The following is a 113,265-nucleotide window of genomic DNA, read 5'->3' as shown; positions in this document are numbered from 1 at the left end:
CCGGTCAGCAGGCTCAGCTTGCTGCAGTGGCTGGCGAGGGACTGGGTTGCGGCAGGTGCGGCGGGGGCCGCAAACAGTTGAATACCTGCAAGCGGTTGTGCCGGTGCGGGTGCGGCAGCAGTAACCGGCGCGGGCACGGGTGCCGCAGGGGCGGGCGCAGCCGCCATGACAGTGCCGCCCGGTACAGCTGCGCTGGGGGCTGCGGCGCTGGCCATCTGGGTGCCAGTGCCTTCGTTCATGCGGCAAATCCCCTGGTGGCACGAAAAATCAGCCGTGGTCACGCCGCGGGCCATGAAATCATTGCGTTGATAGCCCTGCGGTGTCGAGGCAAAGACCATGACAGAACAATGGGATGCGCCGCACCAGAAAGAGCTGCCAGAAACCGAGGTGTCGATCATATAGTCGTTTTTGCCGTCGCCGTTCAGATCGGCAAGATGCATGAAGCCCGACCGCTGCAACAGCTGTTCGGCGCTAGGTTCGGCGCTTTCGGCAATTTCATCTACCGCTTGGCTGACCTCAATGGGCATGCCGCCATACCCGGATCCGCTATAGCTCAAACCCGTGGTGCGCACGCCTGCGGCCTCGTCGCGCCAGATATGCAACAACCCGCGTACGCCATTGCCGCCCTGCATTGCCTTGATGACCTGCGGGCCGCCAATCTGCGCGCGACTATAGGATGAAACCAGAAAGTCGCGTTCATAAGGTGACAGCTGCCCGGTGGTGGGAAACCCCATAAAGGCCTGATACTGCCCAATCGCGGTGCGCGACTTGCGCCCCATGACGCCATCGGGCGTGCCGGCCGGGAAGCCAAAATAGTTCAGCGATGTCTGGGTCTCGCGGTTTTGTACCCTTGCTGCTGAATAGGTGCTGCGCCGCGTCGTGGTGCGGTTATTGCGCTGCACGCCGTTGGCGATTGCACCGCCAATCAACCCGCCAACAAGTGCCGCGCCAAGATTGTCAGCCGCCACAGATCCGGCGCCAGATGTGAAAATGATTGATGCGGCTAAGGCCGTCTTAAGTGACTTTGATAACATGCCACTCACCCCCTATAGATACGTTGAATGGAATCACGATAGCCAGTTCGGCGCTATTCACCTAGCAATTTCGCCGTTAATCTGGTTGCAGGGTTTATAGCCCCTTACCAAGCAGGAAGATTATTCATGGTTGAATGGATCACATCTGATCGTCCGGTCGACTATGACGAGGCGATTGATTTTATGGAAACGCGCGCCGCCGAAATCGCCGCGGGCACAGCCCCTGAATGTATCTGGCTGCTGGAACACCCGCCGCTGTACACGGCTGGCACCTCGGCCAGGATCGAAGATCTGACAGAGCCGGATCGCTTTCCGGTCTATACCTCAAAGCGGGGCGGGCAATATACCTATCACGGGCCGGGCCAGCGGGTTGTTTATGTGATGTTGAATGTGGCCAAACGGGGCCATGACGTGCGCCGTTTCGTGCAAGAGCTTGAAGCCTGGGTGATCAAGGCGCTGGCTGAATTCAGCCTGACGGGCCACATCCGCGAGGGCCGCGTCGGTGTCTGGGTGGAACGGCCTGACAAGCCCCGCCGCGCCGATGGCGCCCTGACTGAGGACAAGATCGCAGCTATCGGCATCAGACTGCGCAAATGGGTGAGCTTTCACGGGATTTCGATCAATGTCGAACCGGACCTGGAGCATTTTGGGGGTATCGTGCCTTGCGGCATTCAGGAGCATGGTGTGACCAGCCTGGTCGATCTCGGCCTTCCCGTTACCCTTTCGGACGTGGATGTCGCCCTGAAACGCAGCTTTTACGAAGTCTTTGCAGCAGAGATCGAATGATCAGCAGCTGCCTTTTCCTGCCTGGGGTTAGACAGCTATCCCGTTGCAAACGGACGCGATATCGCCACCTCTGACCTCATCCCCCCTGGCGAAACTGCGACGGAGGAAGCGAAGACAAATCGTCAAGCGCCGAAAGCACCAGTTCCGGACAGGCATACAGCAGCACATCTCCCGCCCCGGAGCAGACGCGAAGCTGGACTTTCTCGGCGCCCAACACCTGGGGATACAGCCCATTCTGACGGACCAAAGCATCCTCTGCGCCGCACAGATACACCGCCTGGTCTGCATGACCGATCATTTGCTCACGCCAATCCTCGGGCTGCAGCTTCAGGTCAGCCAGAATTCCCGCGCCGTCCTGTTGCATGATCATCGACAGGCTCAAAGAAAGCAGGTCCTCTAGCTTTTTGCCCCGAAGCCGCTCCAAGCCTTTGCTGCCTGATCGCGCCTGGTTGCGCACCAGAACTGCAGCCCCCTGTCGCTGAATCGATTTGCTCCAGCTCTTTAGAACCAAGGGGATAAGGGGCGGCAAAAACTGGGCACAAAGCGCCAAAGAGCGGTGGTTACGGCGGTAGTCGCGGGCCTGGGCGAGCGGCGGAGCGGGTGCGACCCCCAAAAGCCCCCCCACTCTGCCGCGCAACCGCAACGCCGCCGCCCGGGCAAAGATGACGCCACTGCGATGCCCCAACAGAAGCGGCCGACGCAGGTTTTCCTGATCAATAAGCGTCTCAATCTGCGCCACAAAAGCGTCGAGCTGCTGGTGCTTTTCCGGCGCCGGATGTGAGCCACCATAGCCCCCCCGCAGGGGCGCATAGACCCGAAAGCCGCCGGCGCGCAGCAGCGGCTGCAATTGCTGCACTCCTGCAATCCCATCCAACATACCATGCACAAATATAACGGGCTGGCCCGTCTCGGCTCCGAGTCTGAAGCACTGGGTCACCCGCCCCTGGCTGTCGCGGATTTCCACACTTTCCGGCAGACACACGCCGCGGGAAATTGCCATATCGCGCGCATGTTCCTGTAATAAGAACCCGATAAGACGGACAAGCTCCGCAGCACCAGGCGCGCCGGCCTTGGCGGCAATTCTTACCGGGTCCTGCGCCTGAGACCGCTCCTGCTCTGAGCCGAGCACAAGGGTTCGCAGACTATGCACCTCGGCAGAGCTGAGCCCAAAGGTCTTGGCGATAAAGCTATCGGCACTGCGGGGCCAATCGACCTCCAAAAGTTCAACCGATATTGCGACAGGCGGGCCAGCCGTGCCAGCGTCTGCGCCCATACAAACCGGGCGGCACAGAAGCTTCTTGTTCGGCACCGATGTTTCAAGAACCAAAATGTCTTGCCAGGAAAAATCCTGCGCTCTGATTCGATCTACGAACCCGTGCCACTCCCCGTCGACACGCTGTGCTTGTCTCACCCAGGACAGCGTTTCCTGTTTTGCGCGCGCACGCGGATCCGTGTCCCTGAGCGGCGGTGCCTGCGTTTCTAATAGCTCCGCCTCGAGCGTTACCAGGATCCAGATTTCATCCTCGCAGGCGGTCTTGCCCTCCCAGCCGGGGACGGCCGGGTTTGCCCATATCATCGCCGGGTTTGGTCGCCCCATCTTTACCCACTTTTGTTCCAAAATTTCCAAAGCACGGGCAAAATGGCTCTGTATTTCCGGCGCTTCGAAGATCCGGCTGGGTCCATCAGCTATGGGGTTTGCGCCTAAAGCTGAGCCAGACTGATGCGCGACGCTGAACCTGTCAAAAAACTGCGGCCGCAAAACAGTTTCATAAATAGCCGCAGCAATTTGCTCTCTGGAGGGCAGGAAATCTGGCTGAAAATCGGTCACACGCACCTCACCCATTACAAAAAAGCGACACACAAATCAGGTGCCCGAAAACAATACCAGCCGCCGCCCCGCGGCCCTGCCCATTGACGTTAAACGGCGACACGCCCCGCTAAAATGCGCGAACCCCATCGCAACCAGAGTTCAGCACTGCATCAGATCAAAGGGGCACAAGCGCCACAGGCGAACTGTCGTTCAATGCCAGCCTTCAGTGATCTCAAATTTCAAAAAGCTGTAGTTTCATTTTGAGAAATACTACGCGACAAAATACTTAATCAACCCTGCGCTGAAAGAAATCTCAATATGATCGCAAACAGGACGGTATAGGATACCCGGTGCGCATCACCGGGTATTCATCTGATACCTTGTCGAAAGGAACTCACCAGCCCCGAACCTAAAGGGTCGCAACAGCCTCGCGGATCTGCGCGGCATGGGCTTCGATAACGTCGCGCTCTGCCATTGTTCCAGGGGGGCGCATTTTGTCTCCCTCGTGGCGCGGCAGAATGTGAAAATGCAGATGAAAGACTTCTTGCCCGCCGGCCGCCTCGTTAAACTGCTGCAAAGTGACCCCATCGGCCGAAAAGGCCTTGATCACGGCTTTGCTCAGTTTCTGCACCGTTTGCATGACCGCCGCCAGTTGTTCCGGGCTGGCATCCAGGACGTTACGGCAGGGGGTTTTGGGGATCACCAACAGATGACCATCGGCACGGGGCATTATGTCCATAAAGGCGAGGGTCTGCTCATCTTCATAGACGCGCGCCGCCGGGATTTCTCCGCGCAGAAGTTTGGCAAAAATGTTCTCGGGATCATAGGCAGTCATCTAGCTGGTCTCCATAGGTTGCTCGGATCTGTTTTGCAGCGCACTGTAGTGGGGTTTTGCGGTGCATGCGCTCCGTGGTCAAGCCTTTGGACTTTGGCGAGCCAAACGGCGCCTTTCCCAGCTGCGGCACCAGGCATTCAGGACAAATCAGCAAGATCCTAACAAATGCGGATGAAACTGGGGAAAACGCTACAAAAAACAAGTGCCCGCGACAATTAATCTTGATCCAGATCAAACTCCGCCATTGAAGGCCACCACACGGCACACTAAAACCGCATATGAGTCTATGGCCACCCGGAGTGTTTCCTGGGGCCAGAAAGTTTTGCAACAGGAGGCACCTAATGGCAGACGCAGCCATTCATGGTCACGGCCACGAAGACGAGCGCGGATTTTTTACCCGCTGGTTCATGAGCACGAACCATAAGGATATCGGCATACTCTACCTCATCGTTTCGGCGCTTGTAGGTTTCATCTCCGTCGCGTTCACCGTCTATATGCGGCTTGAACTGATGGATCCAGGCGTTCAGTACATGTGTGCAGAAGGCGCCCGCTTCTTTGCGGATGCCTCAAGCGAATGTACCCCGAACGGTCACCTTTGGAACGTGTTGATCACCGCGCACGGCATCTTGATGATGTTCTTCGTGGTGATCCCGGCGCTGTTCGGCGGCTTTGGCAACTACTTCATGCCACTGCAGATCGGCGCGCCTGACATGGCCTTCCCGCGGATGAACAACCTCAGCTTCTGGCTCTATGTGGCTGGTACTTCGCTGGCGGTTGCTTCGGTTCTGTCGCCTGGCGGCAACGGTCAGCTTGGCTCTGGTGTGGGCTGGGTTCTGTACCCACCGCTGTCGGTCAACGAAGGCGGCTATTCGATGGATCTGGCGATCTTTGCCGTTCACGTCTCTGGGGCCTCTTCGATCCTGGGCGCGATCAACATGATCACCACCTTCCTGAACATGCGTGCCCCTGGCATGACCCTGTTCAAGGTGCCGCTGTTCAGCTGGTCGATCTTTGTCACCTCCTGGCTGATCCTGCTGTCGCTGCCAGTTCTGGCGGGCGCGATCACCATGTTGCTGATGGACCGCAACTTTGGCTTCACCTTCTTTGATCCTGCCGGTGGCGGCGATCCAATCCTGTATCAGCACATCCTGTGGTTCTTTGGTCACCCCGAAGTCTACATCGTGATCCTGCCGGGCTTTGGTATCATCTCTCACGTGATTGCCACCTTCTCGCGCAAGCCTGTGTTCGGCTACCTGCCCATGGTCTGGGCGATCATCGCCATTGGTGTTCTGGGCTTCGTCGTTTGGGCGCATCACATGTACACCGTTGGCATGTCGCTGAACCAACAGGCCTACTTCATGCTGGCCACCATGGTCATCGCGGTGCCCACCGGCGTTAAGGTGTTCTCCTGGATTGCCACCATGTGGGGTGGATCGATTTCGTTCAAAGCGCCAATGATGTTTGCCTTTGGCTTCCTCTTCCTGTTCACCGTTGGTGGTGTCACAGGGGTGGTTCTGTCCCAGGCCTCCATCGACCGCGCCTATCACGACACCTACTATGTGGTTGCTCACTTCCACTACGTGATGAGCCTTGGTGCCGTGTTTGCGATCTTCTCGGGTATCTACTTCTACTTTGGCAAGATGACCGGTCGTCAGTACAACGAGCTGGGCGCTCAGATTCACTTCTGGATGTTCTTCATCGGCGCCAACCTGACCTTCTTCCCCCAGCACTTCCTGGGTCGTCAGGGCATGCCACGTCGCTACATCGACTATCCCGAAGGCTTTGCCTACTGGAACAAGATCTCGTCCTATGGCGCCTTCCTGTCCTTTGCATCCTTCATTCTGTTCTTTGGTGTGATGATCTACTCGCTGCTGCGCGGCGCGAAAATCACCCAGAACAACTACTGGAATGAATATGCTGACACTCTCGAATGGACCCTGCCCTGCCCACCACCAGAGCACACCTTCGAGATCCTGCCAAAGCAGGAAGACTGGGACAAACCCCACGCGCACTAAGGTGACGTAACAGACGCAGAAAGGCCCCGAAGCAGACGCTTTCGGGGCCTTTCCTTTTGCAGCACGGCGCGCGCAATTGCCCGCTTGAAAACCTGTCTGCGACAGACATAAATAATCAGACCCTCCGTTCAGACCGCCCTCAGACCGCCCCTGACAAAGACCAAAGATGCCCTACTCCTGGATCACCCCTCCCCCAGCGTCCCCCGTGGCCGATGCCCCCGGCGAAATGCATCTGTGGCCGCACCAATCGCTGCCGCCCCAGGGCTACGCCCGCTTCATTGGGGTAACCGCGCTACTGATCGCCCTGCCGCTGCTATCCTTTGCAGGATCTATTGTGTTCTGGGGGCTGCTACCGTTTCTGCTGCTGGCGCTTTTTGGTCTGAAATACGCCCTGGACCGCAACCGCCGCGATGCGCAGGTGATCGAGGTCTTGACCCTGGACGCCACTGAGGCCCGCCTAGAGCGGCGCAATGCCAATGGCACCCAGCAAAGCTGGCAGTGCAATCGCTACTGGGTTGCCGTGGAGCTGCACCCCAAGGACGGCCCAGTTCCGAACTACGTCACCCTGCGCGGAGGTGGCCGCGAGGTAGAGATCGGCGCGTTTTTGTCCGAGGAGGAGCGCAAGGCGCTATATGATGAGTTGCAGAGAACCATGCAATGAGCGCAAACACCATCGTCAGCTTTGCCACTGCTGTTTGCAGGGCACCACTTCAGACTACATTCCCAATCGCTCTTTACAACCATTAATTGCTACCGTTTGTTTAAGGCAAGAGCACTTGGGAGTTTTCGATCTATGATTTTTGTCCGCTGTATCGTCGGCCTTTTCTGCACCGTAGCAGCCACTTCCTTCGCCTACGCAGGCCCGATCGAAGACTGTTCTCAAGAAAACAATCTGAGGCTTTCAGTCAGAGCTTGCTCGAAGGTCATCGAGTTGAATTTGCTGCCAGAAAAATCTGAAATGACCTATTACTTTCGAGGCAATGCCCATCATCGGCTCGGGAACACACGTCGTGCTCTGAAGGACTTACATCGATCAGTGGAAATTAACCCGTCTTATAAACATCCTTACATCGAGCTTGGAATTATCAGCAAGAACCGCAAAAACTACAAACTAGCTCTGGAGCACTACAACAAAGCTCTAGAAATTGACCCTCGGTTCGCAAAGGCATATTACAATCGCGGTAATGTTTATTTTGGAATGAATAGGTACACACGGTCGATCGCAGACTATGACAGAGCAACAGAGCTAGAGCCTAACTATGTTTTTCCCTACATTGGACGTGCATTTTCTCTTCTAGAAATGGGAGACAACAAAGCCGCGCTAGTTTCAGCGGAACATGCACTGAGGTTAGCTCCCCGGAATGCCCATGCAGCCGAAATCCGAGCACACATACTGGACGAGGCCAAGCGCAACTAAAAGACAAGGAGGTTTCGATTGGGGAGGCACTTCGCGACGCCGCAATAATAGCGGCGCCCTATCTCAGCAGCCGCCGTCCTTGCACAGCTCGTCCTTGACCATGGGGCCGACCTTGCCGAAATCCATCTGGCCGGTGAATTTCGCCTTCAATGCGCCCATCACCTTGCCCATGTCGCGAATCGAGGCTGCACCGCTTTCAGTCACTGCGGCCTTTACCGCAGCGCGGACCTCGTCGGCGTCGAGCTGCTTGGGCAGGAATTCTTCGATAATTGCTATTTCTTCCAGTTCGCGCTCGGCCAGATCCAGACGGCTGGCCTCCTCATAGGCGCGGGCGCTTTCGTTGCGTTGCTTGGTCATTTTACCAAGAATCGCCAGGACTTCGCTGTCGCCGAGGGCGATCTCGCCATCCTCGGCACGGGCTGCGATTTCTTTGTCTTTGATTGCGGCGTTGATCAGGCGCAGCGTGCTTACCCGCTGGGCAGCCTTGTCTTTCATCGCCCGTTTCAGAGCCTGGTTGACCAGGGTTCGCGTATCCATCGTTTTTATCCATGCAGAAGAAACCGGAAGTGGCACCTCTATCCAATCGACTGGCTCAGTTCAAGCGCCTGCTCTCCCACCTCGCCTTGCGTCAGGTCAACTGCATGGCCGTTTCAGCCGAGCCAAAACCGCGGGCGGCGCGCCTAGGGGCAATTTACCTCATGCTTCTTGTCCCCCTTGCCGCTCTGCTAGGCTTGACCCCATGCCCGCCCGGCCCTAAAAGCCGATGAATTTCACCCTCAGGAGAGTCTCTGTCATGGCCGATACTGCACCGTCCAAGCCAACCGCATGTCTGGCGCTAGCCGATGGCACCGTCTTTTATGGAGCCGGGTTTGGCGCCACTGGTCGCTGCGTCGCCGAGCTGTGTTTCAACACCGCGATGACCGGTTACCAAGAGATCATGACAGACCCGTCCTATGCAGGGCAGATCGTGACCTTCACCTTCCCCCATATCGGCAACACCGGCGTCACCCCAGAGGATGACGAAACCGCAGATCCGGTTGCCGCTGGCATGGTGGTAAAATGGGATCCGACGCTGGCCTCCAACTGGCGCGCCACCGAAGAGCTGACAAGCTGGCTCACCCGGACTGGCCGGATCGCCATTGGCGGTGTTGACACCCGCCGCCTGACCCGCGCCATCCGCCAACTGGGCGCGCCCCATGTGGCCCTGTCCCATGATCCCGAGGGCAACTTTGACGTTGAGGCCCTGGTGGCTGAGGCCCGCGCCTGGGCTGGGCTGGAAGGTATGGATCTGGCCAAAGAGGTCACCTGCGCCCAAAGCTATCGCTGGGACGAAATGCGTTGGGCCTGGCCCGAAGGATATTCGCGTCAGGAATCTCCAGTGCACAAGGTGGTCGCCATTGACTATGGTGCCAAACGCAACATCCTGCGCTGCCTGGCTTCGGCTGGCTGTGATGTCACCGTTCTGCCGGCAACAGCCACGGCCGAAGAGGTCCTGGCCCATAGCCCAGACGGCGTGTTTCTGTCCAATGGTCCCGGTGACCCCGCTGCCACCGGCGAATATGCCGTGCCAATGATCACCAGCATTCTGCAAGACACCACTCTGCCGGTTTTTGGCATCTGCCTGGGCCATCAGATGCTGGCGCTGGCGCTTGGCGGCAAAACCGTCAAGATGAACCACGGCCACCACGGTGCCAACCACCCGGTCAAGGAAAAATCCACCGGCAAAGTTGAGATCACCTCGATGAACCACGGCTTTGCCGTCGACGCCCAGAGCCTGCCCGAAGGCGTCGAGGAAACTCATATCTCGCTGTTTGATGGTTCCAACTGCGGTATTCGCATGGCAGGCCGCCCGGTCTATTCGGTACAGCACCACCCCGAAGCAAGCCCCGGCCCACAGGACAGCTTCTATCTGTTCGAGCGCTTTGCTGCAGCCATGGCGGAGCGTAAAGCCTCGTAAAGAGTCTAATAATTCCCGGTTAAAACCGCGACACGGATATTGTGGTTAACACACTGTTAAGCCACCCTCTTCAGCCTCAGATGCGCAATGCATCTGGGGTTTTTGTTTTGAGTGATCGAATGCGCGGTTTGCAGTCTCGCGGCTTTAAACGTCTTCGCCGCCCTATCTGGATTACCCAGCCGGGCGCTGCGTCCTCTGTATTGGCCGACCCAAAAAATACAGCGCAGGAAAGCGCGCGACAAGTTTACCTTCGCGGGCAAAAACAACGGCGCGAAGAGCCGCTTCCTGTCTTTGAAACCTGTTCGAAATCTTCGCCCCCCGGAACGCCCGCTGCGACCAAATTGAGGCGGCAAGCGCCCCCCGGAGCGCAAACGACCGCCCCCTTAGCCGCACCTGCATCCGGTGCCGTCACGCGGGGAGATCACCCGGCGCACCAAGAAGATCGCGCTGCGTCGCAGTCTGTCGCCGGGGTTTTCCGTGCCGAGGCGCTGGCCCTGCGGTCTGTGGATCTCAGTAAACACAGGCCCAGCGCCCCCCTGCTAAACCGGATGCCCGCCAGTTTCTGGCTGCGTCACTGCGCGATTCCCTGGGTGCAACTCGGTGATACCATCGCCATTGCCTTTGCCTCCGCTGCAGAAGCCGAGAGCCAGCGACAAACCCTGAGCGCCTGTTTTGGCCCCTTCATACCCGTTCTCGCTCCGGCAGCGCAGATCTCCCCCCTGTTGCAGGCCCATTTCAAAACAGCAATGGCCCGGCAGGCAAGCAACAGTATCGCCCCCGACCTCAGCAGCAGAACGCTGTTCCAGCACTCCAAGCGCTTAAAGCAACTGCTGCCTGTCTCCGCGTTTCTCTGCCTCTCGGTACTGTTCCCGCTAACGGTCTTCTCCTTTTGCTGCGGCGCTGCGCTGCTTTTTCTGCTGATGTTCACGGGTTTAAAGCTCTGCGGCCTTGTCGCGCATCTTGTTCCAAAGCTGAACAGCGGCCCAGCATCGCTGCCGCTGCACCATCCACAGAAACAGCCCCCAGAGCACCTGCCAAAGATCTCGGTCCTGGTGCCGCTCTACAAAGAATCCGCCATCAGCTCGGCATTGCTCAAACGGCTGGCGCGCCTCACCTACCCGCAGGACCGAATGGAGGTCTTATTGGTTCTGGAAGCAGGCGACAGCCTCACTCAGCAAACCATTTCAGAGGCAACTTTGCCGCCCTGGATCTCAGCCATTGAGGTCCCCGCCTGGGGCGAGCTGCGCACCAAGCCGCGGGCGATGAACTATGCGCTGAACTTTTGCCAAGGTGAGATTGTCGGGGTCTGGGACGCCGAGGACGCACCACAACCGGATCAATTACAAAAAGTGGCCGCAGCCTTTGCCGCAGCCTCACCCGAGGTGGCCTGCTTTCAAGGGGTTCTGGACTATTACAACCCGCGCGCCAATCTGATTTCACGCTGCTTCACCCTGGAGTATGCCAGCTGGTTTCGCATTGTTTTGCCGGGCATTGCCCGGCTTGGGCTGGTGGTGCCTTTGGGCGGAACCACCATGTTTGTGCGCCGGGCTGTGCTGGACAAACTGGGGGGATGGGATGCCCATAATGTCACCGAAGACGCCGACCTTGGCGTTCGCCTGTATCGTGCTGGCTATCGCACCCAGATGCTTGCCACCGCCACCTATGAAGAAGCCAGCTGCCATATAGCCCCCTGGGTGCGTCAGCGCTCTCGCTGGCTCAAGGGATTTATGGCCACCTATCTGGTCCATATGCGGCAACCGCTACATCTTGCACGGGGACTGGGCTGGCGCGGTTTTCTTGGCTTTCAGGCCTTTTTCTTGGGCACTATCGGCCAGTTTCTACTGGCGCCGTTCCTGTGGACCTATTGGTTGGTGTTCCTGGGTCTTCCACATCCCAGCACGGCTGTGCTGCCGGATATGCTCCTGTTTCTTGGCGTCTCATCCCTGATCAGCTTTGAAGCTCTGGGCATGGGCATAGCTGCATGTGGCGCTTTTGCCTCCGGTCGCCCCCGGCTTGCGCTCTGGGTGCCGATTTTGCCGCTTTACTATCTGATGGGGCCGATCGCGGTTTATAAAGCGCTTTATGAGCTGCTCTATAATCCGTTCTTTTGGGACAAAACCAGTCACGGCATGCATCCCCCGGATCGCCACGCGCAGGAACACGTCGCTTCGGAACAAGACCCATAGCAGGCGGGCCTAAATCAGACGGGCCTAAACCAAACAGGCCTAAATCAGACGGGTCCAAAGCCGGCGGGGCAGTAGCTTTTCACAGCCGCAATGCCGGATCTCTAAGACCTGAAGCTGGTATGGCGCGGTGACTGCTAGCGTCCCTGGCCACGGTCCCCCGCATCCTGTTTCAACCGGGTCATAAAGGCCACCGAGATATGATCCTTCAGCGCCTGACCTGCGGCCTTTTCATCGCGCGCCTCAATCGCGGCAACAATTTTTTTGTGTTCTGTCTGAGCGATTTCTCCCCGCCCTTCTGCCGCCAAAGAGGTGGTGGCCATAAGCGCCATGGAGCGATGCACCAGATTGAGTTGCTGCACCAGGTAGCGGTTGTGAGAGGCAAGATGGATCTGTTCGTGAAAGCGCCGGTTGGCCTTGGCCAGATCTGCAGGTTTATCAACCAGTGCGTCATCCTCACGCACCATGTCTTTCAGCACCCGCACTTCTTCTTCGGTGGCATGACGCGCAGCCAGGCTGGCTGCCAGCCCCTCCAACTCGCGGCGCACCATATACAGCTCGGCCATCTGATTGTGATCCAGCGAGGCCACGATCAGTGAACGCCCGTCCCGCTCCAGCAAAGACTGGGTTTCCAGCCGCTGCAGGGCTTCGCGGATCGGGGTGCGAGACACCCCAAGCCGTTCCGCAAGGTCGCTTTCCACCAGGCGATCCCCCGGTTTGTAGACCCCCACGTCAATGGCTTCCAGAATGAGAGAATAGGCGTCTTTCTGGGTGTTGCGGCTCTGGTTCATCTGCTGTCCCATTCAAATGGTAGGTCTGTATTCCTACAGCTCACGCCTTGGCAATCAAGCCTTTGCCAGATTTTTGGGGCCAGAATACGACAAAAGAAGCCAAAGCAATTTCACCCGGTCTACGTCAAATCCTCATTGCAAAACAATTCCAGTCTGCCTAGGTGCTGCCCATGGTCAAAAAAGCTTTCTCTCATGTGCGCCACTGGGTCTTTGACCTGGACAACACACTTTATCACCCTTCGGCCCGACTGTTTGATCAGATCGAGGTCAAGATGACCAACTATGTCATGGCAGAGCTGGGGGTCGACAAGGCAGAAGCAGACCATCTGCGCAGCAGCTATTGGCAAGAGCATGGCACCACCCTGGCAGGGCTGATGCGCGAACATGATATGGACCCTGTGCCCTATCTTGAGGCAGTCCATGACATTTCAATGGATCATCTGCCCAAAGACCCGGAACTGGCCGCCTGTATCAAGGCGCTGCCCGGCAAACGTATTGTCTATACCAATGGCAGCGCCCCCTATGCTGAACGGGTGCTGGCCGCACGTGGGCTGTCGGGGCTGTTTGACGGGATTTTTGGTGTGGAACATGCCGATTACCGCCCCAAGCCCGAGCGCGCCGCCTTTGACATGGTGTTTGACAAGGCAGGCATTCACGCCGAAACCGCCGCCATGTTCGAAGACGACCCCCGCAATCTCTCGGCCCCTCATGCGATGGGGATGCGCACTGTCCATGTGGCGCCAGAAGCGCTTGGCCAGGCTGAGGCGCGCAGCCACATTCACCATCACACCGATGACCTGGCCGGGTTCCTCGCCAAGATCCTGTAAACAGGCCCGGCCCACGCCCGCAAAACGGGGACACTCTGTCGCAGGAAGACCGGTAAAAGACCGGCAAACTGGTCTCAAATTCTGCCCCCAAAGGCCCTACATAGGCAGCGATAACAACCCTAAAGGATCGCGCGCATGGCCCTTGCCTATACTCTCCCTGACCGTCTGCCTCTGTGGCAACGTTTCCTCTTTGCCATTCCCCTGCTGGGGCGGATTTCAAAAGAAGTGGCCTATGGAGAGGAAGAGAATTTCTACTATGCCCTGGCCATTCTGATCTGCCTCTGGGGCAGCTCGATCCTGTTGTTTGGCATCCCCGGTCTCTACCTGCCGGCAGTGGCGCTTGTGCCGGTGATGTTTACCCTGCTTATCGCCATTTCGCGCGGCTAGTGGCCAAACTCGGCCCAAGGTGGCCACTGGGACCACATGCCGCTTGTCATTGCCCTGGCCTCGGCCCTATCTGAGGAAGAGAGACGAAAGGCAGGGCAATGGCTGAAACATGTGACATTCTGGTTTCCGGTGGCGGTGTCGCCGGACTAACGGCAGCGGCAGCATTTGGGGCCGCCGGGTTCAAGGTGATCTGTGTAGACCCGACCCCGCCGGTGACCACACGCGATGCTGCGGGGTCTGATCTGCGCACCACTGCCTTTTTGCAACCGGCGCAGGCGCTGTTGCAGCGGTTTGGCCTTTGGGAGCAACTGGCGGATCATGCGGCCCCCTTGCAGATCATGCGTATCGTTGATGCGGGCGGCGCCGAACCGGAACCCCGGGTGATCAAGGATTTCAACGCCGCTGATATTTCGCAAATGCCCTTTGGCTGGAACCTGCCCAACTGGTTGCTGCGACGCGAAATACTGGCCCAGATTGCGGCGCTTCCAAATGTGGAGTTTCGCGCCGGCACTGGCACAAAATCGCTGTTCACCCGCAACCATGAGGCTCGGGTCACCCTGAGCGATGGCGATCAAATCCGCGCCAAGCTGGTTGTCGCCTGTGATGGGCGTTCCTCGCCAATGCGCGACGCCGCAGGCATTCCGGTAAAAACCACCCGTTATGGGCAAAAAGCATTGGCCTTTGCCGTTACCCACCCAGTGCCGCACGACAATGTCTCCACCGAAATCCACCGCTCTGGCGGCCCTTTCACCCTGGTGCCGCTGCCGGATTATCAGGGCAAACCCTCCTCTGCGGTGGTCTGGATGGAGCGCGGCCCGCGCGCCGAAGAGCTGCTGGCGCAGGCGCCGCAGGTGTTTGAGGCGGAAATGACAAGACGCAGCTGTGGGCTGTTTGGCGACCTGACCCTGGCCTCGCGCCGCAGTATCTGGCCAATCATCAGCCAATCCGCCGCGCGTATGGATGGCCAACGCCTGGCGCTGATGGCCGAAGCCGCCCATGTGGTGCCGCCAATTGGTGCCCAGGGCCTGAATATGTCACTGGGCGATCTGCGCGTATTGCTGGAGCTGGCGGAGACCCGCCCTGAGGGTCTGGGGGACGCACAGATGCTGAGCGCCTATCACAAGGCGCGTCACAATGAGATCATGCTGCGGGTGAAAGGCATCGACCTGCTCAACCGCAGTTCGATGATCGAGGCGCGCCCCCTGCGGGATTTGCGCGCCTTTGGCCTCAACGCGCTCTATTCCCTGGCGCCCGTACGCAAAACCCTGATGCAGATGGGACTGGGGGTAAAATAGAACCCGGTTTTCCCAAATGGGAAAACCGGTGCCTTCGGCGAAGGTATTTAAGGCAAGATGAAAGGGGCGGCCCGCGAAAACCACTGGCCAGCCCGCCCTGCGCAGAAAGTAGCCCGGGTCAGGGCACCTTCAGAGCACCTGATCTACCGCCTTTTGCAAACGGCCAAGCGTCGCCTCGACATCGTAGAGCTTGTCGAGGCCAAACAGCCCCAGGCGGAAGGTGCAAAACTCGGTGGGTTCATCACATTGCAGCGGTACGCCTGCGGCGATCTGCATGCCAAGGGCGGCGAATTTTTTGCCGTTTTGCACTTCGGGATCTGAGGTGTAGCTGACCACGACCCCCGGAGCGCCAAAGCCCTCGGCGGCCACCGAAGTGACCCCCTTTGCGGCCAACATTGCGCGCACCTCATTGCCAAGCTGCCACTGGGCCTGACGCAGTTTTTCAAACCCGTAGTCTTTGGTTTCCAACATGGTATCGCGAAAGGCCTGCAGCGCGTCCGTGGGCATGGTGGCATGATAGGCGTGGCCGCCATCTTCATAGGCCTGCATGATGGCACGCCATTGTTTCAGGTTCAGGGCAAAGCTGTCGGATGTGGTCTCCTCCAGCCGCGCCAGGGCGTTTTGTGACAACATCACCAAACCGGCCGAGGGAGAGGCGCTCCAGCCCTTTTGTGGCGCCGAAATCAGCACATCGACGCCATTGGCTCGCATATCAACCCAGGCACAGCCAGAGGCAATACAATCCAGCACCATCAGCGCGCCGACCGCGTGCGCGGCCTCGGCCATCGCGGCGATATAGCTGTCAGGCAGGATCACCCCAGCAGCAGTTTCCACATGTGGGGCAAAGACGATACCCGGCTTTTGCGCGTGAATGGCAGCAGTGACCTCCTCGATTGGAGCGGGTGTAAAGGGCGACTGGGCCTCATTTCCGCTTTGTCGCGCCTTCATCACCGTGGTCGCAGCTGTCAGCCCGCCAGTTTCAATGATCTGGCTCCAGCGATAGGAAAACCAGCCATTACGCACCACCAGAACCTCTTGCCCCCGCGCGAACTGACGCGCCACCGCTTCCATCGCATAGGTGCCGCCACCGGGCACCAGGGCTACCGCATCTGCCTGATAGACCTCTTTCAACAAGGCATTGATGTCCAGCATCACCTGCTGAAAACTCTTTGACATATGGTTGAGCGAGCGATCGGTGAAGACCACCGAGAATTCATCCAACCCCTGAGGGTCCACGGTTTCCAAAAGTGCCATTGCAGTCTCCGATCTGTTTGCCGCTGCCCCGCACGCTATGCGCCGGACCGTTACCTGCGGACATACTAAATTCGCTGTCGCACGAAAACCCGGCCCTGCGCAAAAGCTGTTTCAAATTCCCGAGACAACACGACCTAGCCCAATGGGCCGGGGCGGCGTTCTTCGCTCAGCAGAACATTGGCATCCACAGAGCCGACCCCGGGCAAAAGCATGACCCGGCGACGCAGCACCCGTTCAAAATCGGCAATATCCCGGGCGGTGACCCGCAACCGGTAGTCATACAGCCCCAGCACATGCTCCACGGTTTGGACTTCGGGGATGGCACAGACGGCGCGTTCAAAATCTTCCAGGCTGACGCGGCCTTTGGTGCCCAGTTTGACCCCCAGAAACACCGTGACGCCAAAGCCCAGTTTCTCGCGGTCCAGGTCCAGCCGACGCCCCAACAGGATGCCCAGTTCCTGCAACCGTTTGATCCGACGCCAGGTGGCCGGCTGGCTGAGCCCAAGCGCGCGCCCCAATGCCCCGGCGGACTGATTTGCATCACGCGACAAGGCCTTTAACAGGCCAAAATCAATCTCATCCAGATCTGTCATAATGGCAGGCTTTCGTTGCTCTTGATCCGGGCCACATGCATCAAGGCTTCTATATCTGCGATATGTGGCAGGGTCAGAATGGCGCTGCGATAGATTTGCTGGTAGTGCCCCATGTCGCGCGCAATCACCGACAGGCGAACATCAACCTGGCCCAGAAAAGTCTGGATCTCCAGCACCTCGGGGATGTCACGCGCCTGGGCAATAAATTCGTCAAAGGCGCGCGGGTTGGTCTTGTCCAGGGTGACCCGCAGCGAGACCTCCACCGTGTAGCCAAGGGCGCGCCAGTCGATCATCGCCCGGCTGCCCAGCAAAATGCTCCCCTCGCGGAGCTTTTCCAGCCGCCGCGACAGGCGTGACGGGGTTAGCCCCAAGCGTTCGGCAAGGTCCGGAATCGATTGTTCCGGGTCGCTTTGCATATGGCGCAATATGCGCCGATCCAGATCATCAAGCATGATTACACCAGTACTTGTCAAAATGACGAATGACTACTGCAAAATTTCCAAAATATTTGCCAAAGGCAGCGCTGTATATCCCAGCCCGCGCCTTATGATGCTTGCAAACGACAACCAAGAGGAACTCTGATATGCGCGTATACTACGACCGCGATTGCGACGTTAACCTGATCAAAGACAAAAAAGTGGCCATCCTGGGCTACGGCAGCCAGGGCCATGCCCACGCGCTGAACCTGCGCGACTCCGGCGCCAAAAACCTGGTTGTTGCCCTGCGTGAAGGCTCTGCCTCTGCCAAGAAAGCCGAAGGCGAAGGCCTGAAAGTTATGGGTATCGCGGAAGCCGCAGCCTGGTGTGACGTGATCATGTTCACCATGCCCGACGAGCTGCAGGCCGAAACCTACAAAAAATACGTCCACGACAACATCAAGCCAGGAGCCGCCATTGCATTCGCCCACGGGCTGAACGTGCACTTTGGCCTGATCGAGCCAAAAGAAGGCATCGACGTGATCATGATGGCGCCCAAAGGCCCAGGTCACACCGTGCGCGGCGAATACACCAAAGGCGGCGGCGTGCCTTGCCTGGTGGCTGTAAACACCGACGCCACCGGCAAAGCGCTGGAAATCGGCCTGTCCTATTGCTCCGCCATCGGTGGCGGTCGCTCCGGCATCATCGAAACCAACTTCCGCGAAGAATGCGAAACCGACCTGTTCGGCGAACAGGCAGTTCTGTGCGGCGGTATCGTTGAGCTGATCCGCTGTGGTTTTGAAACTCTGGTTGAAGCTGGCTACGCGCCAGAGATGGCCTATTTTGAGTGCCTGCACGAAACCAAGCTGATCGTTGACCTGATCTATGAAGGCGGCATCGCCAACATGGACTATTCGATCTCCAACACTGCCGAATACGGCCAGTATGTCACCGGCCCCCGCATCCTGCCCTACGAGCAGACCAAAAAGGCGATGAAAGAATCGCTGCAGGACATTCAGTCCGGCAAATTTGTGCGTGACTTCATGCTGGAAAACGCCGTTGGCCAGCCCACCATCAAAGCCTCGCGTCGTGCCAACGACGAGCACCAGATCGAAGTTGTTGGTCAGAAACTGCGCGACATGATGCCGTGGATCTCTGCTGGCAAAATGGTCGACAAAGCAAAGAACTAAGGCGCCCGCGGCATAGACCGCAGCCTGAACACGACGGGGCGCTCCAAGCAATTGGGGCGCCCTTATTTTTCGGTGTATTTCTGACCTTTCAGAACCTATGTACCCGGACCCGAACTTTTTGGCGCCGCCTGATCCCGGATGGCGCCCCCTCCCCAGCGCAACAGGAAATTTCAGATGAGCAACACCATTGGCGCCATCAACTGGATCAAACTACTTATCCTCGGCCTGATCTGGGGGTCCTCCTTTATGGCGGTCTCCATCGCGCTGGACGGATTCGCGCCGATGACAATTGCCGCAACACGGATCACGGTCGGTGCGCTCGCCCTGTTGCTCATCACCGCCATAATGCGGATTGAGCTGCCCTCGCTCAACACCCGCCACGGACGCACTGTCTGGCTTTGTGCGCTGGGGATGGGTTTCTTCAGCAATGCGCTGCCCTTTTCCCTGCTCAGCTGGGGGCAAACCTACGTGGCCAGTGGCTTTGCCGGGGTCTGCATGGCGGTGGTGCCGCTGTTTGTGCTGCCACTGGCGCATTTCCTGGTGCCCGGAGAGCGCATGACCCTGCGCCGCACCCTCGGCTTCGCCATCGGGTTTGGCGGCGTGCTGACACTGATCGGGTTCAAGGCCTTTGCCTCTGCGGGCAGTGATTTTGAATCTCTGGCCCGGCTGGCCTGTCTGGGGGCGGCGCTGTGCTACGCGATTGGCTCGATCATCACCCGGCTGTGCCCCGGTGTGAATATGCTCTCGCTCTCTGCGGCAGCGCTGAGCTGCGGGGCGGTGATGATCGTTCCAACCGCGCTGTGGCAAGAGGGCCTGCCCAGCCTGCCAGAAGGGCGCTCCCTGTTGGCTGTGCTTTATCTTGGGCTGGTTCCCACTGCATTTGCACAGGTGCTGCTGGTCCAGGTGGCGCGCAGCGCCGGCCCCAGCTTTCTGTCGACGGTGAACTATCAAGTTCCTGTTTGGTCAGTGTTTTTTGGCGCGTTGCTGCTCAACGAGACCCTCCCGCCGCAACTCTTTGCCGCCCTGGGGTTGATCCTGGGGGGCTTGTTGCTCAGCCGGGCACCGGTGCATCGCCAACGCCCCTGATGCCGCCCAACAGAGGGCCGAAATTGCAATTGACCTGCCGGGTGCAAAACCGTCTTGTACAGGCCTGACAGAAGCGGAGAATCTATGCCAGATCGAATGGGAAAATACTGGCTGATGATTGCCACGCTTGGATTTGTCTGGGGTGGGACGTTTCCACTGATCAAGCTTGCGCTGGACGGGATTACCCCCTTTTGGCTTGCTGCCGGACGGATCGGATTTGCCGCTGCTTTGCTGGGCGCTGTTTGGGCCTGGCGTGGCTTTGCCCTGTTCAAGGGGGCGCGCAACTGGTCGGCGGTGCTGATTATCGGCGCCTTCAGCACGGCCCTGCCCTTCATGCTGATCAACTGGGGGCAACAACATGTCTCGGCCGGGTTTACCGGGCTGAGCATGGCGGCAATTCCGCTGCTCGTCCTGCCCCTGGCGCATCTCTTTATTCCCGGAGAGCAAATGGTGCTGCGCCGCCTGGTTGGATTTGTCATTGGCTTTGTCGGCGTGGCGATTTTGATCGGCGGCAAGGCCTTTGCCAGCAGTCATTCAGAGCTGGAACTCTGGGGACGTCTTGCCTGCGTATCAGCCGCTGGCTGCTATGCTGTCAGCTCGATCCTGACCCGCCGCCTGCCGCCGGTGGATCCGGTGGGGCTGGCTGCTGTTCTTTTGCTTATTGGCAGTGTGATCATCCTGCCCGTGGTCTGGAGCATCGAAGGCGCGCCGCCGCTGCCAAACCATCAGACGCTTGCACTTATTGCCCTGCTCGGGTTGATCCCCACCGCAGCGGCCAATCTGTTGCGGGTGATCGTAGTGCGCGAAGCCGGGCCAACCTTTATGACCCTCACCAACTATCAGGTGCCGATCTGGGCGGTGCTGCTGGGTGCAGTGTTCCTGAATGAAGCGCTGCCCGCTTCGATGATGCTGGCCATGGCGCTGATCCTGACCGGCCTGTGCATCAGCCAATGGGGGGCGCTGACCCGATTGTTCACCCGGTCCCAGCACAGCTAGGGCTATGGTCTAGCGCGTTGCCTGCCACAGCCGCAGGGCCTGTGCGGTTTCCGCCACATCATGCACACGCAGCATCTGCACGCCTTTGGCCACACCAGCCAAGGCAACAGCAATCGAACCGGGCGCCCGTTTGTCCGCCTGCGGCTCCTGCCCGATATCGCCAATGAACCGCTTGCGGGACACCCCAAGCAAGACTGGACAACCCAGCCCGTGAAACAGGCTCAACCCTTTGATAAGGGACAGATTATGCGCCTGTGTTTTGCCAAACCCAATGCCGGGATCAACCACGATCTGATCGCGCAGAATCCCCGTCGCCTCTAGCCGGTCCACCTGTTTTTCCAGGTAGTCATAGACGTCCAGCAGCACGTGATCATAACGAGGATCTTTCTGCATGGTTTCCGGATCCCCCTGCGAGTGCATCACGCAAACCGGGGCGCCTGCCTGGGCCGCAAGCGGCGCCAGGGCCGCATCATAGGTAAATCCCGAAACATCATTGACCAGCTGCGCCCCCGCCTCCAGGGCGTCCATGGCCACAGCTGCCTTGCGGGTATCAATCGAGATCGGCACATCAGATGTGGCGCGAATAGCGGCAATCACTGGGATGGTGCGGGCGATTTCTTCCTCTTCGGGCACAAAAGCCGCCCCCGGGCGGGTGGATTCCCCCCCGATATCAAGCATATCAGCGCCCTCTGCCACCATACGCTGCGCCGCCTCCACACCAGCTGCAACGCCAATGTGACGCCCCCCATCGGAAAAACTGTCCGGGGTCGCATTCAGGATACCCATGATTTTAGGGCGGGTCATATCTAGGCCCGCAATGGCCGCGCGCCGAAACGTCAACCGGTGGCGCACCTCAGCCGGGACCAAACCAACCGGTACAATCCGTGGCGGCGCCTCCCGGCTCAACAATTCTACTTCTGAAAACCAAAGCGACCCGCCTGCAAGCGGCAGCGCGCCTTCGGGTCGTGTCTCTCCATGCCGCACCAGTGGCCGGTAATACATCACAACTGGGTTTGCTCCACATTGACGACGCGCAGTGGCACCTGCGGGCTCTCAGGAGACTCAGCGCCAATAACAATCATTTCGCCCGCTTCAAAGGTTGCCGCAAACCAGGCTGCCAATGCAACCGCTTCAGAAGGCGCTTCTGACGGACCATCCACAGCGTCCAAAACGATCTTTGACGGCGCCCAGACGCAGATCTGGCCATTTTTCATGGCCCAATCGAGCTCGGTCCGGGTGGCAACCACCACGCAGCGGTCGTCTTTGGCCGCCAGGCGCCAAGCATTTTGTTCGATAGAAAGTAAATCAATTCGACGCTGAGTCATTTTATGGCCAGTTTTGGGCACCTCCAGCGGATGTGCCCCGACGCAGAGAATCAGCGGTCGCTGGCGGCTTTCCATCTGGTCGATCCATGTCTTGAAATTTGCGCTCTCGATCGCCGCGTTGGACAGATACATCAACCGAGGATGCGGCGGCTCGTCCTCCTCGACGCTGTGGTTCACCTGATCTTTGGACCGGGCAATTTCCACCCCCAGAGCGCCGGGGCCACGGTCCAGTTTTTCGATACGCACAAAAACCCGCACCGCCTGCGGTTCATGCAGGATCCGTTCTGCAACCCGTTCCGCCAATGTTTCCAAAAGGTTGAGCCGCTCTGCCGCCAGTTCATAGGCAATGGCTTCGGTCACTTTGTCATAGGACAGGATCCGATCCACATCGTCGTCCAGATCCGCAGGCAGAGGCGTTACCTCAACCACGACATTGAAACTGATCCGCTGGGTATTGCCCCGTTCGGCCTGAAAAGCGCCAATCTCAACCTCGACCATATGGTCGCGTAGGGAAATTCGGTCCAGAGGCCCCGGCCTGGCAGTCGCAGCGGCGCGTTCGGAGGGGTGTTCAAAGGCGAGGCGAACTTCTGAAGACATGGCAAACGGGCCTTTGGCTGGCAAGAGGTAGAACGTCATTCAACGCATAGGGCTTAGTCTAAGCGTTGATCCGTGCCTTAACAGGCCCGCTTACGTCCGACTAGGCCCTGAATGCGGCGCAGCATGGCTCCGCACTGTCAAAAATAGCCAGCCTCGGCGGCAGCTGGACCCCAGCACAGCATACCGACAGGCGTGTCCTCAGTCATTAGAGGCGGTGCGGTAGCGGTCATCGCGGTAAAACAAATGTACGCCGATACGCGTGGTCTTGGTAAAGCTACGGCTCCAACGCGGGCTGACGGCATTGGTATGATAATACGTCGCCCCCTGGGTAAGGTCAGGCGCAGCCCCGTCAATCACCATACGTGCAATCTTGGCCCCCCGCACATAGGCCGTTTTCTCCCGGATCACCTCTTCACGGCCATCACAGGTATAGGTAAACTGGCACTGATAGCGTCGGCCGGTCCCCTGGTTGATCACCCCACACAGCGAGTTGGGGAACTGGGCGCTTTTCACCCGGTTCATGATCACTTCAGCCACTGCAAACTGGCCTTTGACGGTCTCACCGCGCGCCTCAAAGTAGAGGGCTTCGGCCAGGCAGGCGAAGTTTTCTCCCCCTGTGGCCACGGGCTGTTCAGCCAGCCAGGCCTTGGTAAAGGTGATATCTTCTGGGGCCGTTGTCTTGGGGCGAATTTTGAAACCAAGAAAGCTCGACAGACGGGAGCCTGGAACCGAATTGAGGGTCGATTGCTCACGCTTGAACAGAGCGCTCAAGCCGGTCTCGGCCTTGGCCATTTGTCCCGTCATTGTTGTTGCTACCGCCAGGGCAGCCAAGGTCAGGAATTTCATGTCAGGGGTCCTCAAATTTTCCACTTCCGCACAGCCTCCCCAGTCCAATGCGATCGCCTCCTTTAACCACATTCGGCCAAAACGTCCAGTTCCGGGGCTCCCGCCCCCCTGAGACGCCCAAAACCCCGATCACAGGCCTGCCTATGTCGGGGTCGGAAAAAACAAATTTTTCCTAATTTTATGTGTATGTTGGAGAAACTGCGCCGGTTTTCTCGCCAATTGCCAGCTGTGCCGCAGCCAAGCGCACCACCGGAACCCGAAAAGGCGAACAGGACACATAATCAAAGCCAGCTTCACGGCAAAAAGCAATTGATTCGGGGTTGCCCCCATGCTCACCACAAATCGACAGGGTGACCTCGGGATTGGTGCTGCGTCCACGCTGCACACCCAGCTTCAACAGCTCGCCAACGCCGTCCACATCCAGCACGTGGAAAGGATCCTCGGGAAAGACCCCCTGCTGCACGTAATTGGACATAAACCGACCCGCATCATCGCGCGACAACCCGTAGGTCATCTGGGTCAAATCGTTGGTCCCAAAACTCAGGAACGAGGTATGCGGGGCGATCTCATCCGCCCGCAACGCCGCCCGCGGTGTTTCCACCATGACCCCAAGACGGTAGTCAAAGCTTTCGCCCTGTTCCGCGGCAACCGCAGCAGCAACCGCATCAATGCGCGCCTTGACCAGTTCAACTTCACGCTTGGCCGAAACCAGCGGGATCATCACCTCCGGCACCACCGGCGCCCCATCTTTTGAAGCCAAAAGTGTGGCTTCAAAAATGGCCCGCGCCTGCATGTCATAGATCTCTGGCACGGTGACGCCCAGGCGCACGCCGCGCAGACCCAGCATTGGGTTATACTCCGCCATTTCCTCGACTCGCCGGGTAACATCGCTCACCGGAATATCCAAAGCCTCAGACAGTTCGCGCTGGCCCGTTTTGCTGGTCGGCAGAAATTCATGCAGCGGCGGGTCAAACAGGCGAATGCAGACCGGCAAGCCCTCCATGATGCGAAACAGCTCCAGAAAGTCCTCACGCTGCATTGGCAACAGCCGCGCCAGCACCGCAGCCCGCCCACTGGAGGTTTCGGCAAAGATCATTTCCCGCATCACCGTCAGGCGCCCGGGATCAAAGAACATGTGCTCGGTCCGGCACAGGCCAATGCCCTGGGCGTTGAAATTGCGCGCTGTCTGCGCATCTGCCGGGGTATCGGCATTGGCGCGAATGTCGATATCGCGCGCCTCATCCGCCCAGGCCAGCAAGGCTTGAAAGGCATCGTCCTCCGCCGCTTCCAGCATTTCAGGTTCCCCCGCAAGGACTTCTCCGCGGCTGCCATCAATGGTCACGATGTCGCCAGCGTGAAAGACCTGACCACTGGCGGAAATCAGTCGTTTCTTGCGGGAATCAAAGGTCATGTTCGACGCCCCGACAATGCTGGGCAGGCCAAGCCCACGCCCGATCACCGCCGCATGGCTGGTCATCCCGCCCCTGCCCGTCAGAACCGCCACCGCCGCATGCATGCCGCGCACATCATCCGGCGAGGTCTCCCGGCGCACCAAAACGCAAGGCTCACCGCGGGCGGCGCTGGACTGCGCATCCGCCGCCGTAAACACCAACTGCCCCGTTGCGGCACCCGGGCTGGCAGCAATGCCGGCCCCGATCACATCCCGGGCTGCGCTGGGGGCAACCTGCCGGTGCAACAGCTCGCTCAGCACATGGGCGTCCACCCGCATGACCGCCTCATGTGGGGGGATGATCCCATCCTGCGCCAGCGCCACCGCGATCCGCACCGCTGCGCGCGAAGACCGCAGCACCCGCACCCCATCCAGGATATGCAATGCACCGTTCTGGATGACAAATTCTACCTGCATTTCTTCGCGCAGGCGCACCCGCATCAGCGCGGCATCCGCCTTGATCCGCGCAAAAGCCTCTGGCGCCAGCTCCTCCAGCGAGGGCCCCCGCGCATCTTTTTCCAAGAACAAAGCCTCAGTGCCTGCTCCCAATGCCTCGCGCCCCTGGCTTTGGCTCAGATAGCGGCCCGTCAGCTGCGGCAGCCCGGTATCAGAATCCACCAGCTGCAACACGCCTGATCCGCATTCACCCTGGCCCAGACCGGGGATCATCTCTTGCACCACCAGCCCCAGACCGGCATCTGCCGGAGCCCCCTTGGCCTGCCGCAACAGCCGCGCCGAGGTGCCCTCCCAGGCCCGCGCCATTGAACGCAGCACCGCCGCCAGCTGTTCGCCGGGATCCTGTGGGAAAACCTCGTCCGTCTCGGCCTCATAGGCCTGCAGGATTTCGCGCAGCGCATCCGGCCCGCCGTCTTCGACGTCATCAAAAACATCCGGATCCAGCCGCGCCACATGCACCGCATAGGACTGCACAAACCGCAGATACAGCGAGGCAGCAGCCGCCTGCCCCAAGACCTCGCTCAGGGACAGATAGCGGGCGTCGTTCATACCGATATTCAGGATCGCACTCGGCCCGCCCCAATCCGGCACCTCAGACGAGGGCCGCACACAGAGCAGCGCATCCTCCGAGAACTCCGCCAGAATGGCACGAATGTCCGGCAACTCGCCCGAGGCCACCTGCTGCACCGCAGCAAAAGACAGAGCCACAGTGCGGGGAACGGGAAGATCCAGCCGTACCAAGCGCTGCAGGCATTTGGCACGCCCACCATGATTTGCGGCCTCAATTGGGGCCGTGGCGGTGATCAACGTAGAAAGCGGGATCTCAGACATGGTTTTTTCTGCACTGCGGCACCTTTTATTTGTCTGCAGCATAATCACGCCAGCCACCTTCGCAAGAGCCAAGCCCAAAGCCGCCGCTGAATTTACCTCAGGCTCTCTTCCATGCCACAGCGCAGACCTCGCGCCACAATACCGGTTTAGAGCGCCAATCGGGTCAAAGCGGGCTCAGCCTGAACGCCCCTTAAGGGCCAAAGGGGGGCGCTGGCGTTCGGGAAGGCCGAGCCCCGCCCAAAACACGCCTCCGCACAAAAACAGGGGCCGCGCCAAAACGCAGCCCCCCCTAAACTCTGGAAACTCTGATAATGCGCCCGACTTCAGGCTTCGATAAGAGACAGGTCCGCAACCTGGCCGCAGACCTTGCGGATTTGGCTCAGCAGGTTCAACCGGTTGCGACGGACAACTTCCTTCTCCGAATTCACCTGCACCGCTTCGAAAAACGCATCCACCGGCGCCCGCAGGGCCGCCATGCCGCCCATGGCGGCCGCGAAATCCTCGGCCTCGATGGCCGTGGAGATCGCTCCCTCGCTCGCCGCAAGCGCGGTGAAAAGAGCCTTTTCACTTTCGTCTTCGGCAAATTTCACATCAGCGCCATAGGAGTATTCCACCCCGTCCTTTTCCTCAGCCTGGGTCAGGATGTTGTTGGCCCGCTTGAAGCCCTGCAACAGGTTGGTGCCATCTTCTGTCTTCATAAAATCTTCTAGGGCCCGGGCGCGTTTCACCAGCAGCGTCAGATCGTCATTGCCGTCCATGGCAATGCAGGCGTCAATCACATCATGGCGAATGCCCTGATCCCGCAGAAAGACCTTGAGGCGGTCGTGGAAGAAGGAGAGGAGATCGTCAGTTGATTCAAGCTCCCGATATTTATCCAAAATCGAATAGAAAACGAAGTCCTCAATCATTTCATCGTAGTGGTCAGACTTCGACACGGCCTCAGCAGTGAACTCTGGATCAAAACCTCCGGCAAGCCAGCGATCGAAATGCCGGAAGAATCGTTCACCGGAAATTCCTTCGGCTTCAATCTGCTCATAGGCTTTCGTCCCCTTGCAAGCCTCTAAGTAGGCTAGGATGTAAGTTGCTTTTTTAATGACTTCAGAAAGCGCCCCCTTAACCCCATTCTCCAGCACCAGCCGGATTACCCCCAGCGCGGCGCGGCGCAGGGCAAAGGGGTCTTTGGATCCGGTGGGTTTTTCATCAATCGCCCAGAACCCGGTCAGCGTGTCGATCTTGTCGGCCAGCGCCACAGCCACCGAAACCGGCTCGGACGGCACATCATCAGAGGGGCCCAGCGGCGAATAATGCGCCTCGCAGGCATTGGCGACCTCCTGCGGCAGGCCAGCCGCCTGGGCGTAATAGCGCCCCATCAGCCCCTGCAGTTCGGGGAATTCATAAACCATCTCGGAGGACAAATCCGCCTTGGCCACCCGGGCTGCCTGTTCTGCCAGATCCGCATCGGCGCCCACCACCGGCGCGATTTCCCGCGCCAGGGCTGCGATCCGGTCAATCCGTTCCGACTGCATCCCCAGCTTGTTGTGGAAGGTCACATTGCTGAGCTGCGCGGTCCAGGCTTCCATGCCGGTTTCCGACTTGGCCACCCGCAGATCGTTTTCCCAAAAGAACTTGGCGTCGGCCAGACGGGCGCTCAGAACCTTTTGATTGCCCGCCAGAATGGTCGCGCCATGGTCTGCGGTTTCACGGTTGGCAACAGTGACAAAGCCCTCGATCCGGCCGGTTTTTGGGTTCTTCACCGAGAAAAACTTTTGGTGCTCGCGCATGCTGGTCTGCAGCACCTCCGGCGGCAGCTCCAGGAACTCAGCGTCGATATCACCCAGCAGCACCACGGGCCATTCCACTAGGCTAGCCACCTCGGTCAAAAGCCCCTTGTCTTCGACCAGTTCCAGCCCACGGGCAAAGGCCTGGTTGCCGGCCTCCTGCCAGATCGCCTGGCTGCGCTCTGCCGGGTCCAGCACCACATTGGCGCGCTTCAGCTTGGCGGCGTAATCCTCAAACCCATTTACCGTGATCTCTCCCGGCGCCATAAAGCGGTGGCCCTGGGTTACATTGCCCGCGACAATTCCGTCGATCTCAAGCGGCACCACCTCGGATCCGTTCTCATCACTGAGCTGACAGAGGATCGAATGTAGCGGCCGCACCCAGCGCAGAGATCCGGCGCCCCAGCGCATGGACTTGGGCCAGGGGAAGTTGCGCACCGTTGCTTCCAGCACCTCGGCGATGATTTCAGCGGCTGGACGACCGGGCTTTTCAATCATAGCAAAATAGACCGCGCCTTTTGGCGTATCGCGCTCTTCCAGCTGATCGCGGGTCAGCCCAGCGCCGCGCAAAAAGCCTTCGATTGCCTTGTCCGGCGCGCCAACCTTTGGCCCCTTGCGCTCTTCGCGCAGGGTCGGGCTTTCGGCCAGCAGGCCCTCCAGTGCCAGGGTCAGACGGCGCGGCGTCGAGAACGCGGCGGCGCCTGCATAGGTGAGACCTGCCTCGACCAGACCATCGGTCATGCGCTTTTTCAGATCCTCAGCCGCACGCGCCTGCATGCGGGCCGGGATTTCTTCGGAAAACAGTTCAATCAGCAGGTCGGGCATCTGGGGTCCTCAGAAGTTCACAATCGCCTGGATGACGATGGCATTGGCGATATCCACACAAGGCGCGGACAGCAGGGGAAGTACTACAAAAGCAACAGGAGAGGGTCCATAGGCTTTGCTCACTTCGGTCATATTCACAACGGCAACAAAGAGCGCCTGAGTCGATCTGCCAAACCCCACAGCTGACGCGCCAAGGCGGCAGATCGCTCCATTCAGTTATTCTGCAGGCGGAGTATTCTGCGGGCGCGGTGGGCAGGTTTCCCCAACAACGGTGCCATCATAAGCCTTTTTACCGCAGGCGTTCAGCTCATGCCAGGCATAGCCCAGCCCCTGATCGGTGACAGCCACGATGCGATCCACCCCGTAAGAGATATTCTTGACCGAGACAAAGGCGGTGGCGGTCCCTGCCTGCAAAGCCACCCCCAGGGCTTCGGCATCAAAACAGTCAAACCAGCCCGGCGCATTGCGCGGGACCTTTTGCTCTGACACCTGAAACAACTGCTCCAATGCTTCAGGCTTCAGCGAAGTGCTGAAACAGGCCCGATAGCGGATAGGCGAGCTGCTGGCATCAATCGCCTGAAAATCCCCATAGGCGATCGGCAAGGGGGTGTCCTTGCCCAGTGGCAGCAGCACGACATCCTGGCCCGGCTTTAGCGCCACCTCGTCATAATAGCCATAGACCTGCAGGTAATACATCGCCCCGCCAGCTGCGAGGCCGGAGACCACAAGTACAATCGCAAGAAACTTACCCAACATTGGCAATCGCCCTTATTCTGTCGCCAGCCTCATACCAATGCCCCGCCCAGCAGTGCACAGGTGGGGCATGGCCCAATTGACACCCAAACCTGGGTTAGCCCGAAAAACCGCCCGCGCTGGTCTGTACAAAGGCGTCTGCACATTGTTTTGCCAGTGTGCGCACCCGGCCAATATAGGCCTGACGCTCTGTCACCGAGATCACACCGCGCGCGTCCAGCAGGTTAAAGATATGGCTGGCCTTGATGCATTGATCATAGGCCGGATGCGCCATGATGATGCGCTTGCCGGTCTTGGGATCCACATGGTCCTGCGCCAGAATGGTGGCACATTCGGCCTCGGCCTCTTCAAAGTGGCGCAGCAGCACTTCGGTGTTGGCCACGTCAAAGTTCCAGCGGGCGTATTCTTCTTCGGTCTGTTTGAACACATCCCCATAGGTCAGCGGGATTGGCGCCTGCGGGTCGTTGAAGGGCATGTCCATCACATGGTCAACCCCCAGCACATACATCGCCAGACGTTCCAGGCCATAGGTCAGCTCACCGGAAACCGGGTGACAGTCGTGGCCGCCAACCTGCTGAAAATAGGTAAACTGACTGACTTCCATACCATCGCACCAGACTTCCCAGCCCAGGCCCCAGGCGCCCAGCGTCGGGCTTTCCCAGTCATCCTCGACAAAGCGGATATCGTGCATATCCATATCAATGCCAATCGCCTCTAGACTGCCCAGATACAGCTCTTGCAGATTGGGCGGGCTGGGTTTGATCAGGGCCTGAAACTGGTAGTAGTGCTGCAACCGGTTGGGATTTTCACCGTAGCGCCCATCAGTGGGGCGGCGCGAGGGCTGCACATAGGCTGCGGCCCAGGGCTTGCTGCCCAATGAGCGCAGGGTTGTCGCCGGGTGAAAGGTACCGGCGCCCACTTCCATGTCATAGGGCTGCATGATGGCGCAGCCCTTGGCGGCCCAATAGCTTTGCAGCCGCAAGATGATTTCCTGGAAAGAGCGCGGAGTGGATCTGGTCGCGCCAGCTGTCATCGTGCCCGTCTGGCCTACAGTCTGGCCCACGGTCTGACCGGTCGCCTGGGTGGCGGTCGGGGTGGCGGTCTGGGTCATATCCAAATCCCTCGTATAAGCAGCAAATGCGGCTTTCTTCCTATGCAAGCCCCCCGGCGGGGTCAACGGCTAGAAGCAGCCAATGCGGCGCAGATCAGTGACCAAGGAACCACAGGGCGTCTCAACATGACATTTTGTCGTGGCATTAAGGCCATAATCACCAGATTGCTGCATCAAGTGTGGAATTCCCCCCTGCAAGGGGCGTTTCCTTTGCCGCCACAAAATGCTTATCTGCGCGGCAATAATTTGGTTTACCGGGATAGGGTCCTGAGAATGAGAAAAATGATTGCCGCATTGGTCCTGTCGCTCAATGCGCTTGCCATGCTTCTAGCTGTACCAGCGCAAGCGCAGCAAAACCCACAGGACACAGTCTGGATCCAGGTGGCGGCACGCCCCACCCTGGCCTCGGCCAACCAAGAAGCACAGGTTTTTGCCGCCAAGATCCCTGATGTTGCCGGCTTCTCGCTTGTCGGTGGCTGGTATGGTGTCTTGATCGGCCCCTACACCCGCGAAGACGCGAATCGTGTGTTGCAGGTCTACCGCTCTGAAGGGCAGATCCCGCGCGACAGTTTTATCGCCCTGCCCAATAACCTGCGCAATCAGTTCTACCCTTTGGGGGAAGACACTGCGCAGACCACCCAGCCAGCCCAGGCCCCAGCAACGGGCGCCACTGCTGAGGCGACAACAGCACCACAGACGCAGACCGCAGACCCCGTGGTGATCGCGGAACCGAGCCCCCCAGCCCTGCCCGACGAAAGCCCCGCCGAAGCCCGGCGCAGCGAGCGGACGTTGAGCCGAGATGAGCGCAAAGAACTGCAAATCGCTCTCCAGGCCGCCGGGTTCTACAACTCGGCCATTGATGGCGCCTTTGGCCGCGGCACCCGTAGCTCCATGTCCGATTGGCAAGCCGCCAAGGGGTTTGAGATCACCGGCGTTCTGACCACGGCACAGCGCCAGATTCTGCTGGACGACTACAACGCGCCGCTGATCTCGGTTGGCATGCGCCGCATTATCGACACGCAGGCTGGTATCTCGCTGGAAATCCCCGCAGATGAAGTCACCTTTAGTCGATATGAGCCCCCCTTTGCCCATTACGACAGCTCCGGCGATCTGGGTGTCCGGGTGCTGCTGATCAGCCAGCGCGGCGACAAAAGCACGCTTTATGGCCTGTATGACATCATGCAGACTTTGGAAATTGTGCCCCTGGAAGGCCCGCGCGAGCGTGAAAACGACAGTTTCACCCTGGAAGGGCGCAACAACCGCTTTGTCTCCTTTACCCAGGCCAGCCTCAAAAACGGTGAGATCAAGGGTTTCACCCTCATCTGGCCAGCCGGCGATGAGGCCCGTCGCAGCCGCGTTCTCTCCGCCATGCAGGCGAGCTTTGAGCGCAGCGAAGGCGTGCTGGACGATGCCGCAGGCGCCGATATTCAGCAGGACATTGACCTGCTGTCCGGTCTGGAAATCCGCAAACCCAAAATGTCGCGCTCTGGCTTTTTTGTCAGCAGCGATGGTGTGGTTGTGACCTCCGCCGATGTGGTTCAGGGCTGCACCCGAGTCACCTTGGATTACGGCTACCGCGCTGAAGTTGTCAGCGCCGACACCCAATCCGGCATGGCGATCCTGCGGTCGACCCAGTCCCTGGCGCCGATCGCGGTGGCCGAGTTGAGCCCGCAAAGCCCACGGCTGCAATCCGAAATCGCCGTTTCCGGCTTTTCCTACGAAGGTGTGCTGGGGGCCCCCAGCCTGACCTGGGGAAAACTGGCCGACGTCAAAAGCCTGGAAGGGGATACCAGTGTTGCACGGCTGGAGCTTGCCGCCCAGCCTGGTGACGCGGGTGGCCCGGTGGTGGATGCCTCGGGTGCGGTGCTTGGCATGTTGCTGCCCCAAACAGCACAAGGCCGTCAGCTGCCCGCCGGGGTGAGCTTTGCAGCAAATGCCGAGACCATTCGCGGCGCCATGGAGGCTGCAGGTCTTGAGGTTCAGACCCAGCTCGCAGGTGCTGCCCTGCCAACCCAGGCCCTGGTGAACCGGGCCACCGGAATGACAGTTCTGGTCAGCTGCTGGGAATAAGCACGCTTAGCCTGATATTATACCATCCCCAGAGGCGGCACACCGCGCTGGCTCTGGGGATCACAAAGAAAAGACGCTGGTGGACATCCCACCAGCGTCTTTTTTGTTGCCCTTGCGGTGGCCAAAACCCCCCACCAAAACCATCCGCCGACCGCCTGTCAGTAGGCGTGAATACGCCCGTCCCAGGTATGAAAACAGCCTGTGATCTCTATGGTTAGTGCATCAAATTCCCGGATCAGGCCAGAGGCAGATTCCTCAACACTGATGTCGCCTGCCTCACCACCCATTTCCGTGCGCACCCACCCCGGATGATAGATCCCAACAGCAATGCCTTCTGGCTTAAGATCGGTGGCAAGGTTGCGCCCCAGGTTCAGCACAGCCGCTTTGGAAGCCCGATAGGCATAGCTGCCCCCAGGTGCCCGCGCGTGACTAGCCATCTGCGACGAAATGATTGCGATCTTTGGTGCCGTCCCCAACCGCAGATTGGGCAGCAGCGCCTGAACGGTCAGAAACACCCCGGTCACATTTGCGGCCATGCTCTGGCTCCAGATCTCGGCTGTATAATCTTCCAGTGCCAGCCCCTTATCGAGATAGACCCCGGCATTGCAAACCAGCAAATCAATCGGACGATCGCCAAGATGCGCCGCAAACTGAGCCTGTTGATCTGGGTCGGTCACATCCAGCGTCACCTCAGATGCGCCATCGCGGGCGGTTCCTGTCACCACATGGCCTGCCCCACTGTACTGAGACGCCATCTCGCGGCCAATTCCGCGATTTGCACCGGTAATCACTACATGCATAAGAATTTGCCTCTCACTTGGTCATACAGGTAAAACTGTGGGTGGTTCATTGGTGAAGACCTCTAGTTGGTTTTGCGACTGCGCCCAAAGGGCAGCGGCACAACCGGAATCCCCTCTTCAATCAAGGCCTTGGCCTCTTCCGGCTTGGCCTCCCCATGGATTGCACGTTCCGGCGCATCACCCAGATGCATGGCACGGGCCTCGCTGGCAAAATCCTTACCCACATAATCAGAGTTTTCTTCCACCTTGCGGCGCAAATCGCCCAAGGCCTTTTGCATCTCTGCCGCCTCACTGCTCATCGGGGTGCTCAGCGCGCCCGGTCCACGCTCAGCGCCACGGTCTGGGCTGCTGTCAGGGCCAGCAGTCCCTGCAGGGGCATCACCCTGGGCGGAAGCAGAGGGCGTATTTTGATGCTCTGGCGTCGCTGGCAGGTTTTGCTCTGGCTCCCCCATACCAGACACCGCTTTGCGTCCGGTGCGCACCCGTGGCGCCATGATGGCTTTCTCGACTTTGCTACTGCCGCAATAGGCACAGGCGACCAGACCGGCTGCCGCCAATTTGTCAAAAGCGGACGCGGATTGAAACCAGCTGTCAAAGCTATGCCCTTGGGCGCATTTAAGGCTGTAGTTTATCATTCTCTTACTCGTAGCAGGCTTTTCTGATTAACGGGCGAACAAATACAAGATCAAGAGGGGAAATATGCCGCAGCCCCGTCCGGGTGTTGTCCTGATGCCCCGCCAAAGGACGCTGTTTGTTTCCGCAACCCAACGGACCTCACGCCTTTGGTGGCAAGGCAGGTGATCCGCGGCCGGTTTTCGATCCTAGCCTTTCACTGGCAAACGGCGGACAAAATTCGCCAGCAGCTCCGCCTCTGGCTGATCCGCCTCGATCGCAAGGCGGCGCAGGCCAAAATGCACCAAGGCGACCTCATGGTAGTAGCCGCAATAGACATAGTTCACCGTCGCCCCAGCAGCGGCCCCAAGGATGGGCACCGATTGAGCGGCAAGTTTTTGCCCCATCGCAGTGGCCAATCGCGGCGCCACAGTGGCAATGATCTGATTGAGCGCCTGGCCAGACAGGCTGAACCGCAAAGAGACAAAAGCGGTGTCACTGCCATCATCCCGCGCCAGCGGCCCCGCCGAGGCAAAGACCCGCAGGCAATCAAACATGACACTCTGGGCATTCGGGTCAAATCCTTCGGCCGCAGCGGCATCCTGGATCGTGCGTAGCAAAAAGGCGGTTGTGGCGGGCAGCTCGACCAGGGCCCCTGGCAATCCGGCAGCACCGCCGGCTGCCCCCATCGCGGTGCTGACCAAACGGTTCACCCGACGCGATTGCCCCGGCACCACGCGTCGTGACTGTCGCGCAGCCTGCATCGCCAAATGCAAGGCCCGCTCGGTGGCCTGCCCCATCTGGGCGCGCGCCCCAGCGGGCATCTGCGCCAAAAAGCTCTCGACTTGCCCGCCGATCACATTCAGCAGGTTCACCCCCAGACCGCTTGCCGCCCGGTAGCGCCGCGCCAGGGCATCCAGTTCGACCTCTATTTCACCGGGTGACAGGCTGCGGGACTGCTGCAGTATTTCGCTCATGTGCTTTGGCCCTCTCTGTCAAAGAGATTGGCTCCCATCGCGCCGGTTTCAAGTCTGTCAGGCCGTGCGTTCTGCTCCCTGCCAGCGGATAACCCGGCCCCGGACCCCTTCCCAGGCCCCGGATTGCGCGCCCAGCCCCAGCACCCGCTCCGGGTTGGTGGGGGGCGGCATTTCCACATCCGACAACCGCTCAAAGCCAAAACGGCTGTAGTAGGGGGCGTCCCCCACCAGCATGACCCGGTGCCAGCCCTGCTCGGCTGCCTTGGCCAGGCTGTCACGGATAAGCGAGCCGCCCAGCCCCTCGCCTTGGTGGGTGGGATGCACCGCCACCGGCCCCAACAGCAGTGCGGTTACCGGATCAGCAGCCGTGCTGGGTAAATCCCCTGCAGCCGGGCTCGGGGGCTCGATATGGACGGGCCAGAATCGGATGGCCCCGGCCAGAATGCCCAATTCGTCGCGAGCGACCTGGCTCAACCCCCGAACAGGTGGCACGTCATCGCGCAGCCGGTAAGACGACAAAGCCTCTCGTCCCGGCGCAAAGCACAGATCATACAGCGCCTCCACCTCCCAGCGATCGCCGGGCTGTTCTGCCATGAGTTCAATCACGCCGCTTGCTCTCCGTCCCTGCCCTCACCTCAAGGGGCTGGAAATCGCCCTAGCACGGGCGTAAGTCTGGGGCAAACAATTGGAGACGCGCCATGTTCTACCGCCCCGAAGACGGCCATGGGTTGCCGCATAACCCCTTTAATGCCCTGATCACCCCTCGTCCGATCGGCTGGATATCCTCCCGCGCAGCGGATGGCAGTAACAATCTGGCCCCCTATTCCTTTTTCAACGGCGTCGCCTATACGCCGCCGCAGGTGATGTTTGCCTCCACCGGTAGCAAGGACGACCAACCCGGCACCAAGGACAGCCTTGCAAACATCGAAGACACCGGCGTGTTCTGCGTCAATATCGTGGCTTACGAGATGCGTGACGCGATGAACGCCAGTTCCGAGATGCTGCCCAAAGAGGTGGACGAGTTCTCCCATGCAGGTCTCACAGCGGTGGAATGCGACACCATCAACTGCGCCCGCATTGAAGGTGCCCCCGCAGCCCTGGAATGCAAACTGACCCAGATCGTCACCCTGCCCGGCGTGGCAAACCGCGTCGCCTTTGGCGAGGTCACCGGCATTCACCTGCGCGATGACTGCCTGCGCGATGGCATTTTTGACGTCACAACCTTCCACCCCCTGGCCCGTATGGGCTACCGTGATTATACCGCCGTGCGGGATGTGTTCTCGCTGGCGCGCCCTGATGATTGAGCCCCACTAATGCCCCTCCCAAATCCCGCCCTACGCAATCCCATTGTCCTCCCCGATGGCCAGGCCCATGCCGGCACCGTGATGCTGTCGCAGGCCATCACCCACCCCAACTTTCAGGTTGGCGACTTCAGCTACGCTTCGGACTTTGCGCCGCCGCAGGACTGGGCCAGCCATCTAGCGCCCTATCTTTTTGCCGGCGCCCGCGAACGCCTGGTGATCGGGCGGTTCTGCCAGATTGCCCATGGGGTGCGTTTTATCACCGCCTCCGCCAATCACGCGCAGGATGGCATCAGCTGTTATCCGTTCCCGGTGTTTGATCCGGCGCAGATGGCCGGTTTTCAGCCAGACACCCGCGACACCGTGATCGGCAATGATGTGTGGATTGGCTATGGCGCCCTGATCCTGCCCGGCGCCCGTATCGGCGATGGCGCTATCATCGGCGCCGGGTCTGTGGTGCGGGGTACTGTCCCGCCCTATGGCATTGTCACCGGCAACCCGGCCAGCCTGCAACGATTTCGCTTTTCCAAGCCCCAGATCGCCCGCCTGTTGTCGCTGAAATGGTGGCACTGGCCGCAAGAGCTGCTGGCTCGCGCCGAACCCGCGCTGCTGGCAGGAGATCTGGAGATGCTGGAAAGCCTCGCCCCTGACTGACAGGGCCTCCAGCTTGTCAGGGCCTCCAACATCAGCAGCAGCTCCAACCCGCTGTTTGGTCCAACACTTCAGAGGCCTGTCTCTGAAACAAAACAGCCGCGCCCCATTTGGGGCGCGACCGCTCAACAACAGCAGGGTGGCTTGGGACGCTAGTGCCCCCCCAGGACCCCGGTCTTGACAGAATAATCCGCCGCCACCTGATACTCTGGATCGTCGTCGCTATCGATCATCAAATGGCCCGCTTTGGTCAATAGCTCATGGCAGTCACGGCTAAGGTGCCGCAACATCAGCTCCTTACCCGCAGCCTCATATTTGCCCGCAATCACCTCAATGGCTTGCAGCGCCGACTGATCAACCACGCGGCTGCGGCCAAACTCGACAATCACCTTGTCCGGATCATTCTCAACATCAAACAGCTCAATAAACCCGTCGGTAGAGCCAAAGAACAGCGGCCCTTCGATTTCATAAACCTTGGCCCCCGCTTCGCTTTCGGATTGCCGGGTGATCGCATGAATGCGGCGCGCGTTGCTCCAGGCATAGGCCAGGGCCGAGACAATCACACCCACTACAACCGCAATGGCCAAATCGCTCATCACCGTCACCACGGTCACCAACACAATTACAAAGGCATCCATGGGCGGAACTTTGGTCATGATCTTCAGACTGTTCCAGGCAAAGGTTCCGATCACCACCATGAACATCACCCCAACCAGCGCCGCCAGCGGAATCTGCTCAATCAGCGGCGAGGCCACCACGATAAAGGCCAGCAGGCACAGCGCCGCCACAATGCCGGCAATCCGGGTACGGCCACCAGATTTTACGTTGATCATCGACTGGCCGATCATGGCACAGCCGCCCATGCCACCAAAGAAGCCGGTGATCACATTGGCAGTCCCCTGCGCGATACATTCCTGGCTGGCGCCCCCACGCTTGCCGGTGATTTCACCCACCAGGTTCAGGGTCAGCAGGCTCTCAATCAGACCAATGGCGGCCAGAATGACCGCATAGGGCAGGATGATTTTCAAGGTTTCCAGATTGAACGGCGCCAGCATGTCACCATAGATGCCGAGCCCGGAGCCAAAGGGATTGTGAATGGACGGCAAAGCCCCCTTGATCGAGGCCATATCCCCCACCCGGGGCACATCCAGGCCAAAGATAATGACAATCCCGGCCACAATGCCAATCCCGGCCAATGGCGCCGGAATGATCGAGGTGATCCGTGGCGTCGCCCAGATGATCACCATGGTCAGCCCAACAAGGCCCAGCATCAGCATCATCGGCATGCCCGACAGCCACTCAGCGCCCCCTGTGCCCGGCACTTTGAACTGGGTCATCTGAGCGAGGAAAATCACAATCGCCAAGCCGTTGACAAACCCCAGCATCACCGGATGTGGCACCAAGCGGATAAATTTCCCCCAATGCATCACCCCAGCAATCACCTGCAGGATACCCATCAAAACTACAGTGGCAAAAAGATACTCAACCCCGTGCTCTGCGACCAAAGCCACCATGACAACCGCCAGCGCCCCGGTGGCACCAGAAATCATCCCCGGACGCCCGCCAATCAGCGCCGTGACCAGCCCCACCAGAAAAGCAGCATATAGCCCCACCAGTGGATGCACCCCAGCAACAAAGGCAAAGGCCACCGCCTCGGGGACCAGAGCCAGGGAAACAGTGAACCCTGACAGGATCTCGGTGCGCACGCGGGCAACTGACCAGCCCTCGTCCTGCATGATCGAAAGGTTCGGCGGGGAAATATGATTGGCCAGCAGGGCCATGGCGGCGCGTCTCATGGGGGATACCTGTGATTGGAGGAGCTTGGTGTTCGCTGCCCGCCCCTAGCGGAAATTCGCCGATTGCACAAGGGCAGAGCCCTTCCTGCCGCGCCGCAACCAAAGGCAGGTCCGCAAACCGTCACTTCCAGGCAGCAATCGCCAGCTGCGCTGCCAACCGCAGCCCCAGACACCATAACAGACACCCTACCAGGCACCAGCCCCGACACCATGACCAGCGTTGGTGAACCCTGGGTAGGGCACGCGGCCTTTGACCCCGCCAACCAAAACACCGCCCCCCTGCGCGCGGCACCCAACCTTTCATCTTGCCAAAAATACCTCCGCCGGAGGCGCAAAAACACTGCAGCCACGGTCCCGGCAGTTGTCAAACCACATCTGGGCAGGCACAACCCAGTATAGCGCCAGTAAAGTGGAAAAACAGGAGTGTAGCACGTGACACAGGACACCATGATCGCCGTCATAGGCGGCTCGGGCATTTACGAAATCGACGGGCTGGAAGCCGCTGAATGGGTCTCTGTCGACACCCCCTGGGGTACGCCCTCGGATCAGATCCTCACCGGGCATCTGGATGGGGTCAAAATGGCCTTTCTGCCGCGCCATGGCCGTGGCCATGTGCATTCACCGACCGAAGTTCCCTACCGCGCCAACATTGATGCGCTCAAACGGTTGGGCGCGACAGATGTGTTTTCCGTCTCTGCCTGCGGATCGTTCCGCGAAGAAATGGCACCGGGGGATTTTGTCATCGTTGACCAGTTCATCGACCGCACTTTCGCCCGTGACAAAAGCTTTTTTGGCACCGGCTGCGTCGCCCATGTCAGCACCGCCCACCCCACCTGTGCGCGGCTCTCTGATGCGGCCGAAGAAGCCGCCAAATTGGCCGGGGTCACCGTGCATCGCGGCGGCACCTATCTCTGTATGGAGGGGCCGCAGTTTTCCTCCATGGCCGAAAGCAAGATGTACCGCGAAAGCTGGGGCTGCGATGTTATCGGCATGACCAATATGCCAGAGGCCAAACTGGCCCGCGAAGCAGAGCTCTGCTATGCCTCCATCGCCATGGTCACCGATTATGACAGCTGGCATCCTGAGCATGGCGCGGTGGATATCAGCGACATTCTGGCCACCCTTCAGGGCAACTCCAACAATGGCCGCGACCTGGTGCGCCGCCTGCCCGCTCTGCTGGGCAAACAGCGCGACCTTTGCCCCCATGGCTGCGATCGTGCCCTGGAGTTTGCCGTGATGACGGCACCTGACAAACGCGACCCCGCCCTGCTGGCCAAACTGGACGCGGTGGCTGGGCGTGTCTTGGGCTAATCTGCCGCCAACAGACCCCCGGCAACACCACAGAGGGGGCGGTTTTTTTCGACCGCCCCCTTTATTTCCCACGGTTTCATCCCTTGATAGACAGCACGCGACCCCAAGTTTTTTGACGAGATAATAACAACATGCGTCTTCACGGATTGGATATCGCCCGATTTATTGCCTTTTGCGGCATGGTGCTGGTGAATTTTAGAATTGCAGCCCAGGTGAGCCTAGGTAGCGATTTTGCCTCACTCCTGACCAATGCACTGGAGGGGCGTGCCGCCGCCCTCTTTGTCATTCTGGCCGGGATCGGTCTGACCCTCAGCCAGCCCCCCAAACGGGTTGTTGCAGCCCGGGCCGGGGTGCTTTTTGTCTTGGGCTTGGCAAATCTCACCATCTTTGAGGCGGATATCCTACATTTTTACGCCCTGTATTTCCTGGTTGCCCTGCCCTTTCTAAACGCTGCACCACAGCGGCTTTTGCTGGCTGCTTTTGCCGCAATGGCGCTTGGTTTTGCCGGCCTGATTTTGCTCGACTATGAGGCCCACTGGAATTGGCAGACCCTCGCCTATTCGGATTTCTGGACCCTGGAGGGCTTTCTGCGGCACTCGTTTTTTAACGGCTGGCATCCGGTGTTTCCCTGGGTCAGCTTTGTGTTTTTGGGCATGTGGATCGGGCGCCAGGATCTGGCACAAAAGGCAACGCAAAACCGGTTGATCCTGTGGGGGCTGGCCGCCAGCCTGCTTGCCGCACTCCCAGGCATGATTATCAAGGATCCACAACTGGCTGAGCTCCTGGGCACCGCCTCGCTGCCGCCGGGCCCCTGTTACCTGATTGCCGCCAGCGGCAGTGCCTGTGTGATGATCGGAGCCCTGTTGCGCCTGGAAGGTCTGCTGGATCGGTTCGGCCTGGCCGAATGGCTGGCAGCGCCGGGGCGTATGGCGCTCAGCCTCTATGTCGCCCATATTCTGCTTGGCATGGGCACGCTTGAAGCCATGGGACAGCTGGATGGGTCGCTGTCGCCAGAGGCCATCTTTGGCTTTAGCCTCGGCTTTTGCGCTCTGTCGATGATGCTGACCTGGGTTTGGACGCTCCTCACTCCCCGTGGCCCCCTCGAAGCCCTGATGCGGCGGGTCTCTGAAATTTTCCGTTGACCTGCCTCAAAGCCGCTGTCTTTGCTGTGCTGAGCGTGCAGAGAAGAGAGGGATACAATGGACGTCACACTTTGGCTGGCCTTTGCCGCCGCCTCTGCAGCCCTGCTGTTGATCCCTGGCCCCACCGTGCTGCTGGTGCTGAGCTATGCCCTGTCCAAGGGGCGCCCGGTGGCCATGGCCTCTGCTTTGGGCGTGGCCTTTGGTGATCTGATCGCCATGACCGCATCCCTGGCCGGGCTTGGCGCCTTGGTCATGGCCTCTGCAACCCTGTTCACCGCGCTGAAATGGGTCGGGGCGGCCTATCTTTTGTGGCTGGGGGTCAAGCTGTGGCGAAGCGCCTCTGGCAGCAGCGGGTTGGAGCACCTGGCCAGCCCGGATGCGGTCACCGCGCGCGGGGTTTTTGGCCACATGGCTGTGGTCACCGCGCTGAATCCAAAATCCATTGCCTTTTTCATCGCCTTTGTGCCGCAGTTCATCCGCCCAAGCGAGGCGCTGGCACCGCAGTTTGTGGCCCTGATTGCCACCTTCGTGGCCCTGGCCGCTGTCAATGCCATGGCCTATGCGCTGCTGGCGGATCGGTTGCGGCGCTGGATTGCGCGCCCCACGGCAATTGCACACCTGACCCGGGTCGGTGGCGGGGCGCTCATCGCTATGGGACTGGCCACCGCGCTGCTGCGCCGCCCGACCTGACGTTCCCGCGGGGGGCAGCCTGCTTGCCCCTTGCACGCGGGGACAGCTTGCGCCAAACCCTGCTGGCCAAACCCCGGTGACCGTTCCTGTTGCCCGTCCCTGTTGACTGGGATGCAACAGGGACAAAGCCGTATCGTCGCCGACCTGCCAAGACCTGCCCAAGCAAGAGAAAGCCTGCCCATGCCCAAAAAAACCGCCGTGAAAGACTACATCCGTACCATCGTTGATTTCCCTCACGAGGGGATCATGTTTCGCGATGTCACCACGCTTTTTGCCGACCCGCGCGGATTTCGCATGGCCATTGATCAGATGCTGCACCCCTATGCTGGAGAGCGGATCGACAAAGTGGTGGGGCTGGAGGCCCGTGGTTTTATCATGGGTGGCGCCATTGCCCATCAGCTCAGTGTTGGGTTTGTTCCCATCCGCAAAAAGGGCAAATTGCCGGGCCGCACCCTGAGCCAAGATTACAAGCTGGAATACGGCGAAGCCATTGTGGAGATCCATGAAGACGCGATCCAGCCCGGTGAAAAGGTTCTGGTGGTGGATGACCTCCTGGCCACCGGCGGCACGGCCTCTGCCGGCATCAAACTGATCGAACGACTGGGCGGAGAGATCATCTCCTGCGCCTTTATCGTGGACCTGCCGGATCTGGGCGGTCGCAAGGTTCTGGAAGACCTTGGCCTGGATGTACATGTTCTGTGTGAATTTGACGGCGAATAGACAAAACATCTGCGAATAGGCTGTAGAGCCAGGCACAGTACCGCCCACCGGCACGCCAGTTTACAGCAGCCGGGGGGCTCCCGCCCGTCAGGTCTCCCCTAAAGGGGAAACCTTCCCGTTGGGCATGGCCTTTTTGGCTCAAAGAGCCAAAAAGGCGCGCCGCGCGTCAGCGCGGCGCCGGGCCCAAGCAACCCTTCCTCCGAATAGGAGGGAGCAGGCTGCGCGGGAGGCCCCCCTTTTCTTGTTTCAAGCTGCTGGTTCTCTGGTTTCAAGGCTCCAGTGACGGGAGGACTGCGCCAGGGTTCATGATCCCCCGAGGGTCCAGTGCCTGTTTGATAGCCTGCATCATTGCCAGCTTCACCGGATCACCATAGGACTGCAGGTCGGCAACCTTCATCCGGCCCACGCCATGTTCTGCGCTAAAAGACCCACCCATATCCTGCACCAGCTCATGCACCACGGTTTTCACCGCACCGCGCAGGTCGTCATAGTCGCTGCGCGACCGCCCCTCTGCGGGAAAGACATTGTAGTGCAGGTTGCCATCACCCAAATGACCAAAACAGTTGATGCGCATTTCCCCCTGCCCCAAAGCAGCAATTGCTTCGGCCCCGCGTCGGATAAACTCGGGAATAACCGAGATCGGCACCGAAATGTCGTGACTTGAAATCGACCCAACCAGACGGTTCGCCTCCGGAATTTGCTCGCGGACCGCCCAGAGTGCCTGAGCCTGCGCTTTTGACTGCGCAATCACCCCATCCTCAGCCAATCCAGCCTCAACCGCAGCTTCAAACAGATCGGACAAGGCAGCAACCGGATCCTGTCCACGGGCCAGCCCCAGATCAATCAGAACCGACCATTGCGGCGCTTGGGCAAAGGGTTGGCGCAGCTGCGGCAGGTGCTGAGCAAGAAACGCCAGCCCTTGCCGGTGCATCAGCTCAAAGGCGCTCACCGCCTCACCCAGTTGGTCCCGCGCCAATGCCAGCAGCGCGATTGCCGCCTCTGGCGACGGCACCACAAACAGAGCCACACCCTGATGGGCGGGGATCGGCGACAGCTTGAGCGCCGCAGCCGTGATCACCCCCAGAGTGCCCTCGGAACCGATCAAAAGGTTGCGCAGGTCATAGCCGGTATTGTCCTTGCGCAGTCGGGTCAGCCCGTTCCAAATCTCGCCACTTGGCAAAACAGCCTCCAGCCCCAGGCACAGGTCACGGGCATTGCCATAGCGCAGCACGTTCACCCCGCCCGCATTGGTGGCCAGGTTGCCACCAATGCGGGCGGTGCCCTCCGCCGCCAAGGACAATGGAAACAGCCGCTCCTGCTCTAGAGCAGCCTGCTGTACATCAGCCAAAATAGCGCCGGCTTCTGCCAGGATAACGTTTTCCTGTGGATATACAGCACGGATCCGGGACATGCGTTCCAGTGAGATCACTAGGGGCGCTGCCCCCTCCGGCTTCACCTGGCCGCCAACCAACCCGGTGCCGCCCCCGTAGGGCACCACCGGCACACGGGCGGCGTTGGCAGCGCGCAACAGCCTTGCCACCTCTGCGGTGCTGTTTGGTTTGGCCAATAGCCCCGCCTGTCCCTGGTAGCGCCCGCGCGGCTCCTCCAGGTATCTCGGCGCGCAGGGGCCTAACACCCCCTCGGGCAAGGAAGCGGTCAGGCTGGCGGCGAAGGCGGCATCTGCAGGTGAATAGCTCATGCCCCTGCATCTCCAATCCCAGCCCCCGTGGCAAGCTTTTCTCGCCGACCTATCCCGGTTAAGAAGCAGATCATCGGTTTGAAAAACGCCAAAATGCGCCACGGGGTGCCAGACTGATTACCACTCAGGCTGCCAGTCTGCTGGCACTGGGAGCACCCGCGCCGCGCGCTTGCGCGGCGCCGGGCCCAACGCTTATGTGACAGACCCGGGCCGTCAGGCAGGGGGCTATCGCAAAAGGGCGGGAGCCCCCCCCCCTTTTATCCGCAATCAGGTCTGATAAGATACCCAGCCAATATCTTCCCCCATCGGTAAGAGCAGCTACCCCGCCTGTGTGCGGCCCCGACGGTCATGGCGCAGAGCGGCATATAGAACATGGGTGCGCCAGCGTCCGGCAATTTGCAGATAGGACTGGGCAACACCTTCGTATTTGAACCCGGATTTTTCCAACAACCCGCGTGAGGCGGCATTTTCCGGCAGGCAGGCCGCCTCAATCCGGCTGAGATCCAGCTTGCCGTAGGCGTAGTGCACCACGGTGCCAATGGCCTCGCGCATATAGCCCTGACGCCCAAAGGGCTGACCGGTCCAGTACCCCAGCGTGCCGGCCATGGCCGGGCCGCGGCGGATATTGTCCAGGGTAATGGCACCAACGATCACCTGATCCTCGCGCCGGATCAGAAACAGCGGTAGCGCCGTCCCCCCAGAAACCGAGCGCTGCGCCCAGTACACCCGGTTGGTAAAGCTCTTGCGGCCCAGATGATCGGGCGCCCAGGCGGGCTCCCAGGGGGTCAGGTAGTCGCGGCTTTGCAAGCGCAGCGCCGCCCAGGCCTGGAAATCGGAATGTACCGGTGGGCGCAGCGTCAGCCGCTCGGTCTCAAGTCGAAGTTTGCGACGGCTCAGCAGCATCAGGCAACACGGCGCTCCTGCAGCGCGGCGAGGCTGGGGGCGCCCTCAACAGGCCCATAGAGCGCCATCGCCGCCGGGGCGCGTACCGCAAGCTGTTCGGCCATGGCGCGCACATCGGCAGTGCTGACGGCATCAATCAGTTTCACCGTCTCCTCCAGCGCAGGCACCCGGTCCCAGATCTGTACCAGACGTGCCAGACGTTCGGCGCGGTTGGTGGGGCTCTCCAGCCCCATCAGCATACCTGCCTTCATCTGCGCCCGGGCCCGCTCCACCTCGGCATCCGACATGTCTATTGCGGCGCGCTTCATCTCATCCACAGTGATATGGGCGAGTTCCTCGACCTGATCCGCAGAGGTGCCGGCATAGATCGTGGTGCTGCCGGTATCGGCATGGGCGCCAGCCTGGGCAAAGATGGTATAACAAAGCCCGCGTTTTTCCCGCACTTCCTGAAACAGGCGGCTGGACATACCACCGCCCATGACGGCCGAATAGATCTGCGCCGTATATATGGCGTCATCGCGGTAGCCTGGGCTTTCAAAGGACAGGGCAAAATGCGCCTGCTCCAGATCCTTGGTGTGACGGGCCTCACCGCCGGTGAACTGCGCAGGCTCCATCACCAGCGCTGGCCGCGCCGTCATGTCGCCAAACAGATCCTCCGCCAGTTTGACCAGTGCGTCGTGATCCACCGCGCCGGCTGCTGACAAGATCATCTGGCCCGGGCCATAATGTTCCGAGACAAACTGTGTCAGATCCTCGCGGGTGAAGGCGCTGACCCGTTCAGCCGGGCCCAGAATGGTGCGGCCCAGCGGCTGGTCGTGATAGCTTTCTTCCTGCAGCCAATCAAAAATCACATCGTCCGGCGTATCCAGCGCCTGGCCGATCTCTTGCAGGATGACGCCACGCTCCACCTCGATCTCGCGCGGGTCAAACACCGGATTGCGCAGAATATCTGCCAGCACGTCCAGCGCCAGCGGCACATCATCCTTGAGCACCCGCGCGTAATAGGCAGTCACCTCGCGCGAGGTATAGGCGTTGATATAACCGCCCACATCCTCCACCGCCTCGGCGATCTGCAAGGCGCTGCGCCGCTTGGTGCCCTTGAACGCCATATGCTCGAGAAAATGCGCAATGCCGTTCTGCTCGAGGCGTTCATTGCGGCCACCGGCGGTCACCCAGATGCCGATCGAGGCCGATTGCAGACCCGGCATGGCCTCGGTGACGATGCGAAAGCCATTGGCGAGATGGTGCTGTTGGACGCTCACTGAATAGATCTCATTATGCGATATTCTTTCTGATGTGGTCTTCGATGGCCGCCAGATCATTGTCGATCCGGCTCAGCCGTTCCTCACGCTCATACAGATCCGCCATACGGTCCGGCAAGTCCGGATATTGACCAGAGGCCTTTTCCACCGCTGCCGGGAATTTTGCCGGATGCGCTGTCGCCAGGGTGATCATAGGCACATCAGCCGCCCGTTGCTCTGCTGCGACCTTTACCGCAACCGCGCCATGGGGGCACAACAACTCACCCGAGGCCGCAAGCTCGGATTTGATGGTCGCCAGGGTTTCCTCCTCCGAGGCACGGCCCGATTTATAGGTTTCCGACAGGGCCTGCATGGCCCCTTGGCTGACCTCAAAACCGCCGTTCTTCAGCTCCTCCATCAGCTGCGCTACAGCGCTGGCGTCTTTGTCATAGGCAAAATAGAGCGCCCGTTCAAAGTTGGACGAGACCTGGATATCCATTGAGGGCGAAATCGACGGGACGGTATCGCCCTTGTGGTAGCCCTGACCTTCGAGACAGCGGTGCAGAATGTCGTTTTGGTTGGTGGCCACCACCAGATCCTTGATTGGCAGGCCCATCTGTTTGGCAATGTAGCCTGCAAAGATATCGCCAAAGTTACCGGTGGGCACGGTAAAGCTCACCTCCCGTTCCGGTGCCCCAAGGCTGACAGCGGAGGAGAAGTAATAGACCACCTGCGCCAGCACCCGCGCGATATTGATCGAATTCACCCCGGCGAGTTTCACCCCGTCGCGGAACTCAAAGTCGTTGAACATGTCTTTGACCCGGGCCTGGCAATCATCAAAGTCACCCTCCAGCGCCAGCGCATGTACGTTCTGATCCGCAGGCGTGGTCATCTGGCGGCGCTGCACTTCGGACACCCGGCCATGGGGGTACAGGATAAAGACATCCACGTTGCTGAGCCCGCGAAAGGCCTCCATCGCGGCGGATCCAGTATCGCCAGAGGTGGCGCCGGCAATGGTGACGCGATCGTTGCGGCGCTGCAGTGCCACCTGAAACAGCTGGCCAATCAGCTGCATGGCAAAGTCTTTGAAGGCCAGCGTCGGCCCGTGGAACAGTTCCAACAGGAAGTGGTTTGGCGCCAGCTGTTTCAGCGGCGCGCGGGCGGCGTGGTTGAACCCGGCATAGGCGCGTTCGATGATGCCACGAAATTCTTCGTCGGTGAAACAATCGCCCAGAAAGGGCTTCATCACCCGAAAGGCGGTTTCCTCATAGGACAGGCCGGACAGGGCAGCGATCTCATCCCGGCTGAGGGTTGGGATCTCGGCGGGCACATACAGCCCCCCGTCACGGGCGAGACCGGTCAGCATGGCCTCTTCAAATGTCAGCTCGGGCGCCTGCCCACGGGTAGAGATATATTTCATCGCTTCAGCCTTCGGATTTGGCGCGCGAACGCCATAGAAAAGAGGCAGTCATCGCGGCCCAGATAAAGGCCAGCGAAAACCAGGTGATCGCATATTGCAAGTGGTTGTTCGGAATGCCCTCAGCCGTCACAGCCTGTGGTGTCACGGCTGTTTCGGGCGTGATACTGCGGGCAACAATCAAAACCGGCTCGGTGCCCAGTTGTTCGGCCATATAGGCAAGGTCACGTGCATAAAGGATATTGGTATCGACTTCCGGCGCCGGCGTGGACCAGTCGCCCTCATCCGGCCACAGAAGGTTCCCCGTCACCAAAACCGCTGCGGAACTGCGGCGGGTATCCTTGTCAGCCGCCGGAACAAAGCCCTGATCCAGAAGCAGACGGCGTCCATCGCCTGTTTCCAGGGCAGAGATCACACGATAGCCCGTTTCGGCCTCTTTGGTGACCCAGAAGACGTGCAGTTCCTGCGTCCCCAGCTCCCCTGCGGCGGTGACGGCACGGTAGCGGTCTTGTGCTTCGGATGGCGTCAGTGGGACATCCACAGGCGCCGCTGCGATGCGGGTCTGAATGACCTCCAATAGATCCGCTTTCCAAGCCAGACGCTGCACCTGCCAGGAGCCCAGTCCCAGCAGGATCGCCAGTCCAAGCCCGCCAATGGCGGAAAGGAAAATCAGTCGCTGCATGTCAGTTCCGTTGCCACAAAAAACAGCGCATGAGTTGCCCCATGCGCTGTGCTTGATACGGTCTGTTGCGTCGTTTTGAAACCTCAAACATGTACCCGGTACATTCCACCGGGCACTGGATTGATGATTACAAGCCCGAGGTGCCCCAGACATAGACTGCGAAGAACAGGAACAGCCAGACAACGTCCACGAAGTGCCAGTACCAGGCTGCGGCCTCAAAACCGACGTGCTGCTCGGGGGTGAAATCACCCTTCATCGCACGGATCAGGCACACAATCAGGAAGATGGTGCCCAACAGGACGTGGAAGCCGTGGAAGCCAGTTGCCATGAAGAAGTTGGAGTAGAACTCATCACCGCCAAACTGCCAGCCTTCGTGCAGCAGGTGGGCGTATTCGTAGCCCTGCAGGAAGGTGAAGAAAATGCCAAGCACGATACCAATGGACAGGCCCTGGATCAGCGCCTTGCGGTCATTGTTGTGCACCAGCGCGTGGTGCGCCCAGGTGACAGCACAGCCCGACAGCAGCAGCACAAGCGTGTTGATCAAAGGCAGGTGGAACGGGTCCACCCCGTAGATCTCTGGCTTGGCATATTCGGTGCCAAAGTATTCTTCCATTGGGTACATGGCGTGTTTGAAGAACGACCAGAACCACGCGAAGAAGAACATCACTTCGGACATCACGAAGAGAATGAAACCGTAGCGCAGCCCGATGCGGACCACTGGGGCGTGATCGCCCTGGCGGGCCTCGACGACCATCTGGGACCACCAGTCAAAGCTGACATAGAGCACCATGACGAGACCGCCCCAGAACATCCAGGCCGTGATACCCTGCATCCACAGAACAGCACCAAAGAGCATGATGAAACCACCAGCAGCTGCCAGAAACGGCAGAATTGATGGAGGCAAAATATGAAAATCGTGATTTTTAGCGTGTGCCATTTAAGTGTCCCTCACCCGTCGGCCTGGTTCGTAGTAAGATCTGCCCCGGTGTTGTCCCCGGTATCGAGGGCGGCATAGCCCTCGGGCAGATCGATTTCATAAAACGTGTACGAAAGCGTTATCGTATGCACGAATTTCCCGTCCCGGTCGGTAACGATTTCCGGGTCGACAAAGAAGGTCACGGGCATTTCCACCCGCTCCCCTGGTTGCAGCACCTGCTCGGTAAAGCAGAAGCAGTCGATTTTTTCAAAGAACGCGCCTGCGGAATAGGGCGTCACATTGTAAGAGGCCTGGCCGGCAATGGGCCGGTCCGTTGGATTGTAGGCCTCGTAGAAGGCCAGACCAGTATCACCGATCTGGATTTCCATTTCCCGCTGCACGGGTTTGAATTCCCAGGCAAAGTCGCGTTCTTTGGAACCGTCAAACCGTATGGTGACCGTCTTATCCAGAACCGTATCAGAGCCGCGCTCGGCCACGCCAGTGACGCCACCAAAGCCGGTGACCCGGCAGAACCAGTCGTAAAACGGCACCGAGGCCCAGGACAATGCGCCCATGGTGACGACAACACCCACCAGCTGCAAAACTGTTTTTTGTGGCCCCTGCAGCGCCATCAGTTTTGCTCACTTTGTGTCTGCGGGAACTGGAACCCGTTCGAGGTCACCTTGACGATGGTCAAGGCCAGCACCAGCACCACAAAGCTGCCCAGCAACAGGCCAACGCCCATATTGCGACCAAAACGGCGTTTGTGCAGGTCGTGTTCTTTGTTCAAAGCCATCTTACCAGCCTCCCAATCCATAGGGTTTCAGCGATGCTTCTACCAAGATGGCGCCAAAATGCAGGAAAAGATACAGCAGCGACAGCTTGAAGAACCTGCGCTCCGCCTTGAAGTTATCCTCTTCCGAATTGGTTTCATCGCGGCGGAAAATCTTCCAGGCGCCGAGCAGGAACAAGGCATTCATGACAACAGCGACGGCAAGGTAAATCGGCCCGCCGATGCCAGAAAAGGATGTTCCAATGGCCAGAATGGCCAGCAGGATCGTATAGACCAGGATATGAACCCGGGTGGCGCGGCGGCCATGGGTCACGGTCAGCATCGGCACGCCCGCATCATCGTAATCCGAGCGCATGAACAGGGCCAGGGCCCAGAAATGCGGCGGCGTCCACATGAAGGTCAGGGCAAACATCAGCCAGGGCTCAACCGACATGGTGCCGGTGGCGGCAATCCAGCCGATCACCGGGGGGAACGCCCCCGCGGCACCGCCAATAACGATGTTCTGTGGCGTCGCCCGCTTCAGCCACATGGTGTAGACCACCACATAAAAGAAGATGGTAAAGGCCAGGAAAGCGCCGGCAAAGACATTTGTCGCCAGCGCCAGCATGATCACCGACATGCCCGATAGTGCCAGCCCCAGGCTCAGCGCCTCGCCTGCCTCGACCTTGCCGGCGGGAATGGGGCGCGATTTGGTGCGCTTCATCACCTGGTCGATGTCGGCGTCCCACCACATGTTCAGCGCCCCGGAGGCGCCGCCGCCGATAGCGATGAACAATACGGCACAAAAGCCAATCACCGGATGCACGCCGACAGGGGCCGCCAACAGGCCAACAAAGGCCGTAAAGACAACCAGTGACATCACCCGCGGCTTGAGCAGGGCGAAATAATCGCCAAAGCTGGCCTCGTCTTCACGGGGAGTGCTGGCGTTGATGCTTGCGTCGCTCATCATAGACCCTTTTGCCGACCAGAAATGCGCAGAACCCTGCGCATTTCTCTGGTTTCAAACCCCTTCCGGGCGCCCTTCAGCGCGCCGGGGGAGCAGATTGGTGAGGCGTGCCTCAGTTGGAAGCAACCTGATAAGACTGGGGCAGACCGGCGTATTCGTCGATCGCACCTTGCAGCCACGCGTCATAGGCCTCTTGGCTGACCACTTTCACAGTGATCGGCATATAGGCGTGGTCCTTGCCGCACAGCTCGGAACACTGACCAAAGTAGATACCTTCCTTGTCCGCTTTGAACCACAGCTCGGCCAGACGGCCAGGAACCGCATCCTGTTTTACGCCAAAGGCGGGAATGGTCCAGGAGTGGATCACATCGGCACCGGTCACCTGCATCACGATGGTTTTGCCAACCGGCACAACAACCGAAGTATCTGTGGCCAGCAGGAATTCATCTTCGTTGAAACCCGCATCCACCAGCTTGGCGCGCATCGCATCGTCCAAAACAAATGGGGTCACATCGGCATCTGCTGCGCGGACTGTTTCATCCAATGTCGAGGGGTTGCCCAACATGTAGCTTTCAAACCCAAAGCCGTGGTCGACATACTCATAGCCCCAGTACCACTGATAGCCTGTCACCTTGATGGTAACGTCGCCTTTTGGGATTTCCTGTTGGCGGAACAGTTCGGGCAAGGAGAAGGAACCGATGAAAACCAAAACCAGGATTGGGATCAGCGTCCAGGCGATTTCGATAGGTGTGTGGTGGGTAAAGGCGGCAGGTGTTGGATTGGCGCGACGGTTGAACCGTACAATCGCATACAGCAGCAAACCCGCAACAAAAACGCAGACCACGGTGATGATGACAAGAATCATCCAGTCGAGTTTGTGGATACCCTCCGCCAGTTCAGTCCCCGCTGGCTGGAAGTTCAGGCCGCCGTTGGTTGGCTTGCCAATTGTTTCTAGTGCTTCTTGCGCCATGGCTGGAAGACTGGAAAGGCCAGCAAAAAGGCCCGAAAGCATCAAAGCATTCTTCATATCATGTCCTGATCGTTTGTGATCGATTTATTCTTACAGCCGATTGCGCCCCATGGAGAGTTGATTCCACAAATCGCGCTCGTACCCGTTGTCTTTGATGCTGCTTAAAATCATATTCAGGCGTACAGATAAAGAGGCAGGCGAGCGTCAAAGCGTCGCTTTCTTGATTTAGATCAAAAAAACCTGAGGTCCGTGACATGGAAAACCCAGCCTTTCGACCCTTTGAAACCCTCCTCCCCGAGGATGAGGCCCTGCCAATCCTGCGCGAAACCCTTGCAGGCGCCGAAGATGGAGAGATATTTGCCGAGCGTCACAAATCAGAGGCCCTGATGTTTGACGATGGTCGCCTGCGCAGCGCCAGCTATGATGCCTCCGAAGGGTTTGGCCTGCGGGCGGTCAACGGCGAGGTGGCCGGATACGCCCATTCCACCGAGGTTTCCATTGCCGCCCTGAAACGGGCGGCACAAACCGCGCGACTGGCCGTGGGGGACGGCGGCGGCACCTATGCAGATGCCCCACAGGCGACCAACAAAAGGCTTTATACCGATGCTGATCCAATTGGCGATCTGCCCTTCCCCGTCAAGGTCGAGACCCTGCGCGAGATTGATGCCTATGCCCGTGATCTAGATCAAAGAGTGGTGCAGGTCTCCGCCTCGATTGCCGCCTCGCTGCAGGAAATCGAAATCCTGCGCGCCGATGGGGTGCGGGTGCGCGACACCCGGCCGATGACCCGGCTGAATGTGTCGGTGATTGTCGAACAGGACGGGCGGCGCGAAAGCGGATCGGCCGGCGGCGGAGGCCGTGTCGGGCTGGACGGGCTGATAGATCCCGCCGCCTGGGCCGACAAGGCCAAAGAGGCACTGCGCATTGCCCTGGTCAACCTGGAGGCGATCCCCGCCCCGGCGGGCGCCATGGAGGTGGTGCTTGGGCCCGGTTGGCCCGGCATTTTGCTGCACGAAGCCATTGGTCACGGGCTGGAAGGCGATTTCAACCGCAAGGGCAGCTCTGCCTTTGCCGGGCTGATGGGGCAACGCATTGCCGCCCCCGGCGTTACTGTGCTGGATGATGGCACCATCGCGGACCGGCGTGGCTCGATCACCGTGGATGACGAAGGCACCCCATCACAAAAGAACACCCTGATCGAAGACGGCATTCTGGTGGGCTTTATGCAGGACCGCCAGAACGCCCGTCTTATGGGGGTTGAGCCAACCGGCAACGGGCGACGCCAAAGCTACGCCCACGCGCCAATGCCCAGGATGACCAACACCTATATGCTGGGCGGCGAAACAGACCCCGCCGATCTGGTTGCCGGCGTCAAAGACGGCATCTGGGCCGTTGGGTTTGGTGGCGGCCAAGTTGATATTACCAATGGCAAATTTGTCTTTTCCTGCACCGAAGCCTACCGGGTGGAGAACGGCAAGGTGGGCGCCCCGGTCAAAGGCGCCACGCTTATTGGCGATGGCGCCACCGCGCTGAAACAAATCCGGGCACTGGGCAATGACATGCAGCTGGACCCGGGTATGGGCAACTGCGGCAAGGCCGGACAATGGGTGCCGGTTGGCGTGGGGCAACCCAGCGTGCTGATGGATGGGCTGACGGTTGGCGGTTCGGCAACTTGAGATCACGCGCCGTGCTTTACGGCAGGCGACTTTCTCAACCCCAGCCCGCCGCTCGCAAAGGCCAAAACCCGCCCCCTAAAGGACGGCAAAAACCCATCATAAATCGCGAGGATACGCGGGCTCTTTACCAAAAACGCGGCCGATCTGGGCGCGTTTTTTTGGAATTTTTGCGGGCTATTACAAGGAAAAACAGGCAAGCTGGCGCCAGAAGCACGAATCTTTACTGTTAGTTTTCAATGCCCTGCAAAGGGTTTTCGTAGGATCTCTAAAAATCACGCTCAGGTTGTCGAAAATCTTTGGATAATTTTCAAATATTCACCGCCTGTTAACTGTTTCTAGGGTATCCCTTTAACTGCAAATAGGCGGAGCGACGGATGACCGAGGAAGCACATTCTTCCACTCACCCCCCACTCCCACCCACCACGGAAGATAGCTGGTTTTCCAAGCTCCGCCTTTTGCGCTCTCGACGCGTAGGCCCGGTGACGTTTCACCGCCTCCTCGCAGAGCATGGTTCAGCGCAGAACGCGCTGGATGCGTTGCCAAAAATGGCACGTGCCGCCGGAATGTCAGGATATGAAATATGCCCTGCAAGTGCGGTCACCGCAGAAGTAAACGCCGCAAAAGCCGCCAAAGCGCGGCTTTTGTGCTTTGATGCTCCGCTCTACCCCCCTGCCCTCTCGCAGCTCAGCTCAGCGCCACCGCTGCTCTGGGCGATTGGCGATTTGCAGCATCTGACCCGACCAATGATTGCCGTGGTCGGCGCCCGCAATGCCTCCTCTTTGGGGACCCGCATGGCCCGTAGCCTGGCCCGGGATCTGGGTACAGCGGGATTTACCGTGGTGTCAGGTCTGGCGCGGGGCGTGGATACTGCGGCCCATCTTGCCAGCCTGGAAACCGGCACCATTGCCGTTCTGGCCGGGGGCTGTGATGTGATTTATCCCTCGCAAAATACCGACCTGGCCCAAAATATCGCCCACAAGGGCCTGATCCTGTCAGAACAACCCATGCAGCGCACACCCCAGGCCCGTGATTTTCCCAAACGCAACCGCATCATTGCCGGTCTCGCCCAGGCCGTCATCGTGGTAGAGGCCGCCGGTCGATCCGGCAGCCTGATCACCGCCCGTGACGCGCTGGATCTGGGGCGCGAGGTCATGGCGGTCCCCGGTCACCCCTTTGACGCCCGCGCATTTGGCTGCAATGCTCTGATCCGCGACGGCGCGGTACTGGTGCGCAACGCCGAAGATGTCATTGCAGCGCTGCCCCCGATGCCATCTGCGGCAACTGGCAGCGTGTCAACCGCTGCACCACCCGCGCCTGAGGTCTCCAAACCCGCGGCATCTGGCCGCAAGGAGACTGTGACAGAAAAACTGACGCAGCTTTCGGCCCTGACCCAGGCTCTGGCAGGGGTGCCGACGCCGCCGCCGGAAAAGCGCAGCCTGAAAGAAACCGCGGCCTTGCATCAGATGATTCTGGCCGGCCTCGGCCCCAGCCCGACGGCTTCCGACCAGTTGATGCGCGATCTGGAGCTGACACCGCAGGCTTTCACTCCGGCGCTGACCGAACTGGAGCTGGAGGGCAAGATCAGCCGTATTCCCGGCGGCCTGCTCACCCGGCGCAACCGCGGGGACAAGAGTGGATAGCCTGCCCCGCAACACCCGCCCGCCCCGTGTCTTTGCGCCCCCCGAGAGGTGCGAAAAATCACCCCAAACATGACGTGGATCAGGTCAGAAAACGCCCCTGACAGCAGTCACTCCTCCTGCGTCCAATGCTCTCTCATTGACATTCTCCCCTTGCGCCGCTGAACTTGCGCAGCCATAGAACGCCCGTTAGTGCACTTAAGAGGCCAAAGAATTACATGCCAGTTGTTGTTGTCGAATCCCCGGCCAAAGCCAAAACAATCAATAAGTATCTGGGGTCAGACTATACCGTTCTGGCCTCTTATGGCCATGTGCGCGACCTGCCCGCCAAAAACGGATCGGTCGATACCGACAACGAATTTGAGATGACATGGGAGATCGGCAACGACAGCCGCAAACATGTCAAAGCCATCGCCGATGCGCTGAAAGAAGACAACGAACTGATTCTCGCAACTGACCCCGATCGCGAAGGCGAGGCGATCAGCTGGCACCTGCAACAGGCGTTGACCAAACGGCGCTCGATCAAAAAGGATACGCCCGTCAGCCGGGTGACCTTTAATGCCATCACCAAAGAGGCCGTGGCCGAGGCCATGCGCAATCCGCGTCAGGTGGATATGCCCCTGGTCGAAGCCTATCTGGCCCGCCGCGCGCTCGATTATCTGGTGGGGTTCAACCTGTCGCCGGTTCTATGGCGCAAACTACCCGGCGCGCGCTCGGCCGGGCGGGTGCAATCGGTCTGCCTGCGCCTGATCGTTGAGCGCGAAATGGAGATCGAGGCGTTTAATCCGCAGGAATACTGGTCGGTCAAAGCCAATATGACCACCCCGCGCGGTCAGGATTTTGAAGCCCGCCTCACGGTACTGGGCGGCGATAAGCTCGACAAATACAGCCTGGCCAATTCCACTGCCGCCGAACTGGCGGTGCAGGCAGTATCCAGCCGCAACATGGTGGCTCAATCGGTAGAGGCCAAGCCCGCCTCCCGCAATCCATCTGCCCCCTTCATGACCTCGACCCTGCAACAAGAAGCCAGCCGCAAATTTGGCATGGGTGCCAAGCAGTGCATGAACGCCGCTCAGCGGCTTTATGAGGCGGGTCTCATCACCTATATGCGAACCGATGGCATCGATATGGCGCCAGAGGCGGTGCAGGCGGCGCGCGATGAAATCAAGACACGCTACGGGGCGGAATATGTTCCCAGCTCCCCGCGCATCTACAAGAACAAGGCCAAGAACGCGCAAGAGGCCCACGAATGTATCCGCCCCACCGAAATGGGCCGCGACGCCAAAAGCCTGAAGGTCTCAGAAGAGGACCAGCGTCGGCTGTATGATCTGATCTGGAAGCGCACCCTGGCCTGCCAGATGGCCGGTGCCCGGCTGGAGCGCACCACGGTTGATCTGGGCTCTGACGATGGCCAGGTGGTGCTGCGCGCCACCGGTCAGGTGATGCTGTTTGACGGCTTCCTCCGGGTTTATGAGGAAGGCCGCGATGACGTGGTCGACGAAGACGACAAGCGCCTGCCGCAGATCATGCAGGGCGAAGCGATGAAGTTCTCCGCCACCATGGGGCCACAGGCCGACAAGGCTGGCAAAGACGCCTCGATCCTGTCGGACAACAAGGCGGTTCTGGGGCTGCAGCACCACACCCAACCACCGCCGCGCTTTACCGAGGCAACCCTGGTCAAACGGATGGAAGAGCTGGGCATTGGTCGCCCCTCTACCTATGCCAGCGTCATCACCACAATTCAGGACCGCGAATATGTCCGCAAGGACAAGAACCGGCTCTACCCCGAAGACAAGGGCCGCATCGTCACCATCTTCCTGCTGAACTTTTTCCGCACCTATGTGGGCTATGAGTTCACCGCCAATCTGGAAGGTGAATTGGATGACGTCAGTGCCGGCGGGCGCGACTACAAAGACATCCTGAGCAAATTCTGGCGCGATTTTTCGGCGGCGATCTCAGAAACTTCGGATCTGCGGATCTCGGAAGTGCTGGATGTGCTGGACGAAACCCTGGCACCACAGCTGTACCCGCCGCGCGAAGACGGCACCGATCCGCGCGTCTGCCCAAAATGCGGCGCCGGCCAGCTGCATCTGAAGACCTCGCGCACCGGTGGCTTTGTCGGCTGCGGCAACTACCCCGAGTGCAACTATACCCGCCCCATTTCGGGTGAGGGCGCCGAGGGCTATGAAAAGGTTCTGGGGGAAGACGACGGTGACGAAATTCATCTCAAGTCCGGTCGCTTTGGCCCCTATGTGCAACGCGGCGAGGCCACGCCCGAGAACAAAAAACCACCGCGCTCATCGCTGCCGAAACAGGGCAAGGAATTCCTGGCCGGCTGGGGCCCAAATGAGGTGACGCTGGAACAGGCTGTTACCCTGCTGACCCTGCCGCGTGAAATTGGCCCCCACCCCGAAGGCGGCGTCATTGCGGCCAATCTGGGCCGGTTTGGCCCCTATATCATGCACCAGCTGCCGGATGAGGAAAAACCCGTTTACGCCAATCTGAAAGAGACACTGGATGTCTTTGAAATCGGCATGAACCGGGCGATGGAGATGATCACCGAGAAGCGCAACAATCCGGGCCGCGGTCGTCGGGCAGCCGCCAAGGCGCTGCGCGAACTGGGCGAACATCCCGACAGCGGCGGCGCCATCCAGATCATGGATGGCCGGTATGGTCCGTATGTGAAGTGGGAAAAGGTCAATGCCACGATCCCGAAAGAGGTCGAGGTGAAGGATGTGACCCTGGAACAGGCGGTGGAGTGGATTGCCGAGAAGGCTGGTAAATCGGGGGCAAAGAAAAAGGCCCCGGCCAAGAAAAAAGCACCTGCCAAAAAAGCGACAGCCAAAAAGCCCGCAGCGAAGAAACCTGCGGCCAAGAAGGCTGCACCAAAGACCGCCGCCGCAAAGGCCACCACGACAAAGGCCACAGACAGCAACTAACCCCTGTCTGTCGGCCCCAAGGTCGCAGTTGGGGGCGCTGCCCCCGGCCCCCTTTTTTTTGGGGGGCCTCCCCCGAGGTATTTTCGGTAAGATGAAACCCAGCCGTTGTAACGCCTGCTGCTGTAGGATGCGGCGGACGGCTCGTTTTGGGACGCCGGGCTGACGGCTCCGTAGTAATACGCGCGCTGATCAGTATTATTGACTCCGCGCCGCCTCGGGGCCAGAACCGGGGCAACTGGCTGTTGATGGGAGAACTCAATGAAGAAGATCTATTCCAGCGCCTCTGAAGCACTTGATGGGTTGCTTCATGACGGCATGTTCATTGCGGCGGGTGGCTTTGGCCTCTGCGGCATTCCCGAGCTGTTGCTCGATGCAATCAAGGAGGCAGGCACCAAGGATCTGACCTTTGCCTCCAACAATGCGGGTGTCGATGATTTTGGCATTGGCATTTTGCTGCAGACCAAACAGGTCAAGAAGATGATCTCTTCTTATGTGGGGGAAAACGCTGAATTTATGCGTCAGTATCTCAGCAATGAGCTGGAGCTGGAATTCAACCCGCAAGGCACCCTGGCTGAGCGCATGCGTGCCGGCGGCGCTGGCATTCCCGGGTTCTACACCAAGACCGGCGTGGGCACCGTGATTGCCGAGGGCAAAGAGCACAAGGATTTCCCCACCGGCGCCGACGGCCAGCCTGAGACCTATATCATGGAAGAGGGCATTTTTGCCGATCTCGCCATCGTAAAGGCCTGGAAAGCTGACGAAACCGGCAATCTGGTGTTCCGCAAAACCGCGCGCAACTTTAACGCGCCTGCTGCCACCTGTGGCAAGGTGTGCATTGTTGAAGTCGAAGAGATCGTGCCCACAGGCAGCCTGGACCCCGACAGCATTCACCTGCCCGGCATCTATGTGCATCGCATCATCAAAGGCGATCACGAGAAACGCATCGAACAGCGCACTGTGCGCCAGAAGGAGGCCTGATCCATGGCATGGGACCGCAATCAAATGGCCGCCCGCGCAGCACAGGAACTGCAGGACGGCTGGTATGTGAACCTCGGCATCGGTATCCCGACCCTGGTCTCCAACTACATCCCCGAAGGTGTCGAAGTGACGCTGCAATCGGAAAACGGCATGCTGGGCATGGGCCCCTTCCCTTTTGACGGAGAAGAGGACGCCGATCTGATCAATGCCGGCAAGCAGACCATCACCGAGCTGCCGCAAACTGCCTATTTTGATTCCGCGCAGAGCTTTGCGATGATCCGCGGCGGCAAGATCGCCATGGCCATCCTGGGCGCGATGGAAGTGGCCGAAAACGGCGATCTGGCAAACTGGATGATCCCGGGCAAGCTGGTCAAAGGCATGGGCGGCGCCATGGACCTGGTGGCTGGCGTTGGCCGCGTTGTGGTGGTCATGGATCACACCAACAAACATGGCGACAGCAAGGTGCTGAAAAGCTGCACCCTGCCCCTGACCGGTCAGAAAGTTGTCGACCGCATCATCACCAATCTTGGTGTGCTGGATGTGGTTGAAGGCGGCTTGAAAATCGTTGAATGCGCCGATGGTGTCTCTGAGGAAGAGCTGCGCGCCGCCACCCAGGCCACCATCGTCAACTAAACCCAAAGGGTCTGTCATTCCGCGCTTTGGTGAGGGACCGCTTTGTTAGAAAGGGCTCGTCTCATTTTGAGATGAGCCCTTTTCGATTCTCGACAGGACCTAAAGGCGAGGATGCTGGCGCAAAACCTGACCTTGACGTAAGGCAAGGGGTCTTTGGAGCAGAGCAGAAAAAATGCTGGGTATGTCGTTTTTAATGCGCCTTTTTCGACGGCATAAAGTCGCTGTGAACACATTGCGGGCAAAATTAACTTGCCAAGCGACACAGGTAGTTTATCCGAAGGCACATATTCAAAAAACACGGCAGGCGCATGACAAACTCCAATGACCTTCCCAAACCGCAGTCTCCCGAGCGGTCTTCGCGCGATTGGGTGAAGATTTTGGCAAAATATCGCGAGCCCAACGAGCTGCGCAGCGGCTTTGAACTAGGGGTCAGCGCGATACCGTTCTTCCTGCTTTGGGCGCTGGCGTGGTGGGCTTTGTCATACAGCTACTGGCTGGCTTTTGCGATCTCGGTGGTAAATGCTGCCTTTTTGCTGCGCCTGTTCACAATCCAACACGACTGCGGCCATGGTGCCTTTTTCAAAAATCGACAGTTGAGCGACTGGGTTGGCCGCATCTTGGGAGTTTTGACCCTCACCCCCTATGATGTCTGGCGCCGCACCCATTCTGAGCACCACAGCGCTGCGGGCAATCTCGACAAGCGTGGCATGGGGGATGTGCACACCCTCACCGTGGCGGAGTATCAGGCGCTGTCGCCTTTTGGTAAGTTGCACTACCGGGTCTATCGCAGCCCGTTCACACTGTTTGGCCTGGGGCCAAGCTACCTGTTCCTTCTGCAAAACCGCATCCCGCTGGGTCTGATGAACAGCCTGCGCTATTGGACCAGTGCCATGGGCACCAACCTGGCCATTCTGGCGGCTCTGGGCGCGATCTGGTACTTTGGCGGCCTGTTGCCGCTGTTGCTGATCTTCCTGCCCTCGACCATTCTGGCGGCCACCGCAGGTGTCTGGCTGTTCTATGTGCAGCACCAGTTTGAAACCACCCACTGGGAAAACGCCGGCGATTGGCAGCTGCATGATGCCGCGCTCAATGGCAGCTCTTACTATGTCCTGCCAGCGGTCTTGCAATGGTTCACGGCCAATATTGGCATTCACCAGGTCCATCATCTCTATAGCCGTATCCCCTTTTACCGTCTCACCGAGGTGATTAAGGATCATTCCGAGCTGGCGATGAAAAACCGGCTGACCATCCGCGAAAGCCTGGCCTGCGCTCGCCTGCATTTGTGGGATGAAAACAGCAAACGCCTGCTGTCGTTCTCGCAGGCGCGGGCCCTTTACGGGTGAGCGCCCAATCAGATGGCACACCCATCATGCGGGGCCCATGTGGCCCCGTTTTTTGTGGGGCCTTTGTGTATATCAAGACAGCAGGTGATGCCTGCCTGTGCGACAGATCGCTATGAGATCTGCCGAGGCTCTCTCATCATGTCTAGCCGTCATTTCATTTCACCGATCGAAACACACAGCCATCGCTGATCAGCTCTGGCGGTGTCAGGCACAGCGCACGGGCCACTTGATAGGCCGCAAGCACCTTGGGCACATAGTCACGGGTTTCGGCAAAGGGTGGCACGCCTTGATGGGCCCGTACCGCCCCTTCGCCTGCGTTATACCCCGCCAGCGCCAGAACCGCGTCCCCGGAAAATTCGTCAAGCAGCCAATCCAGGTATTGGATGCCGCCACTGATGTTCTGATCCGCCATCAAAGCATCCGACACACCAAAGCGCGCTGCTGTATCCGGCATCAATTGCATCAACCCCTCTGCCCCGGCGCTGCTCACCGCCTCTGCCTTACCTGCGGATTCCACCGCGATTACCGCCAGCACCAGCGCCGGGGACACCTGGCTATCCGCTGAGGCAATCAAGATCGGCACGGCCTGTTCCTGGATGATTTGCTGCATCAGCTGCAAGCCAGGTGCGGAAACCGGGGTTGGTGCGGTCCTGAGCGCCGTTAGCGCCAGCTCCAGGCGATTGTGCGTCGGCTCCCCCGCGATCCCGGTTGGAACCCGCTGCCAGAACCAGCCATAGCGGCCAATCTCCCCCGGTGCGACAGCTGCACTGGCTGCGGTCTGTGGGGCGTCACCGGCCCCGGACACAGGCGCCGACTGCGGTTCCTCGATCTGAATGGTGATCTTTGGCGGCGTGCCGGGCTTGGGCGCAGCAACGCGTCTGGCCTCAAAGCTTGGAAAAGGCTGCGGCACGGCGCTTGGCACGCCCGCATCACTCTGTTGGGCAGCAGTCTCTGCCACCCCAAGGGCCAGAACCAGGGGGGCAATGATAAATGTCACCCCCAATAGAGATCTCTTGGTCATTTTACCGCTCAATACTTAGGCCTTTTTTCCGGCAGACTCACCGATCCCGGCGCAAAAAGCCAGTTTTACCGCCTCAAATCTGGCAGTTTCGCCATATTTGCAGCCTTTCGCCCCAGCAAAGCCCCGAGGGTTGACAAAGAGTAAATTCATAAATCGTTATTTTACAGACGCTTACCTGCGATATTGTCAAAAAGTTAAAATTAGGCAGCGATTTCCAGAATCCGGCCCAATTCCTGCCACGCTCTCCCGGCTATATGTATTCATCCAAGCGACACAGGGTCGGTGAGAGAGAGAGACAGACCCTGAAACGACGTCGCCGGGTAACGCAAAACCTTAGATATCCCTGGAGGGACAATACAATGATCAAATTCATCAAAAACTTCCGCAAAGACGACTCTGGCGCCGTGACCGTTGACTGGGTTGTTCTGACCGCTGCTGTTGCTGCTCTGGCCGGTGCTGCCTACACCGCCATCGAAACTGGTTCGACCAACCTGACCGGTGCCACAAGCGCGTTCCTGATCCAAGAAGGCACCACAGTTGGTGACGCAGGTCAGTAATTGACCAAAGGTCGCTATCTGTAGCGTCTGCAATTTTGGGGCCGCGCCTTTACAAGAAGGACGCGGCCCTTTTCCCGAAGCCAGTTTCGAGCGAGGGGCAAAATGAAAAAGTTTTGGTCATTTATCGCCAGCGACGATGGTGCTGTGACCGTGGATTGGGTGGTATTGACCGCTGCAATCGTCGGTCTCACGGTTTTGATCTCAGATCAGATGCTAAACGGCACAATGGGTTTGGTGAATGCTCTGGTAGCATTTATGTCAAACTGGGACTTCTCCTGATCCAATCGGATCACCGCACCAGTAGGGTGCACGTTGTCACTGAAAGACTATTCAACATGCTGGCTCCGCCCCCGAGGTGGGGTCGGTCCCCACCGTGAAAGGTCACACAATGCGCGCAGTATTTGGATTAGTCCTTATTGTCGGGGTCGCCCTCGCTGGCGGCGCTGTGATGATGGCAAAGAACTACATCTCCGCCTACCAGAACGAACTTGCCCGGGAACGCGCCAATCGTGGCGAAGTGATCCCAACCACAGACGTTTTTGTGGCCAACAGCCAGTTGAAATACGGCGAACGGCTTACCAAAGACCTGGTGCGCAAGGTACGCTGGCCCAGTGAATCTATCCCCGAAGGCGCCTTTACCTCGCTGGAGGCCCTGTTCCCCCCGGCCAATCCTGGCGATCTGCGGGTGGTGTTGCGGACTATGGAAAAGGATGAGGCCCTGCTGAAGGCCAAGCTGACCAATCCAGGCCAGGATGCCGGCATTACTTCGCAGTTGCGCCGTGGCATGCGTGCCTTTGCGATTAGCGTTGATGTGTCCTCAGGTGTGTCTGGCTTCCTGCGTCCTGGCGACCATGTGGATGTCTACTGGACCGGCAGCGTGCAGCATGGAGCAAATCGCGGCGGGCAAGAGATCACCCGGCTTATTGAACCCAGCATCGAATTGATCGCAGTGGACCAAAGCGCCAGCAGCGAAATCAACGGAGCCACAATTGCCCGCACCGTCACCGTTGCGGTGCAGCCAGAACAGGTGGCCGCATTGGCACAGGCCCAGACCACCGGGCGCCTGTCACTGTCTTTGGTTGGCGCCGGTGATGATACGGTGGCTTCGGTTGTCGAAGTGAACCAGCGCAGTCTTCTGGGCCTTGGTGAGCAACTGGCGCCAGCGCCGGTCGAACAAAAACGGGTCTGCACCATCCGCACCCGCCGTGGCGCTGAAGTGGTGGAAATCCCGATCCCCTGCACCAACTAAGGCGCAGCGCAAGAAGCAGTGCCCAAACCAGCGACTTCCGGCCAGATCGTTTAGGCCTGTTGATTTAGGAAGGGCTGTGTTCTCAACCAATTAACCTCCAGCACCGGGCTGTCCTTTGGGATGGCCCGTTTTTTTCTGTTGCCGCTGCCCCACAGGGAAATAGCTGTAACTCTCCGCCAGAAGCCTTTGATTCTTGCAATAATTCGCAAATTGCCGCAGAGTGTAGCCAAACAACGGGCAAAAAGACCCGAAAATGAGGCGTGATCGGAAAGGCAGGTCACATGAGAATTCGTGGATTTATGGCGGCAGCTCTCACTGGGCTATCGTTGCTCTGTATGGCTGTGCCAGAGGCGTCTCTGGCCAATGGGTTGCGCGTGGTCAAACGCGGCGTCTCTGTTACTTTGGATGTGCCGATGAACCGCGCCGTGGTGGTCGAAAGCGATGACCCCTTTGCCGAGCTGAGCATTGCCAACCCCAATATCGCCGATATCTCTTCGCTGTCCGACCGCACCATCTATGTGCTGGGAAAATCCCCCGGTCTGACCACCCTGACCCTGCTGGATGCCTCGGGCAAGCTGATCACCAATGTAAATGTACGGGTGGCTGCAGATGTCTCGGAGTTCAAACAACGCCTCCGCCAGATCCTGCCGGGTGAACAAATCGAAGTGCGCACCGCAAACGACGGGATCGTTCTGTCCGGCAATGTCTCCAGTGCGGCGCGTCTGCAACGCGCCCTGGATCTGGCCGAACGTTATGCCCCCGAACGGGTGAGCAACCTGATGAACGTTGGCGGTGTGCAGCAGGTCATGCTGAAGGTGCGTTTTGCCGAAATGCAGCGCTCCGTCTCCAAAGCCCTGCATTCCTCGGTTGCTCTAGGCGGCAGCAGCGGCACCGCCGGAGAAACCGGCCAATGGTTGTTTGGCGACAATGGGCTCGGCAACGCCATCGAAGTCAAAGACGGCATTGCCGGGGCAATTGGCTTTCAATTTGGCGTCGGATCACTTCAGGTTGGACTGTTGCTGGAAGCCCTGGAACGCAAAGGCGTGGTGCGCACCCTGGCCGAGCCGAACCTTTCTGCTCTCTCCGGGCAAGAGGCCAAATTCCTGGCCGGTGGCGAATATCCTATTCCCGTCGCCCAGGAAGGCGGCACCGTCGCAATCGAATTCAAACCCTTTGGTATTGAGTTGAACTTTATTCCAAGGGTCGTGGATGGCGATCTGATCAATCTCGAGCTCAAGGCCGCCGTTTCTGCGGTCGATTCTACCAACACCATCACCGCAAATGGCCTCAATGTCGCTGCGTTTTCGCGCCGCGAAACCTCGACCACTGTTGAGTTACGCGACGGTGAGAGCTTCGCTGTTGCCGGACTGGTGCAGGACGACTTTCTGGATCAGACCTCACAGGTGCCGTGGATTGGCGATGTTCCAGTGCTGGGCGCCCTGTTCCGCAGCGCCGATTATCAGCGCAATCAAACAGAGCTGGTGATTATTGTCAGCGCCCACCTGGTCACCCCCACCCGTGGCGAGGCCCTGAGCCTGCCAACCGACCGCATCAAACCCCCAAGTGAGTCCGAGCTCTTTCTCTTGGGCCGCACGGTTCATTCCCAAAAAGGCCCTGCCAGTGAAGTTGCCAAGCAAGACTTCAACGGCTCTTACGGCTATGTGATGGACTAAAGCAAAGGATGACCGGGAAAATGATCAAAAGCGTAGCGATCCTGGGGCTGTTCCTAAGCGCCACAGCCTGTAGCCACAATCAGGCGGGTGAACCGCTGGACAGCAGCCTGATGGGCGCAGCCACCGCCAATAACACGGCGATGATGCGCGGCGAAGGCGAATATGCCATTCAGCTGGCCGCCCGGTTTGCCGAAGAAGTGCCAACCACTATCAATTTTGGCTTTAATGAGGCCCGCCTGGATGGTGAAGCCCGCGCGGTACTGGATCGCCAAGCGGCATGGATCAAGCAATTCCCCGAAGTCCGCTTCCGGGTCTATGGCCACACGGATGCCGTTGGCGGCAATAGCTACAACAAACGGCTTGGCCTGCGCCGCGCCCGCGCTGCCGTCAATCACCTGGTGAGCCGTGGCATTGATCGCCGCCGCCTGGAGGCCATGGTGTCGCAGGGGGAAAGCCAGCCGCTGATCCTGACCCAGGAACCGGAGCGCCGCAATCGCCGCACCGTCACCGAAGTAAGCGGCTTCCTGAAACGCCACCCTTCGGTGCTGGATGGCAAATATGCGCAGATCGTCTATCGCGACTACGTCGAAAGCGCCGTTGTCCCCACAACACTGACCGCTGAGCAATCTCTGCCCACCGCTGGGGAATAATCTGGCCCTAACGGCCCGCCAAGTTCTTAGAGTTTTAGGAACCCTTAACAATTCCCAATAATTGGGGCTTTTTGGCCCCAATCTCGCCCAGATCTTCACCGACATTGATCCTCAGAAGCAGTCAGGCAATCCGTCGTTTGCCAGACCGCTTTGGAACCAAGAGGATGATGTCGATGAGCGGTGAAATGCCACAAACTGAAACAGCTGCCATTGTTGCCTGCACAATCAGCCGCGACGTGCAGAATTTCGACCTCTTGATTGAAGACATGGAAACAGCACTGGGCGAGGCCTGGGGCGATCTTGGGTTTAACGAAACCCTGGCCTTTTTTGCCCAGCCCGAAGCCGAGACCCTGGAATTTGTCGCCCTGGCAATGGACAGTGAGGATGAAGCCAACCTGGCGCAGATGGGCGAAATCATCACTCAGGCCAAGGCCCGCGACATCAAGGTGATTCTGATCGCCGAGGAAGTCAGCCCCGCCGCCCTGCACACCCTGCTGCGACAGGGAGCTGATGAGTTTATTCCCTATCCGCTGCCAGAGCGCGAATTGCAGGCCGCCATTGACCGGCTCAGCACACCCGAGCCCGAGCCAGCAGCGCAAAACAATCCACATGCTCTGCAACCGGATGCCCGCCGTGAAGGCGCGGTTATCGTCTGTCACGGCTTGGCCGGTGGCACTGGCTCGACCACGCTGGCGGTGAACCTCGCCTGGGAGCTCGCCGAGATGAGCAGCCAAAAGGCGCCTTCGGTTTGCCTGCTGGACTTTGACATGCAGCAGGGGTCGATTTCGACCTATCTCGATCTGCCGCGCCGCGAGGTCGTGATGGAGATGTGGAGCGAAACCGAAGAGATGGATGCCGATATTTTTGGCCAGGCGCTGCTGCCCTTTGAGGAAAAACTGCAGGTTCTGACCGCGCCCAGTGACATGATCCCGCTGGAATTCATCTCAGTGGAAGACATCGAACGCGTAGTGGAAATGGCCCGCAGCCATTTTGATTTTGTCATCATCGACATGCCCCATACGCTGGTGCAGTGGTCGGAAACCATTTTGCAGATGGCCCATGTCTATTTTGCCCTGATCGAGCTGGACATGCGCTCGGCCCAGAACGCCCTGCGCCTGAAACGGGCCCTGCAATCCGAAGGCCTGCCCTTTGACAAACTGCGCTTTGCCCTGAACCGGGCACCAAAATTCACCGACCTCAGCGGCAAAAGCCGGGTCAAACGCATGGCCGAAAGCCTTGGCATCTCGATTGACCTGCAACTGCCCGATGGCGGCAAACCAATCACCCAAAGCTGCGATCACGGGCTACCACTGGCAACATCAAACGCCAAGAACCCCCTGCGCAAGGAAATCGCCAAACTGGCGCGCTCCCTGCACGACCTGGGGGCAAACGAGGCCGAGGCAGCAGCCTAGCCTCTACCGTCCCATTTTACTGAGTACCCGGGGGGTCTCTCATGTTTTCGAAGTACAAGAAACAACCATCCAAGCCAAAGGCCGCAGCACCGGTCGTCGAAGCCGCTGCAGCAGCGACGCCCAGCCCGGCTGCAAAACCCAGCCTGCGGCGTCCGATCACCCGCGTAGCTGCCGAAGCCTCCGCCCATGACAAGGAGCGCAAGCGCCAGGAACGTCTGAGCGAGATCAAGGTTCAGCTGCACCGCGACTTGCTGGAAAACCTCAACCTGGCTGCCCTGGAAACCGCCCCGGAAGCAGAGCTGCGCGGCGAAATTTCTGCCATTGCCGCTGAAATCCTTGAAGAAAAGGGTATTGTGCTCAACCGCGAAGACCGCATGACGCTCAACAAAGAGCTCTATGATGAGGTCACCGGCCTGGGCCCGCTTGAGACGCTTTTGCAGGATGAAACCGTCAGCGATATTCTGGTCAACGGCCCGCACCAGATTTTCATCGAACGCAGCGGTAAACTGCAGCTGAGCAACATCGCCTTCAAAGATGAAAAGCACCTGATGCGGATCATCGACAAGATTGTATCGGCTGTTGGCCGTCGTGTGGATGAGAGCAACCCTTATGTGGATGCCCGTCTGGCTGATGGTTCGCGCTTCAACGCCATGGTGCCGCCGGTTGCGGTGGATGGCTCATTGGTGTCGATTCGGAAGTTCAAAAAAGACAAGCTGGGCATTGATGACCTGGTTGAATTTGGCGCCTTCACCGAAGAAATGGCCGCCTATCTTCAGGCTGCCGTTTCCACCCGGCTCAATGTGATTGTGTCAGGCGGGACCGGGTCTGGTAAAACCACCACGCTGAACGCGCTTTCGTCCTTTATTGATAACGCCGAACGTATTCTGACGATCGAGGATACTGCGGAACTTCAGCTGCAACAGACCCATGTGGGACGAATGGAAAGCCGCCCGCCCAATGTTGAGGGCAAAGGCGAAGTCTCGCCACGGGATTGTCTGAAAAACGCCCTGCGGATGCGTCCGGACCGGATCATCGTCGGGGAAACCCGTGGTGAAGAAGTCATCGACATGTTGCAGGCGATGAACACCGGCCACGATGGGTCGATGACCACAATCCACGCCAACTCGGCGCGCGATGGCATTTCCCGACTGGAAAACATGATCGCCATGGCCGGCATGGAAATGCCGATCAAGGCGGTGCGCAGTCAGATCTCTTCGGCGGTGAACGTCATTGTACAGGCCTCGCGTCTGCAGGATGGCTCGCGTCGGATGACCTCGATCACCGAAATCACCGGCATGGAAGGCGATGTGATCTCGATGCAGGAGCTGTTCCGCTTTCAGCGTGTCGGGCTGACCCCCGACAACAAGATCATCGGCCATTTCACCGCCACCGGCGTGCGCAGCCACTATTCCGAGCGCTTCCGTCTTTGGGGCTATGACCTGCCATCTTCAATTTATGAACCCAGCCAAGTGGAGGTCTGAAGATGCAACTGAGTGCAGAACCGGTCATCTATATCCTGATCTTTGTCGGTGTGGTGGTCTTGGTCGAGGGCATCTATCTGGTAGCCTTTGGCAAATCCATTCGGCTGAACAATCAGGTCAATCGCCGTCTGGAAATGATGGAGAAGGGCAGCAGCCGCGAACAAGTGTTGGAGCAGCTGCGCAAGGAACTGGGCCAGCATGGCAAATCCAAGACCATCCCGCTCTATTCCATTCTTGCCGAAAAGGCGCAAAAGGCGGCCATCGCCTTTAGTCCCAAACAGCTGATGATGATCATGGCAGGGGTCGCCACCCTTGCCTTTTTTGGCCTCAGCATCGGCACCAATACCCCCCTGCCCCTGCGGGTTCTGGCCGCGATCGTCATGGGTGTGGGCGGAGTGTTTTTCTGGGTCAACCGGAAGGCCAGCAAACGCATGGCCATGATCGAAGAGCAACTGCCAGATGCGGTGGAGCTGATGGTGCGCAGCCTGCGGGTGGGTCACCCGTTCAACTCGACCGTGCAAATCGTCGCGCATGAAATCGAAGATCCCCTGGCCACCGAATTTGGCATCATTGCCGATGAAAGCGCCTATGGGCGGGATGTTGGCGAAGCGCTGAAAGAAATGGCCGAACGGCTCGATATTCAGGATCTGCGCTTTTTGTCCGTTGCGGTGACCATTCAGCAGCAATCAGGCGGCAACCTGGCTGAGGTTCTGGCTGGTCTGGCCAAGGTTATCCGGGCCCGGTTCCGTTTGTTTCGCCGGGTCAAGGCCATCACCGCCGAGGCACAATGGTCCGGTAAATTCCTCTCGGCCTTCCCGCTGCTGGCCCTAATGGTCACCCTGCTCCGGGATCCTACCTATTACGACGAAGTGATGGGGCACCCTTGGTTCATTCCAGCCTGTTTCTTTGTCGGCATCATGTTGACGGTGAACCTGTTTGTGATGCGCCACCTAACCAACATCAAAGTGTGAGGAGGAGACCATGAGCATCTTTGCCAATATCGAAACCTATCTCACGGATCAGTTTGGTGCCTTTGGTCCGCTGCTGGCGCTGGGCCTCTTGGGCCTGCTGATGGTGGTCATTGCAGCGCTTCTGCTGCTCAACCAGCCCGAAGATCCACTGAAGAAACTGCAACGTGACCTGTCCACGGACAGCCAGAAAACACCGCAAAAAGAACGCCTGCGTCAGCACAACCGCAACGAACAGTTGCAGAAATTTGCCAGTTTCCTGGAGCCCCAGAACGCCGAGGAACTGTCGGCGATGGAGCTGAAGCTGCGCCAGGCGGGGTATCACTCAAAGGATGCAGTGCGGATTTTTCACTTTGCCCAAATGGCCTTTGGCCTCATCGGGCTCGCTGCGGGTCTGTTCTATGTCTACGTGATGAACGCCGGTTTTGAATTCGAAACCCAGGCGCTGGTCATTCGGATCATTGGCCCAGGTGGCGCCGGCTATATGCTGCCCAGATATTGGGTCACCCGGCGCATTGCCGAACGCAAAGAAGAAATCGAATCCGGTTTCCCGGATTCTCTGGACATGATGCTCGTCTGCGTTGAGGCAGGTCAGTCACTGGATCAATCCATTGTCCGCGTCGCCTCGGAGCTGAAAGCCTCCTACCCGCAGCTTGCCTATGAATTCGACATTGTCGCCCATGAGATGAAGGCCGGTAAAGACAAGGAAAAGGTGCTGCGCGACATGGGCACCCGCTGTGGCGTGCAGGATATCTCCTCCTTTACCACCGTGATGATCCAATCTGCCGCCTTTGGCACCTCGATCGCCGAGGCACTGCGGGTCTATGCCGCGGAAATGCGGGACAAACGCGTGATGCGGGCCGAAGAGGCCGCAAATAAGTTGCCAGTGAAGATGACCCTTGCCACAATGATGCTGACGGTTCCACCGCTGCTGATCATTCTGGTTGGCCCATCGGTGCAGAACATCACCAATATGGGCAATGCAGGCAACTGATGATGACGAAATTCGAACGGGGTATCCCTGTTCGCCAATATGTACCGCGCGCCGCCGCCTTTGCTTTTGCATTGGTGGCGGTTGGCTGTTCTCCGGCGGGCCTCTCACAGAAAAATTCCAACAGCTGGGCTCCAGGCATCGACAGCCGCCAAGAAGGGGAAGATCCGCTCGTGGTCGGCCACCGTTTGATGGCTGCCCAGGAATACGACCTCGCGCTGGATGCCTTTACCCGCGCCACATTGGACCATGGATTGACCCCGGAGATCCTGTCCAGCCTGGGCTCGGCCAATCTCGGTCTTGGCCGAATGGGTCAGGCCGAGGAGCTGCTACGGCGTGCGGTCAAACAGGCCCCCGACTGGGCCGAGCCCCATAACAACCTAGGCATAGTGCTGATGGAACGGGGCAAAACCGCTGAGGCGGTGCAGATCCTCAAGCGGGCCTTTGCGCTGAACAATGGCGAAAGTGACGCAATCCGGGATAATTTGCGCTTGGCTCTCGAAAAAAATGAAAATACCCCTCATAGTGACGGGCAAAGCACAGAAAACAACGCGTACAAGTTGGTGCAACAAGGCGGGGGAAGCTATGCGCTTCACAAAAACCCCGACCTCTAGAGGCTGAGCAGAAAAAGGACGCAGGAACATGCGCCACGTATTTCTAGTATCTGCATGTCTGGCAGGCGCTCTTGCGCTGTCAGCCTGTGGTAAACAGGACGGTGAAGAAACCGTCGAACGCGCCCTTCAGGACGTAAATGTCATTGATGAAACCAATCTCAATGATGTGATGTTGACCGTGGCCGATCCTAATCAGGCGGTGACCTATTTCCGGGACAGTGTGAAAAACAACCCCGAACGGATCGATATGCAGCGTGGCCTGGCGATCTCTTTGATCCGGGCCAAGCGCAACACCGAGGCCGCCGCAGCCTGGAAAAAGGTTGTTGCCATGCCCGAGGTCACCAGTGAAGATCGTCTTGGGCTTGCGGACTCGTTGATCCGTATCGGCGATTGGGATCTGGCAAAAACCGCCCTGAATGCGATCCCCCCGACCCATGAAACCTACCAGCGCTATCGCTTGGAAGCCATGGTCGCCGATGCCAATCAGGAATGGAAACGCGCCGATAGCTTTTATGAAACCGCTGTTGGGCTCACCACCCGGCCTGCCAAGATCATGAACAACTGGGGCTATTCCAAGCTGACCCGTGGCGATTACAGCGAAGCAGAGCGTTTGTTTGGCGAAGCAATCCACCAGGACCAAAGCCTGTTCACCGCCAAGAACAACCTGGTTCTGGCCCGTGGCGCCCAGCGCAACTACGATCTGCCGGTGATCTCCATGACCCAGACAGAACAGGCCAAGTTGTTGCACACACTGGCACTTTCGGCAGTCAAACAGGGCGATGTCAAAATTGGCGAGGGCCTGTTGCGCCAAGCGGTTGCCACCCATCCGCAGTATTTTGAAGCCGCCGCCAAGGCGCTGAGCGCTTTGGAGAACAGCTGATCATGCAGCTTATGGCCGGATCGGCAGAGGTGGCGCGTTGGTTTTTGCCCTTTGTGTTGCCGCTGTGTTTTGCCGCTGCCTACACCGACCTGTCGACGATGCGCATTCCCAATTGGATCAATGACATCCTGGGCTCGGTCTATGTGATCCTGGGGCTGTTTATCATGCCGACCTGGGCCGACTATGGCTGGCAGCTGCTGCATCTACCTATTGGCGTTGCCATCGGTTTTTTGTTTTTCTCGGCTGGCGTCATGGGCGGGGGAGACGCCAAATTCATCGGCGCTGCCGCGCCACTGGTGGTGCTGGCCGATCTCCCTGCCCTGATCATGATCTATGCAGCCAACCTGCTGGCGGCCTTTGCGACCCATAGATTGGCCAAACACACTCCGCTCAGCCGCCTGGCGCCGCAATGGCAAAGCTGGAGTGTCGGCAAGAACTTCCCCATGGGCTTTTGCCTTGGCGGCACCCTGGCGATCTATCTGACCCTGGTGGCATTCTTTGGACAATAGTGCCGCCAGGGTTTCGAAAAATCTGCGCCCGTAAAATCGCCAAGAGCGCGCAACGGAGCCTAAAACAACGGGTTCAGGCGCAGATTTCGCAATGGCGTATCAGGTTCCAAAAGCAACCCGGTCATACCGGTGTGTCCCACCTGAAGCAGCAGCAGAAGGCATCTTTACGACGTTTCCAGCCTGGGTGTTAAACTTATCCACCTGCTGCGCCAGATTTGCCGCATCGTTTGCCAAAATTTGACTTGCTGCCGTCGTTTCTTCCACCATGGCTGCGTTTTGCTGCGTCACCGCATCCAGCTGACTTACACCGGTATTGATTTCTTCAAGCGTGATCGACTGTTCCTGTGCACCGCGAGCGATATTAGACACATGCCCGGAAATATTGCCGACATTCTCGATAATCGCATTCAGCTCAACCCCGGCTTTCCCAACCAGATCCACCCCTTGGCTCACATGATTGGAACTTTCTGAGATCAGCTGTTTGATTTCTCCAGCCGCCTCTGTGGATCGCTGCGCCAGCGCCCGAACTTCTGAGGCAACCACGGCAAAGCCACGTCCGGCGTCGCCTGCGCGGGCCGCTTCGACCCCGGCATTGAGCGCCAGAAGATTTGTCTGGAAGGAGATGTCATCAATGACTGAAATGATACGGGAAATTTTGTCCGAGGACCCCTGGATTTGATCCATGGCCACGATTGCGTCTTGCACAACCAGATTGCTGCCTTTGGCTGCCGCAGTTGCGTTGGCAACAATGTCTTCGACCAGTTTTGCGCCCTCCGCAGCAGAGCGTACGGTGGCTGTCAGTTCTTCAAGCGCAGCAGCGGTTTGTTCCAGGGTCGCCGCCTGGGTTTCGGTGCGGTTGGACAAGTCCGATGTTGATCCGTTGATTTCGTGAGCGGTGGAGGACACAGCCACAGACACGGATTTGACAGTATCCATGGCCTGTGAAAGCTGTTTCATTGCCTGGTTCAGCGAGCTACCCAGAACGCTCAGGTCTTCGATGCTCGATACCTGAACATGGTGTGCGAGATCCCCACTGGCCATTGCTGCCAAACCATTGGCGATGTCTTCGGTATCTTTTCTGCGTTGGGTCACATCCGTGGCGAGCTTGATAACGTAGTCGACAGTTCCGTCAGCGGCCAGAACAGGAGCGTAGGTCGCTTGGATCCAGATTTCATCTCCGCTCTTGGTCACCCTTGGAAACTGATCGGTGAAAAATTCACCCGCAGCGAGGTCTTTCCAGAAAGCGGCGTAGCTCTCTGTCTTGACGTACTCAGGGTCGACAAACATTGAATGGTGATGCCCCACAATCTCATCCAGATCGTAGCCCAGCGCAGATAGAAAATTGTCATTTGCTTTCAGGATGGTTCCATCTGTTTTGAACTCAATAACCGCTTGAGTACGGTCGATGACCTCCATAAAGGATCGTTTCTCAGCCAGTTCCATGACTTCTGCGCGTCTTTTTGACCTGAACATTTTCATCAACCTTTTCCCAAGATAACAACGCTTTACAAAGGAGCAGTATGTGAACACTGCGCTGGGAAGTAGTAACACTCCTTACTTCACCTCAGGGTAGAGATTTTGGCGTATTTGACCCCTCTTTCGTATAGGAGCGAGAGCTGTTTCCCCTAATAAGTACAGTCAGGCCATGACCACAGCTGTACATTTTAAGAATCACTTGGACAAAATAGACCTTTGCGAACCAACTACAGCCGAGGCCATTTTGGGTAATGTCAAGCTCTCCCAGCCCTTGCACCATTGTGTTGTCGACAGAACCTCGGAACGCTGTATCCCCCCCCCGGCCGCGCTGACGATGCCCCCTGACGCTGGCTTCAGCTATTGGCTGCAATCCATTTCAAATCTGTTCTACTCCACCGCTAAATTGCTCTGGCTTTGCCTCAGTCTTGCCGCAGTGGTGAATAGACTGTTGCGCAAGCCCCCCCTGCCCTTTGCAGGCCCCGGCACCTTCGCGATCAGATGAGCAGGCCAACAGATGAATATGCAAAACAGCCCCGTCACTGCACCTCCAACCCCCAAGGGATTAGAGCAGATGCAGCTACCCATCGTGATGATGCGGGACATCCTGCTCAAGACGATTTTCCGTAAGAACGTCAATGTGGTCAGCGAAGTGGCCGAGGCGATTTGCCTGCCGATGCCGGTAACACAAGAGCTGATCGACATGGCCCGCGAGCAAAAACTGCTGGAGGCCACCGGCACGCTCAACGCCAATAGCGGTAATGAGATGGGCTATCAGCTGACCGATGCGGGCAAGGCGCGTGCACAGGACGCGCTGAGCCAATCTGAGTATTTTGGCGCCATGCCGGTGCCGCTGGACGTCTACCGCGAACAGATCAAACGCCAGTCGATCCGCAATATCATGGTGACACGGGATCAGCTGGTCAGCGCCATGGGCCATCTGGTGCTGCCCAACAGCCTGCTGGACCATCTGGGGCCCGCCGTCAGCGCTGGCCGCTCGATCCTGATGTATGGCCCGCCCGGCAACGGTAAATCCTCGATCTCAAACGGGATCCGCGACGCCCTGGGCGATCACGTCTATGTGCCGCGTGCCATCGAATATGCCGGTCAGGTGATCACCGTCTATGACCCCATTGTGCATACCTTGATCGAAGAGGCGCCAGAGGACCCAAACGCCCTGCGCCGCCCCAAACGGTTTGACAGCCGCTATGTGAAATGTGAACGCCCCACGGTGATCACCGGCGGTGAGCTGACGCTGGATATGCTGGATCTGGTCTACAACCCAACGGCCCGCACCTATCAGGCGCCGCTGCAACTGAAATCCGCCGGCGGCATCTTCATCGTCGATGACCTTGGCCGCCAGGCGGAACCGCCGCAGACCCTGGTCAACCGCTGGATTGTGCCCCTGGAAGAAAACAAGGATATCCTCGCCCTGCAATCAGGGGAGAAATTTGAGGTGCCCTTTGACACCCTGGTGATCTTTTCCACCAACTTTCACCCCAATGAGATCTTTGACCAGGCGGCGCTGCGGCGGATCTTCTTCAAGATCAAGATCGACGGCCCAAGCCAGGAAAACTTCCTCAAGATCTTTGCCATGGTGGCGCGCAAACGCGGTATGCCCCTGGACGAGACCGCGCTGGTGCATTTGCTGAAAGCAAAATACCCGACCATCGACAATGTCTACGCCAACTATCAGCCGATCTTCCTGATCGACCAGATGATTGCCATTTGCGAATTCGAAGGCATTCCCTATCAGATGTCACCAGACCTGATCGACCGCGCCTGGGCCAATATGTTTGTCAAAGACGAGCATATCGTCAAATGACGGTGGCATCCTTGGCCCGTCTCGGTGTTGCTTTGCTGGCAGGTCAGACAGCCATTGGGGCCTCCTTTGCTTTGGCGGGCACCCACAGGCAAGCCCTGGCCGCCCAGGTGGAAGCCGCTGGCTTTCATGAGACCGCAGAGCGCCGACATGAAGTGCGCCTGCAGCACTGTAGCCTCACCACCTATGTCTATGAAGACTGGCAGGACCACGGCAAGGTCCTGTGGTCGTCTTTTCTGCTCAACCTGAAGGATCTGCAGCTGCAGGACCCAGACCGCGACGGACACCGCTCCGCCTGGATCCCCGATTATGGCGATGGAAAAGGCGCCGCCATCATGGTGTTCACCATGGAAAAAGGGTCTTTTGCCCGCCACGAAATGGCAATGCGCCGCACTCCCAAACCGCCCTTTACCCCCTCCCCCAGAGAGGGGGCAGACAGCTATGTTTACAAGGACAAAACCAGTTTCTTTATTCTGCATGAGAAGCTGGAAAGCCCTGAAAAATCGAATACTTTCATCTCTCTGCTTGAACAATACCGGCTCGAATACTGCTTTCCTGTTAGCTGAGCCCTGCCCCTGCAGCCATTTGGCAGCGCCGCTGCAGACTGCCGCAGAGCCGGGCCAAACGCCGCGCCATCGTGGCAAAGGGGCGGTTAGTCGCCCGCGGCAAACAACACATCAATCACCTGCATTTGCACCCCGCGCGCGCCACCGGTGAGCTCTGCCATGGTGGTGGTGCGATCGGCCTGCAGCCCGGCCGCCGCCAGCGCCTCCAGTCCCGCATCCAGCTGCTGGCCGCTCAGCGCGATGACCGTGGCAACATCCGACTGCGCCACCGCCTGCATGAGATGGCGCACCGGGCTGCCATCGCTGGAAACCGGCCAGAAGGACAGCGCCAGAACCACCAGCCCCAGCCCGATGATGCCCTGGCCGATGGGACGTTTCAGATAGCTGGTAAAGGGACGCCAGTTCAGCACCAGATGCGCCAGTACGCCCCCCACCATCAGCCAGCCGCCCCATTCGTGCAGCAGCTTGTTCAACGTGCTATCCAGATGAAAGAACATCAAAATCCCCGTCATCCCCATAAAAAAGAAGGTTGCGACGGTCAGTGGCGTGGCCCATGTGCGTAACGCAGACATCATAAAGCTCCTGTATTTGACTTGCTTTATGTCTGAACGCAGCGCCACCAGATTTCCGTCGCGCCTCTTTGCCAGAATGGCGCACAATCTGCCTTGCCCTCTGGGGCCTCTGTCTTAATCCGGTGCCATTCCGGCCCAAAGGGATATTGACTGCGGCCTGACCTTTCAGCGGCACAGCACTTGCCGCCTCAGCTGCCGCAGGCCCGGTCGCTATTCAGCGGCGTCCGCGCCCCTGGGGGCCAGTCTATCCTCCAAGGGGATTTCTGTCAGAAACAGCGAAATCAAGCAGGCGAGGCAGGCCATCACGGCCGCCGCCCAGAACAGAGGATGCAAAGCCTGTGCGATGCCACTCACCACCATCTCGCGCAGCTCAGGCGGCATTGCGGCAATGGCATCCTTGCTCAGACTGCGCGGATTTACCCCGCCAAGCGCGCCGCCAAGCTCCCGCGTCAGACCTGCGGCAAAGACTGCACCAAACACTGCTGTGCCTACCGAGCCGCCGATCATGCGAAACATATTGGCGCTGGCCGTGCCCACCCCCACCATAGAGACAGGGACTGCGTTCTGGATTGCCGTCACCCCGACTGCCATCACAGGTCCAATCCCCAGCCCGGTCAGAACCATGGATACGGCGATCCACCAATCAGCCGTCTGGGTGGTCATCTGCGCAAAAGAGGCCATGGCTACGGCCAGCACCAGCGTAGACACTGTTGGCATCCGGCGATACCGCCCGGTCCGCACCATGATGCGCCCCGAAATAGTCGAGCCCAGAATGATGCCGATCATCATCGGGAAGGTGAACATGCCCGACAGCGCCGGCGACATGCCCTTGACCACCTGCATGAAGAAGGGGACAAAAACAATCGTCCCGAACATCGCAGAGCCGACAATCAACCCCACTGCGTTTGACACCAGGAAGGTGTTGATCCGAAACAGCCCCAGGGGCAAAATCGGCTCTGCCGCGCGTGTCTCGATCACCGCAAAGGCCAGCAACGCCACAGCTGTCGCCAGCAACAGCCCCAGCATCTCGGCACTGTTCCAGGCCAGAACGCTGCCCCCCAGGCTTGCCGAGATGACCGCCAAGGACAGCAGCAGGGCCAGGCTCAGCCCTCCCGCGTAGTCAATTGAGGGACGCCGACCAGTCGGCACCGAGGTCAGGGAGCGCGAAAGCACCACAAAAGCAGCCAGCCCCAGGGGCAGGTTCAACAGAAACAGCCACTCCCAGGCAAAATGCTGCACGATAAAGCCCCCGGCCAAAGGCCCCACCACGGTGGAGGCCGCAAAAACGCCGCCCAGAAGCCCCTGATAGCGGCCCCGCTCCCGCGCCGGCACCATATCGGCCACGGTGGCCATCGACACCACGATCAAACCGCCGCCGCCAATCCCCTGTACGAACCGCCCTGCGACCAGCGCCCACAGGTTGGGCGCCAGCGCGCAAATCAACGACCCCAGCAAAAACACCGCAATGCCGCCCTGCATCACCGGTTTACGCCCAAACAGATCGCCCAGCTTGCCGCAGATGGGCGCCCCCACCGTTGCCGCCATCAGATAGGCCGTAATCACCCAGGTAATCTGCGCCAGCCCCCCCAGCTCACTTAGGATAGTTGGCAGCGCGGTGGTCACCACGGTCTGCCCCAGCGAAGCAATAAACAGAACCGAAGCGATGGCTCCGATCATCAATTTCAGCTGCCGGTCATCCAGGGGCGCGGGAGGACTTGGGATTGGTCCGTTCACATGATAATCCTTGCTCTGGCCGTGGACTGGAAAGATGCCATCCCAACGGACTGCTTGCGATCTGTCCTGCAACGGCTCATCTGTTGGTGGCAGATGTATGATATTAGCAATTACATGTCAACGGCATGTATTTTTCACATGACGATCCCAGCGGGCGTCAGCAACCGGGAGGGCGGAGCTATAGGCGGACGCGACACTGAACTGACGCAATTTCTGGAACAGGCCGGAATTGACAGCCGGACCGGAACAGCCGCACTGGAGGTCGATGGCGTCCTGCAGCAGTGGCGGCGCCGGGTGAACAAGCGCGAACTGGGCGCGGCGGCCCTGGCGGCCTTTGGGCTGGACGATGAAATCGATCTGGCGCAGCTGGATGTAATGATGGCGATCTGGGCCCCGGCCAGCGCCTTTGGCGGCGACGACGAAACCGAAGAGGTAATGGTGGCCACCATCGCCACCCGCCTGCGCATAGACCCTTCGCGCGCCTCGCGCGTTGTCAGTGACCTGATCGCGCGCGGGCTGGCCAGGCGCACCGCCAGCCAGCGCGATGCCCGCCGCACTCTGGTAGAGCTGACAGACCGTGGGACTGCCATCATCGAGGCTGTGCGCCGCTTCAAGTTTCTGATCCTTGGGGAATTCCTATCCGGCTGGAGCGAGGAAGAGCTCGCGCTGTTTGTGCCGCTGTTCGAACGCTTCGCCGCATGGACGGAAGAGGCCGGCCCCATTGGCCGAACCCGGTTCCCGGAGGAAATCAAGGCCATCGCCGAGCAGCTTGCCAAGGATCCCGACACCACCTGACAACCTGCCGTAGCCCCCAGCCCAGGAGCGGGTCACGATGCGTAAAACAATGCCCCTGCTGTCACCCTGCGGCTATGCAGGGCTGCACCGCCCGCAGGCCATTGCGCGCTTGATCGGCACGCAGCGTCACCTGCGCAGGCGACCTGTCCTGCTTTAGGCTTGGCGTTTGAACATTCACGACTTGCAACAAAAGGACCCGCCTTTGGAACAGCGCATTCGCGACAGCTTTGCCCGTCAGAGCATGATGGAAACACTCGGGGCCAGTCTCAGCAGCATTGCCCCCGGAGAGGTGGTGATCACAGCCCCCATCCTGGCCACCAGCCGTCAACAGCAGGGCTTTGCCCATGCCGCGCTGACCTTTGCCATAGGGGACAGCGCTGCGGGCTATTCGGCGCTCACCCTGTTGTCACCAGATCAGGAGGTGATGACAGCTGAAATCAAGGTCAACCTGTTGGCCCCCGGCGCCGGGGACTATCTGCGCGCTACGGGCCGGGTAATCAAACCCGGGCGCCGGCTTGTTGTGGTCAGCGCCGAGGTGCATGCCGTCACCGGCCAAGAGGAGAAACTCATCGCCGTGCTGCAAGGCACCATGATGCCGGTTAAGCCCTAAGCGAGGGCTCTAGAAAAGCCCCGCCGCCTGCGCGGCCTCTTTGTAGCTGCGGCTAACCGGCACCTGCTGCCCATCCGCCATCTTGAGAAAATCACGGCCCTTTTGGCGGCTGTGCCCGCGCACCTGCGCGCAGCTGACCCAATGGGAGCGATGCACCCGCACCCCTACCTCAGCCAGTTCATCAGCGGCATCGCCAAGGCGCAACAACAGGGTGTCGCTGCCTTGGTCGGTGACCACCAGCAAATAGTGATCCTGCGCCTCCAGCCGGATCAAAGCGCCGCGTTTTTCCAGTGGCAAACGGCGCTGGAACAGAACCGCCGGGTCAGGTTCACAATCAGCACCGGGATCAGGCGGCGCCGCCGGGTTGTCGGGCTCAGCTGTCGGCGGCACCACCGGCGGCACAACCGGCTGGGCATAGCTGCGGGCCAGAAACACCGCCGCCTCAATCATCAAAACAACACTCAGCGTCACCAGGGCCAAAAAGCCAAAATCGGACCAGCCGCCCCAGTTTGCAAAGATCACCATATTCATGCCGTGGGCAATCGCCGCCAGCGCCAGCCCATAGGGCAGCTGGCTGGCAAAGCGCAGGATCTGTGGCCGACCGCGCAACAGATGCAATTGCAGCCGGGTCAGACAGATCGACAGGCCCACAATCACCGCCCAATAGCCAAGGCGCCCCCCAAACCCCAGGCCTTCAAATGTGCCAAAGGGTCCGGCCGAGGCGGCAAAAATCGTCACCAGAACCCAGAGCAAAAGCAGCCAAACTGTCATCGGTTGTTGGCGCATCGTGAATGACATTTCCACAAAATTCCCTGCATTTCACGAAGCCATCCGGCCTCTGGCGTAAATCACTTTGCCGATATTGCGCTGAAATTGCCATGGGTTGAGGGCAGATATCAACCATGGACCTCCAATGACACTTTCACCGCTTTTCTCTGTGCCCTGGCCCATTCAGGTTCACGCCTGTGCCGCCCTGGCCCTTATCCCGCTGACCATCGCCCTGTTCACCCTGGTGCGCGGCAATCGCCTGCACAGGGTCCTTGGCTGGGCTTGGGTTTTGCTGATGGCCTGCGTCGCCCTGTCGAGTTTCTGGATCCAGGAGATCCAATTGATTGGCGGCTTCAGCCCCATCCACCTGTTGTCTCTGGTGACCCTGGTGTCGCTGGTCGTGGCTGTCTCTGCCGCGCGCGGCAAGCGCATGGGGCGGCATCGCCGGGTGATGACCTGGCTCACCTATGGCTCTTTGACGGCGGCTGGCGTTTTTACCCTGCTGCCTGGGCGGCTGATGCATGCCGTTGTTTTTGGTCTTTGAACAAGGAATATGGTGATGAACTTTGTAACTGAATTTCTGCCTGGCATCGTGACCGGCATTGTAACGGGCGCCCCGATCTGGATCTGGCCGCTGCTGTTTTTGCTGATTGGACTGGGAATTTTCTGTAGCCGGGACCGCAAAATTTCGATCCTGCCCTATTTCCTGATGCCACTGATTGCGCTGACCACCGTCCCTACCCTGATGGCGCAACAACGCCCCGAGCTGGCCCTGACCGCCTGGGGCCTGGCCTATCTCTGTGGTATCCTTGGCGGGTATCGGCTGCAGGGGCGCTGGATCATCACCCGCACCGGGCTGCGGGCTGAGGTCACCGGAGAATGGCTGAGCCTCTGCGTCATGATGTTGTTGTTCTGGGCCAACTTTGCCAATGGCGTCTTTGCCGCTGTGGCGCCGGACCTGACCGCAGGGCTGGTCTATCAGATCCTGTTCCCGGCCCTGCTGGGGCTGGCCTCTGGCAGTTTTCTGGGGCGGCCCCTGCGCATCCTGACCTGGCCCAGCACCAGAGGCGCAGCTTTGGCCTGAAACAACACAGGGCACCCTGTTTAGGGCGCCCTGCTGGTGTTAAATCCAAAAGGTCGGCAGGATCAGGCGGTCAGGCCTTCGGGCTCTGCCAGACCATTGGCGCGGCAGCAGGCGGTAACCGTATTGGCCAAAAGGCAGGCAATGGTCATCGGGCCAACGCCACCGGGAACCGGGGTGATGGCACCGGCACGTTCCGAACAGCTGGCAAAATCAGCGTCGCCGACCAGCTTCATCTTGCCTTCGCCCTTTTCCGGCGCCGGGATGCGGTTGATGCCTACGTCGATGACGGTGGCGCCTTCTTTGATCCAGTCGCCCGGCACCATTTCAGGACGGCCAACAGCGGCCACCACGATATCGGCACGGCGCACCACCTCTGGCAGGTCTTTGGTGCGGCTATGCGCGATGGTGACGGTGCAGCTATCGCCCAGCAACAGCTGAGCCATCGGCTTACCCACGATATTGGAGCGGCCAATCACCACCGCATCCATGCCAGAGAGGCTGCCGTGATAGTCACGCAGCATCATCAGGCAGCCCAGCGGGGTGCAGGGCACCATGGATTTCTGACCAGTCCCCAGCAGGCCGACGTTGGAGATATGGAACCCGTCCACGTCTTTTTCCGGCGCGATGGAATTGATGATCAGGTCTTCGTTCAGATGATCGGGCAACGGCAGCTGCACCAGAATACCATGCACGGCAGGGTCGTTGTTCAGCCCATTGATCACCGCCAGCAAATCCTCTTCCGAGGTATCGGCCTCCATCTTGTGCTCATAGGAGTTCATGCCGACTTCAACAGTCTGCTTGCCCTTGGAGCGCACATAGACCTGGCTTGCAGGATCTTCGCCCACCAGAACCACGGCAAGACCGGGAGTAATGTCGTTTTCTTCCTTCAGCCGCGCAACATGCCCTGCGACTTTTTCGCGTACCGTGGCGGCGAAGGCTTTGCCGTCAATGATGTTTGCTGCCATTGCATTCTTCCTTTTACCGCGAAACCAAACCGGTTCGCCTTATCTCTCGTGGATCACTCGCGCCTCACGCGCAATCGACCATTCCACCAGCTGGCGCCACAGGCCCTCGATCAGATCCGGGTCCAGCCCGGACTGACCCGCCTTGGCGCGGGCATTGCTGATGACTTCCTCAACCCGAGCCGGGATCCGTGCCGGCCAGCCATTCTGGCTTTTGAGCTCAACCGCCCGGTCAATATACCCTGCGCGTATCGCCAGGAGCTCTACCAGCATTTGGTCCAGATCATCAATCTGGGCCCGCAGTTCGGTCATGTCAGCGCAGTTCTGCGCCGGGGTCAAATCTGTCATCGCTTAAAACTCATACGGCCCGAGAGAGTGTCTCGGGCCGCAGAAAGCGCATTTTGCGTCTTAGAACAAGCCTTCGATCTGGCCGTCGTCATTTAGGCAGATATTCTCTGCTGCAGGGGTGCGGGGCAGACCCGGCATGGTCATGATTTCACCGCAGACTGCGACGATGAAACCAGCCCCTGCCGAAAGGCGTACTTCGCGAACCGGAACCGAATGGCCAACAGGCGCGCCGCGCAGGGTTGGGTCGGTCGAGAAGGAGTACTGGGTTTTTGCCATGCAGACCGGCAGGTTGCCGTATCCTGCCTCTTCCCATTCTTTCAGCTGGTTGCGGATCTTGTTGTCAGCCAGCACTTCGTCCGCGCGGTAGATGCGCTTGGCAATCGTGTCGATCTTGTCGAACAGTGACATGTCGTCAGGATAGATCGGCGCAAAGTTGGCAGATCCGGTATCGACGATTTCAACAATTTTCTCGGCCAGCGGCGCGGAGCCTTCCGAACCCAGCTCCCAGTGGCGCGACAGAACCGCCTCAACACCATGGGTTTCTGCATAAGCTTTGACCGCGTCAACTTCGGCCTCGGTGTCAGTGACAAAGTGGTTGATGGCAACAACAACAGGCACACCAAAGCTTTTGATGTTCTCGATGTGGCGACCCAGGTTGGCACAACCATTGTTCACTGCCTCGACGTTTTCAGCGCCCAGATCTGCCTTGGCAACGCCGCCGTTCATCTTCATCGCACGCACGGTGGCAACCAGAACCACAGCCGACGGCGCGATACCGGCCTTGCGGCACTTGATGTTCATGAACTTTTCTGCACCAAGGTCAGCACCAAAGCCCGCTTCGGTCACAACGTAGTCGCAGACTTTAAGCGCGGTTTTGGTGGCGATGACCGAGTTACAGCCATGGGCGATATTGGCAAAAGGACCGCCGTGTACAAAGGCTGGGTTGTTTTCCAGGGTCTGTACAAGGTTTGGCTGCATCGCGTCTTTCAGCAGCACGGTCATGGCGCCTTCTGCTTTGATGTCGCGGCAGTAGACGGCGGTTTTGTCGCGGCGGTAAGCCACGATGATGTCGCCAAGGCGCTTTTCCAGGTCTTTCAGGTCGGTGGCCAGGCAGAGGATCGCCATGACCTCGGAGGCGACGGTGATGTCAAACCCGGTTTCACGTGGGAAACCGTTGGACACGCCACCCAGGGAGGCAGTGATCTGACGCAGGGCGCGGTCGTTCATATCGACCACACGACGCCAGGCGACGCGACGGATGTCGATGTCGCATTCGTTGCCCCAGTAGATGTGGTTGTCGATCATCGCTGACAGCAGCGAATGCGCCGAGGTGATCGCATGGAAATCGCCGGTAAAGTGAAGGTTCATCTCCTCCATCGGCACAACCTGTGCATAGCCGCCGCCAGCAGCGCCGCCCTTCATGCCAAAGTTTGGCCCCAGCGAGGCTTCACGGATGCAGACCATGGCGTTTTTGCCAATGCGGTTCAGGCCATCGCCCAGCCCCACGGTGGTGGTGGTCTTGCCTTCACCCGCAGGCGTCGGGTTGATCGCGGTCACCAGGATCAACTTGCCATCGGTACGGTCCTGCACCGAGTTGATGAACTCCTGGCTGACCTTGGCCTTATCGTGGCCATAGGGCAGCAGATCACCGCTCGAAATTCCGATTTTGGCACCAATCTCTTGGATCGGGAGCTTATTCGCCTCGCGGGCGATCTCGATGTCACTCTTGTAGCTCATGGCCTGGTTCCTGAATGTGAGAAAACGAACACCGGCCTGAATTTACCGGTTCTGTCTCAGATTTAGTCAGAATGTGGCAGCTTGCGCGCGTGGTTTCCGACATTTTCCGGCCGTGAAGCGGCGTCCCCCAAAGTTTGAGGGAACGAAAGTTGCCAAAACGAAAGTTCTGTCCCCGATGGGTTGCCCCTAGGGCGCCCAGGCGCGCTGATCTGGCACAAACAGCTGCAGGCTGTCGCCGCGTTTCAACTGCCCCGGGCGCTCAACCCAAGCAGTGATTCCCCGGCGCCCACGCGCCGCAGGTTTGAACTTGGGGCCAAAACCTGCGTGATCTTTGTCAATTTCGCGCCCCGGAAAGATGCAGGGGCGGTTCTCCATATCCACGGTCAGGGTGACCCCATCGGGCCCCTGCAGCCGGGAGGAGGGCGACACATAGGTGAAATCCGGGATACCACGCAGCACCAGGTTGGCCCCCAGGGCGGCAGGATCGACCCGTTGCAACCCCATATCCGCCGCGATCAGCGCCAGCTCCTCCTCCGACAGGATGCTCAGCTGTCTCACGTTCCGGATGGTGGTCCCTTCTGGGTAGAGGTTGCGCATACGCACACAAGAAGCGCGGTTTTCACCCTGGTGACGTTCCCCGCTCACCCCGTGAAAACCAAGCGTCAGAGCCGCCACCTGCGTGGAGGCAATACCGCTATCGGCACCGGTTTCCCCAGCCCAGACCACTTCACCTTTGAATTTTGTTTCCAACAATACCGGCATGTCTCGCCCCTTTTCCCCAGATACCACGTAGGCTTTTGTTGGCGACAATAAGACTATCCCCAGCAAGAGAAAGCCCTCTTTCGGGTCGGATCGCAAAGCGATCCGACCCGGGCGCAGCGGCGGCGGGCAGCTTTAGCTGCCCGCCGCCGCTGCGCCACCCCCAAAGCGTAGATCCTTAAAGAACACCGCCAAAAGAAAAACCCCGGAACGCCAATGCAGCATCCCGGGGTTTATTACGTTTTAGTGCGGTTCAAGGACCTCAGGAAGTTGGTTCCGGCTCCAGGCCCGAATCAGTTTCCCCATCTGAGGAGGGTTTCTTGGGCTTGGCTTTCGGAATGGCTGTGACCGAGGAACTTCCCTGATCTTCATCCGAATCGTCGCCCTTTTCATGCGGCGGCTCGCCCTTCATCACCCGCTTGATCTCATCTCCGGTCAGGGTCTCATATTCCAACAGCCCCTGCGCCAGGCGCTCCCATTCGTCCTGATGCTCTGTCAGGATCTCAAAGGCGCGGTCATAGCCGTTCTGAATGAAGGTACGGACCTCTTCCTCGATCAGCTCTTTGGTATGGGCCGAAACAGAGAAGCCGGTGGTATTGCCGCTGTAGCCCTCATGGGCCTCAGCATAGTCAATGTTACCCACCTTATCGGACATCCCCCAGCGCATGATCATCGCGCGAGACAATTGGCTGGCCTGCTGGATATCGCCCGCAGGACCGTTCGACACATGGTCTTCGCCGTATTTGATGATCTCAGCCGCCTTGCCTGCCATGGTCATGGCCAGCTTCTGATTACACTCATCCTTATGCCAGTTGAGGCGATCCATCTCCGGCAGCGACACAACCATACCCAGGGCTCCACCACGGGGAATGATAGTGGCCTTATAGACAGGATCACATTCCGGCAGTTTCAAGCCAACAACCGCATGGCCTGCCTCGTGGTAGGCGGTCTTTTCTTTCTGGTCCTGGGTCAGCACCATCGAGCGACGCTCGGCCCCCATCATCACCTTGTCCTTGGCGGCTTCAAAATCCTCCATGGTGACAAAGCGGCGGCCAACGCGGGCTGCCATCAGGGCAGATTCATTGACCAGATTGGCCAGATCCGCCCCCGAGAAACCCGGAGTACCGCGGGCAATAATGCGCAGATCCACGTCAGGCCCCAGCGGGGTCTTGCGGGCATGCACGCCGAGGATCTTTTCGCGGCCTTTGATATCCGGGTTGCCAACGGTGACATTGCGGTCAAAACGACCCGGACGCAGCAAGGCAGGATCCAGCACGTCTTTACGGTTGGTGGCAGCAAGGATGATGACGCCCTCATTGGCTTCAAACCCGTCCATTTCAACCAGCAGCTGGTTCAGCGTCTGCTCACGTTCGTCATTGCCACCGCCATAGCCGGCGCCACGATGACGGCCCACAGCGTCGATTTCATCAATGAACACGATACAGGGCGCGTTCTTTTTGGCCTGCTCAAACATATCGCGCACCCGGGATGCACCCACACCAACAAACATCTCAACAAAGTCAGAACCGGAGATGGTGAAGAACGGCACACCGGCCTCCCCTGCGATGGCACGGGCCAGCAGGGTTTTACCAGTACCGGGAGGGCCCACCAGCAGCGCGCCTTTGGGAATCTTACCGCCGAGCCGCGAGAATTTCTGCGGGTTGCGCAGGAACTCGACGATTTCTTCCAGTTCTTCCTTGGCCTCATCAATGCCGGCAACATCGTCAAATGTGACCCGGCCGTGCTTTTCCGTCAGCATCTTAGCCTTGGATTTACCAAAGCCCATGGCCCCGCCTTTGCCACCGCCCTGCATCCGGTTCATGAAATAGATCCAGACACCGATCAACAGCACAAAGGGCAAGAGGGTGATCAGGAAAGACTGGAACCCAGACTGCTGCTGTTTTTCAGCGCGCACCGGAATGTTATTGTCGATCAGCAGCTTTGTGACTTCCGCATCCGACGGCCGGATGGTCACATACTTCTGACCATCGGACGTGGAAAAGCGAACCTGCTCGCCATCCAGAACCACGGTGCTGACCTGACCAGCTTCCACCGAGGTGACAAAATCCGAGAAAGAGCGCTCATTGCTCTGCATCGTACCGCCTGAGCCACTGAACAGATTGAACAGCGCCAGAATCAAGACGAACAGAACAACCCAGAAGGCGATGTTACGTGCGTTACCCAAGGAATATCTCCTAATATCCGGGCGCCCTCTCAGGACGCCCTCGTTGCGCATAAAATAAGGAACATTCAGGCAGGTTCAATGCGATAAAAGCGATGCGAAGAACTCTTCTGCACTATTTATCGGTTCTGCACTGCATCCATTGGCGAATCCAGCCAGTGGCGCGGCCATCAGGTTGCCCTCCCGCCACAGCGATGGGGTGACTTCCAGAACCGGCGCAGGACAGCCCTCTGCCCGCCAGTCGGGGCAGAGCTTCACCCCCGCCGCACCCAGGGGGCGCACCTCGCAAGCCTCTAATTTTCCTGCAAAAACCCGCCATCTCTGATCCCACACCTCACCAGGATCGCCAGCCGCCTGTTGCACGGTGGCAGCTTCCCGGCAAATCCAGATTTTGTCCCGCTGGCTCAGGATGCGGCAGCCCGCCAGGGTGGATGAACCGCCCCGTTGCGCAATAGCGACAGCTTCGATCATTGGCTGTCGCCTCGGCGCGTATTGGCCACCAGAAACCCATAAAAGTGCCTGAACCATCAACCGATGCGAGATCTCATCCGGCAGAGTTCGAAATTTTCGCAGCTCAAAAACCACCGCCCCGGCCTTGATTTCAACAAGATCCCGCGCTGTTAAGAAGGCATACCAGCCCAAAGCGGTCTGCGCCTTGCCCATGTTCTGCGCCACGGTGACCAAAGCGGGCACTGTCAGTCCCAGATCTTCCAGAACAGCCAGCGCCTTGCGGGTTTTGATCCGGTCGTAGGTCTCATCTTCGTTTGACGGATCTTCAATCCAGCGCCGCCCCTCAGCCTGCAAGTAGTGCCGCAGGTCGCTGCGGCGCAGACCCAATAGCGGCCGCTGCAAGGAGACCCCATCCTGGGTTCGCCGCTGCGCCATACCGGCCAGGCCATTCACCCCAGCGGCGCGCTTCAGGCGCATAATCACTGTTTCAGCCTGATCATCCGCGGTGTGGCCAAGCGCCAATACCGGAATGCCGTTTTGCCGCGCCCAGGCGGTCAACAGCGCGTAACGGGCGCGGCGTGCCTGATCCTGCAGGTTCCCTGTAGGCTCAGGCCCCTCGCCCCAGGTCAGAATGTCATGGCGCAGACCAAGCTGTTGCGCCATCTGCGCAACCTCTTCGGCCTCTTGTCGTGATTCGGGGCGCAGCTGATGATCGACGGTTGCCACCATCAGCTCGACCGGGTCATCGCAAAAGCAGTCTTTGAGAAGATGCATCAGCGCGACGGAATCGCCGCCACCGGACACCGCGATGCCGATGCGCGCAGGCAGCGGTGGGGGAAACTGCTGGCGCAGGGCACTGACCAAATCATCCCTGCCCAAACCGCCAGCCGCATTGGGCTGCGTCAAGAGCATCCCAACGCGGTCATTTCGGCCTCAGCCGGCGCGACCATATCGCCCCCCGCAAACCGCACGCCCACCTCTGACAGGGTAATGCAGGCCTGATCAAGCTGCCCAAGACGCCCCAGGGCGGCGCCCAATTCAAACAGCGCCTTTGGCGCGGTCTGGCCATTTGCATCGCCGGTAAAGGAGGCAAGATAGGCGCGCGCCGCTTCCCGCGTGTCCCCCAGCCCGTCCAGCGCCTTGCCGCGGCTGAAATCGGCTTCTGGTGCCAGCGGGCTGCCGGGATAAGACTGGGTGAAGATTGCAAATTTTTCCGCCGCCACCTGGTAGGAGCCCGCGTCCAAATCCTGCATTGCCCGGTCAAAATCGGCCTGCTCCCCAACCGCCAGTTCGCTGCCGCTGTCAGTGGCCGCCTGGCCGCCGCCCGATGTGCCGCCCGCCGCCAGGGCTTCTTCGCCGCCCAGGGTGCTGGTCTCGCCCAGGGCGCCGATATCGCCCCCTTCCAGCTCAACCAGGCGGAATTCCAGATCGCCAATCCGGTTGGTGCCATCGGCAACAATGCGGTTGATGCGATACTCTAGCTGCTCGGTCTGCGCCGTAAGCCGCTGCAACCCAGCCTCAATGGCCCCAACCCGGTCGAGAACAGAACTGCTGGCGGCCACGGTGGAATTCACCCCGCCTGTGGTCGACAGCTCGCGCTTCAGACGCTGGATGTCCACGTGCAACACGGTCAGCTCCTGACGGATGTCCGCCAGGGTTTGTTGATCCTGTGCAAAGGCCGGCGAGACCAGAACCGAAGTCCCAAACAAAGCACCGACAAGAAAGGCCGCTCGCATCAGACGCATCATGTTACCCCGTCAATCCACCCGCCAGCACGGTGACGGCACGGCGGTTTTTGGCATAGCAGCTTTCGGCAGAACAAATCTCCAGCGGGCGTTCCTTGCCGTAGCTGACCACTTGGATCCGTGAGCCGGCAATCCCCTGCGAGATCAAATACTCCCGCGCGGAATTGGCGCGACGCTCCCCCAGGGCCAGGTTGTAGATCCGCGTCCCCTGTTCATCGGCATGGCCCTGAATGGTGACGGTGTAATCTGGATTGGCCGTCAACCAGCGCGCCTGGCCTTGCAGGATGGCTTCCGCTGTGGGGTTCAAACTCGACTGATCCACCAGGAACAGCACACGGTCCCCGATGGTTTCTTGAAAATAGGCTGGGCTGGCCGGGTCCAGGTTGGAGCCAATGCCGCCAGGACCGCCGGCGCCGCCCGCTCCGGTATCGTCCCAGGAGGTGTTACTACAGGCTGAAAGCCCCAAGGCCGCAACAAGCACAAATGCCTTCTTAAAACCGCTCATGACAGTGTCTTTTCCTTTGGTTTCTTAGCCCTAATCTATCACAGAGATTGGGCCGATTCTATGCAGGTCTTCCAGTCTTGCGTTTTCATGCCGGTCCGCCCTTTGACCACCTGTTATTTTTGCAACGGTGACCAGGCCGGGTCCGAAGCACCATCCGGGGTGCGCACCGGTTTTAGGTTCCGCCCCAGAATATCCACCGAATACAGCAAGGCCCGGCCATTGGCCCCCTGGGTTTCGCGGGTGAACATGATCACCCGGCCATTGGGGGACCAGCTCGGCCCTTCATCCAGGAAGGAGGCCGTCAGCAGGCGCTCTTCGCTGCCATCCAGCCGCATCACACCAATGTGAAAGCGGCCTTTGCTTTGTTTGGTAAAGGCAATCAGATCTCCACGCGGCGACCAGACCGGGGTGCCATAGCGCCCCTTGCCAAAGCTGATCCGGCGCGCTTCACCACCACTTGCCGCCATGACATATAGCTGCGGCGTACCCGAGCGGTCGCTTTCAAAAACAATCTGGCTGCCATCGGGCGAATAGGACGGCGCTGTCTCGATTGAGGGCGCATTGGTCAGACGCTGACGCGCCCCGGTGGCGATATCCATGGTATAGAGATCGGTGTTGCCGCCCTCGGCCTGCGAATAGACCACAGTATTGCCATCAGGCGCAAAGCGCGGCGCAAAGCTCATGATGCCCTTGTCTGCCGACAGCACCCGGCGCTGCACCTTGCCCACATCCAGCACATGGATCTGCGGAAAGCCGCTCTCGTAGCTGGTATAAAGCACCCGGTCGCCAGTGGGCGAGAACCGCGGCGCCAAAACCAGGGCGGCGCTATTGGTCAGATACTGCACGCCTGCCCCATCATAATCCATAATCGCCAACCGTTTGCGGCGGTCGTTTTTGGGGCCTGTCTCGGAAACAAAAACCACCCGGCTGTCAAAATAGCCGCTTTCGCCGGTGATCCGGCTATAGATGGCATCTGCCACCTTATGCGCCATGCGCCGCCAGCCATCTGTGGTGCCGTTGAATTGCAGGCCCGAGCCCAGCTCCTTGTCGGCAAAGACATCATAGCCGCGAAACCGCACAGTCAATTGCTTGCCATTGACCGAAACCGACCCGGTGATCAACGCCTGGGCATTCACCGCTTTCCAGTCGGCGAATCGCACCGGCGCGTTAAAATCACTCACCGTGGAGATATGCGCCGAAGCGGGAATTTCGCGAAATAACCCGGTGCCGCTGAGATCCGCCGCGACCACCCGGGTGATCTGATTGGCCAGTTCGGCCGCTGCCGGGGTTTCGGGCAGAAAATTGGGCACCGCATAGGGCAAGGGTTCGATCACCCCATCGGTGATTTCGATCCGCAGCGGCCCGTCCTGGGCCTGGGCTGCGCTGCCAGTGGTCAGCAGGGGCGCCGCCACAAGAAGAAGGCTTGCCAAAAGGCCTGTCAGGGTGCGCCTCATGTGCGTCGCGTCCTTTCCGAGGTGAGTATCAGTGCGGTCTATCGGGGCAGTATCGGGGCTTGGGGGTGTCAATGCAGGGGGAAAATCCCCCCTCCCCCTGTCATAGTCGAGCCCCGGCCGAGGCGTGATCAAATTTTGGTGTCTCATTTGATGCGCATCTTTTCTGGATTAAAGGTCATGACGATGTCCCGCCAATGGTCATATTTGTCGCTGGGCAGTTTAAACCCCTTGGCGCCACAGCGGATGATTGCCCGGCGTGCCGCCTCATAGGCCTGTTTGGCAGCTCCGGTTGAACCCCCGGTGCTGGAAACCATGCGGATGGTGCCGGTTTTGGGCCGCCCGTCCGGATCCAGCGAGACCGAAACCTCGACCGTGGTTTTCAGCGCCTCGGTGGACAGCGAGCCGACGTTCCAGCATTTGGAGACCGAAACCCGCAGCGCGTCTTTTTCCCCCGCCGTCAGCGGCGGGCCAGCGGGCTCTGGTGCTGCCACCTCGCCACCACCTGCAATGGCCGCTGCCAAAGCATCCTCAATCGCTGCGGACTGGTCCTCTTCTTGCGGCGTCGTTGGCGTGGCCGGTGTGGGTTCGGCAACCTCGGCAGCGGTGGCTTGCGGCCTGGGTCTTTGTGGCCGTGTTCTGGGCCGGACCGAGGTTGCCGGCGCGGTGACAGGTGGCGCGGGCTCTGCCTCGTCGCTTTCATTGGCTTCGGTGACAATTCGGTCACTGGCAGCCTCGGGGGCGGTGGCTTCCTGCACCTCTTGTTCGCTCAAGGCGCCCTCATCCGGGCTCACTTCGGGCTGCACCAGATCGTCAATTGCCACTTCCTGTTCTGGCGCCTCCACCGGCACCGGGGCCACCCGGTCAGCCGGGCGGACCTGCTCTGGGACCACAGGGCTGGGAACAATCGCCGGGGCGTCCGTTGCCTGCTCGGGCGGGGTTTCCGGTTCTTGCAGCGTATCGGTGATCTCTGGTTCCGGCTCTGGCTCTGGCAGCGCTGCCACTGGCGTTTCCACCACAGGGGCCGGGGTGGCTTGCGGCGCAGTGGTTTCGGGGCGGGTTTCGGGCCGGGTTTCCGGGCGGGCGGACACCTCGGGCGGTTCCTGCGCCGGGTCAGGTGGCGTCAGGTTGCTCGGGGTTTCGGTAACCTCAGGCGCCTGGATCTGCTGGCTCAACCGGGCGAACTCATCAGCCGAGATCACCGCAACCTCTTGTACCGGAATCGGCAAAGGCTCTGACGGCAGCCAGGCGCCAAAGGCCGCCCAGCCCACCAAAAGGCCGTGCCCCGCAAGAGAGATTTTGGTTCCGGTTTGCAGGCCCATAAAACTGCCTCAAGCTCCCGCTTATTGATCCGCGCTGCTGGCTGGCGCGCCTGTGGGGACGGGTCCAGCTGTCGGCTCGGGCCCGGCCACATCCGTCACCAGACCAACATTGGCAAAGCCGCCTGCGTTCAGCGCCCCCATCACCTGCATCACCTCGCGGTAGGAAATCCCACCATCCGCCCGCAGATAGATGCGCTCGGAGGTGCGTTCTGCTGCAATGGCGCGCAGTTTGGAGACCAGCTCAGTCCGCGTCACGGGGGTTGTCTGGATCTGGATCTCACCGCCCAGGATCATCGTCACAGTCAGCGGCTCTTCCTGCTCACTTGGCAGCGCCCCCGCCTCGGTCTTTGGCAGATCCACCGGCACGCCAACCGTGGTCAGCGGCGCCGCCACCATAAAGATGATCAACAACACCAGCATCACATCGACAAAGGGCGTGACGTTGATTTCGGCCATGGGCCGCGCCCGGCCACGCCGCCGCCCACGCCGCCGCGTCTCCGAAGAGTTCTGTTGAACCGCTGCGCCCATGGCTCAGGAATCCAACTGGCGGCTGAGGATGGTGGCAAATTCGTCGGCAAAGGCCTCGTAGCCACCCAGAATACGATCGCTGTCGGCGCTCAGCTTGTTGTAGAACACCACCGCCGGGATCGCCGCCAGCAGGCCAAGCCCGGTGGCCAACAGCGCCTCGGCAATACCGGGGGCAACCACCGCCAGATTGGTGCTTTGCTGCTGCGCAATTTCGATAAAGGCAGTCATAATGCCCCAGACCGTGCCAAACAGCCCGACAAAGGGCGCGGTAGAGCCAACGGTGGCCAGCACCGACAGCCCGCGCTGCAGGTCTTCGGTCTCTTTGGCAATGGCCACATCCATCGAGCGGTCAATCCGCGCCTGAGCACCGGGAATAAGCCCGCCATCGCTACGATGGCTGCGCCGCCATTCCGCCATGCCAGCGGCAAAAATGCGCTCTGAATGGCCCGAAGGCTCCGGCCCCAATTGGTCAAACAGCCCATCCAGCGGCTCGCCGGACCAAAAAGCCTGATCGAACAGCGCTGCCCGGCGGCGGGCCTGACGGTAGTTGATCAGCTTTTGCACGATAATCGCCCACGACCAGATCGAGGCTGCGGTCAACAACAGCATCACCAGTTTCACGGTAAAGGTGGCCCGCGCGAAAAGACCCCACATGGAGAAATCAATCTCCTGCGCCAGCGCCAGAGTTTCTGCTTCCATTTGCCTGCTCAATTCTCTGCCGGATCGCTCCGGTCTTACGTATTTGCCACGCGCCCCAGTTCAGGAGCCCCGAGACGTTCTGCTTGTTGCCATCACTCACGATCAGCCGTCTGTTGCGGCCTTATTTACAGGCACGCTAGCGGAGTTCAGCCGTAAAAGCCAATCAAACAGTGCACAAAGGCGGTAATGTTACAGCAATGCGCGAATCTCTGCCGGAAGCCGCGTTGGCCGCCCGGTTTCAGAAGAGATACACACCGCCGAAACATGGGCCCGAAACAGCGCAGTTTCGCCGCGTTTGACCAGTTGCCCCATATTCAGCCGCGCCGGTGTCAGTTTGGTCACCTCAGTCTCAATCAGCAGCTCGTCGTCGTATTTTGCAGGCGCCAGGTAATCCGCCTCAATCCGCTGCACCACCCAGATCACCCCGGCATCGCGCATGGCGTTTTGATCATTGCCAAGACCACGCACCCAGTCGCTGCGGGCCCGTTCAATGAACCGCAGATAGTTGGCGTGATAGACGATACCGCCCATGTCGGTATCTTCGTAATAAACGCGGACCGGAAAGGTATGGATCATTGGCCTGTGCTCCTGTGCTCTGCTCAGCAACCTAAAACCCATATAAATCAGCTACAAGCCCCGGTAGCCTTGCTGCGGCATGTTCCGTTGCGCTCTCAGGCTGTCTCTGCTTCCAGCGGGTACTGCGCCAGCGCTTCGTAGCGCGCGCCATCTGGCAGCAGTGTCGATTGGTAGAGCGTGATCTGGTGCACCGAAAAGACCGGAGTGGTAAAGCCGCCAAAATGCTGCAGCAGTTGATGGATCGCCTGAACTTGCCCCGGCTGCTGGCGTGCCCCAAACCGTGCCAGTGTCACATGGGGGCGAAACCGGGCGCGCGGCAATGCCATACCGCAGGTCTGCGCCACAGTGCGCAGATGGCGATGCACCGCGGTCAGCGCCGCATTCGGGGTGACTTGCGCGCTCAACACTCTTGGGCTTTTGCCCCCCATGACGCCAAGCCCGCGCAGTTCCAACTGCAGCGGCGCCGCCTTCAGCCTCAGCAACTCCTGGTGCAGTGCCTCCAGCCGCACTTCCGGCTGCTCATCCAGAAAGCTCAGGGTGATATGCAGGTTCTCCCAGGGCACCAGCCGCCCCACCGGGATTTCGTCCTGCAGTCGTTCCAGCAGATCCAAAACCGGATCCGGCAAAGCCAGCCCTAGAAAGCAGCGCATGGCCTACCCCTGTGTTGGCGCCTGCAATCGCGCAAACAACCGCAATGCGTGGGAGGCGTCATTAGCCGAAGGTGGCATCATCCGATCATACCCGGCGGCAATGATCGCGGCAATTTCGGGACGCAGAATTGTGGCACCGGTCTCTGGCAGGATGGCCAGCGGCGAGGTCTCGGCAAAGGCCTGATCCCCCCACAGCAGAATAACCTGCGCCGCCTGGCTCAGCGCCAGGGTTTCAGCCGGCAGTTCAGCCATGGCCCCCTGCATGCGCAAAAACACAAAACTGGCCTGAATGGCGCCGGTGTCATCAAAACGAAAGGCGCGATACTGGCTGGCGTCGGCCGCTTGCAGCCGCGCCACCAATGGCGCCAGATCCGGGATCAGGCGGCCGAGGTCGGGCACATCCAGCAGCTCAGCCCAGTCGCGAAAGAAAAAGAACATCAGGTTGGAGCCAAGTTCCGGGTCGGTTTCCGCCATCGGATGACCCGCCAAGGTCGCCACGGCCTCAATCGCCCCCTTCACCACCGTCAGTGTCTCCTCCTGCACCCCAAACACAATGGGCGCGATGGGACGCCCCCAGCGGGCAAACCCGTAGGAGCCATCGCTGCGGGTAAACAGGGCTTGGATTTCTTCCGGGGTCAGATCCAACGACATGGCGGCACTCCATCAGATTAGGTACAGGCGGGTTGCCGCTCTATGCCCGCCACAGCGCAAAACGGCAAGCCCGCTCAGCCGCGCAGGCAGCCTGCCCCGATATCTGCCCAGACCTGCGGGTCAAGGAGGCCGCAAGGCCCCGCGCAGCGGCCTGTCCTTGAGGCGCCCGCTGCAAAACAATTGAATGCGGCCTCACGGGGCAGACCCGCCCCTTGAGGCCTTCTCAGCAACTCAAACCCGTTTTTTTCAGGTCCCGGCCTCCCTGGCGCGTTGTGATTTCTGCCCCTACGGAAGCCTCCGCCTCAGTTCCCTGCCAATCGGTACAGAACAGAGCGAAGCCCGGCAAATCTGCCATCTCATCTTCCAGAAAACGACGCGAGGAGGTACCGCCCCCCTGCCAAATCACCCTGCCTGCTGGTGACCTTGCTGCCTCTCAGCGCCTGTGACGTCCAAACACCAAGGCCACGCAAACACCAGAGACACGCAAATTGATGTGTCTCGCATGGGGCAATTGCGGTTGCTTAGCCAAACAGATCCGTCGCGCGCGGCGGCGGGGCGATGCCCAAATGGGTCCAGGCCTTCTGCGCCAACATCCGCCCGCGTGGGGTGCGCTGAATCAGTCCTTGTTGCAACAGATACGGCTCAATCACATCTTCCAGCGAGTCACGGCTTTCACTCAGCGCTGCTGACAGCGTCTCGATCCCCACCGGGCCGCCGCTGTAGTTTTCGGCAATCAGACGCAAATAGCGCCGGTCGGCGCCATCCAGCCCCAGCCTGTCCACACCCAGCCGCGTCAGGGCCCCATCCGCCAGGTCTCGGGTGATGCGCCCATCGCCCTCGACCACCGCAAAGTCCACCACGCGGCGCAAGAGCCGCCCGGCGATCCTTGGGGTGCCGCGTGCGCGCCGCGCGATCTCACGGGCGCCCTCCGCATCCGCAGGGGTGCCCAGTTTGCGGGCATTGCGGCTGACGATCTCAAACAGCTCATCCACCGTGTAAAACTGCAAACGGGTGGGAATGCCAAAGCGATCCCGCAGCGGCGTGGTCAACAGCCCCATGCGTGTCGTTGCCCCCACCAGGGTAAAGGGCTGCAACTCAATGCGCACGGTGCGCGCCGCCGGCCCCTCGCCAATCACCAGATCCAGCTCAAAATCCTCCAGCGCGGGATACAGGATCTCCTCCACCACCGGGTTCAGCCGGTGGATCTCATCAATGAACAACACATCCCGCGCTTCCAGATTGGTCAGGATCGCCGCCAAATCGCCCGCCTTGGCCAGCACCGGCCCCGAGGTCATGCGGAAATTCACCCCGAGCTCCCGCGCCACGATCTGTGCCAGGGTGGTTTTGCCCAACCCAGGAGGCCCGTGAAACAGCGTGTGGTCCATCGCCTCACCGCGGCGGCGCGCACTTTCGATAAAGATCCGCAGATTGGCGCGGGCCTCAGCCTGGCCGATAAATTCAGACAGTCCCTGGGGACGCAGGGCGCGGTCGCCATCGCTCGCGCCATCCTCGGGGATCGGCTCGGGGCGCAGGGTTGGGTCAGCGTCGATCATCTGGGCCTCTCTGGGGTTGGCGACATGCTATTGTCTGGCCTTCTATTATCTGGCCTTTGGGTCCGGTTGCGACCGCACTCAGGGGCAGGCCTTCCGGTAACACGATGCACCTCATCCCTTTGGGGCCAGCAGGCGCAACGCTGCGCGGATCAGCGCCGCCTCATCGGCCTCCGGGTTGTCACCCGCCGCCTCGGCCACGGCCGAGGCCGCATCCGCAGGGCTGTAGCCCAGATTGCCAAGCGCCGACAGCGCCCCGGCAGAGGCCGCCGCCGCGCCAGAGGGTTTCTTGGCGGCGGATTTGCGCCCGGGCTTTGGCGCAGCGGCGGCAGCCTCAACCGGCTCCACCACCGCGTCAAGATCAGGCCCCTCCATCGCATCGGGCAGGCTGCCGCCCATGGCCATGACGCCGGGGGCCTTATCCTTGAGATCCAGCACAATACGCTGCGCCGTCTTCGGCCCCACACCTTTGGCCGCTTTGACGCTGCCCCAATCCCCCAGAGCAATGGCGCGGCTGACCCCATCCGGCCCCAGGGTGCCAAGGATCGCCAGCGACACCTTGGCGCCAACCCCCTGCACCGAGGTCAGCAGGCGATGCCATTCCTTTTCCACCAGCGAGGTAAAGCCATAGAGCTGCATCAGATCCTCGCGCACCACCATATCCGTATAGAGCGCCACAGGTTCCCCGACCGCCGGCAGCGTCATCATGGTTCGTTCGGAGCAATAGACCAGATAGCCAACTCCGCGCACATCGATCAACAGATGGTCGCTGGTGCGATAGTCCACACGGCCCGTCAGTTTGCCAATCATGCCCGCACCTCCTTGAGCTGTCTTTGCTGGGTGCCACCGTAATAGGCGTGACAGATGGCAATCGCCAGAGCATCCGCTGCATCGGCGCCTTTGGGATCGCAGCCCGGCAGCTGCAGCTTCACCATATGGATGATCTGCTCCTTGCTGGCATGACCCACGCCCACCACCGTCTTTTTCACCCGGTTGGGCGCGTATTCGCCGGTTGGCAACCCCGCCTTGGCCAGGGTCAGCAGCGCAACCCCACGCGCCTGCCCCAGTTTCAGCGTCGCAACGCCATCCTTGTTCACAAAGGTCTGTTCGATCGCCGCCTGGGTCGGCTGATAGGCCGCGATCACCTCGGTGACCTGATTGTGCAGCGACAACAGCCGCTCGCCCAGATCATCCCCATCAGAGGTACAGACCCCATTGGCCACATGGCTGAGCCGACTGCCCTGCGATTCGATAACACCCCACCCGAGGTTGCGAAGCCCCGGATCAATTCCCAAAATGCGCATGTTCTGCCCGGCCTTTGCCTATGTGTTCAAAGTATTTTTCCACCAATTAGCACAAAAGGCGAACATCGCCAAACGCTTTCCCAGCGCTGCGCACAGCCCCTATGATGCCCCCGCAGCGACAAGACTGCGTGCAAACCCCCAAAACCTGTTCCAAAACCGACCCTTTGCCAAGGCAGCTGCGACATTTCCAAACACTGAGTAAAAAGGCGCAGATTAGCCTTATTTTTAAAGACCAAAGCTATGCTTTCCGCGCATAGGACGCATGCAATTTTCGCTACTTGCGCGGGCAAAATTTCCTCCCTAAATGCGCGAAATCGCATCAACATCCCGTTGCTGCAAAACAGTTCACTCAGATACGAAGGATGAGGATATGGCTGCTTTTGACACGACCCGCACCACCTATGGCTCCACCGGCCTGTTTGGCCGTATCGGCATTGCCTTTGTCGCCCTGACAAGCTCCGTAATGGCTTGGAATGATGCCCGCACATCCAAGAATGCATTGAATGCTTTGTCCGATCGCGAATTGGCAGATATCGGCCTGAGCCGCGCCAATATCGAAGACATCGCAACAGGCAAGCCCGTCTTCTAATACGCACAGAAACGGTCTTATCGGTCATCCTGCGTGCTCCCCGTCAGGATCACACATCCCACCGCCGCGCGCCATCCTGGCCGCGGCGGTTTTGGTTTGACCAAAGGCGCTGCACAGTCCCGCAAGACAGCAAAAAACCGCCCGGCAGAGCCTTGGCTGTTTTGATAGGCGTTGAATATTCGCCCTGCTCTATCTGCGCCGCCCTACCAGACTGGTGCTGTTAGACTGGCCCTATCAGACTGGCCCGTTTTAGACTGGCTGTTGGCATAGTGGTTGCTCGCGGACTGGCCAAATTCAAACTGGCCAAATTCAAACTGGCCGAATTCAAACTGGCCAGGTTCAAAACGGCTGGGTTCAAAACGGCCGGCAAGCGGGGCGCGAACTGCCCTGTCAGAGAATGGCTGTTCTAGCGCAGAATAGGCCCGGCCTGTTGCGCCGCCCAGACAGAGACTGGATCAGACTGCATAATCACCGCACCCAGCCGCTCTATGGCGCTGCCCTCGGTCAGCTTTGCCACCCGTTCATCATAGGTGTCAAAGCCAAGAGCCGCCATCAGGAAGGCCTTGAACAACAGGAAGGCCGCGACAATCAGAATAAGAACTTTTCCGGAGGTGTTAGACCGGATTTTGCGGGGCTCGATTACAATCAGCCCGTCAGACTTAACGCGCGCAGTCGCACCCTGCGAAAAGCCAGCATGCTTGCTCTGCAAACGGGCCACACGACCCCGAAATTCTTGATGTTGAACACTCATAAAGTTGCTCCGAACTAGCCCCCACCAGCGGATAAAACTTTATAGAATCTTAACGATCTGATTCCAAGGGAATTACCTAAAATTAGGCATAAACCTTCGTAAAATCAGCCGTTTCGCTGCAAAAGCAGTGTGGTCCATTCACCAATCACATCGCGTCGCACAAGATTGGTTCCATTCTCGGCATAAACAGAAATGACGCTATCGGCCTGCTCGTTGAGAATGCCGGAAAGAATAGCATAGCCCCCGGGGCGCAGATTGGCGCAAAGATCCGGTGACAGCGCCACCAGCGGACCTTTGAGGATATTTGCAAAGATCAGATCATAGGGCGCCAGTTCTTTCAGTCCGGGGTGGTCAAAGCCTGCGGCCTCCAGGCAGGTGACAGCGCCTTCCATGCCATTGGCCTTGAGGTTGGCCTCGGCCACATCCACCGCCACTTCGTCAATGTCGCTGGCGACAAAATCGCCCTGCCAGACCCGCGCGGCCGCCATGGCCAGAACCGCAGTACCGCAGCCAATGTCAGCCACTTTGGCGCCGACAAACCCTTCTGAAATCAGATGGTCCAGCGCCTTGAGGCAGCCCAAGGTGGTGCCATGGTGGCCGGTACCAAAGGCCATCGCCGCCTCGATGAGCAGCGGAATGCGCCCCTCGGGCACCGTATCGGCGTCATGGCTGCCATAGACATAGAACCGCCCGGCTTCGACCGGTGCCAGCTCGCGGCGCACATGGGCCACCCAATCGGTTTCCGGCAGCTCGGAGACGGCAAATTCCTTGGCGCCATGCAGCGTCGCCAGCAGGGCCAGCCCCGCCTGGTCCGGCGCTTCGGTGAAATAGCCGCCGACCTCCCATAGGCCCGATCCGTCCTCGACTTCAAAAACGCCAACCCCGGTGGGTTCCGGCATCAGGCTTTCCATCGCCTCGCCCAGAGCTTCGGCTTGGGGTTTGCCAGGCAGGGTGGTCAGGGCGGTAAAGGTCGGCATGTCAGATCTCCAGCTGCAGTGCTCTGCGCCTAGGCCCAAGGCCGCCAGAGGTCAAGAGCAGAGCCACGTTCCACCGCTCTGTGCGCTGTTTTCTACAGTCCGCGCTGCTACTGGGCGGCTACTGGGCGGCAACGCGGCTGCGATATTTGGCAAAAATCGTCTCATTGCCCGGCGCCGGATGGCGCGGCACCAGACAGGACAGCCCCAAAGACACCAGCGCCATCGCAGCTGCCAAGGCAAAGACCAGCGAGGGAGAGATCACCCAGAGAAGCCCCAGCAACACCGGCAAAAAGACGGCTGCGATATGGTTGATGGTAAAGGCCACAGCCGCCGTCGGCGCGATATCTGCCGGGTCAGCGATCTTCTGGAAATAGGTCTTCAGCGCCAGCGCCAGGGCAAACAACACGTGATCCACCACATAAAGGCAGGAGGCCAGCAAGACCCCCCAGCCAAACCAGTAGATGCCGCCATAGAGCGCAAAAACCAAGGCAAGGCCGGTGTATTCGATGATCAAGGTGCGGCGCTCGCCAAAAGCGGCCACAAACCGCCCCAACAAAGGCGCCAACAGGATATTGATCACCAGGTTGATCAGGAACAAGCCGGTGACTTCATGCACGTCAAAGCCAAAGCGCTCCACCATCATAAACCCGGCAAAAACGACAAAGATCTGACGCCGCGCCCCGGCCATGAACTGCAACAGGTAATAGAGCCAATAGCGCTGCCGCAGGATCAGCTTTTTGTTCTGTGGCGTGGGCGAGTCAAACTGCGGGTAGACCAGTAGGCACAGCATGGCAATCAGCGTGGTCACGCCGCCAGCCGCCATAAAGACCATATTATAGCTGAGCTCAAAACTCTCCCACAGCAGCACAATCGCCCCATAAACCACAAAGGTTGCCGCCGATCCGGTGGCAAGCAGCCAGCCCAGCATCTGCGGCGCCCGGTCCTTGGGCAGCCATTGCAGCTGCAGCGACTGGTTCACCGTCTCATAATAGTGAAACCCGATCGAACTGAGCAGCGTGATCATCAAAATGCCGCCCAGCGAAGGGAACCAGGCGGTCAACATGGTGGCAATGCCCAGCATCATCAATGAGATCAGCCCAAGCACCTGCTCGCGGACGAACAGGATGATGGCAATCACCCCCACCGCCAGGAACCCCGGAATTTCGCGCACCGTATGCAACAGGCCAATATCGGCGCCGTCAAACTGGGCCACCTCGATGACAAAGTTGTTCAACAGGGCAAACCAGGCATTAAAGGCAATAGGCATGCAGATCGCCATCACAAACAGCAATGTTGTCGGGCGACGCCACAGCGGCAGATCACGGGCCGCATCCAGGGAGAGAGGTTTAAACATGCCTTTCCTTTACGCCTCTTTTTCCGCCAGCGCGAGACCAAAGCAGCCGCCGCACATACTAGCCCGCATCGACGCACATATGACGCACAGAAAAGGGCCTGCAGTGTTGGGCATCGCAGACGTCTAAAACACCGATGTCCACAGAGCCACGCACGGGCAGCGCGCCTATGACCTAAATCAAATCACAAATCAGAATGTGTGTATATAATGTAGCATTTACTTCTTACGGGGGCCAGGGTCATGGATCTGCTTACTCTCATCGAAATCCTGGCCGAACGCCTGGGAGAAGCGCCTTTGGCGGCGCTTTTTGGTCTGCTGACCGGCGTGACCTTTGGCGTCGCTGCCCAGCGCTCTCGCTTTTGCCTGCGCGCTGCCACGGTAGAATTTGCCCGTGGCGGCATGGGGGATCGCATGGCAGTCTGGCTGCTGACCTTTTCAACCGCCGTGGTCTGGGTCCAGGGTGCCGAGCTCCTGGGGCTTATGCGCAGCGCCGATGCCCGCATGATGGCGGTGCCCGGCAGCTGGTCCGGAGCCATCATCGGTGGCTTGATCTTTGGCGTCGGCATGGTGCTGGCACGTGGCTGTTCCGGTCGCTTGCTGGTGCTGGCTGCCACCGGCAATCTGCGCTCTGTTGTCTCTGGCCTGATCTTTGCCGTGGTGGCACAGATGAGCCTCTCTGGCATGTTATCGCCCCTGCGCGACAAAATCGCTGCGCTCTGGGTCACCTCAGGCGGGCGCAACATGGATCTGTTGGTCGAAGCAGGCCTGCCCAACTGGGGTGGGCTGGCGCTGGGGCTGGCAATTGCAGTTGTCGCTCTGGTGCTGGCGCGCCGCAGCCAGATCAGCGCCTCCCGACTGATTTTTGCCTCCGGGGTCGGCTTTGCCGTGGCTCTGGGCTGGGTGCTGACCTACGGGCTGTCGCAGGTGGCCTTTGATCCGGTGCAAATCGAAAGCGCTACCTTCACCGGCCCCTCCGCCCATACCCTGATGTTCTTCCTTGATCGCAACGCCATTCTGGAATTCGACATCGGTCTGGTTCCCGGCGTGTTCATCGGCGCCATGCTGGCCGCCTGGGTCGCCGGAGAGATGAAGCTGCAAGCCTTTGACGATGCCGCCACCATGCGCAAGGCGATGATCGGTGCAGTGTTGATGGGCTTTGGCGGCATGCTGGCGGGGGGCTGTGCCATCGGCGCTGGCGTTACCGGTGGTTCGATTTTTGTTGGAACGGCTTGGGCAGCTCTGTTCTTTATGTGGGTTGGAGCAATGGCAACCGACCTGTTGATTGACCAGCGCATGCAATCGGTAACCACCTAGCCAAGCAAGGCCCTGACCAAACCTTTATCCTGCATCCCAAGTATAGATAATTTTGGAAGGTAAAGAAAAAAGTCTCCTTGGTAGGCAGATACATCAAATCGGCCCCCAGCTAACAGGCTGGAGGCCCAAGAGCTTGTGTCTGCGGCCTAGATAAAGGTGATGTCGTCCGCCAGGGCGTTTAGGTCAAAAACACCGATCAGACGAAGACTGTCATTGGCATCTGCTCCCAGAACTTCACTGTCCCCAAAGTCGAGGGTGACACCCCGCCGACCCACGGTTCCATATTGGTTGACCAATTGCTCCGCGGTTAGTCCGTCGAACTCCAGCGCCGAGAACAAGAGCTCATCCCTGCCCAGAGTGAAGTCGCGGATCTTGTCTGAATCATGACCAAAGCCAAAGAAGAACTCATCAGCACCGCGACCGCCAACCATGAGGTCATTGCCTTCACCGCTGTCCAGGCGATCCGCACCACGGTTGCCAAACAACCGATCATTCATCGCGCCGCCAAACAGTTGGTCGCGACCACCGCCGCCACTGAGCCGGTCGGATCCACCGCCCCCATTCAACGCATCGCGACCACCGTGGCCAGTTATCTGATTGTCCAACTCGTTTCCAACAACTGTGTCATTGCCTGAGCCCATGCGAGCATTTTCGATCTGAGATCCACGCGCGATCGCCAGACTACTGGTCAAATCCGCAACGTCAGAAAAGCTGCCATCATTCAGGTCCAGCCTGTCGTTGGTCGTGCTGTTACGGAGGTCAATCGTATCAGTGCCACCATTGACGCCATCAAACAGGGTAAAAGCAATCGGATCTCGTTCTTCGGTCGCTGGATCGCCATCATCAACCCCAGCATAGAGGGTGGCAAAATGGCGGGACATCGTGTTCCCCTGGCCCCAGGTTGTATCCCCTGCGGCGGCATTAGAGGTGCCGTAGAGCTGTTGGATCGCAACCATATCAGCCATCATCGCACTTGTTGGCTGTGCATAGCTGGCAGTGCCGCCTTCCACCTGATCCTGTGGAATGTAGGACATCACCGAATACTGATAGCTATCATTGGCAAAAATCGCTCCACCAGAGGTGAAATTATAGTTGCCAAGGTGCCCAAGGCCCAGCGCATGGCCAAATTCATGCACATAGGTCGAGAAAGCGTAGGAATCGAGCGTGACCCCATAGAGGTCGAGCCAAGCCTGATCAACATTGACATAGGAGGTGATGATCTCGGTTGGGTCCGATAACATGAATTCGCTCTGTGCAAAGGCACCGCTTTCCTCATCATCGACGATGATGTCGCCACCGCTCTCGACCTCGACAAACTGAATATCCGCTGCCAGTTCCCAGCTTTCAAGCGCCCAACGCGCTAGACGCTGAGCCGCAGAGGTGATGCCCGTGAGATTGACCTCAATCACATAGCCGGCAGAGTTCCCCGGGGTCGCGGAAAAACTATGTTGCACGCTGTTGTTATCACTCCAAAAGCCCGTAGTAAGATAGCTGGCAAACTGATCAAGTGTTCCATCTGGCAGAGGGTCCGGCTCTACAGGTGCAGGTTCCGGGTCAGGCCATTCCAATGTCCCAGAAACGAGATGTCGGCTGGGGTCAAAATTTTGGGTCGCTACACAAAGGTCACACATAGGACTGGGCTCTCGGTTGGTGTTTGTACTTTATTCTGAGCCACTGCCCAGAGACCCGCATGACAGCTTGCCGGCCAGTTCTACTTTTGCAAGAAAATGAGATGAAAATATGGCCGCCGACAAACTTTGGACGAAAGCCTTTCCCCAATTTTAACGACTTTGCCTTACGCCTCAGTAATCCGCTGCCCAGCCTTTAGAAAAAATTCTGCGGGTCAATATCAATGCTCAGCCGCAGATCGCCCTTCATGCGAAAAGGCTTTACCCAACGGCTCAGCGCCTCTTGCAGCGCCACTCCCTTGGCCGCCTTGACCAGTAGTCGTACCCGATGCCGCCCGCGCACCCGGGCAATGGGCGCCGGCGCCGGACCATAGAGCTGCGCGCCAACCTGGCGCAACGGACCATCGTTGCGCGCCAGCGCATTGCCCAGATCAAAAACCTGCGCCAAATCTGATCCCGACAGAATAATCCCCGCCATGCGGCCAAAGGGCGGCACTCCGGCCTCGCGGCGCTGCGCCGCTTCGGCACGCCAGAATTCTTCTTCATCGCCGGTCAGGATAGCGCGGATTACCGGATGCTCTGGTTGAAAGGTCTGCAACAGGGCCTCACCGGGGCGTTCCGCCCGACCCGCCCGGCCCGCCACCTGCCGCATCAATTGAAAGGTGCGCTCCCCCGCCCGCAGGTCTGATCCCTGCAGGCCAAGATCCGCATCAATCACCCCTACAAGGGTCAGCAGCGGAAAGTTATGCCCCTTGGCCACCAGCTGGGTGCCCAGGATAATATCGGCCTCCCCCGCTGCGATCTCCTCAATCCGCGCCTTCAGCGCCCGCGCCGAGGCAAACAGATCCGAGCTCAGCACCGCAATGCGCGCCTCAGGGAACAGCGCTGCGACCTCTTCCCCCAGACGTTCGATACCCGGCCCCACCGGCGCCATCTTGCCCACCACCTGACAGGAGGGGCAAACCTCGGGCACCGGCTTGGTCTCGCCGCACTGATGGCACATCAGCCGTTTCATAAACCGGTGTTCCACCATGCGGGCATCGCAATTGTCGCAGGCCACCTGAGTGCCGCAGGCCCGGCAGATCGTCACCGGCGCAAAGCCACGCCGGTTCAGAAACAACAGCGACTGCTCGCCGCGCTGCATCCGCAGGGCCATCGCCTGTTTCAAGGTCGGAGAAATCCAGGTGGCCGGCGCCAGATCCTCAGCCCGCATATCCACCGCCTTCATGACCGGCAGCACCGCCGTGCCAAAGCGCGCCGTCAGATCAACGCGCTTGTACTTTCCGGCCTCCGCATTGCTCCAGGTCTCCAGGCTGGGGGTGGCCGAGGCCAGCACCACCTGCGCCGAGCACATCGCCGCGCGCAGCACCGACATATCGCGGGCGTTATACAACACGCCTTCTTCCTGCTTGTAGGCGGTGTCATGTTCCTCATCGACAATGATCAGGCCAAGATCGCGAAACGGCAAAAACAACGCCGAGCGCGCCCCGATCACCAGCTGCGCATTGCCCTGGCCGACCATGCGCCAGACCCGGCGGCGCTCGGTCATGGTCGCACCGGAATGCCATTCTGCCGGGGTGGCGCCAAAGCGCTGCTCCACCCGTTTCAAAAACTCTGCCGTCAGGGCAATTTCCGGCAGCAGTACCAGGGCCTGCCGCCCCCTGCGCAGACAGGCCGCCACCACCTCCAGATAGACCTCGGTCTTGCCCGACCCGGTGACACCTTTCAGCAGAGTGGTGCCATAGCTGCCGCTCTGCACCCCTTCAGACAGGGCAGCAGCGGCGCGGCTCTGGTCTTCGGTCAGATCCTTGCTGGGACGGTTGGGATCGAGGGCCGGATAGGGCAGATCGCGGGGCGTTTCCTCTTCGCCCAGCGCCCCCTGCCCCACCAGGCCTTTGACCACCGAAGGCGTCACCCCGGCCATATCCGCCAGCTCCTTGGGCGTAAACGCCATGCCGCCGAACTCTTCCATCACCGCCAGCACCTTGGCCCGTGCCGGGGTCATCCGGTCCGGTTGCGTGTCGCCCAGCCGCAACACCTTGCGCATGGACGGCGGGTCCGACAGGCCGGGCGCGCGGGTGGCCAGCCGCAGCATCATCGACATCGGGGTCAGCGTATAATCGGCGGCCTTGCTCAGAAACTGGCGCATCTCATCGCGCATCGGCGCCAGATCCAGCACCCGGATGACACTGCGCAGCTTGGCCGAATCAAAGTTACCGCCCCCCGCGCCCCAGATCACCCCCAGAACTTTGCGCGGCCCCAGCGGCACCTCGACAAAGGCACCGCGAAAACAGCCGCCCTCGGGGGCGCGATAATCCAAAAGCCGATCAAGAGGTTGCGCGGTCAGCACCGCCACCCTGTCGCCCTGATGGAAAAATTCCTGCCCGCTCACCTGTACCGCCTCCAAACCTCGGGGCTTTTTAATGCCCGCGCCATGCGCTAAAGGCTAGCGCAATCCAGGCCAAACTTTCCCAAAAGGATCCCCGCCGATGAAATTCTTTGTAGACACCGCCGAAATCGACGCCATTGCCGAGCTCAACGACCTTGGTATGGTGGATGGTGTGACCACCAACCCCTCGCTGATCAAAAAATCCGGCCGTGACATTATCGAGGTCACCAAAGAGATCTGCGCCATGGTCACCGGCCCCGTTTCTGCCGAGGTCACCGCAACAGACGCCGAAACCATGATCGCCGAAGGCCGCAAACTGGTCGAGATCGCCGAAAACATCGCCGTCAAAGTGCCACTGACATGGGATGGCTTGAAGGCCTGCAAGGTCCTGTCCGACGATGGCCATATGGTCAATGTGACGCTCTGCTTCTCGGCCAATCAGGCGCTGATCGCCGCCAAGGCCGGTGCCACTTTCATCTCGCCTTTCATTGGCCGCCTGGACGATATCAACCTCGACGGCATGGAGCTGATCAACGATATCCGCCAGATCTATGACAACTACGGCTTTGATACCGAAATCCTCGCCGCCTCGATCCGCTCGGCCAACCATATCCTCGACAGCGCCCTGATTGGTGCCGATGTGATCACCGCGCCCCCGGCCGTGATCAAGTCCTTGGCCAACCACCCGCTGACCGACAAGGGCCTTGCCACCTTCCTTGAGGACATCAAGGCAGCCGACATCAAAATCCTGTAGCAACAGCGCCAGGACTTTTGGGGTCGCCGGGATTTTCGGGGTCCGGGATTTTTGGGGTCAAGGGGCGCCACTTTGGCGCCCACGCGCCAGCGTGGCTCGCCCTTGAGGCCGCAAATTCCCTGACAAGATAGATGCGGCGCGTTTAGGGGCAGTCCTGCCCTTAAACCGCTTCTCAGCCCCTTTTCTTTCTTTTTGCGCCGGGCGCAGCCCGGCGCCCGGCCCAACTGGGGCAAGGGATCTCTGATCCAGCAGCCCTGGGCGGGAGCTCCCCTTTTTGGGGGGCTTTTCTTCGGCCTTTTCCCGCCCGTAACACATTTTTAGCCACTCTGTTCGAAAACCCGTGTTATAACCCGGTCTCAAAGCCCCACAGAGGTTCAAGAATGAGCAGCACCACAGCCAAACTAGACACGCCCCTGCGCGATGCGATTCTGGCAAAGCCAGACGCGGTTCTCGAAGATCAGGGCCTGATGGATGCCCTGGTTTCGGCCAATGAACGCGCCATGGGTTCCAATATCGTTGACCTGCGCGGCATCGCCATGGAACGGATGGAGGCCCGGCTGGATCGGCTGGAAGACACCCACAGGTCGGTGATTGCGGCGGCCTATGAAAACCTCGCTGGGACGAATCAGATCCATCGCGCTGTTCTGCGGCTGCTGGACCCCACCGATTTTGAGGGCTTTTTGCAGGCGCTCAATGGCGACCTGGCCGAGATCATGCGGGTGGATTCGGTTTCTCTGGTGCTGGAAACCCTGCAGGACGATGGCGGTGCCGCAGCCGCGCGCATGGGCGAGATACTCAAGGTGGCCAACCCCGGCTTCATCGACAGCTATGCCGGATCGGACCGCGGCGGGCCAGCCCGTCAGGTTACTCTGCGCCAACTGCAGGGCGGCACCAGCCAGATCTATGGCGACAAGGCCGAATGGATCCGCTCCGAAGCCTGCCTGCGGCTGAATCTCGGCGCCGGCCGCCTCCCTGGTCTGTTGGTGCTGGGCTCGGAAGATCCGCATCAATTCACCCCGCAGCACGGCACCGATCTGTTGACCTTTTTTGCCGGCGTCTTTGAACGCGCCATGTGCCGCTGGCTGGCATGACCCTGGCATGAGCCGCCCTGGCCTATCCCGGCGCCCCGGCCGCCTTGGATCTGCCGCACCGCGCTGCGTGCCACCAAAACATGTGAACTCAGGTGCTTTGGCGCGGCCTATGCCGGGTGGGATGCTGAGGGGGGCACCAAGATGAGCACGCCAGAGGTGCAGATGTTGATCTCTCCGGCTTGCCGTGATGCGCTACAGCTCTGGCTGCAGGGCATCAGTGCGCTGGACGGGGCTGCGGCCAATACCATCAGCGCCTATCAGGGCGATCTCAGCGGCTTTCTCGCCTTTATGACCCGGCACACTGGCGCGCCGCAGGGGCTTGGCGCACTGGCGCGGATCACCACCTCGGACATGCGCGCCTGGATGGCACAGGAGCGCAACTCCGGCACCGGAGCGCGCTCGCTGGCGCGCAAACTCTCTGCGGTGAAAAGCTTTTATCGCTGGCTGGCAGACCGGGAAGGGTTTGAGCCCACCGCCGTTTTGGCAGCACGAGCGCCAAAGTTTCAAAAGAAATTGCCCCGCCCGCTGGACCAGGATGCCGCCCGCGCGGTCATCGAGACCGTCGAGCTGCAGTCCGGCACTGATTGGATCGCGGCGCGAGATGTCGCCGTGGTAACGCTGCTATACGGCTGTGGGCTGCGCATTTCCGAGGCCCTGTCCCTGACCGGCAAAGCCGCCCCCCTGCCGGCCAGCCTGCGTATTCTGGGCAAGGGCGGCAAGGAACGGCTGGTGCCGGTCATCGACGCTGCCCGCGAAGCCGTGCAGCGCTACCTCGCCCTGTCGCCCCATCCCAAAGACGACGACGGGCCGCTGTTTCGCGGCCTGCGTGGTGGAGCGCTCAACCCCCGCCAGATCCAGGGCGCCATGGCCCAGGCCCGGGCGCAGCTGGGGTTGCCTGCCAGTGCCACCCCCCATGCCCTACGCCACAGCTTTGCCACCCATCTGTTGGAAGCCGGCGGCGATCTGCGCTCCATCCAGGAACTTCTGGGCCATGCCTCGCTGTCGACAACGCAGGCCTATACCGCTGTGGATACCGCTCATCTGATGGCGGTCTACAACCGCAGCCACCCCAAGGCCTGATCTGGCGCTTGGCGATACGCCCCGGACCTCAGGCTGATCGCGAATACTGCCCCCTCAAACAGGCCCCTCAAACTGGCCTGCCAAACTGGCCCGGAGATCCGGCCTGTTATAGTTTTTGGAACACACACCACGTAAAGGCCTGCGCCTGCCCCGTCGGGGTGCCATGGGTCTCGGCCCAGCTGTGCACCAGATCATAGCTCTCCCCCAGCTGGCTCTGCAGCCCGTCGGGCGCACTGCCGGCGAGAATCACATGACCTTTGTGCGGCACCGCAGCACCCAGGGCCTGCAGGTAAGCCTGGCGATCCTGGTCCTCGGTCAGAAAGCGAAACACCGCCCGGTCGTGCCAGATGTCCCACTGCCGGTGGGGCTGCCACCGGGTAACATCTTTTGCGATCCAGGCCACTTTGCGCCTGTCAGCACCAAGCCGGACACGGGCCAAGGTCAGGACGCGTTTCGACAGATCCAGAACCGTCACATCATGGCGGCGCTGCTCCACCAGGGCGCCCGCCAGGCGAGAGCTTCCGCCGCCGATATCAAGGATCGACAGGGCTTGGCCACCACAGAGCGCAATCGCGCTCAAGGATGGCGTCGGATCGTTCTGAAACCAGCTTACCGATTCGGTTTTCCGTGCCTCATAGATCCTGTCCCAATGATACGCGCCTTGCCCCATTGAAAGCCCCGTCTTTTGCTTGCTCTATGGCACTCTAGCAAATAAATTCCATTATTGGAATTTGATTTATGCAGCAGCGACCCCGGAGGAAAGCGGGCGGTGACATTGCTAAAATTCGAGATAAGTTCTGCCT

108 protein-coding genes and 1 pseudogene (1 of these 109 running past the window's edge) are annotated in these 113,265 nt (G+C 59.5%); 49 read left to right on the top strand and 60 right to left on the bottom strand.

From position 1 onward, the window contains the following. On the bottom strand, positions 1–1,034 hold the 5' portion of the coding sequence (locus tag QZ268_RS03245; RefSeq protein WP_295447873.1) for a peptidoglycan-binding domain-containing protein. 631 nt of this gene lie to the left of the window's left edge; 1,034 of the gene's 1,665 nt are visible here — the first part of the coding sequence; it begins with the start codon at positions 1,032–1,034; the stop codon falls past the left edge of the window. Between the two features lie 126 nt (positions 1,035–1,160). On the opposite strand from QZ268_RS03245, the gene lipB reads away from it, so the two are divergent. Beyond that, positions 1,161–1,820: a lipoyl(octanoyl) transferase LipB gene (gene lipB / locus QZ268_RS03240; RefSeq protein WP_295447870.1), complete on the top strand. Its 660-nt coding sequence runs from the start codon at positions 1,161–1,163 to the stop codon at positions 1,818–1,820. Positions 1,821–1,896: 76 nt separating this feature from the next. Here lipB and QZ268_RS03235 read toward each other — a convergent pair whose 3' ends face one another. After that, positions 1,897–3,093 carry an alpha/beta hydrolase gene (locus QZ268_RS03235; protein ID WP_295447867.1) on the bottom strand — a complete coding sequence of 399 codons (1,197 nt, stop codon included), beginning with the start codon at positions 3,091–3,093 and terminating at the stop codon, positions 1,897–1,899. Positions 3,094–3,540: 447 nt separating this feature from the next. On the opposite strand from QZ268_RS03235, the gene QZ268_RS03230 reads away from it, so the two are divergent. After that, positions 3,541–3,735 (top strand): hypothetical protein, encoded by a 195-nt coding sequence (locus QZ268_RS03230; protein WP_295447864.1) that lies wholly within the window; start codon positions 3,541–3,543, stop codon positions 3,733–3,735. Between the two features lie 304 nt (positions 3,736–4,039). Here QZ268_RS03230 and QZ268_RS03225 read toward each other — a convergent pair whose 3' ends face one another. Beyond that, positions 4,040–4,465, bottom strand: coding sequence for an HIT family protein (locus QZ268_RS03225; protein WP_295447861.1), 426 nt, complete (start codon positions 4,463–4,465; stop codon positions 4,040–4,042). A gap of 341 nt (positions 4,466–4,806) precedes the next feature. Here QZ268_RS03225 and QZ268_RS03220 point away from each other — a divergent pair, with 341 nt between their 5' ends. From QZ268_RS03220 to QZ268_RS03210, 3 genes are all read left to right on the top strand, one after another. After that, entirely contained in the window at positions 4,807–6,480 is a 1,674-nt protein-coding gene (locus tag QZ268_RS03220; protein ID WP_295447859.1) for a cytochrome c oxidase subunit 1, read from the top strand. A gap of 166 nt (positions 6,481–6,646) precedes the next feature. Next, a complete protein-coding gene (locus QZ268_RS03215) occupies positions 6,647–7,141 on the top strand; it encodes a DUF2244 domain-containing protein (RefSeq protein ID WP_295447856.1) in 495 nt (164 codons plus the stop codon). Positions 7,142–7,273: 132 nt separating this feature from the next. After that, positions 7,274–7,897, top strand: coding sequence for a tetratricopeptide repeat protein (locus QZ268_RS03210; protein ID WP_295447853.1), 624 nt, complete (start codon positions 7,274–7,276; stop codon positions 7,895–7,897). Between the two features lie 63 nt (positions 7,898–7,960). Here QZ268_RS03210 and QZ268_RS03205 read toward each other — a convergent pair whose 3' ends face one another. Beyond that, positions 7,961–8,434: a GatB/YqeY domain-containing protein gene (locus QZ268_RS03205; RefSeq protein WP_295447850.1), complete on the bottom strand. Its 474-nt coding sequence runs from the start codon at positions 8,432–8,434 to the stop codon at positions 7,961–7,963. Between the two features lie 256 nt (positions 8,435–8,690). Here QZ268_RS03205 and carA point away from each other — a divergent pair, with 256 nt between their 5' ends. Continuing rightward, the gene (gene carA, locus QZ268_RS03200) at positions 8,691–9,854 is read left to right on the top strand and encodes a glutamine-hydrolyzing carbamoyl-phosphate synthase small subunit (protein ID WP_295447848.1); all 1,164 of its coding nucleotides are present in this window, start codon (positions 8,691–8,693) and stop codon (positions 9,852–9,854) included. Between the two features lie 80 nt (positions 9,855–9,934). Then, the gene (locus QZ268_RS03195) at positions 9,935–12,040 is read left to right on the top strand and encodes a glycosyltransferase (protein ID WP_349376554.1); all 2,106 of its coding nucleotides are present in this window, start codon (positions 9,935–9,937) and stop codon (positions 12,038–12,040) included. A 134-nt stretch (positions 12,041–12,174) separates the two neighbouring features. Here the strand turns inward: QZ268_RS03195 and QZ268_RS03190 are convergent, their stop codons facing one another. Then, on the bottom strand, positions 12,175–12,828 hold the full coding sequence (locus QZ268_RS03190; RefSeq protein ID WP_295447841.1) for a GntR family transcriptional regulator: 654 nt from the start codon (positions 12,826–12,828) through the stop codon (positions 12,175–12,177). Between the two features lie 170 nt (positions 12,829–12,998). On the opposite strand from QZ268_RS03190, the gene QZ268_RS03185 reads away from it, so the two are divergent. The 3 genes from QZ268_RS03185 to QZ268_RS03175 all read left to right on the top strand — a co-directional run bounded on the left by QZ268_RS03185 (position 12,999) and on the right by QZ268_RS03175 (position 15,337). Continuing rightward, entirely contained in the window at positions 12,999–13,655 is a 657-nt protein-coding gene (locus QZ268_RS03185) for a pyrimidine 5'-nucleotidase (protein ID WP_295447838.1), read from the top strand. 135 nt (positions 13,656–13,790) lie between these two features. Then, the gene (locus QZ268_RS03180) at positions 13,791–14,042 is read left to right on the top strand and encodes a hypothetical protein (protein ID WP_295447836.1); all 252 of its coding nucleotides are present in this window, start codon (positions 13,791–13,793) and stop codon (positions 14,040–14,042) included. Between the two features lie 98 nt (positions 14,043–14,140). Beyond that, positions 14,141–15,337 carry a UbiH/UbiF family hydroxylase gene (locus QZ268_RS03175; RefSeq protein ID WP_295447832.1) on the top strand — a complete coding sequence of 399 codons (1,197 nt, stop codon included), beginning with the start codon at positions 14,141–14,143 and terminating at the stop codon, positions 15,335–15,337. A gap of 129 nt (positions 15,338–15,466) precedes the next feature. Here the strand turns inward: QZ268_RS03175 and QZ268_RS03170 are convergent, their stop codons facing one another. The 3 genes from QZ268_RS03170 to QZ268_RS03160 form a co-directional block, all read right to left on the bottom strand. Further along, positions 15,467–16,591 carry an aminotransferase class V-fold PLP-dependent enzyme gene (locus tag QZ268_RS03170; protein WP_295447829.1) on the bottom strand — a complete coding sequence of 375 codons (1,125 nt, stop codon included), beginning with the start codon at positions 16,589–16,591 and terminating at the stop codon, positions 15,467–15,469. 134 nt (positions 16,592–16,725) lie between these two features. Then, positions 16,726–17,184: an Lrp/AsnC family transcriptional regulator gene (locus QZ268_RS03165; RefSeq protein WP_295447827.1), complete on the bottom strand. Its 459-nt coding sequence runs from the start codon at positions 17,182–17,184 to the stop codon at positions 16,726–16,728. Continuing rightward, positions 17,181–17,636, bottom strand: a complete 456-nt coding sequence (locus QZ268_RS03160) for an Lrp/AsnC family transcriptional regulator (protein ID WP_295447824.1) — start codon at positions 17,634–17,636, stop codon at positions 17,181–17,183. Before QZ268_RS03160 ends, QZ268_RS03165 begins: the two co-directional genes overlap by 4 nt. A gap of 131 nt (positions 17,637–17,767) precedes the next feature. Between QZ268_RS03160 and ilvC the strand changes: the two genes are divergently transcribed. The 3 genes from ilvC to QZ268_RS03145 all read left to right on the top strand — a co-directional run bounded on the left by ilvC (position 17,768) and on the right by QZ268_RS03145 (position 20,872). Then, positions 17,768–18,790 carry a ketol-acid reductoisomerase gene (gene ilvC, locus QZ268_RS03155; protein ID WP_009809277.1) on the top strand — a complete coding sequence of 341 codons (1,023 nt, stop codon included), beginning with the start codon at positions 17,768–17,770 and terminating at the stop codon, positions 18,788–18,790. 174 nt (positions 18,791–18,964) lie between these two features. Then, positions 18,965–19,876, top strand: a complete 912-nt coding sequence (locus tag QZ268_RS03150; RefSeq protein ID WP_295447816.1) for a DMT family transporter — start codon at positions 18,965–18,967, stop codon at positions 19,874–19,876. Positions 19,877–19,960: 84 nt separating this feature from the next. Beyond that, a complete protein-coding gene (locus tag QZ268_RS03145; protein ID WP_295447813.1) occupies positions 19,961–20,872 on the top strand; it encodes a DMT family transporter in 912 nt (303 codons plus the stop codon). A 9-nt stretch (positions 20,873–20,881) separates the two neighbouring features. Here QZ268_RS03145 and folP read toward each other — a convergent pair whose 3' ends face one another. The 8 genes and pseudogenes from folP to QZ268_RS03105 form a co-directional block, all read right to left on the bottom strand. Continuing rightward, positions 20,882–21,877 (bottom strand): dihydropteroate synthase, encoded by a 996-nt coding sequence (gene folP / locus QZ268_RS03140; RefSeq protein WP_295447810.1) that lies wholly within the window; start codon positions 21,875–21,877, stop codon positions 20,882–20,884. Then, complete coding sequence (locus tag QZ268_RS03135; RefSeq protein WP_295447807.1) at positions 21,874–22,794, bottom strand: dihydroneopterin aldolase; 921 nt, start codon at positions 22,792–22,794, stop codon at positions 21,874–21,876. Before QZ268_RS03135 ends, folP begins: the two co-directional genes overlap by 4 nt. A 198-nt stretch (positions 22,795–22,992) precedes the next feature. After that, positions 22,993–23,640, bottom strand: coding sequence for a cell wall hydrolase (locus tag QZ268_RS03130; RefSeq protein WP_295447804.1), 648 nt, complete (start codon positions 23,638–23,640; stop codon positions 22,993–22,995). 178 nt (positions 23,641–23,818) lie between these two features. Continuing rightward, complete coding sequence (locus QZ268_RS03125) at positions 23,819–26,377, bottom strand: putative PEP-binding protein (RefSeq protein WP_295447799.1); 2,559 nt, start codon at positions 26,375–26,377, stop codon at positions 23,819–23,821. A 323-nt stretch (positions 26,378–26,700) separates the two neighbouring features. Continuing rightward, positions 26,701–28,980, bottom strand: coding sequence for a glycine--tRNA ligase subunit beta (gene glyS / locus QZ268_RS03120; RefSeq protein ID WP_295447796.1), 2,280 nt, complete (start codon positions 28,978–28,980; stop codon positions 26,701–26,703). 9 nt (positions 28,981–28,989) lie between these two features. Then, positions 28,990–29,124 (bottom strand): annotated as a pseudogene (locus QZ268_RS03115) (sodium/glutamate symporter); the annotation flags it as partial. Positions 29,125–29,196: 72 nt separating this feature from the next. After that, positions 29,197–29,736 (bottom strand): DUF6446 family protein, encoded by a 540-nt coding sequence (locus tag QZ268_RS03110; RefSeq protein ID WP_295447792.1) that lies wholly within the window; start codon positions 29,734–29,736, stop codon positions 29,197–29,199. Between the two features lie 94 nt (positions 29,737–29,830). Next, positions 29,831–30,766 (bottom strand): glycine--tRNA ligase subunit alpha, encoded by a 936-nt coding sequence (locus QZ268_RS03105; protein ID WP_295447935.1) that lies wholly within the window; start codon positions 30,764–30,766, stop codon positions 29,831–29,833. A 351-nt stretch (positions 30,767–31,117) separates the two neighbouring features. Here QZ268_RS03105 and QZ268_RS03100 point away from each other — a divergent pair, with 351 nt between their 5' ends. Beyond that, positions 31,118–32,914, top strand: a complete 1,797-nt coding sequence (locus QZ268_RS03100) for a trypsin-like peptidase domain-containing protein (protein WP_295447789.1) — start codon at positions 31,118–31,120, stop codon at positions 32,912–32,914. Positions 32,915–33,072: 158 nt separating this feature from the next. On the opposite strand, the gene QZ268_RS03095 is transcribed toward QZ268_RS03100, so the two are convergent. The 4 genes from QZ268_RS03095 to QZ268_RS03080 form a co-directional block, all read right to left on the bottom strand. After that, on the bottom strand, positions 33,073–33,714 hold the full coding sequence (locus tag QZ268_RS03095; RefSeq protein WP_295447786.1) for an SDR family oxidoreductase: 642 nt from the start codon (positions 33,712–33,714) through the stop codon (positions 33,073–33,075). A gap of 62 nt (positions 33,715–33,776) precedes the next feature. Beyond that, on the bottom strand, positions 33,777–34,349 hold the full coding sequence (locus QZ268_RS03090) for a DUF1178 family protein (RefSeq protein ID WP_295447783.1): 573 nt from the start codon (positions 34,347–34,349) through the stop codon (positions 33,777–33,779). Between the two features lie 186 nt (positions 34,350–34,535). Next, positions 34,536–35,303: an EcsC family protein gene (locus QZ268_RS03085; protein ID WP_295447780.1), complete on the bottom strand. Its 768-nt coding sequence runs from the start codon at positions 35,301–35,303 to the stop codon at positions 34,536–34,538. A gap of 57 nt (positions 35,304–35,360) precedes the next feature. Next, positions 35,361–35,909, bottom strand: a complete 549-nt coding sequence (locus QZ268_RS03080; RefSeq protein ID WP_295447777.1) for an N-acetyltransferase — start codon at positions 35,907–35,909, stop codon at positions 35,361–35,363. A gap of 92 nt (positions 35,910–36,001) precedes the next feature. Here QZ268_RS03080 and QZ268_RS03075 point away from each other — a divergent pair, with 92 nt between their 5' ends. Further along, positions 36,002–36,607: a flavin reductase family protein gene (locus QZ268_RS03075; protein WP_295447774.1), complete on the top strand. Its 606-nt coding sequence runs from the start codon at positions 36,002–36,004 to the stop codon at positions 36,605–36,607. Positions 36,608–36,616: 9 nt separating this feature from the next. Further along, positions 36,617–37,258 carry a CatB-related O-acetyltransferase gene (locus QZ268_RS03070; RefSeq protein ID WP_295447772.1) on the top strand — a complete coding sequence of 214 codons (642 nt, stop codon included), beginning with the start codon at positions 36,617–36,619 and terminating at the stop codon, positions 37,256–37,258. A gap of 149 nt (positions 37,259–37,407) precedes the next feature. Here the strand turns inward: QZ268_RS03070 and QZ268_RS03065 are convergent, their stop codons facing one another. Further along, the gene (locus QZ268_RS03065; RefSeq protein WP_295447769.1) at positions 37,408–39,051 is read right to left on the bottom strand and encodes a SulP family inorganic anion transporter; all 1,644 of its coding nucleotides are present in this window, start codon (positions 39,049–39,051) and stop codon (positions 37,408–37,410) included. A gap of 447 nt (positions 39,052–39,498) precedes the next feature. Between QZ268_RS03065 and QZ268_RS03060 the strand changes: the two genes are divergently transcribed. From QZ268_RS03060 to QZ268_RS03045, 4 genes are all read left to right on the top strand, one after another. Continuing rightward, the gene (locus QZ268_RS03060; RefSeq protein WP_295447932.1) at positions 39,499–40,362 is read left to right on the top strand and encodes an S-methyl-5'-thioadenosine phosphorylase; all 864 of its coding nucleotides are present in this window, start codon (positions 39,499–39,501) and stop codon (positions 40,360–40,362) included. Between the two features lie 131 nt (positions 40,363–40,493). Further along, positions 40,494–41,504, top strand: a complete 1,011-nt coding sequence (locus QZ268_RS03055; RefSeq protein WP_295447765.1) for a DUF418 domain-containing protein — start codon at positions 40,494–40,496, stop codon at positions 41,502–41,504. Positions 41,505–41,561: 57 nt separating this feature from the next. Beyond that, positions 41,562–42,194 (top strand): LysE family translocator, encoded by a 633-nt coding sequence (locus QZ268_RS03050; RefSeq protein WP_295447762.1) that lies wholly within the window; start codon positions 41,562–41,564, stop codon positions 42,192–42,194. Between the two features lie 180 nt (positions 42,195–42,374). Then, on the top strand, positions 42,375–42,914 hold the full coding sequence (locus QZ268_RS03045; RefSeq protein ID WP_295447759.1) for an adenine phosphoribosyltransferase: 540 nt from the start codon (positions 42,375–42,377) through the stop codon (positions 42,912–42,914). 268 nt (positions 42,915–43,182) lie between these two features. Here QZ268_RS03045 and QZ268_RS03040 read toward each other — a convergent pair whose 3' ends face one another. From QZ268_RS03040 to coxB, 10 genes are all read right to left on the bottom strand, one after another. Beyond that, positions 43,183–44,613 carry an FAD-binding oxidoreductase gene (locus QZ268_RS03040; protein ID WP_295447756.1) on the bottom strand — a complete coding sequence of 477 codons (1,431 nt, stop codon included), beginning with the start codon at positions 44,611–44,613 and terminating at the stop codon, positions 43,183–43,185. A gap of 318 nt (positions 44,614–44,931) precedes the next feature. Beyond that, positions 44,932–45,516: a GNAT family protein gene (locus QZ268_RS03035; RefSeq protein ID WP_295447753.1), complete on the bottom strand. Its 585-nt coding sequence runs from the start codon at positions 45,514–45,516 to the stop codon at positions 44,932–44,934. Further along, a complete protein-coding gene (locus QZ268_RS03030; protein ID WP_295447750.1) occupies positions 45,516–46,778 on the bottom strand; it encodes a pitrilysin family protein in 1,263 nt (420 codons plus the stop codon). Before QZ268_RS03030 ends, QZ268_RS03035 begins: the two co-directional genes overlap by 1 nt. A gap of 13 nt (positions 46,779–46,791) precedes the next feature. Then, positions 46,792–48,177: a threonine synthase gene (gene thrC / locus QZ268_RS03025; RefSeq protein WP_295447747.1), complete on the bottom strand. Its 1,386-nt coding sequence runs from the start codon at positions 48,175–48,177 to the stop codon at positions 46,792–46,794. A 4-nt stretch (positions 48,178–48,181) separates the two neighbouring features. Further along, positions 48,182–48,856 carry an SURF1 family protein gene (locus QZ268_RS03020; RefSeq protein ID WP_295447743.1) on the bottom strand — a complete coding sequence of 225 codons (675 nt, stop codon included), beginning with the start codon at positions 48,854–48,856 and terminating at the stop codon, positions 48,182–48,184. Between the two features lie 127 nt (positions 48,857–48,983). Next, positions 48,984–49,793 carry a cytochrome c oxidase subunit 3 gene (locus QZ268_RS03015; protein WP_295447740.1) on the bottom strand — a complete coding sequence of 270 codons (810 nt, stop codon included), beginning with the start codon at positions 49,791–49,793 and terminating at the stop codon, positions 48,984–48,986. A gap of 11 nt (positions 49,794–49,804) precedes the next feature. Continuing rightward, a complete protein-coding gene (locus QZ268_RS03010) occupies positions 49,805–50,404 on the bottom strand; it encodes a cytochrome c oxidase assembly protein (RefSeq protein ID WP_295447737.1) in 600 nt (199 codons plus the stop codon). Further along, on the bottom strand, positions 50,404–50,568 hold the full coding sequence (locus tag QZ268_RS03005) for a cytochrome C oxidase assembly protein (RefSeq protein ID WP_295447734.1): 165 nt from the start codon (positions 50,566–50,568) through the stop codon (positions 50,404–50,406). The genes QZ268_RS03010 and QZ268_RS03005 overlap by 1 nt, the downstream gene beginning before the upstream one ends. A gap of 1 nt (position 50,569) precedes the next feature. Next, complete coding sequence (cyoE, locus tag QZ268_RS03000; RefSeq protein ID WP_295447731.1) at positions 50,570–51,511, bottom strand: heme o synthase; 942 nt, start codon at positions 51,509–51,511, stop codon at positions 50,570–50,572. A gap of 112 nt (positions 51,512–51,623) precedes the next feature. After that, positions 51,624–52,538: a cytochrome c oxidase subunit II gene (gene coxB / locus QZ268_RS02995; protein WP_295447728.1), complete on the bottom strand. Its 915-nt coding sequence runs from the start codon at positions 52,536–52,538 to the stop codon at positions 51,624–51,626. Between the two features lie 197 nt (positions 52,539–52,735). Between coxB and tldD the strand changes: the two genes are divergently transcribed. From tldD to QZ268_RS02965, 6 genes are all read left to right on the top strand, one after another. Next, complete coding sequence (tldD, locus tag QZ268_RS02990; protein WP_295447725.1) at positions 52,736–54,157, top strand: metalloprotease TldD; 1,422 nt, start codon at positions 52,736–52,738, stop codon at positions 54,155–54,157. Between the two features lie 374 nt (positions 54,158–54,531). Then, positions 54,532–55,797 (top strand): DNA-processing protein DprA, encoded by a 1,266-nt coding sequence (dprA, locus tag QZ268_RS02985; protein WP_295447722.1) that lies wholly within the window; start codon positions 54,532–54,534, stop codon positions 55,795–55,797. A gap of 215 nt (positions 55,798–56,012) precedes the next feature. After that, a complete protein-coding gene (gene topA, locus QZ268_RS02980; protein WP_295447719.1) occupies positions 56,013–58,733 on the top strand; it encodes a type I DNA topoisomerase in 2,721 nt (906 codons plus the stop codon). Positions 58,734–58,991: 258 nt separating this feature from the next. Then, positions 58,992–59,711 (top strand): CoA transferase subunit A, encoded by a 720-nt coding sequence (locus tag QZ268_RS02975; protein ID WP_295447716.1) that lies wholly within the window; start codon positions 58,992–58,994, stop codon positions 59,709–59,711. A gap of 3 nt (positions 59,712–59,714) precedes the next feature. Further along, the gene (locus tag QZ268_RS02970) at positions 59,715–60,344 is read left to right on the top strand and encodes a 3-oxoacid CoA-transferase subunit B (protein ID WP_295447713.1); all 630 of its coding nucleotides are present in this window, start codon (positions 59,715–59,717) and stop codon (positions 60,342–60,344) included. Between the two features lie 308 nt (positions 60,345–60,652). Continuing rightward, entirely contained in the window at positions 60,653–61,687 is a 1,035-nt protein-coding gene (locus tag QZ268_RS02965; RefSeq protein WP_295447710.1) for a fatty acid desaturase, read from the top strand. Between the two features lie 154 nt (positions 61,688–61,841). Here the strand turns inward: QZ268_RS02965 and QZ268_RS02960 are convergent, their stop codons facing one another. Then, positions 61,842–62,708, bottom strand: a complete 867-nt coding sequence (locus tag QZ268_RS02960; protein WP_295447707.1) for a lytic transglycosylase domain-containing protein — start codon at positions 62,706–62,708, stop codon at positions 61,842–61,844. A 359-nt stretch (positions 62,709–63,067) separates the two neighbouring features. On the opposite strand from QZ268_RS02960, the gene QZ268_RS02955 reads away from it, so the two are divergent. From QZ268_RS02955 to QZ268_RS02900, 12 genes are all read left to right on the top strand, one after another. After that, positions 63,068–63,265, top strand: coding sequence for a hypothetical protein (locus QZ268_RS02955; protein WP_295447704.1), 198 nt, complete (start codon positions 63,068–63,070; stop codon positions 63,263–63,265). 102 nt (positions 63,266–63,367) lie between these two features. Further along, on the top strand, positions 63,368–63,544 hold the full coding sequence (locus QZ268_RS02950) for a hypothetical protein (RefSeq protein WP_169731210.1): 177 nt from the start codon (positions 63,368–63,370) through the stop codon (positions 63,542–63,544). A 109-nt stretch (positions 63,545–63,653) separates the two neighbouring features. Continuing rightward, positions 63,654–64,514, top strand: coding sequence for a Flp pilus assembly protein CpaB (gene cpaB, locus QZ268_RS02945; protein ID WP_295447698.1), 861 nt, complete (start codon positions 63,654–63,656; stop codon positions 64,512–64,514). A gap of 281 nt (positions 64,515–64,795) precedes the next feature. Then, entirely contained in the window at positions 64,796–66,187 is a 1,392-nt protein-coding gene (locus QZ268_RS02940) for a type II and III secretion system protein family protein (RefSeq protein ID WP_295447695.1), read from the top strand. 20 nt (positions 66,188–66,207) lie between these two features. After that, the gene (locus QZ268_RS02935) at positions 66,208–66,837 is read left to right on the top strand and encodes an OmpA family protein (RefSeq protein ID WP_295447692.1); all 630 of its coding nucleotides are present in this window, start codon (positions 66,208–66,210) and stop codon (positions 66,835–66,837) included. 173 nt (positions 66,838–67,010) lie between these two features. After that, positions 67,011–68,249 carry an AAA family ATPase gene (locus QZ268_RS02930; protein ID WP_295447689.1) on the top strand — a complete coding sequence of 413 codons (1,239 nt, stop codon included), beginning with the start codon at positions 67,011–67,013 and terminating at the stop codon, positions 68,247–68,249. 41 nt (positions 68,250–68,290) lie between these two features. Beyond that, positions 68,291–69,730, top strand: a complete 1,440-nt coding sequence (locus QZ268_RS02925) for a CpaF family protein (RefSeq protein WP_295447687.1) — start codon at positions 68,291–68,293, stop codon at positions 69,728–69,730. A gap of 2 nt (positions 69,731–69,732) precedes the next feature. Then, the gene (locus tag QZ268_RS02920) at positions 69,733–70,701 is read left to right on the top strand and encodes a type II secretion system F family protein (protein ID WP_295447684.1); all 969 of its coding nucleotides are present in this window, start codon (positions 69,733–69,735) and stop codon (positions 70,699–70,701) included. 10 nt (positions 70,702–70,711) lie between these two features. Next, positions 70,712–71,692: a type II secretion system F family protein gene (locus QZ268_RS02915; protein ID WP_295447681.1), complete on the top strand. Its 981-nt coding sequence runs from the start codon at positions 70,712–70,714 to the stop codon at positions 71,690–71,692. Between the two features lie 2 nt (positions 71,693–71,694). Next, a complete protein-coding gene (locus tag QZ268_RS02910; RefSeq protein WP_295447678.1) occupies positions 71,695–72,303 on the top strand; it encodes a tetratricopeptide repeat protein in 609 nt (202 codons plus the stop codon). A gap of 28 nt (positions 72,304–72,331) precedes the next feature. Beyond that, complete coding sequence (locus QZ268_RS02905; RefSeq protein ID WP_295447676.1) at positions 72,332–73,183, top strand: tetratricopeptide repeat protein; 852 nt, start codon at positions 72,332–72,334, stop codon at positions 73,181–73,183. A 2-nt stretch (positions 73,184–73,185) separates the two neighbouring features. Beyond that, positions 73,186–73,692 (top strand): prepilin peptidase, encoded by a 507-nt coding sequence (locus QZ268_RS02900; protein ID WP_295447673.1) that lies wholly within the window; start codon positions 73,186–73,188, stop codon positions 73,690–73,692. A gap of 99 nt (positions 73,693–73,791) precedes the next feature. On the opposite strand, the gene QZ268_RS02895 is transcribed toward QZ268_RS02900, so the two are convergent. Beyond that, the gene (locus QZ268_RS02895) at positions 73,792–75,135 is read right to left on the bottom strand and encodes a methyl-accepting chemotaxis protein (RefSeq protein ID WP_295447670.1); all 1,344 of its coding nucleotides are present in this window, start codon (positions 75,133–75,135) and stop codon (positions 73,792–73,794) included. Between the two features lie 547 nt (positions 75,136–75,682). Between QZ268_RS02895 and QZ268_RS02890 the strand changes: the two genes are divergently transcribed. Further along, the gene (locus tag QZ268_RS02890; RefSeq protein ID WP_295447667.1) at positions 75,683–76,990 is read left to right on the top strand and encodes an ATPase; all 1,308 of its coding nucleotides are present in this window, start codon (positions 75,683–75,685) and stop codon (positions 76,988–76,990) included. Beyond that, a complete protein-coding gene (locus tag QZ268_RS02885; protein ID WP_295447664.1) occupies positions 76,987–77,553 on the top strand; it encodes a hypothetical protein in 567 nt (188 codons plus the stop codon). Before QZ268_RS02890 ends, QZ268_RS02885 begins: the two co-directional genes overlap by 4 nt. Positions 77,554–77,639: 86 nt before the next feature. Here the strand turns inward: QZ268_RS02885 and QZ268_RS02880 are convergent, their stop codons facing one another. Next, positions 77,640–78,125, bottom strand: coding sequence for a DUF4405 domain-containing protein (locus QZ268_RS02880; RefSeq protein ID WP_295447661.1), 486 nt, complete (start codon positions 78,123–78,125; stop codon positions 77,640–77,642). Between the two features lie 210 nt (positions 78,126–78,335). After that, positions 78,336–79,859, bottom strand: a complete 1,524-nt coding sequence (locus QZ268_RS02875; RefSeq protein ID WP_295447658.1) for an MDR family MFS transporter — start codon at positions 79,857–79,859, stop codon at positions 78,336–78,338. Between the two features lie 138 nt (positions 79,860–79,997). On the opposite strand from QZ268_RS02875, the gene QZ268_RS02870 reads away from it, so the two are divergent. Then, positions 79,998–80,654 (top strand): MarR family transcriptional regulator, encoded by a 657-nt coding sequence (locus QZ268_RS02870; protein ID WP_295447655.1) that lies wholly within the window; start codon positions 79,998–80,000, stop codon positions 80,652–80,654. Positions 80,655–80,856: 202 nt separating this feature from the next. Next, complete coding sequence (locus tag QZ268_RS02865; protein ID WP_295447652.1) at positions 80,857–81,264, top strand: PaaI family thioesterase; 408 nt, start codon at positions 80,857–80,859, stop codon at positions 81,262–81,264. A 9-nt stretch (positions 81,265–81,273) separates the two neighbouring features. Here QZ268_RS02865 and QZ268_RS02860 read toward each other — a convergent pair whose 3' ends face one another. Beyond that, a complete protein-coding gene (locus tag QZ268_RS02860; RefSeq protein ID WP_295447648.1) occupies positions 81,274–82,035 on the bottom strand; it encodes a LytTR family DNA-binding domain-containing protein in 762 nt (253 codons plus the stop codon). Between the two features lie 142 nt (positions 82,036–82,177). Here QZ268_RS02860 and QZ268_RS02855 point away from each other — a divergent pair, with 142 nt between their 5' ends. Together QZ268_RS02855 and QZ268_RS02850 are read left to right on the top strand one after the other, a co-directional pair. Further along, entirely contained in the window at positions 82,178–82,576 is a 399-nt protein-coding gene (locus tag QZ268_RS02855) for a DUF2306 domain-containing protein (protein ID WP_295447645.1), read from the top strand. 15 nt (positions 82,577–82,591) lie between these two features. Next, complete coding sequence (locus tag QZ268_RS02850; RefSeq protein ID WP_295447642.1) at positions 82,592–83,116, top strand: hypothetical protein; 525 nt, start codon at positions 82,592–82,594, stop codon at positions 83,114–83,116. A 62-nt stretch (positions 83,117–83,178) separates the two neighbouring features. Here QZ268_RS02850 and folD read toward each other — a convergent pair whose 3' ends face one another. From folD to ruvC, 18 genes are all read right to left on the bottom strand, one after another. Then, complete coding sequence (gene folD / locus QZ268_RS02845; protein ID WP_295447639.1) at positions 83,179–84,081, bottom strand: bifunctional methylenetetrahydrofolate dehydrogenase/methenyltetrahydrofolate cyclohydrolase FolD; 903 nt, start codon at positions 84,079–84,081, stop codon at positions 83,179–83,181. Between the two features lie 39 nt (positions 84,082–84,120). Then, a complete protein-coding gene (locus tag QZ268_RS02840) occupies positions 84,121–84,426 on the bottom strand; it encodes a chorismate mutase (protein WP_295447636.1) in 306 nt (101 codons plus the stop codon). Between the two features lie 60 nt (positions 84,427–84,486). Next, on the bottom strand, positions 84,487–86,163 hold the full coding sequence (locus tag QZ268_RS02835; protein WP_295447633.1) for a formate--tetrahydrofolate ligase: 1,677 nt from the start codon (positions 86,161–86,163) through the stop codon (positions 84,487–84,489). Between the two features lie 186 nt (positions 86,164–86,349). After that, entirely contained in the window at positions 86,350–86,925 is a 576-nt protein-coding gene (locus tag QZ268_RS02830; protein ID WP_295447630.1) for an MOSC domain-containing protein, read from the bottom strand. Between the two features lie 259 nt (positions 86,926–87,184). Continuing rightward, a complete protein-coding gene (gene ftsH, locus QZ268_RS02825) occupies positions 87,185–89,107 on the bottom strand; it encodes an ATP-dependent zinc metalloprotease FtsH (protein WP_295447627.1) in 1,923 nt (640 codons plus the stop codon). Positions 89,108–89,182: 75 nt separating this feature from the next. Beyond that, positions 89,183–90,466 carry a tRNA lysidine(34) synthetase TilS gene (gene tilS / locus QZ268_RS02820; protein ID WP_295447624.1) on the bottom strand — a complete coding sequence of 428 codons (1,284 nt, stop codon included), beginning with the start codon at positions 90,464–90,466 and terminating at the stop codon, positions 89,183–89,185. Continuing rightward, the gene (locus QZ268_RS02815) at positions 90,457–91,299 is read right to left on the bottom strand and encodes a tol-pal system protein (RefSeq protein ID WP_295447929.1); all 843 of its coding nucleotides are present in this window, start codon (positions 91,297–91,299) and stop codon (positions 90,457–90,459) included. The genes tilS and QZ268_RS02815 overlap by 10 nt, the downstream gene beginning before the upstream one ends. Positions 91,300–91,303: 4 nt before the next feature. Next, entirely contained in the window at positions 91,304–91,804 is a 501-nt protein-coding gene (gene pal / locus QZ268_RS02810; RefSeq protein ID WP_295447621.1) for a peptidoglycan-associated lipoprotein Pal, read from the bottom strand. Positions 91,805–91,917: 113 nt separating this feature from the next. Next, the gene (gene tolB, locus QZ268_RS02805) at positions 91,918–93,246 is read right to left on the bottom strand and encodes a Tol-Pal system beta propeller repeat protein TolB (RefSeq protein WP_295447926.1); all 1,329 of its coding nucleotides are present in this window, start codon (positions 93,244–93,246) and stop codon (positions 91,918–91,920) included. Between the two features lie 155 nt (positions 93,247–93,401). Beyond that, positions 93,402–94,571, bottom strand: coding sequence for an energy transducer TonB (locus QZ268_RS02800; protein ID WP_295447924.1), 1,170 nt, complete (start codon positions 94,569–94,571; stop codon positions 93,402–93,404). 27 nt (positions 94,572–94,598) lie between these two features. Further along, complete coding sequence (tolR, locus tag QZ268_RS02795; protein ID WP_295447619.1) at positions 94,599–95,105, bottom strand: protein TolR; 507 nt, start codon at positions 95,103–95,105, stop codon at positions 94,599–94,601. A gap of 3 nt (positions 95,106–95,108) precedes the next feature. Beyond that, entirely contained in the window at positions 95,109–95,804 is a 696-nt protein-coding gene (gene tolQ, locus QZ268_RS02790) for a protein TolQ (protein ID WP_295447616.1), read from the bottom strand. Between the two features lie 189 nt (positions 95,805–95,993). Beyond that, positions 95,994–96,380, bottom strand: coding sequence for a tol-pal system-associated acyl-CoA thioesterase (gene ybgC, locus QZ268_RS02785; RefSeq protein ID WP_295447613.1), 387 nt, complete (start codon positions 96,378–96,380; stop codon positions 95,994–95,996). Positions 96,381–96,475: 95 nt separating this feature from the next. Continuing rightward, on the bottom strand, positions 96,476–97,030 hold the full coding sequence (gene thpR / locus QZ268_RS02780; RefSeq protein WP_295447610.1) for an RNA 2',3'-cyclic phosphodiesterase: 555 nt from the start codon (positions 97,028–97,030) through the stop codon (positions 96,476–96,478). Between the two features lie 3 nt (positions 97,031–97,033). Then, complete coding sequence (locus QZ268_RS02775; RefSeq protein ID WP_295447606.1) at positions 97,034–97,681, bottom strand: hypothetical protein; 648 nt, start codon at positions 97,679–97,681, stop codon at positions 97,034–97,036. 521 nt (positions 97,682–98,202) lie between these two features. Next, a complete protein-coding gene (gene ruvB, locus QZ268_RS02770) occupies positions 98,203–99,234 on the bottom strand; it encodes a Holliday junction branch migration DNA helicase RuvB (RefSeq protein WP_295447603.1) in 1,032 nt (343 codons plus the stop codon). A 111-nt stretch (positions 99,235–99,345) separates the two neighbouring features. Then, on the bottom strand, positions 99,346–100,041 hold the full coding sequence (gene ruvA, locus QZ268_RS02765; RefSeq protein ID WP_295447600.1) for a Holliday junction branch migration protein RuvA: 696 nt from the start codon (positions 100,039–100,041) through the stop codon (positions 99,346–99,348). After that, a complete protein-coding gene (gene ruvC, locus QZ268_RS02760; RefSeq protein ID WP_295447597.1) occupies positions 100,038–100,535 on the bottom strand; it encodes a crossover junction endodeoxyribonuclease RuvC in 498 nt (165 codons plus the stop codon). The genes ruvA and ruvC overlap by 4 nt, the downstream gene beginning before the upstream one ends. 370 nt (positions 100,536–100,905) lie before the next feature. On the opposite strand from ruvC, the gene QZ268_RS02755 reads away from it, so the two are divergent. Beyond that, positions 100,906–101,124: a DUF1127 domain-containing protein gene (locus QZ268_RS02755; RefSeq protein ID WP_295447594.1), complete on the top strand. Its 219-nt coding sequence runs from the start codon at positions 100,906–100,908 to the stop codon at positions 101,122–101,124. A 406-nt stretch (positions 101,125–101,530) separates the two neighbouring features. Here QZ268_RS02755 and QZ268_RS02750 read toward each other — a convergent pair whose 3' ends face one another. From QZ268_RS02750 to QZ268_RS02740, 3 genes are all read right to left on the bottom strand, one after another. Then, on the bottom strand, positions 101,531–101,875 hold the full coding sequence (locus tag QZ268_RS02750; RefSeq protein ID WP_295447590.1) for a hypothetical protein: 345 nt from the start codon (positions 101,873–101,875) through the stop codon (positions 101,531–101,533). A 104-nt stretch (positions 101,876–101,979) separates the two neighbouring features. Further along, the gene (locus tag QZ268_RS02745; protein WP_295447587.1) at positions 101,980–102,852 is read right to left on the bottom strand and encodes a 50S ribosomal protein L11 methyltransferase; all 873 of its coding nucleotides are present in this window, start codon (positions 102,850–102,852) and stop codon (positions 101,980–101,982) included. A 118-nt stretch (positions 102,853–102,970) separates the two neighbouring features. Next, positions 102,971–104,206 (bottom strand): MFS transporter, encoded by a 1,236-nt coding sequence (locus QZ268_RS02740; protein WP_295447584.1) that lies wholly within the window; start codon positions 104,204–104,206, stop codon positions 102,971–102,973. 240 nt (positions 104,207–104,446) lie between these two features. On the opposite strand from QZ268_RS02740, the gene QZ268_RS02735 reads away from it, so the two are divergent. Continuing rightward, the gene (locus tag QZ268_RS02735) at positions 104,447–105,520 is read left to right on the top strand and encodes a YeeE/YedE family protein (protein ID WP_295447580.1); all 1,074 of its coding nucleotides are present in this window, start codon (positions 104,447–104,449) and stop codon (positions 105,518–105,520) included. 146 nt (positions 105,521–105,666) lie between these two features. Here QZ268_RS02735 and QZ268_RS02730 read toward each other — a convergent pair whose 3' ends face one another. Together QZ268_RS02730 and QZ268_RS02725 are read right to left on the bottom strand one after the other, a co-directional pair. Beyond that, the gene (locus QZ268_RS02730) at positions 105,667–106,974 is read right to left on the bottom strand and encodes a M10 family metallopeptidase (protein WP_295447577.1); all 1,308 of its coding nucleotides are present in this window, start codon (positions 106,972–106,974) and stop codon (positions 105,667–105,669) included. A 370-nt stretch (positions 106,975–107,344) separates the two neighbouring features. Beyond that, entirely contained in the window at positions 107,345–109,540 is a 2,196-nt protein-coding gene (locus QZ268_RS02725; RefSeq protein WP_295447574.1) for a primosomal protein N', read from the bottom strand. 97 nt (positions 109,541–109,637) lie between these two features. Here QZ268_RS02725 and fsa point away from each other — a divergent pair, with 97 nt between their 5' ends. The 3 genes from fsa (at position 109,638) to QZ268_RS02710 (ending at position 112,462) form a co-directional block, all read left to right on the top strand. After that, positions 109,638–110,291, top strand: a complete 654-nt coding sequence (gene fsa, locus QZ268_RS02720) for a fructose-6-phosphate aldolase (RefSeq protein ID WP_295447571.1) — start codon at positions 109,638–109,640, stop codon at positions 110,289–110,291. 380 nt (positions 110,292–110,671) lie between these two features. Then, on the top strand, positions 110,672–111,382 hold the full coding sequence (locus QZ268_RS02715) for a DUF484 family protein (RefSeq protein WP_295447568.1): 711 nt from the start codon (positions 110,672–110,674) through the stop codon (positions 111,380–111,382). A 141-nt stretch (positions 111,383–111,523) separates the two neighbouring features. Then, complete coding sequence (locus tag QZ268_RS02710) at positions 111,524–112,462, top strand: tyrosine recombinase XerC (protein ID WP_295447565.1); 939 nt, start codon at positions 111,524–111,526, stop codon at positions 112,460–112,462. Positions 112,463–112,568: 106 nt separating this feature from the next. Here the strand turns inward: QZ268_RS02710 and QZ268_RS02705 are convergent, their stop codons facing one another. Continuing rightward, on the bottom strand, positions 112,569–113,132 hold the full coding sequence (locus QZ268_RS02705; protein ID WP_295447563.1) for a class I SAM-dependent methyltransferase: 564 nt from the start codon (positions 113,130–113,132) through the stop codon (positions 112,569–112,571). Positions 113,133–113,265: the final 133 nt, after the last annotated feature.

The sequence above is a fragment of the uncultured Pseudophaeobacter sp. genome, assembly GCA_905479575.1.
Classification (GTDB): domain Bacteria; phylum Pseudomonadota; class Alphaproteobacteria; order Rhodobacterales; family Rhodobacteraceae; genus Pseudophaeobacter.
Note: the sequence above shows the minus strand (reverse complement) of the source record. Positions and strands in the feature narration are given on the sequence as shown.

Excerpts from the sequence above, each read along its gene's own strand:
- QZ268_RS02750 (WP_295447590.1), bottom strand. The coding sequence starts at position 101,875 with ATGAGTGTTCAACATCAAGAATTTCGGGGTCGTGTGGCCCGTTTGCAG.
- QZ268_RS03180 (WP_295447836.1), top strand. The coding sequence starts at position 13,791 with ATGGCCCTTGCCTATACTCTCCCTGACCGTCTGCCTCTGTGGCAACGT.
- QZ268_RS02870 (WP_295447655.1), top strand. The coding sequence starts at position 79,998 with ATGACGATCCCAGCGGGCGTCAGCAACCGGGAGGGCGGAGCTATAGGC.
- QZ268_RS02855 (WP_295447645.1), top strand. The coding sequence starts at position 82,178 with ATGACACTTTCACCGCTTTTCTCTGTGCCCTGGCCCATTCAGGTTCAC.
- QZ268_RS03190 (WP_295447841.1), bottom strand. The coding sequence starts at position 12,828 with ATGAACCAGAGCCGCAACACCCAGAAAGACGCCTATTCTCTCATTCTG.
- folD (WP_295447639.1), bottom strand. The coding sequence starts at position 84,081 with ATGGCAGCAAACATCATTGACGGCAAAGCCTTCGCCGCCACGGTACGC.
- QZ268_RS02815 (WP_295447929.1), bottom strand. The coding sequence starts at position 91,299 with ATGCGTCTGATGCGAGCGGCCTTTCTTGTCGGTGCTTTGTTTGGGACT.
- QZ268_RS03205 (WP_295447850.1), bottom strand. The coding sequence starts at position 8,434 with ATGGATACGCGAACCCTGGTCAACCAGGCTCTGAAACGGGCGATGAAA.
- QZ268_RS03150 (WP_295447816.1), top strand. The coding sequence starts at position 18,965 with ATGAGCAACACCATTGGCGCCATCAACTGGATCAAACTACTTATCCTC.
- QZ268_RS02915 (WP_295447681.1), top strand. The coding sequence starts at position 70,712 with ATGAGCATCTTTGCCAATATCGAAACCTATCTCACGGATCAGTTTGGT.
- QZ268_RS02715 (WP_295447568.1), top strand. The coding sequence starts at position 110,672 with ATGAGCAGCACCACAGCCAAACTAGACACGCCCCTGCGCGATGCGATT.
- QZ268_RS03175 (WP_295447832.1), top strand. The coding sequence starts at position 14,141 with ATGGCTGAAACATGTGACATTCTGGTTTCCGGTGGCGGTGTCGCCGGA.
- QZ268_RS02735 (WP_295447580.1), top strand. The coding sequence starts at position 104,447 with ATGGATCTGCTTACTCTCATCGAAATCCTGGCCGAACGCCTGGGAGAA.
- QZ268_RS02885 (WP_295447664.1), top strand. The coding sequence starts at position 76,987 with ATGACGGTGGCATCCTTGGCCCGTCTCGGTGTTGCTTTGCTGGCAGGT.
- QZ268_RS03095 (WP_295447786.1), bottom strand. The coding sequence starts at position 33,714 with ATGCATGTAGTGATTACCGGTGCAAATCGCGGAATTGGCCGCGAGATG.
- ybgC (WP_295447613.1), bottom strand. The coding sequence starts at position 96,380 with ATGATCCATACCTTTCCGGTCCGCGTTTATTACGAAGATACCGACATG.
- thrC (WP_295447747.1), bottom strand. The coding sequence starts at position 48,177 with ATGAAATATATCTCTACCCGTGGGCAGGCGCCCGAGCTGACATTTGAA.
- QZ268_RS02930 (WP_295447689.1), top strand. The coding sequence starts at position 67,011 with ATGAGCGGTGAAATGCCACAAACTGAAACAGCTGCCATTGTTGCCTGC.
- QZ268_RS03035 (WP_295447753.1), bottom strand. The coding sequence starts at position 45,516 with ATGCTGCTGAGCCGTCGCAAACTTCGACTTGAGACCGAGCGGCTGACG.
- QZ268_RS03125 (WP_295447799.1), bottom strand. The coding sequence starts at position 26,377 with ATGTCTGAGATCCCGCTTTCTACGTTGATCACCGCCACGGCCCCAATT.
- QZ268_RS02860 (WP_295447648.1), bottom strand. The coding sequence starts at position 82,035 with ATGACAGTTTGGCTGCTTTTGCTCTGGGTTCTGGTGACGATTTTTGCC.
- QZ268_RS02905 (WP_295447676.1), top strand. The coding sequence starts at position 72,332 with ATGCGCCACGTATTTCTAGTATCTGCATGTCTGGCAGGCGCTCTTGCG.
- QZ268_RS02910 (WP_295447678.1), top strand. The coding sequence starts at position 71,695 with ATGACGAAATTCGAACGGGGTATCCCTGTTCGCCAATATGTACCGCGC.
- QZ268_RS02950 (WP_169731210.1), top strand. The coding sequence starts at position 63,368 with ATGAAAAAGTTTTGGTCATTTATCGCCAGCGACGATGGTGCTGTGACC.
- QZ268_RS02965 (WP_295447710.1), top strand. The coding sequence starts at position 60,653 with ATGACAAACTCCAATGACCTTCCCAAACCGCAGTCTCCCGAGCGGTCT.
- QZ268_RS02920 (WP_295447684.1), top strand. The coding sequence starts at position 69,733 with ATGCAACTGAGTGCAGAACCGGTCATCTATATCCTGATCTTTGTCGGT.
- QZ268_RS03145 (WP_295447813.1), top strand. The coding sequence starts at position 19,961 with ATGCCAGATCGAATGGGAAAATACTGGCTGATGATTGCCACGCTTGGA.
- QZ268_RS02745 (WP_295447587.1), bottom strand. The coding sequence starts at position 102,852 with ATGCCGACCTTTACCGCCCTGACCACCCTGCCTGGCAAACCCCAAGCC.
- QZ268_RS03090 (WP_295447783.1), bottom strand. The coding sequence starts at position 34,349 with ATGATAAACTACAGCCTTAAATGCGCCCAAGGGCATAGCTTTGACAGC.
- QZ268_RS02890 (WP_295447667.1), top strand. The coding sequence starts at position 75,683 with ATGAATATGCAAAACAGCCCCGTCACTGCACCTCCAACCCCCAAGGGA.
- QZ268_RS02955 (WP_295447704.1), top strand. The coding sequence starts at position 63,068 with ATGATCAAATTCATCAAAAACTTCCGCAAAGACGACTCTGGCGCCGTG.
- thpR (WP_295447610.1), bottom strand. The coding sequence starts at position 97,030 with ATGCGCTGCTTTCTAGGGCTGGCTTTGCCGGATCCGGTTTTGGATCTG.
- QZ268_RS03170 (WP_295447829.1), bottom strand. The coding sequence starts at position 16,591 with ATGGCACTTTTGGAAACCGTGGACCCTCAGGGGTTGGATGAATTCTCG.
- pal (WP_295447621.1), bottom strand. The coding sequence starts at position 91,804 with ATGAGCGGTTTTAAGAAGGCATTTGTGCTTGTTGCGGCCTTGGGGCTT.
- QZ268_RS02935 (WP_295447692.1), top strand. The coding sequence starts at position 66,208 with ATGATCAAAAGCGTAGCGATCCTGGGGCTGTTCCTAAGCGCCACAGCC.
- tldD (WP_295447725.1), top strand. The coding sequence starts at position 52,736 with ATGGAAAACCCAGCCTTTCGACCCTTTGAAACCCTCCTCCCCGAGGAT.
- QZ268_RS03015 (WP_295447740.1), bottom strand. The coding sequence starts at position 49,793 with ATGGCACACGCTAAAAATCACGATTTTCATATTTTGCCTCCATCAATT.
- QZ268_RS03130 (WP_295447804.1), bottom strand. The coding sequence starts at position 23,640 with ATGAAATTCCTGACCTTGGCTGCCCTGGCGGTAGCAACAACAATGACG.
- QZ268_RS02755 (WP_295447594.1), top strand. The coding sequence starts at position 100,906 with ATGGCTGCTTTTGACACGACCCGCACCACCTATGGCTCCACCGGCCTG.
- QZ268_RS03195 (WP_349376554.1), top strand. The coding sequence starts at position 9,935 with ATGCGCAATGCATCTGGGGTTTTTGTTTTGAGTGATCGAATGCGCGGT.
- QZ268_RS02835 (WP_295447633.1), bottom strand. The coding sequence starts at position 86,163 with ATGAGCTACAAGAGTGACATCGAGATCGCCCGCGAGGCGAATAAGCTC.
- QZ268_RS03135 (WP_295447807.1), bottom strand. The coding sequence starts at position 22,794 with ATGTCTTCAGAAGTTCGCCTCGCCTTTGAACACCCCTCCGAACGCGCC.
- cyoE (WP_295447731.1), bottom strand. The coding sequence starts at position 51,511 with ATGAGCGACGCAAGCATCAACGCCAGCACTCCCCGTGAAGACGAGGCC.
- QZ268_RS02900 (WP_295447673.1), top strand. The coding sequence starts at position 73,186 with ATGCAGCTTATGGCCGGATCGGCAGAGGTGGCGCGTTGGTTTTTGCCC.
- QZ268_RS02830 (WP_295447630.1), bottom strand. The coding sequence starts at position 86,925 with ATGCCGGTATTGTTGGAAACAAAATTCAAAGGTGAAGTGGTCTGGGCT.
- QZ268_RS03065 (WP_295447769.1), bottom strand. The coding sequence starts at position 39,051 with ATGAGACGCGCCGCCATGGCCCTGCTGGCCAATCATATTTCCCCGCCG.
- QZ268_RS02840 (WP_295447636.1), bottom strand. The coding sequence starts at position 84,426 with ATGACAGATTTGACCCCGGCGCAGAACTGCGCTGACATGACCGAACTG.
- QZ268_RS02880 (WP_295447661.1), bottom strand. The coding sequence starts at position 78,125 with ATGTCTGCGTTACGCACATGGGCCACGCCACTGACCGTCGCAACCTTC.
- QZ268_RS03005 (WP_295447734.1), bottom strand. The coding sequence starts at position 50,568 with ATGGCTTTGAACAAAGAACACGACCTGCACAAACGCCGTTTTGGTCGC.
- lipB (WP_295447870.1), top strand. The coding sequence starts at position 1,161 with ATGGTTGAATGGATCACATCTGATCGTCCGGTCGACTATGACGAGGCG.
- QZ268_RS03075 (WP_295447774.1), top strand. The coding sequence starts at position 36,002 with ATGTTCTACCGCCCCGAAGACGGCCATGGGTTGCCGCATAACCCCTTT.
- QZ268_RS03070 (WP_295447772.1), top strand. The coding sequence starts at position 36,617 with ATGCCCCTCCCAAATCCCGCCCTACGCAATCCCATTGTCCTCCCCGAT.
- glyS (WP_295447796.1), bottom strand. The coding sequence starts at position 28,980 with ATGCCCGACCTGCTGATTGAACTGTTTTCCGAAGAAATCCCGGCCCGC.
- carA (WP_295447848.1), top strand. The coding sequence starts at position 8,691 with ATGGCCGATACTGCACCGTCCAAGCCAACCGCATGTCTGGCGCTAGCC.
- QZ268_RS03105 (WP_295447935.1), bottom strand. The coding sequence starts at position 30,766 with ATGACAGCTGGCGCGACCAGATCCACTCCGCGCTCTTTCCAGGAAATC.
- QZ268_RS03160 (WP_295447824.1), bottom strand. The coding sequence starts at position 17,636 with ATGCTTGATGATCTGGATCGGCGCATATTGCGCCATATGCAAAGCGAC.
- QZ268_RS03085 (WP_295447780.1), bottom strand. The coding sequence starts at position 35,303 with ATGAGCGAAATACTGCAGCAGTCCCGCAGCCTGTCACCCGGTGAAATA.
- QZ268_RS03220 (WP_295447859.1), top strand. The coding sequence starts at position 4,807 with ATGGCAGACGCAGCCATTCATGGTCACGGCCACGAAGACGAGCGCGGA.
- QZ268_RS02940 (WP_295447695.1), top strand. The coding sequence starts at position 64,796 with ATGAGAATTCGTGGATTTATGGCGGCAGCTCTCACTGGGCTATCGTTG.
- QZ268_RS02970 (WP_295447713.1), top strand. The coding sequence starts at position 59,715 with ATGGCATGGGACCGCAATCAAATGGCCGCCCGCGCAGCACAGGAACTG.
- QZ268_RS02705 (WP_295447563.1), bottom strand. The coding sequence starts at position 113,132 with ATGGGGCAAGGCGCGTATCATTGGGACAGGATCTATGAGGCACGGAAA.
- QZ268_RS02775 (WP_295447606.1), bottom strand. The coding sequence starts at position 97,681 with ATGTCGTTGGATCTGACCCCGGAAGAAATCCAAGCCCTGTTTACCCGC.
- QZ268_RS03050 (WP_295447762.1), top strand. The coding sequence starts at position 41,562 with ATGGACGTCACACTTTGGCTGGCCTTTGCCGCCGCCTCTGCAGCCCTG.
- dprA (WP_295447722.1), top strand. The coding sequence starts at position 54,532 with ATGACCGAGGAAGCACATTCTTCCACTCACCCCCCACTCCCACCCACC.
- QZ268_RS02850 (WP_295447642.1), top strand. The coding sequence starts at position 82,592 with ATGAACTTTGTAACTGAATTTCTGCCTGGCATCGTGACCGGCATTGTA.
- QZ268_RS03020 (WP_295447743.1), bottom strand. The coding sequence starts at position 48,856 with ATGCAGCGACTGATTTTCCTTTCCGCCATTGGCGGGCTTGGACTGGCG.
- QZ268_RS03040 (WP_295447756.1), bottom strand. The coding sequence starts at position 44,613 with ATGAGCTATTCACCTGCAGATGCCGCCTTCGCCGCCAGCCTGACCGCT.
- topA (WP_295447719.1), top strand. The coding sequence starts at position 56,013 with ATGCCAGTTGTTGTTGTCGAATCCCCGGCCAAAGCCAAAACAATCAAT.
- tilS (WP_295447624.1), bottom strand. The coding sequence starts at position 90,466 with ATGCTCTTGACGCAGCCCAATGCGGCTGGCGGTTTGGGCAGGGATGAT.
- QZ268_RS02925 (WP_295447687.1), top strand. The coding sequence starts at position 68,291 with ATGTTTTCGAAGTACAAGAAACAACCATCCAAGCCAAAGGCCGCAGCA.
- QZ268_RS02960 (WP_295447707.1), bottom strand. The coding sequence starts at position 62,708 with ATGACCAAGAGATCTCTATTGGGGGTGACATTTATCATTGCCCCCCTG.
- QZ268_RS02895 (WP_295447670.1), bottom strand. The coding sequence starts at position 75,135 with ATGGAACTGGCTGAGAAACGATCCTTTATGGAGGTCATCGACCGTACT.
- ilvC (WP_009809277.1), top strand. The coding sequence starts at position 17,768 with ATGCGCGTATACTACGACCGCGATTGCGACGTTAACCTGATCAAAGAC.
- QZ268_RS03045 (WP_295447759.1), top strand. The coding sequence starts at position 42,375 with ATGCCCAAAAAAACCGCCGTGAAAGACTACATCCGTACCATCGTTGAT.
- tolQ (WP_295447616.1), bottom strand. The coding sequence starts at position 95,804 with ATGGAAGCAGAAACTCTGGCGCTGGCGCAGGAGATTGATTTCTCCATG.
- QZ268_RS02710 (WP_295447565.1), top strand. The coding sequence starts at position 111,524 with ATGAGCACGCCAGAGGTGCAGATGTTGATCTCTCCGGCTTGCCGTGAT.
- QZ268_RS03210 (WP_295447853.1), top strand. The coding sequence starts at position 7,274 with ATGATTTTTGTCCGCTGTATCGTCGGCCTTTTCTGCACCGTAGCAGCC.
- QZ268_RS03215 (WP_295447856.1), top strand. The coding sequence starts at position 6,647 with ATGCCCTACTCCTGGATCACCCCTCCCCCAGCGTCCCCCGTGGCCGAT.
- QZ268_RS03055 (WP_295447765.1), top strand. The coding sequence starts at position 40,494 with ATGCGTCTTCACGGATTGGATATCGCCCGATTTATTGCCTTTTGCGGC.
- QZ268_RS03185 (WP_295447838.1), top strand. The coding sequence starts at position 12,999 with ATGGTCAAAAAAGCTTTCTCTCATGTGCGCCACTGGGTCTTTGACCTG.
- tolR (WP_295447619.1), bottom strand. The coding sequence starts at position 95,105 with ATGGGCGCAGCGGTTCAACAGAACTCTTCGGAGACGCGGCGGCGTGGG.
- QZ268_RS03230 (WP_295447864.1), top strand. The coding sequence starts at position 3,541 with ATGCGCGACGCTGAACCTGTCAAAAAACTGCGGCCGCAAAACAGTTTC.
- QZ268_RS03225 (WP_295447861.1), bottom strand. The coding sequence starts at position 4,465 with ATGACTGCCTATGATCCCGAGAACATTTTTGCCAAACTTCTGCGCGGA.
- QZ268_RS02740 (WP_295447584.1), bottom strand. The coding sequence starts at position 104,206 with ATGTTTAAACCTCTCTCCCTGGATGCGGCCCGTGATCTGCCGCTGTGG.
- QZ268_RS03165 (WP_295447827.1), bottom strand. The coding sequence starts at position 17,184 with ATGACAGATCTGGATGAGATTGATTTTGGCCTGTTAAAGGCCTTGTCG.
- fsa (WP_295447571.1), top strand. The coding sequence starts at position 109,638 with ATGAAATTCTTTGTAGACACCGCCGAAATCGACGCCATTGCCGAGCTC.
- cpaB (WP_295447698.1), top strand. The coding sequence starts at position 63,654 with ATGCGCGCAGTATTTGGATTAGTCCTTATTGTCGGGGTCGCCCTCGCT.
- QZ268_RS03235 (WP_295447867.1), bottom strand. The coding sequence starts at position 3,093 with ATGGGCGCAGACGCTGGCACGGCTGGCCCGCCTGTCGCAATATCGGTT.
- QZ268_RS03060 (WP_295447932.1), top strand. The coding sequence starts at position 39,499 with ATGATCGCCGTCATAGGCGGCTCGGGCATTTACGAAATCGACGGGCTG.
- QZ268_RS03010 (WP_295447737.1), bottom strand. The coding sequence starts at position 50,404 with ATGGCGCTGCAGGGGCCACAAAAAACAGTTTTGCAGCTGGTGGGTGTT.
- ruvB (WP_295447603.1), bottom strand. The coding sequence starts at position 99,234 with ATGATCGACGCTGACCCAACCCTGCGCCCCGAGCCGATCCCCGAGGAT.
- QZ268_RS03100 (WP_295447789.1), top strand. The coding sequence starts at position 31,118 with ATGAGAAAAATGATTGCCGCATTGGTCCTGTCGCTCAATGCGCTTGCC.
- ruvC (WP_295447597.1), bottom strand. The coding sequence starts at position 100,535 with ATGCGCATTTTGGGAATTGATCCGGGGCTTCGCAACCTCGGGTGGGGT.
- ruvA (WP_295447600.1), bottom strand. The coding sequence starts at position 100,041 with ATGATTGGCAAACTGACGGGCCGTGTGGACTATCGCACCAGCGACCAT.
- QZ268_RS03110 (WP_295447792.1), bottom strand. The coding sequence starts at position 29,736 with ATGTTGGGTAAGTTTCTTGCGATTGTACTTGTGGTCTCCGGCCTCGCA.
- QZ268_RS02975 (WP_295447716.1), top strand. The coding sequence starts at position 58,992 with ATGAAGAAGATCTATTCCAGCGCCTCTGAAGCACTTGATGGGTTGCTT.
- coxB (WP_295447728.1), bottom strand. The coding sequence starts at position 52,538 with ATGAAGAATGCTTTGATGCTTTCGGGCCTTTTTGCTGGCCTTTCCAGT.